This window comes from Paraburkholderia nodosa, from assembly GCF_001718195.1.
GTDB classification, from domain to species: Bacteria; Pseudomonadota; Gammaproteobacteria; order Burkholderiales; family Burkholderiaceae; genus Paraburkholderia; species Paraburkholderia nodosa_A.
This window is the reverse complement of sequence record NZ_MCNV01000002.1, coordinates 573,159-663,142: the sequence shown is the minus strand read 5'-3', so window position 1 is coordinate 663,142 and position 89,984 is coordinate 573,159. Positions and strand designations below refer to the sequence as shown.

At 64.6% G+C, this 89,984-nt stretch carries 76 protein-coding genes and 5 pseudogenes (1 of these 81 only partly in view); 42 read left to right on the top strand and 39 right to left on the bottom strand.

Annotation, left to right across the window (positions count from 1 at the left end):
• Window positions 1-1,190: NRAMP family divalent metal transporter (locus BFD71_RS06240; protein ID WP_069262448.1), on the top strand; the 1,190-nt coding region annotated here is incomplete at its 5' end.
• Window positions 1,191-2,594: 1,404 nt separating this feature from the next.
• Window positions 2,595-2,780 (top strand): annotated as a pseudogene (locus BFD71_RS42055) (VIT1/CCC1 transporter family protein); the annotation flags it as partial.
• A 1,386-nt stretch (window positions 2,781-4,166) separates the two neighbouring features.
• Here the strand turns inward: BFD71_RS42055 and BFD71_RS06230 are convergent.
• The 4 genes from BFD71_RS06230 to BFD71_RS06220 all read right to left on the bottom strand — a co-directional run bounded on the left by BFD71_RS06230 (window position 4,167) and on the right by BFD71_RS06220 (window position 8,069).
• A complete protein-coding gene (locus tag BFD71_RS06230) occupies window positions 4,167-4,568 on the bottom strand; it encodes an FAD-dependent oxidoreductase (protein WP_069262382.1) in 402 nt (133 codons plus the stop codon).
• 238 nt (window positions 4,569-4,806) lie between these two features.
• A complete protein-coding gene (locus BFD71_RS06225) occupies window positions 4,807-5,259 on the bottom strand; it encodes a nuclear transport factor 2 family protein (RefSeq protein WP_069262381.1) in 453 nt (150 codons plus the stop codon).
• A 593-nt stretch (window positions 5,260-5,852) separates the two neighbouring features.
• Window positions 5,853-6,020, bottom strand: coding sequence for a hypothetical protein (locus BFD71_RS41345; RefSeq protein WP_176732833.1), 168 nt, complete (start codon window positions 6,018-6,020; stop codon window positions 5,853-5,855).
• Window positions 6,021-6,209: 189 nt separating this feature from the next.
• The gene (locus BFD71_RS06220; protein ID WP_069262380.1) at window positions 6,210-8,069 is read right to left on the bottom strand and encodes an HAD hydrolase family protein; all 1,860 of its coding nucleotides are present in this window, start codon (window positions 8,067-8,069) and stop codon (window positions 6,210-6,212) included.
• 1,286 nt (window positions 8,070-9,355) lie between these two features.
• Between BFD71_RS06220 and BFD71_RS06215 the strand changes: the two genes are divergently transcribed.
• On the top strand, window positions 9,356-9,697 hold the full coding sequence (locus BFD71_RS06215; protein WP_069262379.1) for a DUF4148 domain-containing protein: 342 nt from the start codon (window positions 9,356-9,358) through the stop codon (window positions 9,695-9,697).
• Between the two features lie 206 nt (window positions 9,698-9,903).
• On the opposite strand, the gene BFD71_RS06210 is transcribed toward BFD71_RS06215, so the two are convergent.
• The 3 genes from BFD71_RS06210 to BFD71_RS42050 all read right to left on the bottom strand — a co-directional run bounded on the left by BFD71_RS06210 (window position 9,904) and on the right by BFD71_RS42050 (window position 12,997).
• Window positions 9,904-10,665 (bottom strand): slipin family protein, encoded by a 762-nt coding sequence (locus BFD71_RS06210; protein ID WP_069262378.1) that lies wholly within the window; start codon window positions 10,663-10,665, stop codon window positions 9,904-9,906.
• Window positions 10,662-12,206: an NfeD family protein gene (locus BFD71_RS06205; RefSeq protein WP_069262377.1), complete on the bottom strand. Its 1,545-nt coding sequence runs from the start codon at window positions 12,204-12,206 to the stop codon at window positions 10,662-10,664. The genes BFD71_RS06210 and BFD71_RS06205 overlap by 4 nt, the downstream gene beginning before the upstream one ends.
• A 665-nt stretch (window positions 12,207-12,871) precedes the next feature.
• A complete protein-coding gene (locus tag BFD71_RS42050; protein ID WP_256094506.1) occupies window positions 12,872-12,997 on the bottom strand; it encodes a hypothetical protein in 126 nt (41 codons plus the stop codon).
• Between the two features lie 155 nt (window positions 12,998-13,152).
• On the opposite strand from BFD71_RS42050, the pseudogene BFD71_RS42045 reads away from it, so the two are divergent.
• Together BFD71_RS42045 and BFD71_RS06200 are read left to right on the top strand one after the other, a co-directional pair.
• A pseudogene (locus BFD71_RS42045) lies at window positions 13,153-13,299 on the top strand (DUF4148 domain-containing protein); the annotation flags it as partial.
• A 156-nt stretch (window positions 13,300-13,455) separates the two neighbouring features.
• On the top strand, window positions 13,456-14,490 hold the full coding sequence (locus BFD71_RS06200) for a 2-hydroxyacid dehydrogenase (RefSeq protein ID WP_069262447.1): 1,035 nt from the start codon (window positions 13,456-13,458) through the stop codon (window positions 14,488-14,490).
• An 81-nt stretch (window positions 14,491-14,571) separates the two neighbouring features.
• On the opposite strand, the gene BFD71_RS06195 is transcribed toward BFD71_RS06200, so the two are convergent.
• Both BFD71_RS06195 and BFD71_RS06190 read right to left on the bottom strand, forming a co-directional pair.
• Window positions 14,572-14,994 (bottom strand): organic hydroperoxide resistance protein, encoded by a 423-nt coding sequence (locus tag BFD71_RS06195; protein WP_069262376.1) that lies wholly within the window; start codon window positions 14,992-14,994, stop codon window positions 14,572-14,574.
• Window positions 14,995-15,034: 40 nt separating this feature from the next.
• A complete protein-coding gene (locus tag BFD71_RS06190) occupies window positions 15,035-15,283 on the bottom strand; it encodes a DUF4148 domain-containing protein (protein WP_069262375.1) in 249 nt (82 codons plus the stop codon).
• Window positions 15,284-15,695: 412 nt separating this feature from the next.
• On the opposite strand from BFD71_RS06190, the gene BFD71_RS06185 reads away from it, so the two are divergent.
• Together BFD71_RS06185 and BFD71_RS06180 are read left to right on the top strand one after the other, a co-directional pair.
• The gene (locus BFD71_RS06185; protein WP_069262374.1) at window positions 15,696-16,739 is read left to right on the top strand and encodes an alpha/beta fold hydrolase; all 1,044 of its coding nucleotides are present in this window, start codon (window positions 15,696-15,698) and stop codon (window positions 16,737-16,739) included.
• A gap of 291 nt (window positions 16,740-17,030) precedes the next feature.
• Entirely contained in the window at window positions 17,031-17,438 is a 408-nt protein-coding gene (locus BFD71_RS06180; RefSeq protein ID WP_069262373.1) for a GFA family protein, read from the top strand.
• A gap of 5 nt (window positions 17,439-17,443) precedes the next feature.
• Here the strand turns inward: BFD71_RS06180 and BFD71_RS06175 are convergent, their stop codons facing one another.
• A complete protein-coding gene (locus tag BFD71_RS06175; protein ID WP_069262372.1) occupies window positions 17,444-17,854 on the bottom strand; it encodes a GFA family protein in 411 nt (136 codons plus the stop codon).
• A gap of 136 nt (window positions 17,855-17,990) precedes the next feature.
• Complete coding sequence (locus BFD71_RS06170) at window positions 17,991-18,554, bottom strand: thioredoxin family protein (protein ID WP_069262371.1); 564 nt, start codon at window positions 18,552-18,554, stop codon at window positions 17,991-17,993.
• A 316-nt stretch (window positions 18,555-18,870) separates the two neighbouring features.
• Between BFD71_RS06170 and BFD71_RS06165 the strand changes: the two genes are divergently transcribed.
• The 5 genes from BFD71_RS06165 (at window position 18,871) to BFD71_RS06140 (ending at window position 24,964) form a co-directional block, all read left to right on the top strand.
• Window positions 18,871-20,703 (top strand): cytochrome c biogenesis protein DipZ, encoded by a 1,833-nt coding sequence (locus tag BFD71_RS06165; RefSeq protein ID WP_069262370.1) that lies wholly within the window; start codon window positions 18,871-18,873, stop codon window positions 20,701-20,703.
• Between the two features lie 271 nt (window positions 20,704-20,974).
• The gene (locus BFD71_RS06155; RefSeq protein ID WP_069262368.1) at window positions 20,975-21,340 is read left to right on the top strand and encodes a DUF4148 domain-containing protein; all 366 of its coding nucleotides are present in this window, start codon (window positions 20,975-20,977) and stop codon (window positions 21,338-21,340) included.
• A gap of 51 nt (window positions 21,341-21,391) precedes the next feature.
• The gene (locus BFD71_RS06150) at window positions 21,392-22,180 is read left to right on the top strand and encodes an alpha/beta fold hydrolase (RefSeq protein WP_069262367.1); all 789 of its coding nucleotides are present in this window, start codon (window positions 21,392-21,394) and stop codon (window positions 22,178-22,180) included.
• Between the two features lie 149 nt (window positions 22,181-22,329).
• Window positions 22,330-23,520, top strand: a complete 1,191-nt coding sequence (locus tag BFD71_RS06145; protein WP_069262366.1) for an MFS transporter — start codon at window positions 22,330-22,332, stop codon at window positions 23,518-23,520.
• A gap of 43 nt (window positions 23,521-23,563) precedes the next feature.
• On the top strand, window positions 23,564-24,964 hold the full coding sequence (locus BFD71_RS06140; RefSeq protein ID WP_069262365.1) for an amidase family protein: 1,401 nt from the start codon (window positions 23,564-23,566) through the stop codon (window positions 24,962-24,964).
• A gap of 12 nt (window positions 24,965-24,976) precedes the next feature.
• Here BFD71_RS06140 and BFD71_RS06135 read toward each other — a convergent pair whose 3' ends face one another.
• Window positions 24,977-25,423 carry a winged helix-turn-helix transcriptional regulator gene (locus BFD71_RS06135; protein ID WP_069262364.1) on the bottom strand — a complete coding sequence of 149 codons (447 nt, stop codon included), beginning with the start codon at window positions 25,421-25,423 and terminating at the stop codon, window positions 24,977-24,979.
• Between the two features lie 118 nt (window positions 25,424-25,541).
• Here BFD71_RS06135 and BFD71_RS06130 point away from each other — a divergent pair, with 118 nt between their 5' ends.
• Window positions 25,542-26,801 (top strand): MFS transporter, encoded by a 1,260-nt coding sequence (locus BFD71_RS06130; RefSeq protein ID WP_069262363.1) that lies wholly within the window; start codon window positions 25,542-25,544, stop codon window positions 26,799-26,801.
• Window positions 26,802-26,834: 33 nt separating this feature from the next.
• A complete protein-coding gene (locus BFD71_RS06125) occupies window positions 26,835-28,190 on the top strand; it encodes a pyridoxal phosphate-dependent decarboxylase family protein (protein WP_069262362.1) in 1,356 nt (451 codons plus the stop codon).
• 48 nt (window positions 28,191-28,238) lie between these two features.
• Here BFD71_RS06125 and BFD71_RS06120 read toward each other — a convergent pair whose 3' ends face one another.
• Together BFD71_RS06120 and BFD71_RS06115 are read right to left on the bottom strand one after the other, a co-directional pair.
• Entirely contained in the window at window positions 28,239-28,625 is a 387-nt protein-coding gene (locus BFD71_RS06120; protein WP_069262361.1) for an MAPEG family protein, read from the bottom strand.
• Between the two features lie 44 nt (window positions 28,626-28,669).
• The gene (locus tag BFD71_RS06115; RefSeq protein WP_069262360.1) at window positions 28,670-29,953 is read right to left on the bottom strand and encodes a sensor domain-containing diguanylate cyclase; all 1,284 of its coding nucleotides are present in this window, start codon (window positions 29,951-29,953) and stop codon (window positions 28,670-28,672) included.
• A 572-nt stretch (window positions 29,954-30,525) separates the two neighbouring features.
• Between BFD71_RS06115 and BFD71_RS06105 the strand changes: the two genes are divergently transcribed.
• The gene (locus BFD71_RS06105) at window positions 30,526-30,753 is read left to right on the top strand and encodes a hypothetical protein (RefSeq protein WP_256094505.1); all 228 of its coding nucleotides are present in this window, start codon (window positions 30,526-30,528) and stop codon (window positions 30,751-30,753) included.
• A gap of 291 nt (window positions 30,754-31,044) precedes the next feature.
• Window positions 31,045-31,479 (top strand): phosphate-starvation-inducible protein PsiE, encoded by a 435-nt coding sequence (locus BFD71_RS06100; protein ID WP_069262357.1) that lies wholly within the window; start codon window positions 31,045-31,047, stop codon window positions 31,477-31,479.
• A 31-nt stretch (window positions 31,480-31,510) separates the two neighbouring features.
• Here the strand turns inward: BFD71_RS06100 and BFD71_RS06095 are convergent, their stop codons facing one another.
• The 6 genes from BFD71_RS06095 to BFD71_RS06070 all read right to left on the bottom strand — a co-directional run bounded on the left by BFD71_RS06095 (window position 31,511) and on the right by BFD71_RS06070 (window position 36,794).
• Window positions 31,511-32,326, bottom strand: coding sequence for an IclR family transcriptional regulator (locus tag BFD71_RS06095; protein ID WP_069262446.1), 816 nt, complete (start codon window positions 32,324-32,326; stop codon window positions 31,511-31,513).
• Between the two features lie 54 nt (window positions 32,327-32,380).
• Window positions 32,381-33,109, bottom strand: a complete 729-nt coding sequence (locus BFD71_RS06090) for an SDR family NAD(P)-dependent oxidoreductase (RefSeq protein WP_069262356.1) — start codon at window positions 33,107-33,109, stop codon at window positions 32,381-32,383.
• A gap of 27 nt (window positions 33,110-33,136) precedes the next feature.
• A complete protein-coding gene (locus tag BFD71_RS06085) occupies window positions 33,137-34,438 on the bottom strand; it encodes an MFS transporter (protein WP_069262355.1) in 1,302 nt (433 codons plus the stop codon).
• Between the two features lie 48 nt (window positions 34,439-34,486).
• Entirely contained in the window at window positions 34,487-35,224 is a 738-nt protein-coding gene (locus BFD71_RS06080) for an SDR family NAD(P)-dependent oxidoreductase (RefSeq protein WP_069262354.1), read from the bottom strand.
• Window positions 35,221-35,742 carry a 2,4'-dihydroxyacetophenone dioxygenase family protein gene (locus BFD71_RS06075; RefSeq protein ID WP_069262353.1) on the bottom strand — a complete coding sequence of 174 codons (522 nt, stop codon included), beginning with the start codon at window positions 35,740-35,742 and terminating at the stop codon, window positions 35,221-35,223. The genes BFD71_RS06080 and BFD71_RS06075 overlap by 4 nt, the downstream gene beginning before the upstream one ends.
• A 116-nt stretch (window positions 35,743-35,858) precedes the next feature.
• Window positions 35,859-36,794: a LysR family transcriptional regulator gene (locus BFD71_RS06070; RefSeq protein WP_069262352.1), complete on the bottom strand. Its 936-nt coding sequence runs from the start codon at window positions 36,792-36,794 to the stop codon at window positions 35,859-35,861.
• Window positions 36,795-36,968: 174 nt separating this feature from the next.
• Here BFD71_RS06070 and BFD71_RS06065 point away from each other — a divergent pair, with 174 nt between their 5' ends.
• On the top strand, window positions 36,969-38,108 hold the full coding sequence (locus BFD71_RS06065; RefSeq protein WP_069262351.1) for an iron-containing alcohol dehydrogenase: 1,140 nt from the start codon (window positions 36,969-36,971) through the stop codon (window positions 38,106-38,108).
• 14 nt (window positions 38,109-38,122) lie between these two features.
• Here BFD71_RS06065 and dkgB read toward each other — a convergent pair.
• Window positions 38,123-38,928, bottom strand: a pseudogene (gene dkgB / locus BFD71_RS06060) (2,5-didehydrogluconate reductase DkgB).
• Between the two features lie 223 nt (window positions 38,929-39,151).
• Window positions 39,152-40,066: a LysR family transcriptional regulator gene (locus BFD71_RS06055; RefSeq protein WP_069262350.1), complete on the bottom strand. Its 915-nt coding sequence runs from the start codon at window positions 40,064-40,066 to the stop codon at window positions 39,152-39,154.
• 117 nt (window positions 40,067-40,183) lie between these two features.
• Here BFD71_RS06055 and BFD71_RS06050 point away from each other — a divergent pair, with 117 nt between their 5' ends.
• Together BFD71_RS06050 and BFD71_RS06045 are read left to right on the top strand one after the other, a co-directional pair.
• Window positions 40,184-40,936: an SDR family oxidoreductase gene (locus BFD71_RS06050; protein WP_083245080.1), complete on the top strand. Its 753-nt coding sequence runs from the start codon at window positions 40,184-40,186 to the stop codon at window positions 40,934-40,936.
• 40 nt (window positions 40,937-40,976) lie between these two features.
• On the top strand, window positions 40,977-41,882 hold the full coding sequence (locus BFD71_RS06045; protein ID WP_069262445.1) for an SDR family oxidoreductase: 906 nt from the start codon (window positions 40,977-40,979) through the stop codon (window positions 41,880-41,882).
• A gap of 29 nt (window positions 41,883-41,911) precedes the next feature.
• Here BFD71_RS06045 and BFD71_RS06040 read toward each other — a convergent pair whose 3' ends face one another.
• From BFD71_RS06040 to BFD71_RS06030, 3 genes are all read right to left on the bottom strand, one after another.
• Window positions 41,912-44,659: a bifunctional diguanylate cyclase/phosphodiesterase gene (locus BFD71_RS06040; RefSeq protein ID WP_069262348.1), complete on the bottom strand. Its 2,748-nt coding sequence runs from the start codon at window positions 44,657-44,659 to the stop codon at window positions 41,912-41,914.
• 8 nt (window positions 44,660-44,667) lie between these two features.
• A complete protein-coding gene (locus BFD71_RS06035) occupies window positions 44,668-45,450 on the bottom strand; it encodes a substrate-binding periplasmic protein (protein WP_069262347.1) in 783 nt (260 codons plus the stop codon).
• A 306-nt stretch (window positions 45,451-45,756) separates the two neighbouring features.
• A complete protein-coding gene (locus tag BFD71_RS06030; RefSeq protein ID WP_069262346.1) occupies window positions 45,757-47,109 on the bottom strand; it encodes an MFS transporter in 1,353 nt (450 codons plus the stop codon).
• A gap of 325 nt (window positions 47,110-47,434) precedes the next feature.
• On the opposite strand from BFD71_RS06030, the gene BFD71_RS06025 reads away from it, so the two are divergent.
• From BFD71_RS06025 to BFD71_RS06015, 3 genes are read left to right on the top strand one after another with little or no spacing between them, the layout of a single operon-like run.
• On the top strand, window positions 47,435-49,219 hold the full coding sequence (locus BFD71_RS06025) for an IlvD/Edd family dehydratase (RefSeq protein WP_069262345.1): 1,785 nt from the start codon (window positions 47,435-47,437) through the stop codon (window positions 49,217-49,219).
• 24 nt (window positions 49,220-49,243) lie between these two features.
• Window positions 49,244-50,422, top strand: coding sequence for a fumarylacetoacetate hydrolase family protein (locus BFD71_RS06020; RefSeq protein WP_069262344.1), 1,179 nt, complete (start codon window positions 49,244-49,246; stop codon window positions 50,420-50,422).
• A gap of 23 nt (window positions 50,423-50,445) precedes the next feature.
• Window positions 50,446-51,888 (top strand): aldehyde dehydrogenase family protein, encoded by a 1,443-nt coding sequence (locus tag BFD71_RS06015; RefSeq protein WP_069262343.1) that lies wholly within the window; start codon window positions 50,446-50,448, stop codon window positions 51,886-51,888.
• A 43-nt stretch (window positions 51,889-51,931) separates the two neighbouring features.
• Here the strand turns inward: BFD71_RS06015 and BFD71_RS06010 are convergent, their stop codons facing one another.
• The 4 genes from BFD71_RS06010 to BFD71_RS05995 form a co-directional block, all read right to left on the bottom strand.
• On the bottom strand, window positions 51,932-52,627 hold the full coding sequence (locus tag BFD71_RS06010; RefSeq protein ID WP_069262342.1) for a phosphatase PAP2 family protein: 696 nt from the start codon (window positions 52,625-52,627) through the stop codon (window positions 51,932-51,934).
• Between the two features lie 334 nt (window positions 52,628-52,961).
• Window positions 52,962-54,077 carry a succinylglutamate desuccinylase/aspartoacylase family protein gene (locus BFD71_RS06005; protein WP_069262341.1) on the bottom strand — a complete coding sequence of 372 codons (1,116 nt, stop codon included), beginning with the start codon at window positions 54,075-54,077 and terminating at the stop codon, window positions 52,962-52,964.
• 94 nt (window positions 54,078-54,171) lie between these two features.
• Window positions 54,172-54,948: an ABC transporter substrate-binding protein gene (locus BFD71_RS06000; RefSeq protein ID WP_069262340.1), complete on the bottom strand. Its 777-nt coding sequence runs from the start codon at window positions 54,946-54,948 to the stop codon at window positions 54,172-54,174.
• Window positions 54,949-55,323: 375 nt separating this feature from the next.
• Window positions 55,324-55,620: a hypothetical protein gene (locus BFD71_RS05995; RefSeq protein WP_069262339.1), complete on the bottom strand. Its 297-nt coding sequence runs from the start codon at window positions 55,618-55,620 to the stop codon at window positions 55,324-55,326.
• 297 nt (window positions 55,621-55,917) lie between these two features.
• Here BFD71_RS05995 and BFD71_RS05990 point away from each other — a divergent pair, with 297 nt between their 5' ends.
• Window positions 55,918-57,921, top strand: a complete 2,004-nt coding sequence (locus BFD71_RS05990; RefSeq protein WP_256094504.1) for an enterotoxin — start codon at window positions 55,918-55,920, stop codon at window positions 57,919-57,921.
• On the opposite strand, the gene BFD71_RS05985 is transcribed toward BFD71_RS05990, so the two are convergent.
• Complete coding sequence (locus BFD71_RS05985) at window positions 57,836-59,647, bottom strand: beta-galactosidase (protein ID WP_069262338.1); 1,812 nt, start codon at window positions 59,645-59,647, stop codon at window positions 57,836-57,838. The two genes, BFD71_RS05990 and BFD71_RS05985, sit on opposite strands and share 86 nt — an antisense overlap.
• A 156-nt stretch (window positions 59,648-59,803) precedes the next feature.
• Between BFD71_RS05985 and BFD71_RS05980 the strand changes: the two genes are divergently transcribed.
• Complete coding sequence (locus BFD71_RS05980; protein WP_141710582.1) at window positions 59,804-60,322, top strand: hypothetical protein; 519 nt, start codon at window positions 59,804-59,806, stop codon at window positions 60,320-60,322.
• Between the two features lie 131 nt (window positions 60,323-60,453).
• Window positions 60,454-60,834 carry an SHOCT domain-containing protein gene (locus BFD71_RS05975; protein ID WP_069262336.1) on the top strand — a complete coding sequence of 127 codons (381 nt, stop codon included), beginning with the start codon at window positions 60,454-60,456 and terminating at the stop codon, window positions 60,832-60,834.
• Between the two features lie 85 nt (window positions 60,835-60,919).
• On the opposite strand, the gene BFD71_RS05970 is transcribed toward BFD71_RS05975, so the two are convergent.
• Window positions 60,920-61,249 (bottom strand): RcnB family protein, encoded by a 330-nt coding sequence (locus BFD71_RS05970; RefSeq protein WP_069262335.1) that lies wholly within the window; start codon window positions 61,247-61,249, stop codon window positions 60,920-60,922.
• A 24-nt stretch (window positions 61,250-61,273) separates the two neighbouring features.
• On the opposite strand from BFD71_RS05970, the gene BFD71_RS42040 reads away from it, so the two are divergent.
• The 4 genes from BFD71_RS42040 to BFD71_RS05955 all read left to right on the top strand — a co-directional run bounded on the left by BFD71_RS42040 (window position 61,274) and on the right by BFD71_RS05955 (window position 67,530).
• A complete protein-coding gene (locus tag BFD71_RS42040; RefSeq protein ID WP_256094503.1) occupies window positions 61,274-61,405 on the top strand; it encodes a hypothetical protein in 132 nt (43 codons plus the stop codon).
• 295 nt (window positions 61,406-61,700) lie between these two features.
• Window positions 61,701-62,861: an efflux RND transporter periplasmic adaptor subunit gene (locus BFD71_RS05965; protein ID WP_069262334.1), complete on the top strand. Its 1,161-nt coding sequence runs from the start codon at window positions 61,701-61,703 to the stop codon at window positions 62,859-62,861.
• A gap of 12 nt (window positions 62,862-62,873) precedes the next feature.
• On the top strand, window positions 62,874-66,062 hold the full coding sequence (locus tag BFD71_RS05960; RefSeq protein WP_069262333.1) for a multidrug efflux RND transporter permease subunit: 3,189 nt from the start codon (window positions 62,874-62,876) through the stop codon (window positions 66,060-66,062).
• Window positions 66,055-67,530: an efflux transporter outer membrane subunit gene (locus tag BFD71_RS05955; protein ID WP_069262444.1), complete on the top strand. Its 1,476-nt coding sequence runs from the start codon at window positions 66,055-66,057 to the stop codon at window positions 67,528-67,530. Before BFD71_RS05960 ends, BFD71_RS05955 begins: the two co-directional genes overlap by 8 nt.
• Window positions 67,531-67,539: 9 nt before the next feature.
• Here BFD71_RS05955 and BFD71_RS42035 read toward each other — a convergent pair.
• Both BFD71_RS42035 and BFD71_RS05945 read right to left on the bottom strand, forming a co-directional pair.
• Window positions 67,540-67,752 (bottom strand): annotated as a pseudogene (locus BFD71_RS42035) (diguanylate cyclase); the annotation flags it as partial.
• 191 nt (window positions 67,753-67,943) lie between these two features.
• Complete coding sequence (locus tag BFD71_RS05945; RefSeq protein ID WP_069262331.1) at window positions 67,944-70,691, bottom strand: putative bifunctional diguanylate cyclase/phosphodiesterase; 2,748 nt, start codon at window positions 70,689-70,691, stop codon at window positions 67,944-67,946.
• A gap of 383 nt (window positions 70,692-71,074) precedes the next feature.
• Here BFD71_RS05945 and BFD71_RS05940 point away from each other — a divergent pair, with 383 nt between their 5' ends.
• Entirely contained in the window at window positions 71,075-72,796 is a 1,722-nt protein-coding gene (locus BFD71_RS05940; protein ID WP_069262330.1) for a dihydroxyacetone kinase family protein, read from the top strand.
• Between the two features lie 366 nt (window positions 72,797-73,162).
• Entirely contained in the window at window positions 73,163-74,152 is a 990-nt protein-coding gene (locus BFD71_RS05930; RefSeq protein ID WP_069262328.1) for a zinc-dependent alcohol dehydrogenase family protein, read from the top strand.
• A gap of 37 nt (window positions 74,153-74,189) precedes the next feature.
• Here the strand turns inward: BFD71_RS05930 and BFD71_RS05925 are convergent.
• Window positions 74,190-74,790 (bottom strand): annotated as a pseudogene (locus BFD71_RS05925) (metallophosphoesterase family protein); the annotation flags it as partial.
• Between the two features lie 10 nt (window positions 74,791-74,800).
• Here BFD71_RS05925 and BFD71_RS40335 point away from each other — a divergent pair.
• A complete protein-coding gene (locus tag BFD71_RS40335) occupies window positions 74,801-74,959 on the top strand; it encodes an SDR family oxidoreductase (protein WP_141710581.1) in 159 nt (52 codons plus the stop codon).
• 20 nt (window positions 74,960-74,979) lie between these two features.
• On the opposite strand, the gene BFD71_RS05915 is transcribed toward BFD71_RS40335, so the two are convergent.
• The 3 genes from BFD71_RS05915 to BFD71_RS05905 form a co-directional block, all read right to left on the bottom strand.
• A complete protein-coding gene (locus tag BFD71_RS05915; protein ID WP_069262325.1) occupies window positions 74,980-75,294 on the bottom strand; it encodes a high-potential iron-sulfur protein in 315 nt (104 codons plus the stop codon).
• A gap of 19 nt (window positions 75,295-75,313) precedes the next feature.
• Window positions 75,314-76,534: a c-type cytochrome gene (locus BFD71_RS05910; RefSeq protein ID WP_069262324.1), complete on the bottom strand. Its 1,221-nt coding sequence runs from the start codon at window positions 76,532-76,534 to the stop codon at window positions 75,314-75,316.
• 94 nt (window positions 76,535-76,628) lie between these two features.
• A complete protein-coding gene (locus tag BFD71_RS05905; RefSeq protein ID WP_069262323.1) occupies window positions 76,629-78,356 on the bottom strand; it encodes a methanol/ethanol family PQQ-dependent dehydrogenase in 1,728 nt (575 codons plus the stop codon).
• A gap of 406 nt (window positions 78,357-78,762) precedes the next feature.
• Between BFD71_RS05905 and BFD71_RS05900 the strand changes: the two genes are divergently transcribed.
• The 10 genes from BFD71_RS05900 (at window position 78,763) to BFD71_RS05860 (ending at window position 88,676) form a co-directional block, all read left to right on the top strand.
• A complete protein-coding gene (locus BFD71_RS05900; protein WP_069262322.1) occupies window positions 78,763-81,078 on the top strand; it encodes a TonB-dependent receptor in 2,316 nt (771 codons plus the stop codon).
• Window positions 81,079-81,358: 280 nt separating this feature from the next.
• On the top strand, window positions 81,359-83,347 hold the full coding sequence (locus BFD71_RS05895) for a sigma-54-dependent Fis family transcriptional regulator (RefSeq protein ID WP_069262321.1): 1,989 nt from the start codon (window positions 81,359-81,361) through the stop codon (window positions 83,345-83,347).
• Between the two features lie 226 nt (window positions 83,348-83,573).
• Complete coding sequence (pqqA, locus tag BFD71_RS38940; RefSeq protein WP_006410019.1) at window positions 83,574-83,648, top strand: pyrroloquinoline quinone precursor peptide PqqA; 75 nt, start codon at window positions 83,574-83,576, stop codon at window positions 83,646-83,648.
• 66 nt (window positions 83,649-83,714) lie between these two features.
• Window positions 83,715-84,638: a pyrroloquinoline quinone biosynthesis protein PqqB gene (gene pqqB, locus BFD71_RS05890; RefSeq protein ID WP_069262320.1), complete on the top strand. Its 924-nt coding sequence runs from the start codon at window positions 83,715-83,717 to the stop codon at window positions 84,636-84,638.
• A gap of 2 nt (window positions 84,639-84,640) precedes the next feature.
• Window positions 84,641-85,360 (top strand): pyrroloquinoline-quinone synthase PqqC, encoded by a 720-nt coding sequence (gene pqqC, locus BFD71_RS05885; RefSeq protein WP_069262443.1) that lies wholly within the window; start codon window positions 84,641-84,643, stop codon window positions 85,358-85,360.
• Window positions 85,357-85,644, top strand: coding sequence for a pyrroloquinoline quinone biosynthesis peptide chaperone PqqD (pqqD, locus tag BFD71_RS05880; protein ID WP_069262319.1), 288 nt, complete (start codon window positions 85,357-85,359; stop codon window positions 85,642-85,644). The genes pqqC and pqqD overlap by 4 nt, the downstream gene beginning before the upstream one ends.
• Before the next feature lies 1 nt (window position 85,645).
• Window positions 85,646-86,764, top strand: a complete 1,119-nt coding sequence (gene pqqE, locus BFD71_RS05875; RefSeq protein ID WP_069262318.1) for a pyrroloquinoline quinone biosynthesis protein PqqE — start codon at window positions 85,646-85,648, stop codon at window positions 86,762-86,764.
• 13 nt (window positions 86,765-86,777) lie between these two features.
• A complete protein-coding gene (locus BFD71_RS05870) occupies window positions 86,778-87,539 on the top strand; it encodes an energy transducer TonB (protein WP_069262317.1) in 762 nt (253 codons plus the stop codon).
• A gap of 13 nt (window positions 87,540-87,552) precedes the next feature.
• Complete coding sequence (locus BFD71_RS05865; RefSeq protein ID WP_069262316.1) at window positions 87,553-88,251, top strand: MotA/TolQ/ExbB proton channel family protein; 699 nt, start codon at window positions 87,553-87,555, stop codon at window positions 88,249-88,251.
• On the top strand, window positions 88,248-88,676 hold the full coding sequence (locus BFD71_RS05860) for an ExbD/TolR family protein (protein ID WP_069262315.1): 429 nt from the start codon (window positions 88,248-88,250) through the stop codon (window positions 88,674-88,676). Before BFD71_RS05865 ends, BFD71_RS05860 begins: the two co-directional genes overlap by 4 nt.
• A 3-nt stretch (window positions 88,677-88,679) precedes the next feature.
• On the opposite strand, the gene BFD71_RS05855 is transcribed toward BFD71_RS05860, so the two are convergent.
• Together BFD71_RS05855 and BFD71_RS05850 are read right to left on the bottom strand one after the other, a co-directional pair.
• The gene (locus BFD71_RS05855; protein WP_069262314.1) at window positions 88,680-89,210 is read right to left on the bottom strand and encodes a cytochrome b; all 531 of its coding nucleotides are present in this window, start codon (window positions 89,208-89,210) and stop codon (window positions 88,680-88,682) included.
• A gap of 93 nt (window positions 89,211-89,303) precedes the next feature.
• Window positions 89,304-89,984, bottom strand: the 3' portion of a protein-coding gene (locus BFD71_RS05850) for an FAD-dependent monooxygenase (RefSeq protein ID WP_069262313.1). It continues 537 nt past the right edge of the window; the window shows 681 of its 1,218 coding nt (coding positions 538-1,218); its start codon lies off the right edge, out of view — the gene reads right to left on this strand; its stop codon occupies window positions 89,304-89,306.

The window sequence follows — 89,984 nt, the reverse complement described above, 5'->3', positions numbered from 1 at the left end:
AGGTTCTCGGTGTCTGCATCGCCGCGGTACTGACGATGGCGGCGGTCAGTACGGGCGACTTCCGGCGCTTCGAACGCTTCGCGATCGTGCTGTGCCTGTTGAGTCTGCTGCTGATCCCGGTGCTCGTTTCGATTCACCCGCCTGTGGGCGTTATCGCGCGCGACTTCTTCGTGCCGACCTGGCCGGCGAATTCGAAGCTCTCCGACGTGATGCTGCTCGTGATCGGCATCGTCGGCACGACCGTCGCGCCGTGGCAACTTTTCTTCCAGCAGAGCTACGTGATCGACAAGCGCATCACGCCGCGCTTCATGAAGTACGAAAAGGCGGACCTCTGGATCGGTATCGCGTTCGTGATCGTCGGCGCTGTGGCGATGATGGCCTTCACCGCCGCGCTCTTTGACGGCAAGCCCGAGTTCGGCAACTTCACCGACGCGGGTGGCGTGATTGCGGGTCTGCACAAGTACGTCGGCCAGACCTCGGCCACGATCTTCGCCGTGGCGCTGCTCGACGCGTCGATCATTGGCGCCGCCGCCGTTTCGCTCTCGACGGCCTATGCGATTGGCGATGTCTTCAAGGTCAAGCACTCGCTGCACCGCAGCGTGCTCGACGCGAAGGGTTTCTATCTTGTCTACTTCGGCATCATCGCGCTCGCGGCGGCCCTCGTGCTGATTCCCGGCAGCCCGCTCGGCCTCTTGACTGAGGCTGTGCAGACGCTGGCCGGCGTGCTGCTGCCGAGCGCAACGGTGTTCCTGTTGCTGCTCTGTAATGACAAGGCGGTGCTTGGCCCGTGGGTGAATTCGAAGAGGCTGAACGTGTTCACGGGTGCAGTGATTGCCGTGCTCGTCGTGTTGTCGATCATCCTGACGGCGGCCACCGTGTTTCCAGATATCAGCGGCGCGGCGATCGTCAAGATTCTCGTGGGCGGATGTGGAATTGCCGTGGCCGTGTACGCCGCGGTGGAACTCTCGCGCAAATCACGCGGCGCGAATGGCACCCAGGATGCCCTGCCGCTCAACAAGCCAGCGCTCAAGGAGTTGCGCAACACGTGGCGCATGGCGCCGCTCGAAGACCTGCCGGCGCCGCAGCACCTGACGCTGTCGACACGCGTGTGGATGGGCGTGCTGCGCACCTACCTCGTCGTCGCAGTGGGTCTCGTGATCGTGAAGGTCGTGCAGATGGCTATCCATTAACGTGCATCGGGCAGACGCAAGTCTGCCCCTTCTCTAGTGCGCACGGCCCGGCCGTGTATTTTTCGTGCAAGCGTATGCATACGGGCACGTGACGCGACTTCTGCTCTCAACATGTCTTCATTTGCGGGGACTTCGATGCTCAGCCACCATGAGATTGGCACGCTGCTAACGCCTGCGAACGGGGAAATGCGGCTACGCACACTGGACCCGAACATGAGGGCATTGCAGAGTCGGAAGCTTGTCGAAACTCAGGAGCGAGCGCCTGAGTGGATCACCGTGCGACTAACCGAGGCAGGACGGGCTCTGCTGCGGTGCCTGCGGGTCGGGTCGTGATGGCTGACAGTCATTTGAAGCGATACATTTCGTACGCAGTTCGCAGCAGGTATCGGCTCCGGGACCGCGACTCTTCGGCGCGGACGGCCCGAGAGGGCCGCGTTAATGCTCAAGTATCCTGGCGGTCCGAATGGACATGGACAACGGCGTATCTAGCTTCGATTGGTCGACAGGCCCACGAATCTGCGCCCGAATGAAATGAGTGGAAGCGCGGACAGCGCGCCGAGGTACATACTCCGCCGTGCAAGTCAAATGACGCCACGGCGGCGCAGAGCAACGTCATGTTCATTTGGCGAACGTGGCATAACAGGTCACTCAGTGGCATGAACTGAGAGCGAGCTCCGCCGCACCTTGGCAGGGCGTTTCGGGTTACCGTATCAGGCACCGACGATGAAAAAGCACATTCCACCGATATGCATGGTTTTTGCTCTGGTCTTGGTCATCGCATTCCAGTCCATAAATCAAAACCGTCCGGTTTTCACAACGAACACGACACCGGCTGTTACTGGCGTGTTCGCTGAAAACGCATTGCCGAATGTTGGAATTCACCACTGTTTGGTCTACGGGAAATACTGCCTTAGTAACGCATTACGCAGCCGATGACAGGAAACCCGGTACTGAACGTCATGACGCATATAGACCCTGTTTGCGGGCCGACGCTCGTAGAGGTAAATATTAATCGCCACTAACTCGCGCTTCGCTTGTCAAGCTGACCCAGGTAGTCAGTCCTCTACTGGAATCGAGCCGGTTCCAGGGTTTGTGCTCGGCGTCGGCTACCACGATGCCGTAAGCCCATGAACAGGTATGCGCCACGTCAGCTACTGTGTCGTTGCCCGTCGCTCATTCGCGTGCGTCAATGTAATGACACTCTGCTAACCTGAAAAAAGCCATGGGTAGCTCTGGAACCCGTTACGGCTCGATCACGCAATTCCTTCACTGGTGTACGGCAGTTCTTGTCCTCGTCGCATCGTCTACGAGCCAGGCGGACGCGAACGGCGCGTGTATTCGTCCGTCCACGAGATAGACCGGCGATTCCACGAGACGCTTGGATTGTGTGTGTTCACGCTCGCCGTCATGGAACTCGGTGGCAATCCGTGGACTGCAGCGGGATTTTCGTTTCTGTTGTTTGCGGTCGGAGCCATCTTCCCGGCGATGCCATTGCTGTGGACGTCCGGCACCCCGGCGATCGTGCAGTGCGTAGGTCTGAGTACTTTTGCATTGGCGGCCATCGGGGTGTTCACGTCACTGTTCAATGGCTGGCTCGTCATGAATGACCTCGCTCGAGTGTGGGGCTGGCGCGCCGGACGCAGGAGCTTTCGGGCAGACGTTTGCAAGCATGCGACCAGTGGCGCTGTATTCAGATGAGCCGCAGCGAACGTGACTGCACGCGGTAGGCTGACGGGGCCAGACAGTTGCAGGCTCCTGAAGTCATCTGTTTCACCTGGCCATGCGCCGCCGCGCTGCGGAGATGGCAATCCGTCGAGTCCAACCTTTCTTGACGCGTCCGTGCGCAGCTGATCGTCCGAGTGCGGTCAACTGCCTGTGCGGAACCCATGAATTTAGTACGCTTGCCCGCGCCGGACCGCATCCTATACTTCGAGCGCTTCACGGACGAGGGACAGTCCGCTTTGTCCCCAAGCCTCCGTGTTCCTTGACATCAAGATCTTCTGCCTTCGTGAAAAGTATCGTGCGACGCCTGGCAGTTGCGCATCGAAGGCAATGCAGGGGCAATGAAATGATTTGCGATCCATCACATCTTTGCGCGTCCTGCAGTCTTCTGCTGAGTCACCCCGATTTCGATGTGACACACCCTCTGCGCGATGTCGGCGAACCGGCATATCTCGGCAGCATCCGCATCCAGTACTACCGCTGCCCGGGTTGCGGAGCTGAATGGTGCTGTTCATGTAGTCCTTTCGAAAACAGGGACGTTCATTGGACACTTCGCTGACGTCGTAGGGCCTGCGGCGTGCCATTGCCCACGTCGCGCTGCTGCTGCAACGGCCGCGGGAGCTCGCATGGCGTTCACAAAAGCCCGCTGGCGAATTACCTCCCAACTGGACATGCGCGTGCCCGCGCGTATGGCGCGGCCCCTGTCGATGTAATGCAACAGGCAAAGTGGGTTCCGATGAGTTTCCGGTTCGTTTGAGCGGCTGCACCGGGACGACGCAACGGACTTGTGTGATGACGGACCCGCGGCATGAAGGTTGCGCGCCATATTGCGGGACCGCTATCGGAGTATCAAATGAGACACAGCGTGACAGGGATTATTGTGCTTGCAGCGCTGCTGGCGCTGCTATCGGCTGCTGGATGCAAACGTGCCGACAAAACCAGTGCACAGAGCGACACTGGCATGAGCAGTTCGCCTGCTGCGGCGAGCAGCGCTGCCGGCGCCAGTCAATGAGAGATGGCGCGCCGCTTCGGGCGAACGTTCCGCGGTGAGTCCAGCGACGCCAGTCCGAGCGATGAGCCGTCGCTCGGGTCATATGCGGACGGAGAATCAGGCTGGTACAAGTTGCAACGGGGCAGCAGGCCTTACCAGGCCTGAGCGACGCTTGCTGCGATCTATTGGCCGCTCTGGCCCGTGCTAGCCGGTGCGGTTGGCAAGCGTGCTGCGAAGGATTCACTGCGTTCAAAGTGATCCGGTCAGTTGTAACGCCTGCAGAAAACGGTCGCCGTAAGGCGGCTGCGATTGTGACGGACCCGCTCGCGCAAGGCTTGCGCGAGCAATGCCTTGCTGCGGGCTTGCGACAGGATCGTCGTTCCGTAGCGCGGATGCGCGCCAGCGAACTCGAGTTCTGCAATCAGTTTCCAGTCCTCATAAAAGCGCGTGCGGTGGATGGCACGCCCTTGCGCGACCATCGCCTGCGCGACGCCCGTGGACTCCAGCAGTTCGAGTGCGCGGGGATTCACGACCTGAGCGCGCGATTCGGTGGCAGCCTGCGGAGCGGCATCGACGATGCGGGTGCGCATGCCCTGGTCAGCAAGAAAAAGTGCGGCCGCGAGACCGACCGGTCCAGCACCGATGACAGGCGTCGTGTCATTCATGGTCCATCTCCGCACGGTCACACCGCCGCGGGCGCGCATTCCATAACGTAATAAAAGCAGGATCTTTGGCGGCCCTGACCTGGGGCGCCCTCTCAATGGCAGCCCATCCAGGACTCATGAGGAGGGTGTCCGGCGCTTCCCGGTTTTGTCGGCGTGACGTTCTGCTCGCAACTATTGATCGCCTTGAACTTCAATGGAGGACGCTCAAGGTCGCTCTTAGGGAAAATGATTCGGCCGGCTAGCGGTGCCCCTTGTAATACGCATCAGCCTTGATTACTTCGACGCCGCGCCAGCCCCAATACACGCGATGCCGACTGATCCGACCGTTCTCAACGTCCATCGCTTCAACAAAGTCCATTTGCTCGCCGTTGGGCGTCGCGCGCGGGTATTCCCATATCAACCGGCGACCGTTCGTGAAATAGCCCTCGCGATGGAAGGAGCGGGCATCAGGCTTGCGCGGCGCCGCGCTGTCAAGCAGTGAACGGATTCGCTCGCGCCCTTGAAGGACACCGTCGCTGCCGCCGAGCAGGTGAGGAACGAGTGGGCTTTCGAGTACCGCCTCCGGTGCATAGAGCGCGATCATCGCGTCGAGATCGTCGGTCGACCATGCGCGGTCCCATTGCTGGTAGATACGTTCGATCTCTGCGGCCACATCAGGAGGCAGAGCGGTTCGATTCAGATTGTCGGTCATCGTGAACTCCGGTTGAGCGGCGGCCAGTGCGGCGTTCGGCCGCCGACGTTCATTGATCGCGCCAGTGCCTCATTGCGGCGCTGCTGGGCGCGGAAGAGACTCCAGGGGTCTCGCGTTTCCCGCTGGCAGTGGAAACAGGCGCGCATCATCTGATCCTGCCAGCCGCGACTCGCACTGCAAGGAAGGTGCGGAGCGCGTATCTGATGTCGCCGGAGGCCTCGGAAACTTTGATCCCGGGCATCTGTCGCGAAGCTCTCGCAAGTATGGCCAGTTTAGGTGCGCGTTGAGTGGTGGGTCAGTCGAGACGAACCTGGAAGATGTCGGCCCTTCGAGCCCTTCTTTGCCCGCATTGACCCGGCCCAACACCGGGATAGCACAGATGAGGCTATGCGATTTCATCGGGTCCAGCATGGACGTTTTGGTCGACGACTGGATCGGGCAGATCCGTCCTCCCGGATTGATCTTGCGGCCGGCGACGGACCTGGAAGACTCTGGGTCTGGTGGCGCTAGCCGCCCTTGCCGGACGATGACGCGCTGTTCAGGGGCGGCGATGCAGGCAGGTAATGAAGATGCTGCGCCACGGACACCGGAACTTAGGGCGAAAGCATACCGACGATGGTAAGTGCGTAGACGATGGCCGCGATCGTTGCCACTATGCGAATCGGTCGCGCAACCGCCGAGTGGCCAACGACGATGTTGAGATAGAACCAGATGCCGAGCAGTCCGAGCAGCAACTGACGGGTCTTCTTCGGAGTGTGCAATCAACGTGCCTTGTCGCGGTCGCTGCAATGGAGCCTTGAATCGAATTCAATGCGGGATCGAGATAGATCCATAACGGCAGGACTCCGTATTAAATGTGAAGCGAGCGCGTGAGCCGGCGCAACAGAAAGCAATCGCCATACACATGTTTTCGCGACCAGTGCAGGTCCAGAGACTCTTCAGGGCAGCGGTCACTCCGCCGCACGCTCGCGTGCGCCGTCCGACACGCCGCCTCCACCAGGCTGCCGGGCTGTCAGGACTGCGGGCAACGACGGGTTCTCCGGTTGCGTGTAACGTGCCTGAATAGCAGCGCGAATGCGCAAACGGCTCTCGCAGGCATCCAGCGAGTCGTCCCGCTCTATCGCACGCGCTTCCGAGGCCAGATCGTCATCGCCGATCTGCTCTTCGAACCAACGCGAATAGTCGCCCTTCAGGCGATGGAATTGCCACGTGTCGACATCGATGCCTTCTGCCAGTTCGATGAAGAGCACCAGGTTATGTGCGCGCAGATTCAGCTTTCCCTGCTCGCCGCGAAAATAAAAACTGCGCTCGGGAATCAGCAAGCCTTCCGCGTATTTGCGGTGATGGCGCCGCTTTTCCTTGTTCCCCGGTTCGAGGCAAACCGCCTGCGGTGCGGCTGCGTCACTGACACGCCACAACAGCGCCTCGCCACGCTTAAGCAGCGCAGTGCCCGTGCTTGCCCCCGGTGCCATCGAGGCCGGCAGCGGACGTGCGCTTACCGACGCGAAACTGTGCAGAGCCTCTTCGGCGTCATCGCCCATTGCCAGTACGACGCCGACTTGACGCAAGAATGCCGGCGCGAGCTGGTCGGGCGATACCGTTACGGCCAGCGCGGTTTCGAGCGTTTCGGGGATCGCCTGGCTCGCGCCTTCCCAAGCTGCCGGAAACAGATGATGTGCTTCGTCGAAAACGACCCAGTGCGGACGACCGGTGCGCGTGCGCAGGCGCTGAACGTGCAACAGCAGGTTCGCGCAGAAGACGGGGCGATCCGCCTGCGGCACGCGCAAAAGGTTGACGGCGACTACGGGTCGTGCTGGGCGGGTCAACAACTGCATCAGTTCTTCGACCGAAGGCGCGCTGTGCGTGTCGCCGAGCACGATAGTCATGTCGTCGTTGGCATAATCGCCCTCGGGATCGATCACGCACAACTGGCAGCCCGCGCGTGCGAGCCGCTCCAGCATGCCTGCGGTCACGGTAGACTTGCCGCAACCTGACGGGCCGACCAGCAGTGAGACGCTCCCTTGCAGCGGTAGCCACTCCCGGTTTTTCTCACGGTCTTGCTCGTGGCTCTTCTGATTGTCCTGCGAGGAACAGCGTGTCCCCAGCAGGACGCGACGGCGCGGCGATACGGCGGCGATGGCGCGCAGATCGTCGGCGAGCAGCATCCCGATCAACTCCGCGACGCCCGATCCGGCCGCCGCATGCATTACGGCGTCGGCATGCTTCTTCAATGCGGGCAGCGCGTTTGCGACTGCGATGCTCAGGCCGCATGCGTTGAGCAGGGCGTGATCGTTTTCCGCGTCACCGACACCGACTACGTTCAGCGGCGCCAATTCCAGTTCGTCGAGCGCCGCGTTTAGACCGGTTGCCTTCGAAACACCCGGCGCCAGGATCATCACCGCATCGCCGTTGAAAACGATCTGCAAGCCCAGACCGAGGTCGCGGATCACGTCGAGCGCGACGTGCTCGTGCGGCTTCACCGTCGCGACCAGCGTCTCGCCGATGCTGAACGCGCCGGGCGCGCGCCGCCGCAATTCGGCGACGAAGGCTTCCGGCGGGGCGGGCGAGAGCAGACGATGAGAGCCAGTGGCGGGGCAATAGAGGACGCCTCCGTTCTCGGCCACGACGCGCGAGAAAAGGTCGAGGCGCGGGCAGATCGCGAGAAGATCGTCGAGCTCGCGGCCGCTCGCGAGAACGGCGTGACGGCCCGACGCACGAAGACGTTCTACGGCGTCCCACGTAGAATCGGCGACGCGGCCGTCACTCGCCAGCGTATTGTCGTAGTCGGTGGCAAGCGCAAAGAATTGCATCAGGCCCTCCTGCGGGTCTTGGCGGAGCGCCTGACGATTATTCGTTACCGACGCCCTTTGATACGTCGGCGGCCCTCTGAAATTCCTGCGCGGGCAAATCATCGAGGCGTTACATCACGTCGTCGCACCGTTTGCTCTAGGGGTTTCAATAGGCACTCTTCAGCGCTCTCTGCATATCGAATTCACGAACACGCATCGCGCGTACCTAAACAGCCTCGAGGCACGCTTCGCCCCATCTTCTACTTCACCCAGTTCGCCGCGATAGCGCAAGCGGCCGAGCGGAAGCTTCCCGATCTCTTGGGTAGCGCAGGGCCCATCGAATGGCGCGGTTTCCGGAGCCGGGCAACGCTTAGTCGACCGCCAGAAACCGCGCATGGCCGGAAAGGCTGTGTTTCGTACAGCCAGGCCTTGCACATGCGGAACGTCGTTTGTTGATCGAGCGACGTGTCGGCTGAGGGAATCAACCCGGCAAGCAACTGAATCGGACAGTCTGACCGCCCGCATCAGAGACATTGGAAAGGAGGTATGAGAATTCAATGTATAGAAATGGCAGAGCTGTCGATAACGCCGACGGTCGAATTCGATTCCGAAGGGCGATTCCTGTGGGTTGTCCGAGTCGCTCGGCGCGCGCCCTTGATATTGCAGCACGTGCCGCGCAGGCTTTAGCCGTCGAGCTAGCGGCGCGATCGGCACATGGGGGCCTAGGTGGTTTGACCGCCTGCACTTGAGGGGTGGCGACGCTGATGAAGCGGTCATGCAGGCGCTCGCCGCGCTTGGGAATGAGTCGTTCGAGAGCCCGGCGGCAGTGTCGAAGGCGCTAGGCAATGAGGCATAGACGCCACCCACGTCGCATCACTTCCACGGCCTCGTTGGTATCGGGGACCAGCGCGTGGAGAAGGGGGGAAGCGGCATCCGCCAATGAACAGAACGCTCAAGCGCAGGAATGCGAGTCGGTGAATTTCCTGAGGAGGACGCGCGCGAGCCGGGCTGGATCAAGGTCAAGCTAGAGCCGTGATGTCCGTGCTGGCATGTGCCGGCGCACACGTGCTGGCTCCGCGCGATGGGTAACACCGCTCGGCAATGGCGCGAGTTTGCGTAGATCTGAAGCGCGAGCGCGAGGCACGACATCGCCGCATCGTTGCGGTCTTTTGGGAGCCGGCGGTCGCGGACCGCCTGCCCGTCGTCCTCGCTCCGGCCTTGCCCCCAATGACCGTCGCCATCCGTTGAAGGCGCGGCACGGCCCGTGCTCGATTAGATGTGTCCTTTTCAACGATTGGGAGAACTAAATGAAGACGATTAAACGTATTGTCGCAGTCACCGCGATTTTGACGTTGCCTGCCGCCGCTTTCGGGCAAGCTGCAGTGTCCACAAGCGATTCCCTGACCCGCGGCCAGGTCAGGCAGGATTTGATTCAGGTGGAGCAGGCGGGTTACGAACCGTCGGCGGGCGACCGGGCGTCTTATCCGCGCGACCTGCAGGCGGCTGAAGCGCGCGTTAGCGCCCAGCAGGTGGGCATCGCGGGCAGCGGCTATGGCGGCGTAAGCGCGGGCTCGTCGGAGTCGGCCGCGAAGTGGGCGCAGCCAATGAACGCCCCCGCTGGAATCAAGCCGATCTACTTTGGGCACTGACACACAGGCTGTCACCTATACATGCGCACTGCGGCGGTGCTCGTGCGGCGCAGTGGGTTGGGCAACACGGCCCGGCGCCTCGGTCGTGCCCAAGGCACTTTCGCGAATGAAGGCTGGCCACGCTCAGTGCGAAAAGCAACGCGCCTCGATCCGCAGCCGCGCAGAAGCCTGCTCGGGCACAAGCGGCTCGAAACCGAGGGGCCGGATCACTTGCCCAAGCGCTCGATCAGCGCGTTGAGCAGTTCGATCGGCAGCGGGAAGACGATGGTGGAGTTCTTGTCGGCGGCGATGGTGGTGAGCGTCTGCAGATAGCGCAGTTGCATGGCCTGCGGCTGCTTCGCGAGGCATTGCGCGGCTTGCAGCAATTTTTCGGACGCCTGCAGTTCGCCTTCCGCGTGAATCACCTTGGCGCGGCGCTCGCGTTCGGCTTCGGCCTGGCGGGCAATTGCGCGGATCATCGTTTCGTTCAGGTCCACGTGCTTGATCTCGACGTTCGACACCTTGATGCCCCATGCGTCCGTTTGCGCGTCGAGCACTTTCTGGATGTCGGCGTTCAGTTGCTCGCGCTCGGCGAGCAGGGCGTCGAGTTCGTGTTTGCCGAGCACGGCGCGCAGCGTGGTTTGCGCGAGCTGGCTCGTCGCGTCGATGTAGCGCGCGACCTGAATCACGGCCTTTTCCGGGTCCACCACGCGAAAATAGACCACGGCGTTGACCTTCACCGAAACGTTGTCGCGCGTGATGACGTCCTGCGAAGGCACGTCGAACACGACAGTGCGCAGGTCGATGCGCACCGCCACCTGCACCACGGGAATGATGAGCACGAGGCCCGGCCCCTTGACCTTCCAGAAGCGCCCGAGCATGAACACGACGCCGCGTTCGTACTCCTTGAAGATGCGGATGGACGACAAGGCGATCAGCACCAGCAGCGCGATCAGAAGACCTGTGAAGCCGAACGTGAAGCCGATCATGAATGTTCTCCCTTCTCGTTTGCCTTGTCGTGTGCCGCGCCGTGCAGCGGGGTTACGGTGAGCGTGAGACCGCTGCGCGAGCTCACTTGCACGCGGCTGCCGGCGGCGAGCGGCGTGGCGCATGCCACGCGCCAACGCTCGCCGTGCACGCGCGCCCAGCCCGTCGACAAAGCTGCGTGGCCGGGCCGCGGGTCGGGGCGCAGGCCCTCGTCGATTACTTCGCCCGTGGCGCCTACCATCGCCTCAGCGCCGGTCACCACGGGCCGGCGCCGCGCGCGCAGCGCCACGCTCGAGACGGTGGCGACGAACGCCGCGCCGCCTAGCGCGAGGCCCGCGATGAGCGGGATGGGGATGCCGTAGCCGGGCGCGCCGGTGTCCATCAGCATGAGCGCGCCGATGGCGAACGCCACGATGCCGCCGAAGCCCAACACGCCAAAGGTCGGCAGAAATGCCTCCGCGATGAGGCATGCGAGCCCGAGCAGCACGAGCCCGAGGCCCGCGTAGTTCACGGGCAGCAGCTGCATGGCGAAGAGGCCCACCAGCAGGCAGGTCGCGCCCGCCACGCCGGGCAGCACGAAGCCTGGGTTGGCGAACTCGAAGAAGAGTCCGTAAATGCCGATGGTCAGCAGAATCAGCGCGACGTTCGGGTCGGCGACGATCGAGAGGAAGCGGTTGCGCCAGTCGGGCGCGACGACTTCGAGCGGCGCGTGCGCGGTGGCGACGCGCAGCGTTCCCGCCGTGGTCGTGACGGTGCGGCCGTCGAGCTGGCGCGCGAGATCGGCGGGGTCCAGCGCGATCAGATCGATCACGTGCTGGTCACGTGCTTCTTCATCCGAGAGGCTCACAGCCTCGCGCACGGCGCGCTCGCCCCACGCGGCGTTGCGCCCGCGCAGTTGTGCAAGGCCGCGAATGTAAGCGGCGGAGTCGTGCATGACCTTGCGGGCTTCCGTCGATTCGTTGTCGTCGGCGTGCGGGGCCGAGGCGCCGGAGGCGGTCTCGGGAGCGCCTGGCGGGCCGCCTGGAAAACCACCGCCACCGCCACCGCCGCCGCCCACGCCGAGCTGCACCGGCGATGCCGCGCCGAGGTTCGTCCCCGGCGCCATGGCTGCGAAGTGGCTTGCGTAGACGATATAGGTGCCCGCGCTCGCGGCGCGCGCGCCGCCGGGAGCGACGAAGGTCGCTACGGGCACCGGCGAGGCGAGAATCGCCTTGATGATCTGGCGCATCGACGTGTCGAGGCCGCCGGGCGTATCCAGTTCGAGGATCGCAAGCGGCGCGCGCTCGCGCGCGGCTCGCTCCAGCGAGCGGACGATGAAATCGGCGCTGGCGGGCCCGATCGCGCCGTTCACCGTCATGACGACGACGGGGGGGCTCGGTGCCGCGAACGCAGCCGGCACGGCTAGCGCGGCCGCCACAGCGGCCCACGCGACCAGCAAGGCGACGAACACAACGGCGCGAGCAAGCCGCGCGGTGAGCGGATGGTGCGGGTGAGCGTGCGGCGCGTCGTGCACCGCGGCATGCGAGGGGCGATGATCGCGCATCGGAAGTCCGGAAGGTGGCGCACGTTCCGGCTCACAGATGGGGCAAGAGCCGATACCTCAAGATTAGGCGCTTTCCGCCCAAAGCGCGAACCGGCCCGAATGGCGGGAAAACGCGCCGAATGTTGTGCCGCACACGGATTGCACGGCTCCGAAAGCAATGGAGGAATCGGGATTTGGCGCGCCGCGCTGCGGCGCGAACATCTTGCGGCCGGCAAGTCGTTGCTATTGCAACTAAACGGCAAGAGGGCTGCGGAAGCGCACGGACCCATACGGCGACGAGCCCTATGGTCGCGCTTCGCTGCGGCGAGCTTCGAGGACGAACGGGATGTGGCCGCGTACCGCTCGAACGCGGTCGCGCATTTCATGCTTGTGCGCTACCAGGATTCGGTGCGGTGGCCATGGTGAAAGCTACGCGCTCACCCCCGGCGGGGTCTGGACGACCGGCCGGTCACGCGGGAACTGCGTGGCCTTGCGCAAGCCTATGACCGCACACGCGCATTTCTGGCTGCGCCGGGATCACGGCCCGATGCGGCGCGCACGGATGCCTCCCGAATCGAGGCACGGCTGGGCGCCGCATAAAACCCGACCGCTCGATGCGGCCGCGTGTTACTTCTTCTCGTCCCTCGTTTGTACGGGCAGGGACGCTTGCTGCAGTCAGGCGCGGATTAGTACCAGCGGCGCTGAGCTTCTGCGAGCAGTTCGCAGTATTCGAGGTGACGGTTCAGCGCTTCGGCGCCAAGACGACGCAGTGCAGCCAGAACTTGAGTCAGTTTTTCGACGATTGCACCCATGATTTCCTCTTTGCTAGGGTTAGTGCCTAAGGGATAACCCTTATTATAGAGATTTCAGGGCAGAATGCAAGGCGCGAGGAGCTAAGTGTGCGGTGCAGCAACACTTTTGATTCGCCCCTTATTGTCGTGTTAGCCGGCCCCGCCCACGCGACACCATGAAGCTCGCACACTCGCTCGCCGCCGCCGCACTTGCGGCCCTCGTTGCCGTTCCTGCGCTCTCGTTCGCCCAGTCGAGCCAACCGGTGACCCGTGCCGAAGTGAAGGCCGAACTCGTGCAACTCCAGAAGGCCGGCTACAACCGCGCCAGCGACAACACGCGATCCCCCGCGAACCTGCTGTTACCATGTGCTTGCGTGGCTACGCGGCTCACGCGAACGCTTTCACGTTCGAGTTCACGGCGCATCCATGCGCATCAAGGCGCACTTCGCGCCCACACCCGAAGCTCGCACGAGGTCAACATGCCGGGAACCCAGATCCCCACTTCCGCTCGTCCGCGCATGATCCTGTTCAGCGCGCGCCAGTACGACGTCGATACGTTCGCCGAGGCGAACAGCGCTTTCGAATATGAATTGCACTACCAGGAATCGCATCTCGACGCCGATACCGCCGTGATTGCCGATGGCTACGTGGTGGTGTGCCCGTTCGTCAACGATACGGTCGACGCCGCCACGCTCGAGCGCCTCCACAAGGGCGGCACGCGCCTCGTGGCGCTACGCTCGGCAGGCTTCAATCACGTCGATCTGGCAGCGGCGCAGCGTCTTGGCATCACCGTCGCGAGAGTGCCCGCCTATTCGCCGCATGCGGTGGCCGAGCATGCCGTCGGGCTGATCCTCGCGCTCAACCGCAAGCTGCCGCGAGCCGTGTCGCGCACGCGCGAAGGCGACTTCTCGCTTGCCGGGCTGCTCGGTTTCGATCTGCATGGGAAGACGGCCGGCGTGATCGGCACGGGCATCATCGGCCGGTGTTTCGCGCGCATCATGGCAGGCTTCGGCATGCAGGTTCTCGCCCATGATCCCGGCCCGCCGGCCGCAGACTTGCTGGCGCTCGGCGCGCGTTACGTGCCGCTCGATACGTTGCTAGCGCAGTCCGACGTAGTGAGTCTGCATTGCCCGCTCGTGCCCGCAACCCGGCATCTGATCGACCGGCACGCGCTCGCGAAGATGAAGCGCGGCGCCATGCTCATCAATACCGGCCGCGGCGGCCTGGTGGAAAGCACCGCGCTCGTCGATGCGCTAAAGAGCGGCCAGTTGGGGCATCTCGGCCTCGACGTGTACGAGGAAGAGGGCGGCCTGTTCTTCGAGGACCACTCGGATGCGCCGCTGCAGGACGACGTGCTCGCGCGTCTCCTGATGTTTCCGAACGTGATCGTCACGTCGCATCAGGCGTTCTTCACGCGCGAGGCGATGAACGAGATCGCGCAAACGACGCTGCGCAACGTGGAGGCCTGGCGCAGCGGTTCGCCGGTCAATCTCGTGGACGCGCCGCACGGCTAGCGCGCAGCGCGCACGGCAACACATAAAAGCGAAGCGGGGCGCGCAAGCCGCCCCGCTTTTTTGCTTTCTTCTGCTACGCGATCACGCCTCGACGACGCTGAGCGTGACGTCGATGTTGCCGCGCGTGGCCTTCGAGTACGGGCAGATCTGGTGTGCCGTTTCGACGATGCGCTGTGCCGTCTCGCGATCGACGCCCGGCAGGGTCACGTTCAGACGGCCGCGCAGCTTGAACGCGTCGTCCGCGTTGATGAGGTCGATCTCGGCGTCGACCGCCACGTCGCGCGGCAGCGTCGTGCCGAGTTTCGTGGCGGCGCGACCCATGGCGCCGATGAAGCACGCCGACCAGCCCGCCGCGAACATCTGCTCCGGGTTCGTGCCAGGTGCGCTCGATCCGGGCGGCGAGAGCTTCACGTCCAGACGCCCGTCTTCGCTGCGGGCCGCGCCATCGCGGCCGCCGGTGGTGTGGGTCTTGCCGGTGTACAGCACTTTTTCTGCCTGACTCATGGTATTTATCTCCTGGGGTTAGCGTCGTTGGGACAATGAATTAGCTGCCGCGGTACAGTTGCTGGATCGCGGCGAGCTGGCCGTCGTGCTGCGCCTGAACCAGTTCCTGGCGAACCTGTGCACGCGTGATCTTTGCGTTGGCCGCATTGCTGGCGGGCATCCATGCCGGACTTTGCTGTACCGAGGGTTGCGCGGCGACCGACTGGGCGGGCATGGCGGCGAAGGCCGGAGCGGCGGTGAGGACTGCGGCGCTGGCGGCGAAGGCGAGGGCGAGCTTCGAGACGTTCATGACTTTCTCCTGGGAAGGGTTCGGAAATCCGTCCGGTCAACAGCAAGTTCCGGCGTTGATGCATTACAACCACCGGACGTATCTGCCGTGTTTCATGAACGCCGCGTTTTGCAAGGGTATGTGTCTGTGGCCGGCGCTTATACATTGCGATACAAACGCGCCGCTCGTGCAATCCCGCTCACGCCGAATCGATCCTGGCACGCCGACGCTTTTTTGATTCGTTTTGTGTACGCGCTCGCAACAGACACATTGGGATACATGGCGCTTTTGCTGCCCGGTTATAAATTCACCGGGGCGTTTTGCCTGCCGCCGCGAGCGTGATCGACCGGTTCGAACGATCTGCTGCCGCCGGCTCATCAACGAGGCCAAGCCGTTCGGGCGCGGCCTGCATGCACAACAAGGAGAAATGGTCATGTCAGATCCCGTCAACGTCCGGCGCCGTCGCCTTCTCGGCACGTCGCTTGCCGGCCTCACGCTCGCGGACTTCGCATTCGGCGGTCTCGCGCACGCACAGTCGGCTGGCGGCACGGAAGGCAACTCGCGCACGGGCAACGGCGTCTCGTTCGGCCCGATCAAGCAGGTCAACGCAGGCCTGCTCAATGTGGGCTACGCCGAAGCGGGTCCGAAGAACGGTCCGGTTGTGATTTTGCTGCACGGTTGGCCGTACGACATTCATAGCTATGTCGAGGTCGCGCCGATGCTGGCCGCGTCGGGCTATCGCGTGCTCGTGCCGTATCTGCGCGGCTACGGCAGCACGCGCATTGTCTCCGACGACACGCCGCGCAACGGCCAGCAGGCCGTCACCGCCGTCGATCTCGTCGCGTTCATGGACGCCCTGAAGATCGATCAGGCCGTGCTGGGCGGCTACGACTGGGGCGCACGCACGGCGAACATCGTCGCGGCGCTGTGGCCCGAGCGCGTGAAGGGGATGGTCTCCGTGAGCGGCTATCTGATCGGCAGCCAGGAGGCGAACCGCAAGCCGCTGCCGCCGCAAGCCGAGCTGCAGTGGTGGTACCAGTTCTACTTCTCGACCGAGCGCGGCGTGCAGGGCTATGCCGCGAATCGCGATGCGTTCAACAAGCTGATCTGGCAACTCGCCTCGCCGAAGTGGAACTTCGATGACGCGACCTACGAGCGCAGCGCAGCGTCCTTCCAGAATCCGGACCACGTGGCCATCGTGATCTCCAACTACCGCTGGCGCCTCGGGCTCGTACAGGGCGAGGCGAAGTACGACAGCCTCGAGCAGCGTCTTGCCGCCGCGCCGGCCATCACCGTGCCGACCATCACGCTCGAAGGCGACGCCAACGGGGCGCCGCATCCCGCGCCGGCCGCCTACGCGAAGAAGTTCACGGGCAAGTATCTGCACCGCAGTCTCGATGGCGGCATTGGCCACAATCTCCCCCAGGAAGCGCCCAAGGAGTTCGCGCAGGCCATCCTGCAAGTCACGCATCTGTGACGGGGGGGCCGCGATGCAAGCGCGTTTTCTTAAGCATCGCGCGCCCGTCGTGCTCGCACTGCGCACGGCTCTCGCGCAGGTTCCCGCTGCGTGGGCCCAGTAAGGTACGCGAGCGCCGGGGCAGGCCGCATCGCCGATCTACGGCTTGACGATTGCGCCCGGCTACCGCAAGTGGGAAATGATCGCGACTACTTGTTTACTCGATTTGCACCTTGACAGGGTGCAGGGGCTCCTGATTCAGGATCGGTGACATAATTCCGCAGTTGTCTTCACACTGATCGGGAGAGCCCCATGCAGCGGACATACCGTGGAAGTTGCCATTGCCAGTCGGTGAAGTTCGAAGCCCTAATCGATTTCAGCAAGGGCACGGGAAAATGCAACTGCAGTTTCTGCGGAAGGCTGCGCCTCTGGCTCGTCCAGGTTCGCCCGCAAGACTTCGTTCTGCTTTCGGGCGAAAGCGATCTGACGCATTACGAAGGGAAAAACCCGGTAGCCCACCATCCGTTCTGCAAACACTGCGGCGTGCATGTATTCGACCGCGTCGATATGCCGAATGGAACGGGTTACCCTTACATCAACGTGAATATCATGTGCATCGACGACTTCGACCTGAACGAAGCCCTCGATGCACCGATCTCCTATGCCAACGGTCTCGCGAATGATTGGGGCAATCCGCCTCCGCAAACGCGGCACCTTTGAGTGTCTCAGGGGGCTCGTCCCGCATGTTGAGCAATGCCGGGCTCGCGGCCGTCCAGCTGATGCCGCTCAGACGTGAACTGAACGAATTCGGCGCGAAACCGTGAAGGGTCATCGAGCGATCCGGCGTAGATCGTCACGATATCCGGCGCATGCTGCGGTGTGCCAAAGAGCAGGCTGCCGCAATGCGCACAGGAATTTCGTGTCGTTGGCATGCCGCTGCCGCCCGTTATCGTGTAAGTGCGGATTTCGCCTTCGAACGAGAATTCGGCCGCACTCACCACGACTACCGGCAACCCGGCCGATCCGGAAGCGCGCTGGCAATCGCGGCAGTGACAAACGAGCTGCGCGAACGCTGCGCCGCGAGCCTCGTATTGCACCTCGCCACACAGGCAGCGGCCTTTCCAGTCTGTCGACATCGGTCTTCTCCGTTTTTGCGGGTACGCTCGCATGTTACGCGTATAGTCGGTCTCTTCGCGCGCTGCTGCCGGATCAACGCGGGCAAGCGCGTGATCGCCGCCGCCCCGCCAGCCGGAGCGGCGCCGCGCCCGCCGATCATCCCTGCTTGCCCTGAATGCCCAGCAGATCGCGAACTTTCTGCTCGGTCTGCGCGTAGTCGCCCTCGCCGAAGTGGGTATAAACGAGCTTGCCGTTCTGGTCGATGAGGTAGACCGCCGGCCAGTACTGATTGCCATAGGCGTTCCACGTCGCGTAACCGTTGTCCTGCGCGACAGGGTACGTAATGCCGTATTGCTTGATCGCCTTCTGCAGGTTGCCGGTGTCGCGCTCGAACGAATATTCGGGCGTATGCACGCCGACCACCAGGAGACCCTTGTCGCGATAGCGCGCGTCCAGCTCCTTGATGTGCGGGATAGTGTGCGCGCAGTTGATGCAGTCGAAGGTCCAGAAGTCGACGAGCACGACCTTGCCGTGCAGTTGCTTGAGGTCGAGCGGCGGGCTGTTGAGCCAGTTGTTGACGCCGGTGAAGTCGGGCGCCTGCGCGCCGGTCTGCAGCGCGGCCGAGCCGCCCGACGGCGCTTCGCCCGAAGCGTACGCGGCGAGCCCGGCGGTGGCAGCGAGGCCGATGGCAACAGCGGCTATCTTGAGACGAGAGATCATGAGAGTTCTCCTTGTGTGGACGACGAGCGTATTGGACCGCTCCCACGTATCTGGCTCGTGTCCCGCTTGCGGCACTGTTGAAACGTAGTGTGTCGCCGGCGGGACGCGATACGTAGGGATACAAATCGTCCACTGCGCGGCCACAGCTTCGCGGGCCGCTGCACGCCGTGCGCGTGTTTGTATCCCTATGTATCCAGCCGCCTGCGCGATACATGACGATGCACGACGCCCGCGTTCCGGACATTCCCCGGATACATGCCCGCGCTGAAATACGGCACATGGCAAGTCCGCCGACATTCGTCTGGAGACCGAACTCATGTTACTCATCGTCATCGCATTCGTGGGCGGTGCGTTCACCGTCCTGAGCCCCTGCATCCTGCCGGTCGTGCCGTTCGTGTTCGCACGTTCTGAAGAACCTTTCCTTACTGGCCGGCTGCCCATGCTGCTTGGCCTCGCGCTCACGTTCGCGCTGCTCACGGGGCTCGGCGCCGCCGGCCTGAACGGCGCGGCGCAGCTGAGCGAGTACGGCCGCTGGATCGCGCTCGGGCTCTTCGCGCTGTTTGGCGCGGCGCTCCTCTTTCCCGCGCTCGCCACGCGCCTTTCCGGCCCGCTCACGGTGCTCGCCGACCGCTTCATGGCGCGCTCGCAGGACGACGGCGCGTCGCGCCGCATCGGTTCCGCCGTGCTGCTCGGCGCCGCGACGGGCCTGCTGTGGGCGCCGTGCGCGGGGCCGATCCTCGGACTCATCATCACCGGCGCGGCCCGCCACGGCGTGACCTGGCAGACGTGGGCCGCGCTCGCGGCCTATGCCGTGGGCGCCGCCAGTTCGCTCGCGGTGGTGGCGGGCCTCGGCCATCGCGCGATGGCTGCGCTCAAGCGCTCGCTCGGCGTGGGCGAGCATGTGCGGCGCGCGATGGGTGCGCTCGTGCTCCTCACGGTCGGCGCGATCGCGCTGGGCGTGGATACGCGCCTGCTTGCGCTGGTGCCGGGCGCGCCGACCAATGGCGTGGAAGCGCGCCTCGTCGATCTGCTTGCGAGCCCCGCTGCGGCACGGCAGACGCCGAGCGCGGAGCCAGCGCGTCATGAGGAGCGGGTAGCCCAGGCTCGTCCAGCGGTACGAGACGAACCAGCGGCCCACATCGTGCGCGTGTCGCTGCCGGCCCCGGCGCCCGCGGTCGATCTTCCGGTGGAAGGCCGCCTGCCGGCGCTCGACGGCGCGAACGCGTGGCTCAACTCCGCGCCGCTCACGCCCGAAGCGCTGCGCGGCAAGGTCGTGCTGGTCAACTTCTGGACGTATTCGTGCATCAATTGCCTGCGAACCCTGCCGTATCTGAAGACGTGGGCCGACCGCTACCGTAACGACGGCCTCGTCGTGATCGGTGTGCACACGCCGGAATTCGGTTTCGAGCACGACACGGGCAACGTCAAGCGCGCGCTGGCCAATCTCGACATCCGCTATCCCGTCGCTGTGGACAGCGACTACCGCATCTGGAACGCCTTCGGCAACCAGTACTGGCCGGCGTTCTATCTCGTCGATGCTCAGGGGCGCGTGCGCTATCACCACTTCGGCGAAGGCGATTACGCACAGGCGGAGCAGGCGATCCAGCAACTGCTGGCCGACAACGGCCGCGCCGCGCCCGCCGCCACGCCGACAGCACCACAGTCAAGCGGCGCGCTGGCTCCCGCGGATCAACGCGACATCGGCTCGGGCGAAACGTATGTGGGGTATCGCGAGGCGCAGGGCAATGCGAACGCGCAGCGCGTGCAAGCCGATACGGCCGCCGCGTACACGTTGCCGGGGCAGCTCGGCTTGAACCAGTGGGCGTTCGGCGGGCAGTGGAACGTGGGCGCCGAGTCCGCCGTGGCGGGCGCGCCGCAGGCGAGCATTGCCTATCGCTTCCATGCGCGCGATCTGCATCTGGTGCTCGCGCCCACTGCCGACGGCAAGCCCGCGCGCTTTCGCATCAGCATCGACGGCGCGCCGCCGGGAGCCGCGCATGGCGCCGACGTCGCAGCGGACGGCACCGGCGTCGCCACCAGCGCGCGCCTGTATCAGCTCGTGCGGCAGTCCGGCCGCATTGGAGATCACACCTTCGAGATCCGCTTTCTCGACCCGGGCGCGCACGTCTACAGCTTCACGTTCGGCTGATAAGCGCCACGCCACGCCGCGCCGCCGTGCCCTCGCGGGCCGGCGGCGTTTGCGTTATGGCTGTGCCGCGCATCGCGGAGGGCTTTTTGTAGCGCAATGTATCTGCGGGCAATTCGGACACGTTCATATGCAAACCGCGCCCCAAATGGAAACACGGCAGATACATCGGGACGTTCAAATACACCTACGCCAGCTCGATACACCCCTCGCGCTGAACTGAACCCGGTTTGAACCCGATCGCTGTCTACCTCATTCCTCTTTGGAGAACGTCATGAAAGCCCTCAAACTCCTCGCCCTCGCCGCTGTTGCCGCCGCCCCGGTTCTGTCGTTCGCTCAGTCGAACGAGCCCGTCACCCGTGCGCAGGTGCGCGCCGAACTCGTGCAGCTGCAGAAAGCCGGCTACAACCCGGCCGCCGACGAAACCCAATACCCGCGCAACATCCAGGCCGCGCTGGCGCGCGTGGAAGCCACGCAGGTCGCGCAGCAAGCCGCTTCGCCGTCGTATGGCGGTGTGACGGCCGGTTCGTCCGATGCGTCCGCTCCGCGCAAGCCGCATCACGCCATGAACGGCACGAACGCCGCGCGCGCTGCGCAGGACGATATCCCCGGCCTCGGCCCGATCTACGCGCATTCGTAATCCGCCTTTCCCGACCCACCGAACGACCCGATAAGAGAAGAGAGAAAAACGATGGCTTCGATCAAGCAGATTTTTACGTCCGTGGCGTTCCTCGGCGGCCTCTTCGCGCTGCAAGCGGCGCATGCCGCGCCGCCGCAGGACCTGAAAGGCACCAACGTCGTGCTGGTGCACGGCGCGTTCGCCGACGGCTCCAGCTGGAACCGCGTGATTCCGCTCCTCGAAGCGCGCGGCCTGCACGTCGTCGCCGTGCAGAACCCGCTCAGCTCGCTCGCCGACGACGCTGCCGCAACGAAGCGCGTGATCGAGCAGCAGAAGGGCCCGGTCGTGCTGGTCGGCCACTCGTGGGCAGGCGTCGTGATCAGCGAAGCCGGCAACGACGAGAAGGTGAAGTCGCTCGTGTACGTGGCGGCCTTCGCGCCCGACAACGGCCAGTCGATCGCCGATATCACCCAGGGCCAGCCGGACGCGCCCTGGGCAAGCGAACTGCGCAAGGACTCGGCGGGCTACCTGACGCTTTCGGACAAGGCGATCCGCGAGGACTTCGCGCCCGACCTGCCGCCCGCGCAGCAACGCATCGTGGCGGCGACCCAGGGCCCGTGGTTCAGCGGCGCCCTCTCGCAGAAGGTCACGCAGGCCGCGTGGCACGACAAGCCTTCGTATTTCGTCGTGACGGCGCGCGACCGCATGATCGCCCCCGCGCTGCAGGAATCGATGGCGAAGCACATCGGCGCAAAGGTGACACAAGTGAACGGCAGCCACGTCTCGATGCTGAGCCAGCCGAAGGCCGTGGCCGACGCGATCATCGACGCGGCGGAACACGCGCAGCAGGACGTCAAGTAACCGGCCCGCCTCGGCCGTGCGGTGGAAGCGCTTCGACTCGCGCGACCGCTCGCCCGCCGCCGACATCGCACCCGAGGAGCACCTGAATGCAACGCTGGGCACAGGGACTGATAATCTGCACACTTCCGTCATCGTCCGGAAGGCCCGCCGTGCGCCCATTCAGTGCCCTCATCATGCTCGTCGGCGTCCTGCTCGCATCGGCAGGCTATGGCGCGACGTTCCTGTTCTCCATGCACGTGCGCGCCATCGGCGGGAACGACATCAACACCGGCGTGGCGCTCGCGGGCGCGGCGCTCGGCACCTTCGTGGGCGTCTCGCTCACGGGCTGGGTCGCCCAGCATGTGGGCGCGGCGCGCATGGCCGCGCTCGCGGCGCTCTGCGTGGGCGCGGGCGTGGTGAGTTTCGCGCTCGTCGAGCAGGTGAGCAGCTTCGACGTCGTGCCCGGCTTCCTCGTGGGGTTCGGCTGGGGCGCGTTCTGCCTCGCCGCGCCCATGGCGCTCGCCGAGCGCACGAACGACGCCGAGCGCGGCCTGTGGTTCCTGCGCTTCGCCACCATGCAGATGACGGGCATCGGCGCCAGTCCGGCGCTGGCGGGCTTTGCGATCCGCTTCTGGCGCATGCCGCTTGGCGGCGTGCTCTACACGATCGGCGGCCTGTGCGTGCTGGCGGCCGTCCTGCTCGAGCTGTTCGGCCGGCTCGCGCCGCACGTGCGCTCCAGTACCGCGACGCAAGAACCGGCCTCGCCGGACCCGTGGCTCCTGAAGATGGGCGTGATCGCCCGCACGCGCGCGGTGTATCCCATCGTCATCATCGCGCTGGGCGGCTGCGTGTTCTCGGGCCTCATGACGTTCCAGATGTCGCTCGTGCAAGGCACCGAGGCGAAGGCGACGACCTTCTTCAGCGTCTACACGGTGACGGTCATCGCCACGCGCTGGCTGCTCTCGCGCGTGGTCATCAAGATGCGCTCCGAAACCGCGACGAAAGTGCTGCTCGTCATGATGGTGATGGGCAGCGCGGCGATGTTCGTCGTGCCGTTTCACGTGCTGTTTCAATCGGCGGCCGCGGTGCTGCTGGGCACCGGGTACGGGCTCGCTTACCCGATCGTCCAGCTTCAGGCCGTCAACGACTCCGTCGCCACGCACCGCCGCGCCGCGCTCACGTGGTTCGTCGCGGCGTACTTCGTCGGTGCGTTCGGGTTTCCGACCGTCGGCGGCTGGGTGCTGGTGCACGGCGGCCGCGCGGCGCTGCTCGCGCTCATCGCGGCATGCGGACTCGCGGCGCTCGCGCTGGCGGTTCTGCGCGACCGGCAGCGTGTCGAGACGTTATCGGCCAGCGCCTGAACAGGCCTGGCCACTCTTAATTTCCTAACGAACCGGAGGGATCGTGACTGAACTATGGCGTTTATCCGCAACTGAACTCGCCAAGCGGGTTCGCGCGCGCGAGGTCTCGGCACGCGAGGCCGCGAAGGCCGCGCTCGATCGTCTCGAAGCCGTCAATCCGCTCATCAACGCGGTGATCGACTACCGTCCCGAATGGGTCGTCGACCAGGCCGACAGAATCGACGCGGCGATAGCGCGCGGCGAAGACCCGGGGCCGCTCGCGGGGGTGCCCGTCACTACGAAGATCAACATCGACCAGGCGGGCTTCGCGACGACCAACGGCACGCGCCTGCAAAAGGATCTGATCGCGCAGGTCAACAGCCCGGCCGTCGAAAACCTCGTGCGCGCGGGCGCGGTGCTGCTCGGCCGCACCAATTCGCCGACCTTCGCGCTGCGCTGGTTCACGAGCAACCAGGTCCACGGGCATACGAAGAACCCGCGCAACGCATCGCTCACGCCGGGCGGCTCGAGCGGCGGTGCGGCGGCGGCGGTCACGGCCGGCATCGGGCATATCGCGCTCGGCACCGACATTGGCGGCTCGGTGCGCTACCCGGCCTATGCGTGCGGCGTGCATGGCCTGCGGCCCAGCATCGGGCGGGTGCCGGCGTTCAACGCGTCGTCGCCCGAGCGGCCGATCGGCGCGCAGATGATGTCGGGCGCGGGCCCGATGGCGCGTACGGTCGAGGACCTGCGCGTGGCGCTCGCGGCGCTTGCCGCGCCCGACCTGCGCGACCCGTGGTGGACGCCGGCGCCGCTCATCGGGCCCGACGTGCCGCGGCGCGCGGCACTCTGCCTGCGCCCGGGCGGCATGAGCATCACGAAGGAGGTGGAGGATGCTTTGCTCGACGCCGGCCGCCGACTCGCCGACGCGGGCTGGACGGTCGAGCAGATCGACGACGTGCCGCTCCTGCGTGACGCCGGCGAAGTGCAGGAACGCCTGTGGCTCGGCGACGGCTTCCCGGCGCTCGCCGACGCCGTGGCGCGTGACGGCGACCCGGGCGCGCAGGCGGTGGTGGACGGCGTGCGCGCCAAGGTCGCGGCGATGCCCGAGAACGTGGTGGTCCCGTCGCTGGTGCGCCGCACGACGCTCACGCGCGCATGGCGCTTGTTCCTTGTGGAATATCCCGTGCTGCTGCTGCCGGTTTCGGGCGAACTGCCGTTCCCCGATAACCTTGACATGCAGGGCGCGGCGGGATTCCAGCGGGTGTGGGACGCCCAGCTGACCATGCGCGCATTGCCCGCGATGGGCTTGCCGGGGCTCGTCGTTTCGACGGGGATGGTGAAGGACGTGCCGGTTGGCGTGCAGATCGTCGCCGGGCACTTCCGCGAAGACCTGTGTCTGCTGGCTGGCCAGGCCATCGAGGAACGCGGCGCGCCGCCTTCGCCCATCGACCCGGCCATGTAAGCCGGGCGGGCGTTATGCGGGCTTCTTGACCACGGTGTCGTGAGGGGCGAGCGCGTGCCCTTCGCAGGTCTGCGGAAACATCGACAGCAACGGCTTGCCCGTTGCTTTGTCGATCAACCACGAATGCCGTTCGCCGCGCTCGAACAAATGGCGCTCGCCCCACTGCTGAAGCGCGACGATCACGGGGAAGAGACTTTCCCCTTTCTTCGTTAGCACGTACTCCTGATAGGTCGTGCCGTCGGAGGCAGGCCGGGTTTCGAGAATGCCGGCCTCGACCAGATGGCTCAAACGGCCGGACAGAATATTGCGCGCCACGCCCAGATTGCGCTGAATGTCACCGAAGCGGTGAATGCCGTCGAAGACATCGCGCAGGATCATCAGCGACCACCGGTCGCCGATCACGTCGACCGAGCGCGCGACGGGGCAGGTTTCCTTCTGCATGGATTTGCGGCTTGCCATGGCGATTCTCTCTCTTGCTGGAACGTATTGACGTAATGCGTACGCCTCACGTAGTTGCATTTTAAAACCAGTCGACATACCATTCAATCAGTTTTGTTTTGAAACTGGATTGAAGATCATGGAGGCGGATTCCGTTGCGCTTGCAACGCCGGCCCGCGGCGCTCCCGTGCAGCCGCGCGCGCCGTTTTCGCGCGGCCTCGTACTGCTGTTCGCCGTAGCCAGCGGTTTGAGCGTCGCCAATGTCTACTATGCGCAGCCCTTGCTGGACGCCCTGGCGCGCGATTTCGGCATCACGCGCGCCGCGGTTGGCGGCGTGGTCACGGCGACGCAGGCCGGTTGCGCGCTGGCGCTGCTGCTACTCGTGCCGTTGGGCGACAGGGTAGAGCGTAGCCGCCTGATGATCGTGCAATTGCTGGCACTGGCGGGCGCGTTGGGCGTGGTCGGTCTCGCGCGATCCGTAACGGTGCTGCTGGCCGGCATGCTCGGTGTGGGTATGCTCGGCACGGCCATGACGCAGGGTTTGATCGCCTATGCGGCGGCCGCCGCCGCGCCCGACGAGCGCGGGCGCGTGGTGGGCGCAGCGGGCAGTGGCGTGTTCATCGGCCTGCTGCTGGCTCGCGTGTTCTCCGGCGGCGTGAGCGATCTTGCCGGTTGGCGCGGCGTGTATGGCTGTTCCGCCGCCGTCATGCTCGCCCTGGCCGTGCCGCTGTGGCGCCGGCTTCCGAAACTGGCACGCGGTGAGCCAGGCACGATGAGCTATGTACAACTGATCATCTCGATGTTCGCGTTGCTGCGCTCGGATCGCGTGCTGCAGACGCGCGGCGTGCTCGCGCTGCTGATGTTCGCGACCCTCAATATCTTCTGGAGCGCGTTGGTGCTGCCGTTGAGTGCGCCGCCCTACAATTTTTCTCATACGGCGATCGGGGCCTTCGGCATAGCCGGGGCGGCGGGCGCGCTGGCCGCTGCGCGCGCGGGCCACTGGGCCGACCGGGGTTGGGGCCAGCGCACCAGTGCGGCCGCGCTGGCGCTGCTGTTGCTGGCGTGGTGGCCGCTCTCGATGCTGGGACACTCGCTATGGATGCTGCTGGTCGGCATCGTGCTGCTCGATCTCGGCGGCCAGGCGCTGCACGTGACCAATCAAAGCCTGATTTTTCGCAGCAGCGCGCAACTGCATAGCCGGCTCGTGAGTCTATACATGCTGTTCTATGCGGTTGGCAGCGGGCTGGGCGCGATCGGCACGACGGCGACGTATGCCGCGGCGGGCTGGCATGGTGTGTGTACGCTGGGCGCGGCCGTGAGTTTGCTGGCGCTCGTGTTCTGGGCCGTCACGGTGCGCAGCATGCCGCGCGCGTCCCCGTGCGCCTGTACGTCGAATTGAAGCCTGAATGGAAACTCGAACCGGGAGACATGGATGGATGAACTGAAACTGCTGGCGGATGCCGACGCACGCGGCCTGCGCTATCTCGAAGGCAACGCCACACGGCGTGTTTTCCCCTCGAACGCAGCCATCGCGGCGCTCAGTGCGTTCGACGAGCCGCTGCCCGCGAGCGGATTACCCGCCGAAGACACGCTGTCGCTGCTCGACCGCGTAGGCTCGCCGGCGACGACGGCTTCGAACGGCCCGCGCTATTTCGGCTTCGTGATCGGCGCGGCGCTGCCTGCAGCGGCCGCGGTCGAGCGGCTCATGCTGGCGTGGGATCAGTGCGCCTCCACGTTCGACAACTCGCCGGTCGCAGCCACGGTGGAACGCATCGCGGGGCGCTGGGTGCTCGAAGCGCTCGACCTGCCACGCGAAAGCGCCGTGGGCTTCGGCACCAGCGCGACAGCGTGCACGCTCGGTGCGCTCGCTACCGCCCGGCGCGCGCTGCTCGCACGGCAAGGCTGGGACTTCGACCGCCAGGGGCTGATGGGCGCGCCCGAAATCAAGGTCGTGGTCTCGGAACTCGCTCACATTACGGTAAAGAAGGCGTTGCGCATCCTGGGCTTCGGGCTGGATCGCATCGTCTACGCGGCCGTCGATGCTCACGGCGGCGTGGATGCGGCGCGACTCCCGCCGCTCGACGACCGCACGATCCTGTGCCTGCAGGCCGGCGAGGTGAATACCGGCGAATTCGACCCGTTTGCGCCGATCATCGCGCGTGCGCGGGAGGCCGGCGCGTGGGTGCATGTCGATGGCGCGTTCGGCCTGTGGGCGCGGACCTCGTCACTGGCGGCGCTGACCGAGGGTATCGAAGGGGCCGATAGCTGGACGACCGATGCGCACAAGTGGCTGAACACGCCGTACGACTGCGCCATGGTCATTTGCCGCGATGCAACGGCGCTCGCCGAGGCGATGAACAGCGACGCGGCCTATTTGTCTGCGAGCGCCGACGCGCAGAAGAACCTCACACTGGAGTTCTCGCGCCGCGCGCGCGGCATTCCCGTATGGGCGGCGCTACGCACGCTCGGTCGCGAAGGTGTCGCGGCCATGGTCGAGCGCCATCACGCGCAGGCGCAGCGCATCGGCGCCGAACTCGAACGCCTGGGCTACGAGGTGCTCAACCGGGTCGTGCTGAACCAGGTGCTGTTCCGCGGCGCAACGGATGCCCAGACGCTGGCGCTGCGCAGCGCCGTGCAGGCTTCGGGCGAAACGTGGTTCGGCGGCACGATCTGGCAAGGGCGGCCTGCGTTGCGGATCAGCGTGTCGTCGTGGCGCACGCGGGATAAAGACATCGAGGCGCTCGTGCAGTTGCTGGCATCGCTGCGCGGCGATTCGCGTGCGCCGTAGCGAACACCGGCGACAACGTTGCGCGCACAGCGAAAGCCCATTCTCGAGTCAACGTAGCAACGCGAGACTCAGCGCGATACCCGCCGCGTAAGTGCCGAGCGCGCCGATAAATCGGGCGGGATTGGGTTTTGCCATCGAGGGAAACGCGACCAGCCCGACGACGAGCAGGCACCGGCAGACGGTCGCGGCCACGATCAGCGCGAGCGTTGCCGGCGAGGGCGAGTGTGTGCCCAGATAGAGAAACAGCGCGGCCAGGAAGGGCACATATTCGGCCGTGTTCGCATGCGCGCGCACGAACTTGTGCAGCAGGCTGGCCGGGTCCGGCGCGCATCCCGAGAGCGTGCCTTCGCGAAAGCGAAGCATGGAAATGGACAGGCCGAGGCCAAACAGCAAAAGACCCAGCACGGCCACGCAGGCCAGCGCAATTCTGTCCATGACGGCCTCCCTGGCGAAAGAAAGCGATGCGATTGTGGCGCGCGCTAGCCGACTTCCACGCGGTTGCGGCCGCTGTCTTTGGCTCGATAGAGCGCCACGTCCGCGCGTTTGACGATCGCACCGAAGTCATCCTCGCCCGGCAGGCGCTCCGTTACGCCGATGCTCACCGTAAACGGAACGGGCTTGCCCAGCCGCCATTGATGCTCGAAGTCCTGCTGCTCGATGGTCTGGCGCAATTCCTCGGCCACGGCCGTTGCCTGCTCGATATTGAACTCAGGCAGCGCGGCGACGAACTCTTCGCCGCCCCAGCGCGCAAAGACGCCAATGCGCCTGTCGCTGTTCATCACGACTTTGGCCAGCACTCGCAGCACTTCGTCGCCGATGTCGTGCCCGTAGCTGTCGTTGATCTTCTTGAAGTAATCGATATCGAGAATAAAGACGGAAAGCGTTTTGTCGGCTTCGAGAAGCTGTTCAACGGTATCGGCAAATTCTCGGCGGTTCGGCAGGCCGGTCAGCTCGTCGGTGACGGCCTGCTTCTGAAGCAGATCCATCAAGCGAACGCGGTCGGCGATATCGCGAATCACGGCGGTGAATTCGATCAGCCCGCCCACGTTGATTTTCGAAATCGCAATTTCGACGGGCAACAGCGACCCATCCCGATGCAGCCCATACACGCGGTTGCGCTCGTCCATCTGCCGCGAGCGCACGGGCGAGCGCGCAAACAGGTGGACGTATTGCGAATGATTGGCGCGGTAGCGCTCGGGCAGAAGGTCCGTGATCGGTTGGCCGAGCATTTCTTCGGCAGAGTACCCGAACAGGTTTTCCGCGGCACGATTGAATAGCGTGATGCAATGCTGCTGGTCGATCGTGATGATGGCGTCGTAGGCTGCATCGACGACCGAACGAAAGCGCGACGTGCTGACTTCCAGTTCGTGCGTCAGCAACATCTTCGTGGTGATTTCAAGGCCTGTGACCATGATTTCGAGTACGGAGACTCCGCTTTCGGCGTGGCGTATCGGCTTCAACGACAGGCGCCACCAGTGCGTTCCGTCCCTCAGGTCATAGGCTTGCTCGAGTTCCCGGGCGACGCCGGATTCGAAGCACTGGGTCAGCTTTTTGCGGAATTCGGTTCGGGCGTAGTTGGGAATGAGCGAATCGAACGGTGCCGGGAACGACTTGATCGCGCTGCGCCTGCCGCCCGTCATGCGCATGAAATGATCGTTGCAGGCCGAAACCACGAACTGGCCCCGCTCATCGCGGCCGATCATGGCCACGCTCGCAGCGATTTCGTCGACGAAATCGCGCATCATGTTCGACCAGTCGGCCATCGAGCCTCCTTTGCCCGGTTGCCCAATACACTGACGATATAGTAGTCCGCATTGCGCGGCGCGGCAGCGTAATGTGTCCCACGGACGTTTTCGAACATGCGGGTTCGCGCGCGTTCGCGCAGACCCCAGCGCGAAATCGGGGTAATTCGAAAATGCGAAGAATGCGAACGCCGAAGTCAGAATGGGAGGTAAATGCCGCGCTTTTTTACGGCATTTTTTCTTGTGCGAAGAAGCAGGGCTTCATCGGGCCTGTACGAAGCGGTGGAAGTGCGCACGAAGCGCCACTCGAAATTGCCAACGCGTGCCCGCGACGCTGGCTCGTCGTGCTGCATCTCGAGTTGAATCCGCAGCTCGCACAAGGCATGTGAGATTTAGACACGACGCACCGCTATTTTTAACACCGCTTTTACGCGTTCGGGAATACGCTGAAGTTGTGTTCACAACCTGCGAATAGCAATTCAAATCTCATGGCTTGCGCAAATCCCATCCCCCGTTACGAGATCGTGGCGCCGGCTCCGCGCTCGCGTGCAAAGGTCGTTCCGTTGCGGGCCCCGCGTGCCTGGCTCGAAGTCATGCTGACCGCGAATACCGAAGAAGCCGCGCGGGCGCATCTCGCGGCGCTGCTGCATTCCCCGCTCGGCGTCTACGTCGCGCAAACTGCCTTCGCGCGCGGCGCCATGCGTGTGCTACTCGATATCGCGCCCGAAGACATCGACTTCACGATGCATACGCTGATAGGCAGCGTGCCGGAAGCCACGATCGGCGCGTTGCGTCTGCGTACCGGCAACAAGGGGGCCTGATATGTTCGAGGGAATCCGGTTGCCCATCGTGACGCCGTTGCGCGATGGCGAGTGGATGTCGAGGCGTTGTAACTCCTGACCGACAAATACGCGAGTGACGGCGTTGCCGGCATCGCCGTGCTCAGCACGACTGGCGAGGCGGCGCTCCTGAACGACGTGGAGCGCGTGACCGCCGCGCCTTCGCCCTGATTTCGCTTCGCGCCCGCGCCCACGCGGATTTTTTTTCGCGTTTTCGAACTTTCATCTTGTCGCGCTACTATCCCCCTACTGTGTCATGGGGAAACCACGAAGATGAAGTACGAGAACGCTCTGCAACGAGCGATCAAGGAGCGCCTCGAGCGCGCTATGGAGCTGGCCGAACTGTTCGGTCTGTTGATCATCGGCATTGGCACCGTGGCCGCCATGGGCGCCCTGATCTGGCATATGGTGCATTCGGACGGCGTGACGCTGACCGACCTGCTGCTGATGTTTCTCTACCTCGAGATCTTCGCCATGGTCGGGCAGTATCTCAAGGCTGGACAGCTGCCCGTTCGCTTCCCGCTGTATATCGCCATGGTGTCGATCGCGCGGGACCTCATCCTGCGCGCGGGCGCGAACACCGAGCTGCATTTGCTGGCGTCTGCGGGCGCGATCGTGCTGATCGCGCTGGGCGTGCTGATCATCCGCTTCGGGCAGGCGAAATATCCCAGCAACACCGATGAACGGCGCGTGGAAGAGGCGAAGTAGGCCGGTCCTGCTGAAGTCGTGCCGTTTTGAGTTATCGCAAGCAAACCGGCCCGAGCCGTGCGGCAATGGTGCGGCACGCGGCGAGCAGGGGTTCGATGTAGCTCTGCTGCGCATCCGCCTGGCGGCGGAACATCGGCATGCTGACGCTCACGCAGCCCACTGCGTGACCATCGGCGCCGAGAATCGCCGCGCCGTAACACCAGATCGACTGTTCGTTTTCTTCGCGGTCTTCCGCGTAGCCGCGTTGCGCCGTGAGTTCGATCTCGTCGCGGATCGCGTCGAGGTCGGTCATCGTATGCTCGGTGAAACGCACGCGCGGCGCCTGTGCGAGCATTGGCTCGCGCTCGGGCGGCGTGAGCGTGGCGAGCCAGGCCTTGCCGACCGAACTCGACGTGAGCGCCACGCGCGTGCCGATACGCGAAGCCATGCGCACGGCGTGCGGACTTTCGAGCTTTTCGATGTACACCATCGCGCCGTCGCTGGGCACGGCGAGGTGCACTGTTTCCGAGGTGGTGTTGCGCAGTTCCATGAGCGCGTCGACGGCGGCGATGCGCAGGTCGGATCGCTCCCAGCTGCGGCTCGCGAGATTCACGAGACGCGGCCCGAGCGCGAACGTATTGCCGCCGCCCACCGCCGCGACGAGCCCTTCGGCTTGCAGCGCGGCGACGATGCGATGCACGGTCGGGCGCGGATAGCCGCTCGCGGCCACGAGCTTCGCGATGTTCGGCGGCGTGCTGGCATCAGCGATGAGCTGCAGCACGGCGATGAACTTCGAAAAGGCGGCCGTGCCGGCAACGCCCTTGGCGTCGCCGGATTGGGAGGAGGTGGGGGAATCAGTGGTCGACATCGGAAAGCTAGCGGGCGCCATGTGTGGCGCCATTATGCCCGCAATTCCTGCGGATCAGGCGCACAGATAGCCGCCGTCCACGGGCACGATCGCGCCCGTCATGAACGAAGCGGCGGGCGAGCAGAGAAACGCGGCCACGTTCGCGACTTCTTCGGGCTGCCCCCAACGCTTCATCGGCGTACGCTCGAGGATGCCCTGCGAGCGGCCGCCGTCGTCCTGCAGCGCCTGGGTGAGGGGCGTCGCGATCCAGCCGGGCGCGAGTGCATTGACACGGATATTGTCGGGCGCATAGGCAATGGCGAGCGAGCGCGTGAGCTGCGCCACGCCGCCCTTGCTGGCGCTATAGGCCGGCACGAGACCGCCGCCGAAAAAGCTCAGCATCGAAGCCGTGTTCACGATGCAGCCGGAAGAAGCCCTGAGCAGCTCGCGCGCGCTCGAACACACACGCATGGTGCCGTTGAGATTGATATCGAGCACGCGCTCGAACGCCTCGATCTGGTGCTCTTCGCCGCGGCTGATCACACCCGCGCAGTTCACGACGATATCGAGCCGCTCGCAGCCATTAACCAGTCGCGTCACGTCTTCGCTCGAACGCACGTCGAGCGAGGCGCGTTGCACGCCGGCATCGAGTACGTCCGGCGTGCCGGCGGGAGGCGGCAGGCCGGCGGCCGTGGTGTGTGCGCCGAGTTGTGCGAGCCGGTTGGCAATGGCCGCGCCGATGCCGGAGTGGCCGCCCGTCACGAGCGCGACCTTGCCCGCGAGAAAATTGTCCTTGAATGTCATGATGCGTAGTGCGAATGAATAGATGAATCAGGTGGGTTGGGTCGCTGCCGCCCGGCGCTCGTTTTCAGGCACGACTTCCCTGACGACGAAGAGATAGACGAACGCGGCGGCGAACGCCACCGCTGCGCTGATGAGCAGGGCGTTCACGAACGAATGCGTCTGGTCGACCACGATGCCGGTGATGACCGGCGCAAACGAGCCGCCGAAATAGCCGCCGAAATTCTGCATGCTGCCGAGCGACGCCACGAGATGGCGGGGAGCCGCCACGCTCACGAGCGCCCAGGCCGCGCCGCTCGACATGTTCACGAAGAACATCGCGACGGAAACATAGGTAATGGCGAGCGCGGTGCTCGGCGTGTAGGCGGCCGGCACGGTGAAGGCCGCCGCGCCGATCAGCCCGACGCACAGCGGCCACTTGCGGCTGCGGATCGGCGCCATGCCGCGCTTGAGCAGGTAATCGGAAATAAAGCCGCTGCTGGCCATGCCGATCGTGCCGAACACATAGGGAATGGCGACGAGCCAGCCCGTATGCGCGATGGAGATATGGCGCTCCTTCTCCAGATAGCCGGGCAGCCAGGTGAGATAGAGCCACACCATGTAGATCACGCCCATGAAGCCGAAGATCATGCCCCACGTGTTGCGCTGCTTGAGCAGCATGCCCCATTCGGCGAAGCTCAGTGCGCTCTTCTTCGGTGCTTCGGTCGCGCCGTCTTCGAGCCATGCCGTTTCTTCGGACGTGAGCACGACCTGATCGCGGTTGCGATAGACCACATACCAGCCGACCGAGACGAGCACACCCAGCACACCCATGATGATGAACATCGGACGCCAGCCGAACGAGAGCATCAGCGCGGTGAGCAGTGGCGGCGCGATCATCGGCGCGATGGTCGAGGAGGAGACGAACGTGCCGGTTGGCGCGCCGCGTTCGCGCACGGCGAACCATTCGTGAATGACCTTGGCGCCCGCCGGAAAGAGCGGCGCTTCGGCGATGCCCAGCACCACGCGCGCCGCCAGAAAATGATTGAGCGTTTGAATGAAGCCCCCCGTGACCTGCGCGAGCGACCACACCAGCATGCCGAGCCCGAGCATCACGCGCGAGCCGAAACGGTCGAGCATCGCGCCCACCGGCAATTGCGCGAACGCATAGGCGAGCGAGAACGCCGAAAGCAGCAAGCCCATTTGCGAAGCGTTCAGATGCAGTTCCTCCGCCACCGAATGGTTGGCGATGGAAAGCGTGCTGCGGTCCAGGTAGTTCACGATGCCCGCTATCGTCAGAAAGGCGATGGCGATCGTCTGGGTGCGTTTGAGCCGTTGCGATTTTTTGATCATGGGTCGTCTCCTTTTGGCTGTTATCGTGTGGGTGTCTTTGGGCGTGTATCAGTACGTGGCGCGGCCGCCGGAAAGATCGAATATCGCGCCGGTGCTGAACGTACAGGAATCCGAACAAAGCCATAGCGCGAGATCGGCGACTTCATCCACGGTGCCGAGCCGCCCGAGCGGACTCTTGTCGATCATCGTCTGCACGTGGGCGGGCGCCATCTGCGCGAGCAGCGGTGTTTCTACGGCAGCGGGCGCAATGCCGTTGACGAGAATGCCCGTTCGCGCGAGTTCCTTGCCGAGCGATTTGGTGAGCGCGATTACACCGGCCTTCGCCGCGCTGTAGGCGGACGCGTTCGGCGTGCCCTCCTTGCCCGCGAGCGATGCCACATTGACGATGCGCCCCGAACCGGCGCGGCGCATGGCGGGCACGACGAAGCGGCAAACGTGATAGGTGCCCACCAGATTGACGTCGACGATGCGTTGCCATTCGGCGGGATCGTAGGCGTCGAGCGGCACGGTCGAACCGGCGAAACCCGCATTGTTCACGAGGTAGTCGATGCGCCCGAATTCGGCGAGCGTCGCTGCCAGCGCCGCTTCGATCGTCTCGGGGCGCGTGACGTCGGCTTCGATGTGACGGGGCGCGTCCTGCGTATCCAGCGGGCCGGGCACGCGGTCCCAGTTGACCGTGCGCGCCCCGCCGCGCGCGAACGCATTGCAGATCGCGCGGCCGATGCCGCCCGCCGCGCCGGTCACGACGGCCACGCGCCCCGCGAAATCGTACTGGGCGCGGGTCATCGGATGAACTGATCCACGTAATCCTCGCCAAGACCCACCGCCGCGTAATGCTTGCGGCACATGTCGATCTTCGTGAACACGTCCTCATAGCCCGTGTAGTTGCCCCACGGATCGCAATAGAACATGACGCCGTTGACCTGGAAGTAGGTGATCATTTCCTCGACGTCTTCCGGTACGTAGAGCGTATGCGTTTCGCCGGGCGGCTCGAACACGTAGCTGCCTTCGGTCGCTTCCCAGTCGTGCTCCAGATAGCGCCAGCGGCCCTTGAGCACCATGCCGTGAACGGCCTGCGGATGCCGATGCCTGCTCAGGACACCTGATTTACGCACGCGCAGCAAATTCATCCAGTAGCCCTGTGCCGTGTTCAGGCACAGCGGACGGAACCATACGTTCTCGGCCTGGGGTACCCACACGCGCTCGTCGGTGGGGATAGCGTGGGGAATGACGATTTCCTGCTGCGCTTCCTTGGGGAACGGAAGCTGATACGGCGTCATGGGGGAATAGGGCTTGTCCGTCATCAATTGCTCTCATTATGTCCATAATATGGACGATAAGTCCACGATATGGTTCATTGTGCGGGAGGGATTTGATTCAGGTCAATGCCAGGGTTTCCCCGCGCCGGCTTTCGCGCGCTTCAGAATTCAATGCCCTGCTTGTCGCACAGCGTTTCGATGAGCAGCCGCGCCGCGGGGGCGAGCGGCGCACCCTGGCGCGTGACCAGCTCATACGGTTCGCTACGGGAAGCGAGGCGCAGCGGCAGGATGCAGGCCATCTCCTGGCTCGCGAAGAACTGCGCAACGTCGATCGACACCAGCGCGACGAACGAGGGATTGCCTTGCAGCAGCGCCAGCGTGGCGAACGCGGAGGTCGTTTCGAGCAGATGCGTGGGAAAGCGCAGTTCGGCCTCGCGAAACTCGCGTTCGAGCAACAGCCGCATGGGCATGTTGGCGCGGTAGACCACCCAGCGATACTTCTCCGTGTCCTTGAGGGTGAGCTTCTTCGCGCGGTGCAGCGGATGCCGCACGTTGGCGATCACGGCGAGCGTTTCGTCCTGCAGCTTGAGGCTCTCGTAGAGATGCGGCGTCTGGCTGACCGTGGTGCGGCAGATCGCGAGATCGAGCCGGCCCGCATCGATCTGGCTCAGCAGCGCAGCACTCGTGTCTTCGACGATTTCAACCGACATTTCCGGATGCGCCGCGATCAGCGTGGAAATCGCGTCGGTCAGCAGCGGCACCGCGCCCATGATGACCCCCACCGCTACGCGTCCGCCACGCCCGCGCGAGAGTCCGACAAGCTCCTCGCGCAAATGCGTGAGATCGGTGTGGATCAAGCGCGCGTAGCGGATCGCGCAGTGACCGGCCTCGGTGGGCTCGAGACCTCGATTGGTGCGATTGAAGAGCGCGGTGCCAAAGGTCGTTTCGATCTCCTGCAATGCCTTGCTGGCGCCGGGCTGCGTGAGTGAGACCTGTTGGGCGGCCTTCAGCAGCGAGCCGTGATCGCCCAGGGCGATCAACAGCCGAAGTTGCTTCACATGGAGGCGGGAGATGATCGAGTTGAGCGACGGGGTCATGGGGTTGAGGAAAAGTTATAGCTGTATCAAATCTTCTCAATTACCGCGTAAAAGGCGTCTCCCTATACTGGCCAAAAATAATAGCACTACGCGGCCGAAATGCGGTAGTTGCATTGGCGTTGCCAGCGTTTGCCGCCGCAACGGCCGAATTCACTATAACTGAAGCTCAATCCTATGTCCCTCATCAACTACGTCACGCAGATCCAGTTCGATTTTGGCGCCATTCATTTGCTCCAGAACGAATGCGAACGTGTGGGCATCAGCCGGCCATTGATCGTCACGGACAAGGGCGTACGCGCGGCGGGGATCGTCGATAGCGTGCTGGGCGCTCTGGCAGGCGTTGCGCCCGCAACGATCTACGACGGTACCCCTCCCAATCCGAGCGAAGCGGCCGTGCGTGAGGCCGTGGCGGCCTATCTTGCAGGGGAGTGCAACGGCATCGTCGCCGTTGGCGGTGGCTCCGCCATTGACCTCGCCAAAGGCGTCGCCGTTTGCGCGACGCACGAAGGACCGCTGCAGCGCTTCGCGGTGATCGAAGGCGGCGCGGTGAACATCACGGCGAAGACGGCCCCGGTGATCGCCGTGCCGACGACCGCGGGCACCGGCAGCGAAGTGGGGCGCGGCGCCATTCTGATTCTCGACGACGGTCGCAAGGTCGGTGTGATATCCCCGTACGTGGTGCCGCGCGTCGCGATTTGCGATCCGGAACTCACGCTGGGCTTGCCGCCCGGTTTGACGGCGGCGACGGGCATGGATGCGATCGCGCATTGCATGGAGACTTTTCTCGCGCCCGCCTTCAATCCGCCCGCGGACGGCATTGCGCTGGACGGCTTGTGGCGCGCGTGGCGTCATATCGAGCGCGCGACGCGCGATGGCGGCGACCGCGTGGCGCGGCTGAACTTGATGAGCGCGTCGATGCAGGGCGCGCTTGCGTTCCAGAAGGGTCTGGGTTGCGTGCACAGCCTGAGCCATTCGCTCGGCGGCATCAACCCGCGTTTGCATCATGGCACGCTGAACGCGATTTTCCTGCCGGCTGTGCTGCGGTTCAACGAGGCAGCGCCTTCGGTGCGCGAGGAAGGCAAGCTCGACCGCCTCGCGACGGCAATGGGGCTAGGCAGCGGCGCCGAAGTGGCGCCTGCCGTGCGTACGATGACCGAGCGCCTGGGTTTGCCGACGGGCCTCGCGCAACTCGGTGTGAACGCCGGGCTGTTCCCCGAGATCATCAAGGGCGCGCTCAAGGATCACAGCCACAAGACCAATCCGCGCGAGGCCTCCGAAGACGATTACCGCGCCATGCTCGAATCGTCGATGTAACGCGGCGCGGCGTTTTAGTCCCACTGCGGGGCGAGGCCCGTAGGGCTCACTTCACGACCGTTGCGTTCGAGCGCGGCGATCTGCACCATGTCGTCATCGTGAGTTCCAGCGTTTGCGCGAGCAGGTTGCTGGTCAGGTTCTCGCGCTTCGTCGAAGAGGGAATGACGGAGTAGTTCAGGCGCAGTGTCCAGGCGAGCGCCACCTGCGCGGGCGTGGCGTGGCGCCGTTCGGCAATCGCGCCGACGACCGGATCGCCGAGCACCTTGCCGTAGGCGAGCGTCATGTACGACGTCACGTGAATGCCTTCCTGCTTCAGGAACTCAACGAGCTTGCGATTCTGCAGATAAGGGCTCAACTCGATCTGGTTGGTCGCGATGTTTTCCTTGCCGACCACTGCGACAGCCTGCTTCGTCAGCTCGATATTGAAATTGGAAATGCCGATCTGTCCGGTCAGCCCTTTCAATTTCGCCTCGGCCAGTGCGCGCATGAATTCTTCGAGCGGTACGCCGTTGTTGGGCGCGGGTCAATAAATCAGCGTGAGATCGACTGCGTCAGTGCGCAGCTTCTTCAGGCTCTCCTTCAGGCTCGGCACCAGCTTTTCACGCGCGTAGTTGTCGACCCAGATCTTGGTCGTGAGAAAGAGATTGTCGCGCGCGATGCCGGAAGCGGCGATCGCTTCGCCGACTTCGGCCTCGTTGCGGTAGATCTGCGCGGTATCGATGGCGCGGTAGCCGACTTCGAGGCCGTTACGCAGGGAGTCGATCACAGCCTGGCCTTGCAGGCGGAACGTGCCGAGGCCGAATGCGGGAATCTTGCGCATGTTGCTCTCCACCAAAAATGATTTGGTAACCTAATCGAAAATAGTGATTTAACGCGAGCGCCGGCTCATGACGATCCAGGACGAGGACGAGTGCAACGCCGCCAAGCGCGACGAACGCTGCAGCGTAGACCGAGGTCGCGGTCGAGCATGGCATCGTGCCTGGTGGGGGCACCGGCTAGTTGGGCCACTTAGCCCGAAGCGTTCGCATGAGCGAAGTCCGGCGTTATCGCGGCTTCAACACTGTCGTCATATATTCCGTCGCGAATTCTGTGAATGCCTGCACGCGCAGCGGCAGCCGCCTTTGAACGGGATAGACGATTTGCGCGGCGAGTGGTTTCGCCTGCCATTTCGGCAAGACGCGCACGAGGCGGCCCGATATCAGATCCTCCTCGATCAGCCATTCCGGCAACACGGCCAGGCCCAGCCCCATGCGCGCGGCCTCGCGCATGCTCGTCACCCCCTCCGAGATCATCACGGGCGCGATCTGCAACGTATACGTTGCCGCGCCCGAATACAGCGTGACATCTCTCGAACCGCCGAATTGCCGGCTCGAAAGTGCGATCCACGGTAAGGCCTGGAGACTTTCCGGTTTGCTGGCGAACTTGTGATCCTTGAGGAAGGCGGGCGAGGCAACCGGATAGCGGCGGATCTCGCCCAGCGAGCGCGCCACGACGCGATCGTCAGTGAGCACGCCAGCGACGATACCCGCGTCGCAGCCCTCTTCGATCATGTGCAGCGGGCGGTTCGAATAGGCCAGCTCCATTCTCACTGCCGGGTGCGCCTGGATAAAGCTGCTGATCATCCGGCTCACCACGGACTGGCCAAAGTCGATGGTGGAGAACACGCGGATATTGCCGCTCAGCGCGCTCTGGTCGCGCCGCATGCGCTGCGCGGACTCCTCGGCTAGCGCGAGCAGCGCCTGGGCGTCGGCAAGGAATTGGTGGCCGGTTTCGGTGAGGCTCATGCGGTGCGTGTCGCGCCGCAGCAGCGCCGCGCCGCATTGATCTTCGAGCGAACGCAACTGGCGGCTCAGCGTGGGCTGGCTCAGATTCAGCTTGCGGGCCGCCGCGGAGATGCTGCCGCTCTCCACGATGGCAACGAAGGCCTGCAGCAGGCCCAGGTCGTTGAATATGGTCATACGCCGGGAGCATAACCGATATTCTGGCTATGCGGCTACCGTGGAGCGTTGGCTGGCGGGAAGATGCACCCATCGCATCACGTTGCATCACCCACCCAACCGGAACGGAGAGTCACCATGAGCACGCAAGCCAACACCAGCAAAGTCGCGATCGTCACCGGCGCTTCCCGCGGGATCGGCGCATCGATCGCCAGACGCCTCGCGGGCGAAGGCATCGCAGTCGTCGTCAACTACGCCGGCCGCGCCGCAGACGCCAATGCGGTCGTGGAGGACATCAAGGCCGCGGGCAGTCGCGCCGCGGCGATTCAGGCAGACGTGGCCGTGCCCGCCCAGGTGGCCGCAATGTTCGACCAGGCCATTACGCTCTTCGGCGGCGTGGATATCGTGGTGAACAACGCGGGCATCATGCAGCCGGGCCTCGTCAATCTGGCCGATACCGATGACGCCCTGTTCGACCGGCTCGTCGCGATCAACCTCAAGGGCACCTTCAATACGCTGCGCATTGCCGCGAAGAAGCTGCGCCAGGGCGGCCGCATCGTCAACTTTTCGAGCAGCATCCAGGCGCTCGCGCTGCCGGGCTACTCGGTGTACGCCGCCACCAAGGCCGCCGTGGAAGCGATGACCAACATCTTCGCCAAGGAACTGCGCGGCCGCAATATCACGGTGAATGCGGTCGCCCCCGGGCCTACCGCAACCGAACTGTTCCTCAAGGACAAGACGCCCGAGCAGATCGAACGCCTCGCAAAGATGCCGCCGCTCGAACGGCTCGGCCAGGCGGACGACATCGCCGAGGTGGTCTCGTTCCTTGTCGGCAACGGCGCAGGCTGGATCGACGGTCAAACGATCCGTGTGAACGGCGGCATTGTTTGATGTCCTGATCAAGCGTTTCATGACGAACAAGGAGCCCATCATGAAGAAGGTCATTGTCGTTACCGGCGCATCGAGCGGTTTTGGCCGCCTCGCTGCCGAAGCACTCGCGAGCGCCGGTCATACCGTCTACGCGTCCATGCGCGCGAGCGCCGGGCGCAACGCCCCGGTCGTCGCGCAGATGGCGGAATTTTCGCTGCACAAGGGCGTGGATCTGCGCACCGTCGAACTCGACGTGCAGTCACAGGCGTCCGTGGACGCGGGCATCGCCCGCGTAATTGCCACAAGCGGGCGTATCGATGTGATCGTCCACAACGCGGGCCACATGGCCTTCGGGCCGGCCGAAGCGTTCAGCCCGGAGCAGTATGCACACCTGTACGACATCAACGTGCTGGGCACGCAGCGGGTGAACCGCGCGGTGCTGCCGCACATGCGCGAGCGGCGGGAGGGCCTCGTGGTGTGGGTGTCGAGCAGCAGTTCCGCGGGCGGCACGCCGCCTTATCTCGCGCCGTATTTTGCGGCGAAGGCCGCCATGGATGCGATTGCGGTGCAGTACGCACGCGAGCTTGCGCGCTGGGGCATCGAAACGTCGATCATCGTGCCGGGCGCCTTCACCTCGGGCACGAATCACTTTTCGCATGCGGGCAGCCCGGAAGACAAGGGCGTCGTCGCTGCCTATGAAGCCGGCCCCTATGCCGGGTTCGGCGAACAGATCCAGGAGGCGTTTGCCGCCATCGTGCCGCCGCAAGCCGACGTGGGCCTCGTGGCCGAGGCGATCGTCGATGTGGTCGATGCCCCCTTCGGGAAGCGGCCCTTCCGGGTGCACGTGGACCCGACCCAGGATGGCGCGGACGTTGGCTTTGCCGTACTGGACCGCGTGCGGGCGGAGATGCTGCATCGCGTGGGCCTCTCCGACCTGCTCGTGCCGCGCGGGCACGGCGATGCGTGATGCCACCGGCGGCGGGCGGCGGGGCGCGCTTACTCCGTGAGGCACTCCGACGCCTCGAGCCCGCGCAATGCCGCTTCGAACTCCTCGACAGGAATCGGGCGGCAGAACAGATAGCCCTGATACGCGTAACACCCGGCCGAGGCGAGGAAGGCGCGCTGCTCTTCGGTCTCGACCCCTTCGGCGATCACGCCGAGGCCCAGGCTGTGCGCGAGCGCCACGATGGTGCGGGCGATCGCGGCGTCGTTCGGGTCGACGAGGACATCGCGCACGAAGGATCGATCGATCTTCAGTTGAGCGAGCGGCAGGCGCCTCAAATACGAAAGCGACGAATAGCCGATGCCGAAGTCGTCGAGCGCGAAGACGACGCCGTTCGCCTTGAGCGCCTCCATCTTCTCGATGATCTCCTGCACGTTGTCGACCAGCACGCTTTCGGTCAACTCGAGCTTGAGCCGGTCCGCTCTTGCGCCAGTCTGTTCGAGCGTGGCCAGCACGCTTTGCACGAAGTCGGGCTGGTGCAGCTGCTGCGCGCTGACGTTGACCGCAATGGTCAGATGCTCCGTGTCGGGCTGCGTGGCCCAGCGCGCCAGCTGGGTGCAGGCCGCGCGCAGCACCCAGCTGCCCAGCTCGGCGATGAGCCCGGTTTCCTCGGCCACGGGAATGAAATCGGCCGGGTACACGAGCCCGCGCAGCGGATGATGCCAGCGTACCAGCGCCTCGACGCCGGTGACCCGGCCGCTGTCGATCTGCATCTGGTAGTGAAGCACGAACTCTTCGTTCTCGATGGCTTCGCGCAGTGCCGCTTCGAGCGCGGCACGTTCCACCACGACCGTCTGCATGTCGGGGTCGAAGAGGCGCACCGCGTTGCGTCCGCGTTCCTTGGACTTGTACATGGCGAGGTCGGCCTGCTTCATGAGGTCGTCTGTCGTCGCCTGGAAGCCCTTGAATACGGTTGCGCCGATGCTCGCCGTGCTGCGGTAGTCGATCTCGTCGAGTCGATAAGGATTCCCGAGCACGGCGAGAATCCGCTCGCCCAGGGCCTCGGCCTGGCGGGCCGCTTCGCAGGGAACGGGGTTCAGGTTCCCCACCACGACGACGAACTCGTCGCCGCCCACGCGCGCCACGGTGTCGCCCGCGGGTATGCTCGCCGCCAGGCGTTTGGCCACTTCCTGCAGCAGCAGGTCGCCCTTGTCGTGACCCAGCGTATCGTTCAGCGTCTTGAAGTGATCCAGATCGATGAACAGCAGGGCGCCGCTCGTGCCGTTTCTTGCGCTGTCGGTCAGGGCGTCTTTCAGGTTGTCGAGCAGCAGCGTGCGATTGGGCAAGCCGGTGAGCGCGTCGTAGAAGGCCAGCTCCTTGATGCGCTGGTCGGCGATCTTGCGCTCGGTGATGTCGCGCCCGCTCGTGCGGAAACCGATGAAGTCGCCTTTCGAGTCGGTAATCGGCACCCACGAGGCGCAGAGCCACATGAGCGAGCCGTCTTTGCGCACGCAGCGGAACTCCAGATTGTCGCCACGCGAGCCCAGTTGCGCGCCGCGGAACTCGGGCGCGACGTAGGAGGCATCGCCCGGATAGATCACGGTGCAGGCGAAGTCGCTCATGGCCATGCATTCGTCGACGGTATAGCCGATGTACTGCTCCACCGCCGAATTGATCCAGCGCGGCTTGCCTTCCGGCGACCACCAGATTTCCCAGTTGACCGTACAGTCCGCAATGGCGCGGAATTTTTCCTCGCTTTCGCGCAGTTCCTTCGTCATCGACGAGGCAAGACGTATCGCGCGGCTGCGGCCCGTCATCATGAGGCGCGTGAGCAGCGCGAGCAGCAGGCTCAGACCCGTTCCGGTGATCGCGATGAGCGTTGCCGCGTCGCGGCCGAAGCGCGCCTTGAAGCCGTCGCGCGCCATCAGCTTGAGCATCCAGTCGTGTCCGCAGACCACCAGATATTCGGTTGCCGAAAGATCGCTGGGCAGGTGAGGGGCGGGGGCGCCCGACGTTCTGTAGAGCAAGGCGTCCGGCGACGATTCCACGCCGTCGTAGATGGAGACCGAAAGGCCGGGCGGTTCCTCGCCGTAAAGGCTGGCAATGACGTCGTGCATGCGAAAGGACGCATAGACCCAGCCCACCAGCTGCGCCTGGCGTTCCGTGGCGTTTTCCGGCGCCGAGCCGCGTGCGTAGACGGGCATATACATCACGAAGCCGGGGTCGGCGGCGGGATCGGTGTCGACCGAGAGGCGCACCTTTCCTGAATTGGTCGCCATGCCGGTGTCGCGCGCCTGCTCCATGGCGCGCCGGCGCACCGGGTCGGCCCAGGCGTCGAAACCGGGCGCCGCGCGGTTGGCGCCGATATACGGCTCGCGCTGGATGATGGGTGCGTAGTTCGCGCGCGGACCGTCGGGCTGGATCGAGTAGCCCGGCACGCCGCGCTGCTGCATGGCCGTGATATGTGCGGCCTTTTGCGTTTGCGGCACCCACGCGACGATGCCGATGGCCTGGATGCCGGAAAAGTTGGCGTCGAGAGTGAGTGTATTGACGTACGCCCGGAACGCGTCGCGATCGACCTCGCCGGTGGCGGCAAAGAGGCTCTGCACGCCGCGCAGCAACAGCTGGTAAGTGCCCATGCGCTGTTCGATGCGGCTCACGACGTCGCCGAGTGAGTAATCGAACTGCGTCAGCAGTTCGTGGCGAGCCGCTTCCCGCTCGTGGTTCCAGAGCGTCCAGGTCACGCCGAGCGCGGCGGCGAGAACCAGTAGCGGGAGCAGAACGAGGCGCGTCCGGGTCATGGCGGCGTCTAGAAGGGGACCATCGAATCGGCGAGGTCAGGCTTGAAATACTTCGTGAAGATGCGCCGCACCGTGCCGTCCGCGATCATTTCGTTGACGAGGGCGCGCCACTTGTCCCGCTCCTCGGGCGAAAGCGCCTTCTTCGACATGATGAGTCCATGCGGAATGGGTGGATCGTCGAACTCCACGATATTGGTCACGCTCCGAATCTTCGCTTCATCGATGGCGGGATAATCGAACGGCTCGATGATCATTCCCTGAATGCGGCCAAGGATCAGCGCCTGGTAAAGCGGCTCGAGGCCCCCGGCCTGACTCACACGGTTTTCGGCCGAGAGCGAATCGACCAGCCGGTTGGCCGACTCGCTATAGCGGAAGCTGCGGATCACGCCGAGCTGAAACTTGTCGTTGTGCTCGAAATCGGCCAGTTGATGAATGCCTGAATCCTTGCGAACCAGCAGATAGTACTTGTTGCTGAAGTACCAGGCAAAATCCGCGTATTGATTGCGCTCTTCGTTGGCAATGCCCGACAGACTGAAATCGAGCGCGCCCGATTCGATGAGCTTCCAGATGCGTGCGCGCGACATCAGGCTCACGCGAATCTGGCAGCCGCTGCGCCGCGCGAGGGCGTCAGCGAAGTCCTTGTCGATTCCCGTGTCGGTGTCGACGGAGTAGAGCAGCCCGTGATCGTGTAAGGCGAGCGTAAATGAGCGCGAGCAGTCGGGGCCCGCGGCAACCGCGGTGCCAATGCAACCGAGCGCGAGCAGCAGGCCGCCAAGGCAGGTTCGAATCACAGCGTCTCCGTTGCGTGTCAATGGCCCGATAGCGGTGCACTGGGCGGAAAACAGACTTCACGTCTTATCGGCAGCGTGCTTCAATTCTTGAGACAATTCCAATTGTTTTTTTTGCACGCTTTTCGTGCGGGCGCTGGGGTGTTCAGGTGGGACGATTGCCCGTGCCCGCCAAAGCGCAGAGGCCAAAAAAAAGCGCCGGCGCAAGGCCGACGCAATTTTCAAAACGGGTTCGTGTAAGGAGGGCCCAGCCGGAAGGTGGTGGAAGGTGGCCCTCGCAACGGACGATCTAGCCGATTCGCATAACGTTCAGTTCTCTTCCACCGGGTCGCGGTTCAGCATGCTTTGCGGAATCGACAGAATCAGAACGCAACTCACGAGCAGACAGGCGCCCAGCGCATAGGTGCCGTTGTTGATGTCGCCGGTCAGGTCCTTCGCCACGCTGGTGATCATGGAACCCGTGAAGCCGGAGAGATTGCCGACCGAGTTGATGAGCGCAATACCGGCCGCCGCGGCCGTGCCCGAGAGAATCTGCCCTGGGAACGTCCAGTAAATCGGCATGAGCCCGAGGATCGCGCAGGTGGCGATCGTCAGGAATACGATCGAGAGCGGCACGTTGTGCGCGAAGAGTGCGCTCAGAATCAGGCCGACGCCGCCGATACAGGCCGGAATGGCCGCATGCAGGCGGCGCTCGCCCGTCTTGCGCGAGTGTGACGCATTCCAGATCATGGCGACGACGGCGCTGAGGTAGGGAATGGCGGTCAGCAAGCCGATGTTGAACGTGCTCTTCACACCCGAAGCCTTGATGATGGAAGGCAGCCAGAATGCCAGGCCATAGAAGCCGGTATTGAAGGTCAGCAGGATGAACGTCAGCAGCCAGACACGCGGGCTTTTCAGCGCTGCCACGGCGCTATGCGTTTTTTTCGCGCTTTCCTGTTCGAGATTCTTTTGCAGCACGGCTTTTTCGGCGGCGCTCAGCCATGTCGCCGACTGAATGCCGTCGCCCATGCGCAGCAGCACCACGAAGGCGACGAGAATCGAAGGAATGCCTTCGAGCAACAGCATCCACTGCCAGCCGCCCAGGCCCAACAGGCCATGCGTGTTTTCCATCAGCCAGCCCGAGATAATGCCGCCGAGCGTGAGGCTCACCGGAATGGCGATCAGGAACCCCGACATCGCGACGCTCTGGCGACGCGCCGGAAACCAGTAGTTCAGGTAAAGAATGATGCCGGGGAAAAACCCCGCTTCGCAGACGCCGAGCAGAAACCGCAGGATGTAGAACATCGTCGAGGTCTGCACGTGAAAGAAACTCGCGAGCGGCGCGATAAAGGCGAGCGACGAAGACACGATGCCCCACGTCACCATGATGCGCGCGATCCAGAAACGCGCGCCATAGCGATGCAGGAGCAGATTGCTCGGCATCTCGAAGAGGAAGTATCCCCAGAAGAAAATGCTTGCGCCCACCGCATAGATACTGTCGCTCAAACCGAGCGAATCGAGCATCTGCAGCTTGGCAAAGCCGACGTTTACGCGGTCGAGGTAGGCGACGACATAGCACAGAAGCAGAAGCGGCAAGATGCGCTTCAGTACCTTGCGGTACAGCCGTTCTTCGGCTTCGTTGACGGCGGCCGGCGAGTCCGCAATCTGGGTCAGGGTTGGCATGGGATGTGTCTCCTTTCACATATGCCTTTGAACGCTCCCGGTACTGGGGAGGCGATTCCACGAGCTTCGTGGTGTGCCTTGCTGGATCTCTGCGCTGGCTGTGAACAGCGCACTGTTTTGTTATCGGTAACACAGCGGGCGCTAAATTAGCATGAGACGAGGCGCTAGGGCAAGTCGGTCGCCAGCGCCGAAGTCGGGAAAACGCGTGGTCTCACCTGGTGCACAGGGCGCGTGCAAAGTGCTAATATCCAGAAATGTTACCGATAACAAATGGCGCGGACCTGCGTGCCACATCGTCGAGACAAGGAACAAGCAAGTGAGTGATATGACCCAGCCCAACGCACGGCGCCTGCGCAGCCAGGAATGGTTCGACGACCCGGCCCATGCGGACATGACCGCGCTCTATGTCGAGCGCTTCATGAATTACGGTCTGACCCGGGAAGAACTGCAATCGGGCCGCCCCATCATCGGCATTGCGCAAACGGGGAGCGATCTCGCCCCTTGCAACCGTCACCATATCGAGCTGGCGGCCCGCACGAAGGCGGGCATTCGCGACGCGGGCGGCATCCCAATGGAATTTCCGGTCCATCCGCTCGCCGAGCAGAGCCGCCGGCCCACGGCAGCGCTCGACCGCAATCTGGCCTATCTGGGTCTCGTCGAAATTCTTCACGGTTTCCCGCTCGATGGCGTGGTGCTGACCACGGGCTGCGACAAGACCACGCCTGCTTGCCTGATGGCCGCGGCAACGGTCGACATGCCCGCCATCGTGCTGTCGGGCGGCCCAATGCTCGACGGCTGGCATAACGGCCAGCGCGTCGGGTCGGGCACGGTCATCTGGCATGCGCGCAATCTGCTGGCAGCAGGCGAGATCGACTACGAGGGCTTCATGGAGCTCACGACGGCCTCGTCGCCCTCCATCGGCCACTGCAACACGATGGGTACGGCGTTGTCGATGAACAGCCTCGCCGAAGCGCTGGGCATGTCGCTGCCCGGCTGCGCCAGCATTCCGGCCGCTTACCGCGAGCGCGGCCAGATGGCGTACGCAACCGGCAAGCGCATTGTCGACCTCGTGCGCTATGACATGCGGCCTTCGCGCATCATGACGAAAGAGGCGTTCGAGAATGCCATCGTCGTGGCCTCCGCGCTGGGTGCGTCGACCAACTGCCCGCCGCACCTCATCGCGATCGCGCGGCACATGGGCATCGAGCTGAGCCTCGAAGACTGGCAACGCGTCGGCGAACAGGTGCCGCTCATCGTGAACTGCATGCCGGCAGGCGAGTATCTGGGCGAGAGCTTCCACCGCGCGGGCGGCGTGCCCGGCGTGCTGCGCGAACTCGATCGCGCGGGTCTCGTGCATCGCGAATGCCTCACGGTATCGGGCCGCACCATCGGCGCCATCGCCGACGGCACGCCCGAGCCCGATCGCGAAGTCATCAGGACAACCGATGACCCGCTCAAGCACGGCGCAGGCTTCATGGTGCTCTCGGGCAACTTCTTCGACAGCGCGATCATGAAGATGTCGGTGGTCGGCGACGCCTTCCGGCAAACCTATCTGAGCGAGCCGGGTGCGGAAAACACCTTCGAGGCACGCGCTATCGTGTTCGACGGTCCAGAGGACTACCATGCACGCATCAACGACCCGTCGCTCGAAATCGACGAGCACTGCATTCTGGTGATTCGCGGCACCGGCACGGTCGGCTATCCCGGCAGCGCCGAAGTGGTGAACATGGCGCCGCCGGCGGAACTCGTGCGCCAGGGCATCACGTCGCTGCCCACGCTGGGCGATGGCCGACAGAGCGGTACGTCGGCGAGCCCGTCGATCCTCAACATGTCGCCCGAGGCGGCAGTGGGTGGCGGCCTCGCGCTGCTGCAAACAGGCGACCGCATTCGTGTGGATCTGAACGCGCGCAGCGTGAACGTGCTGGTCGACGAAGCCGAGCTGGCGCGCCGCCGCGAAACGGCGCACTTCGAGGTGCCGCCGGCACAGACGCCCTGGCAGGAGCTTTACCGCAAGACGGTGGGGCAATTGTCCACGGGCGGATGCCTCGAACCCGCCACGCTTTATCTGAAAGTGATCGCCGAGCGCGGCAACCCGCGCCATTCGCATTGACCCGGACACTCAACTGGACGCACCATGACCTCGAACACCCCCTCAAACTGGCTTCCCGGCGATGTCGGGCAGGCGCTGCTCGTCGGCCGCGTGTGGCGCAAGGCAGGCGAGCATGAAGGCCCCTCCGTCGTGCTCGTGCGCAACGGCGAAGTCGTCGATATCACGGCCAGCGCGCCGACCACCGCGGATCTGTTCGACCGCGAGGACCTCGCGCAATTCGCGCGCACCGTGAGCGGCGAATCGCTCGGCCCGGTGGAAAAGCTGATCGAAGCGAATCTGCCCGGCAGCGGGGAGCCAGCGCTGCGTCTGCTCGCGCCCAACGACGTGCAGGCCATCAAGGCCTGCGGCGTGACGTTCGCGGTGAGCCTGATCGAGCGCGTGATCGAAGAGCAGGCGGGCGGCGATCCCGCGAAAGCGCAGGAAGTGCGCGAAACCATCGCGGCCACGATCGGCACCGATCTCTCGAAGATCAAGCCGGGCTCGGACGAAGCGATGAAGCTCAAGGCGGAACTCGAGCGGCGCGGCGCGTGGTCCCAGTACATGGAAGTGGGCATCGGGCCCGACGCGGAAGTGTTTTCGAAGTCGCAGCCCATGTCGGCGGTAGGCTTTGGCGCGGCTGTCGGCTTGCTGGCCGCTTCGGTCTGGAACAACCCCGAGCCGGAAATCGTGCTGGCCGTGAACAGCCGCGGCGAGATTGTCGGCGCGACGCTCGGCAACGACGTCAATCTGCGCGACATCGAAGGCCGCTCGGCGCTGCTGCTCGGCAAGTGCAAGGACAATAACGCCTCGTGCGCGATCGGCCCGTTCGTGCGTCTGTTCGACCAGTCGTTCAGCCTCGACACGGTGCGCAAGACGAGCGTCGCGCTGCGCGTGGAGGGCACGGACGACGACTTCGTCCTGGAAGGCATCAGCCACATGAGCGAAATCAGCCGCGATCCGGCCGACCTCGTGGCGCAGACGTGGGGCCCGCATCACCAGTATCCCGACGGCTTCATGCTCTTTCTCGGCACCATGTTCTCGCCGATCAAGGATCGCGACACGCAAGGCGGCGGCTTTACGCACCACCTTGGCGACAAGGTCACCATTTCCGCGCCGGAACTCGGCGCGCTGATCAACACCGTGCAATTGAGCACGGCTCTCGCGCCGTGGACCTTCGGCGTGCGCGCGCTCTATCGCAATCTGGCTGCGCGCGGATTGCTGTGAGCCACTGAATCGGGAAACGCGACATGAACCAGTTCGACAATTACATCGGCGGCCAGTGGGTGCGCGGCGCTACGGCATCCACCAACATCAACCCCTCCAATCTCGACGACGCGATCGGCGAGTTCGCGCAGGCGGACGACGCACAAACTCGCGACGCCATCGCCGCCGCGCGCAAGGCCTTCGCGCAGTGGTCGCTTTCCACGCCGCAGCAACGCTTCGATTTGCTCGACCAGGTGGGCAGCGTCATTCTCGCGCGCAAGGCCGAGCTGGGTCGCCTGCTCGCGCGCGAAGAGGGCAAGACGCTGCCCGAGGCCATCGGCGAGGTGGGCCGCGCGGCGCAGATCTTCAAGTTCTTTGCCGGCGAGGCGCTGCGCCTTGGCGGCGAGATCGTGCCTTCGGTGCGGCCCGGCATGACCGTCGAGGTGACGCGCGAGCCGATCGGCGTGATCGGGCTCATTACGCCCTGGAACTTTCCGATCGCCATTCCCGCCTGGAAGATCGCGCCCGCGCTGGCCTATGGCAACACGGTCGTCATCAAGCCTGCCGACCTCGTGCCGGCCAGCACGTGGGAGCTCGTGAAGATCATTGCGGAAGCGGGCGCGCCGGCCGGCGTGATCAACCTCGTGATGGGGCGCGGCTCGGTGGTGGGCGAGGCGATCGTCAGTTCGCCCGATGTCGATGCCGTGAGTTTCACCGGCTCGGTCCCGACGGGCCGCGCGATCGGCGCGAAGTGTTTTGCAACGGGCAAGAAGTTCCAGCTGGAAATGGGCGGCAAGAATCCCATGGTCGTGCTCGACGACGCCAATCTCGACGTCGCCGTGGACGCCTGCATCAACGGCGCATTCTTCTCGACGGGGCAGCGCTGCACGGCGTCGAGCCGCCTCATCGTGACCGAAGGCATTCACGACCGTTTCATCGAAGCGATGAAGGCGCGCATGAAAACGCTGAAGACGGGCGACGCGCTGGCGGACGGCACGCATATCGGGCCGGTGGTGGACGACAAGCAGCTTCAGCAGGACGAGCGCTACATTGCGATCGCGCGTGAAGAGGGCGGCGAGGTGTACGGCGGCGAGCGTGTGGAAGGCGCCACGCGCGGCTACTTCCTTGCCCCCGCGCTGATCACCGGCACGACATCGCAAATGCGCATCAACCGCGAAGAAGTGTTCGGCCCCGTCGCCTCGGTCATCAAGGTGAAGGACTATCACGAGGCGCTCGCCGTGGCGAACGACACGGAGTTCGGTCTGTCGGCCGGCATCTGCACGACTTCGCTCAGTCATGCCAACCATTTCCGCCGCCATGTGCAGGCCGGCATGGTGATGGTGAACACCGCGACGGCGGGCGTGGACTATCACGTGCCGTTCGGCGGCCGCAAGGGTTCGAGCTACGGCCCGCGCGAGCAGGGCAGCTACGCTCGCGAGTTTTACACCACGGTCAAGACGGCGTACGTCAATCCGGGCGCAGTGTGAAGCCGCGCGGGCGGCGTACGGAAGACGCCGCCCGCGCCGGTTTTCAGATCATGCCGTGCACCACGGAGTGGGCGAGCCGCAGAAGATCGTCGAATTGCGTGACCAGTTCGAAACATACGAGAAATGTGAATGCGGCAGCCGCCCCGGGAAAGCGCACCATCAGGCGCAGAGCGGGCTCGGCGGTCCGCTTCCTGACTGCGTCGCGCGTCATCAGGCAGGTAATCACCACGCCGATTGCGGCGCCCGCTATCAAATCCGTGGGGTAGTGATAGCCCAGATACGCACGCGGCAGGCAGATAACGAGTACCACGTATAACATCACCAGCGCGCCGACCACACGCCATACCAGCAAGATCCCCATCGCAATCGCCACCCACAGCATGGCGTGATCGCTCGGGAACGAACTGAAGTCGGTGAGCCCGGCCGCCCGCAGCGACGACGAGGCGAAATGCAGATGCAGATCGGGATTGAATAGCGGCCGTTGGCGGAACGGCAGTAAACGCGCGAGGAGGCGTCCCACGGCGAGCGCGATCAGGCCGCTCGTCACCGTGGCGATCATCATCTCGCGCCGCCACTCGCGCCGCTCGTTCGGCTGAAACCAGATCCACCAGATGAGCGGGATGAGGAAATACCCCTTGAACGTATAGAGTCCCACCATCACCCGGATCGCATGATTGAGCAGTGGCGGCAGATCGACTTGGGTGAGGGCTCCCAGAATGACGGTATCGAAGCTGTTCATTTATTGTGGGCCATTCCGCTGACTTATTTACGAATGAGCAAGGCGGCCGGAAACGGAGGTCTCCGGCCGCCTTGGGGCCCGATGTTCCAGGCGCTAGCCATCGTAAGTTTCAATTCAGCGCGCATAGGTAAAGAATCGAAAGCAAGTGTAAATCGCGCTTGCTCCCGCCCTCACTGCGCCGCAGCGGCAGGCATCGTCCTGTGCGGCGTGCCTGCCGGCCCGCTGTTACGCCCCGTCACATATCGTTTCGTTTCCAAACGAACCGGGCCGCACAACCTGTCCGTTATCGGGCATGACCCCACATCGTTTCGGGCGATTTGCCCGGTTTCATCGCCTAGCCAGGCAGCAGGGAGCCGCTGCGCAGCGGCGTGGCGCCCGCCACCCACGCCACTTCCATCCCCGCCGTGGCGAAGCGCGTGCGTTGGCGTGCGTACAGCATGCCGGTCACGGAGCTCGTGATCGTGACGACGCGATCGGTCAGCGGATCGACCACATCGGCAATCGGCTGACCCGGTTCGACCCTCACGCCAACCGGTGTGCGGAACACGAGCACGCCGGAGGCCGGCGCAATGAGCGTTTCGGCGCCCGCGAACGGCGTGGCCGCGTATTCGAGCGCAGGCAGCGGCGCGGGCGTGCCCTCGATCACACCGCGATGCGTGAGGTAATTGACGATGGCGTTCGCGTCGCGTTCGGCGAAGTCGTAGCTCACGTCTGCCTGGCCGCGCAACTCGATCGTCACGGACACCGCACCGTTGGGAATCGGAAAGCGTTCGCCGTAGCGCTCGCGCAGCGCGGACCAGCAGAAGCTGTGAATCTCGTCGAAGGGATTGCCGTCCGAATTGAGCGCGAAGAGCGACGCCTTCGCTTCGAGATAGCGCGCGAGCGGCTCGACATCGGCCCACAGGTCGGGGTTCGTGTAGAGATGCATCGCACCTTCGAAGTCGCAATGCAGGTCGAGCACGACATCGGCGTCGTACGACAGGCGCTGAAGCGCAAGACGCTGCGAGCCGAGTTCCGTGGTGGGCGTCTGTTCGTCGAGCGCCTCGCGCATCGCAGCGCGCACGACGGCCACGTTCTGCTGTGCGTCGCCGCTCAGGCGAGAGCCGACACGCGGGAGCACGAGTTCGGCGAGATCGTGGAAGTGGCGGTTGAAGTTGGCCGCGGTGCCGCTTTCGAAACGCCCGAGCAGCTGACCCAGCAGGCGCTGATTGAGGCCGATAGGATTGGGCACGGGCACGACGACGACCTCGCCGCGCAGCTTGCCTGCGGCTTCGAGCGCGGCAAGGCGTTGGCGCAGGGCCCAGGCGACGAGCATGCCCGGCAGTTCGTCGGCGTGCAGCGACGACTGGATGTAGATCTTCTGTGCGCCGGTGGGGCCGTAGTGGAAGCTCGTAAGGTGCCGCGCGGTGCCGAGCGCCGGCGAAATGAGCGGATGGGTCTGGATCTGCATGATGGCGTGAGGACGGAAGTTACGGGCGGCGGAAAGGGCAAAAGGCGCGGGAGTGTCCCACGCCTTCGTCGCTAATCGTGTGCTCCGGTCAGACTCAGGAACCGTACACGTCGAATGCGAAGTAGCGCGATTCGATCTTCTTGTACGTGCCGTCCTTGAGCATGTCCGCGAGCGCCTTGTCGATCTTTGCCTTCAGGTCGGCGTCGTCCTTGCGCAGGCCGATGGCGGCACCGTTGCCGAGAATGCCGCTGGGATCGCTCAGTTCGCCGTTCGTGAACGCGAAGCCTGCGCCGCGCGGGGTCTTCAGGAAGCTCAGGTCGGCTTGCACGGCGTCTTGCAGCGCGGCGTCGAGGCGGCCCGAGAGCAGGTCCGCATAGACCTGGTCCTGATCCTGGTAAGGCACGATCTTCACACCGTTCGGCGCCCAATTGGCTTTTGCATAGGCTTCCTGGGTCGTGCCCTGCTCGACGCCGACCGTCTTGCCCTTCAACGAATCCGCCGTGGGCTGGAGGCTCGTGCCCTTCTTCGCGACGAGACGGCTAGGCGTGTGGAAGACCTTTGAGGAGAACGCGATTTGCGCTTCACGCTGCGGCGTCATCGACATCGAGGAGAGGACGGCGTCGAACTTCTTCGCCTTGAGCGCCGGAATCATGCCGTCGAATTCGCTTTCCACCCACACGCACTTCGCGTTGATGCGTTTGCAGATTTCGTTGCCGACGTCGATGTCGAAGCCGACCAGCTTGCCGTCCGTGCTCTTCGATTCGAATGGGGGATAACTTGCGTCCACGCCAAAGCGGACGGTGGTCCAGTCCTTCGCACAGACCGAGGTGGCGACGGCGAGCATCGCAATGCACAGGGCAAACTTCTTCATTGACGTGGGGTCTCCAGTATGGCTTTCGACGCCGCCGTGACGGATGGCGGCATGGTCAACAGCGGGCTGTCACGTCAGCCGTGTTGTATAGACAAGATAACGGCTCTCACATATTGAGACAACTAGGGTTTTTGCTGGCGGAAGGTGTAAACGTGCTGACACGTGCGCGGTGCACACGGGAAGGAAGGGCGGGAGGTGGGGTCGGGCGTGCGTTGTAAGCGTTTATTGGCTAGACAACTTTGATGGGCCTAGCCTGGCGTGGCCGAACAGGACTGCTGTCGCAGGGAGGGAGCGACGGACTTTGTACAAGTAGCGAGAGGGAGGCGCGCGCATGAGGTTGCGCGCGCAACGAACAAGAGCTGGCGGGCGCGCCGATCAATCGTCGTCGCCGTGGTGATGTTCCCAGCCACGATGACGGCCGTGGTCGTGCCAGTGGTGTTCGCCTTCGTCGTGGTCGTAGCGGTAGTAGCCGTAGGCCGGGGCCGGTTCGTAAACCGCAGCGGGCGGTGCCGCATACACGACGGGCGGCGGTGCCTCGTACACCGGCTCGGGCGCGGCATAGACCGGACCGGGAACGCCGAGATAGACACCGATATCGGCATGGGCGGATGCCGCTGTGCTGACACACGTCCCTGCGAGTCCTGCGAGAAGATAAAACGTCAGGCGATTCATGATGATCTCTATTCCAGTCAACGGACGCGGTTGCGATGGAAGCGGATTCTAGTCGCTGGGCTTACGAACGGGATGCGCAGATTTGTCAATCGTGTAACCGCTGGTAAGGCCGCGCGAAAAAATAGCGAGCTTAAGGTTCTCATAAGGTAGTTGCGCGGATCTGAATGTCCGGTTGTGTGGGGCCGCCGCTTTGGGGCCATTACACGGTTATGCCTTTGCCATTACCCTACAGAGGTTGCTCGCGTCCGGGACAGGTTTCCCATGTGCACCGACGATCGAACTGCTACGCAAGCCTCCATGCCTGAATTCCGGACGCAGGGCGATGTCTGCTCGTTCGGGAATCAAGCCGTTGCATTGCGCTGGACACTCGAGGACGAACACCTCACTCGCTTCTCGCTCGTCGATTGCGCAAGAGCATGCGAGCTGCCGATCGTCGCGCCGTTCACGCTGACGTTCGCGGATGGCACCACGCTCGGTCTGGCCGGACTGCGGGTGCTTGCACCGGTACGGGAAGACGCGCTCGCGGCCAACCCGCACGCATCGCGCCTGGCCGAACGCGTTGAGGGCCAGCGCGTGAGCATCACGCTGGGCGACGCCCAGGGGCGTCTCGCGATTCAATGGAGCGTAGAGCAGCGCGACGGCGCGCGATATCTGCGCATGACGCTAAACGTGACGGCCCTGCGCCTGGACGAAGCCATTGGCGTCGTTTCATTGCTGCAGGCGCGCGCTGCCGCCGCGCAGACCGGCAGTGAACGCAAGGGCACGCCGGTCGTCGCGGGCAGCTTCTATCTGGGCTTCGAGTTGCCGCTTGCAACCAGCCACGTGGAGGCAGATAGCATCGCTTTTACGCTGCATCGCGCGTTGCCGCTGGAAAAGAACCGGACGCTGACTTACTCCGCCGTGGCCGGCGTGGCTCGCGACGGACAGTTGCGGCGTGATTTCTCCACATACCTCGAGCAGGAGCGCGCTCGCCCATATCAGCCGTTTCTGCACTACAACAGCTGGTGGGATATCGGTTATCTCACGCCTTATACGCAGGAACAGGCGCTGGAGCGTATCGACGCAATCGGCCACGAGTTACATACCGCGCGCGGCGTGCAGATCGATTCGTTTCTTTTCGACGATGGCTGGGACGACCTTGGCGGCGGCTGGCATTTCAGCCAGGCGTTTCCTCATGGCTTTGCGCCGCTGCGCGACGCGGCGGCGCGCTATGGCGGCGCGCCCGGCGTTTGGCTGTCTCCCTGGGGCGGCTATTGCGCGCCGAAGGACGAACGCGTCACGCACGGCCGCGCCACTGGCTATGAGATCATCGATAATGGCTTTGCGTTATCGGGGCCTCGCTATTACGAGCGCTTTCACGAAGTCGTGATGAGCCTGCTCGCGACAGACGGCGTGAACCAGTTCAAGTTCGACGGCACAGGCAACGCGGACCGTGTATTTCCAGGCAGCCTTTTCGATAGCGACTGGGACGCGGCAATCCAGCTCATCGGCGACATTCGCGCGGCGAAACCGGCAACCTTCATCAATCTCTCGACCGGCACGCATCCCTCGCCGTTCTGGCTGCGCTACGTCGACGCGATCTGGCGGGGCGGCGGTGACGACGGTCAGGCGGGCAGCGGCACGCACCGCGAGCGCTGGATCACGTATCGCGACGCGCAGACGTACCGCAACGTCGTGCTGCGCAGCCCGCTCTTTCCGCTCAATTCCCTGATGCTGCACGGCATTGTGCTGGCACAGTGCAATCCGCGCCTGAATGCGCCGGCAGGCGACGCATTCGCGCACGAGGTGCGGTCCTTCTTCGCGAGCGGTACGCAATTGCAGGAGCTATACATCACGCCTTCGCTGCTGGGCGAAGACGACTGGAACGTGCTCGCGCAAGCGGCCCGGTGGGCGCGCGCGAACAGCGACGTATTGCGCGACAGCCACTGGATCGGCGGCGCGCCCGACGAAGCGGCCATCTACGGCTGGGCCGCGTGGGCGCCGCACAAGGCATTCGTCACACTGCGCAATCCGCACGATCAGGCGCAGCGCTTTGCACTGGCGCTGCGGCATCAACTGGAATTGCCGGCCGAGGCGGCAGGACGATTTCATGTGCGGAATCTCTGGTATGCAGGCAAGAGCAGCATTCTCGCAATACTGGACGCGGACGTGCCGTGCGAAATCCAGCTCGCGCCATTCGAAGTGCTCACGCTGGAATTGCTGCCGACCGCTGGGGCTAATACAACGCATTCGCCAGATGCACCGGCTTCGCTTCGATCTGGTGCAGGTCGAAGATCAGCACCTCGTTCTCGCCTTGCGTGAGCCACGGCGCGGGGCAAAACAGGCGCTGTTGCGGGCCGATACTCCAGTAGCGACCGAGATTGTGCCCATTGACCCAGACCACGCCCTTGGCCCAGTGGCTCATATCGAGCCAGGTGTCGCCGATTTCATCGAGAACCAGGCGCGCCTTGAAAAAGAGCCCGGGTTTCAGCGGATTCGTGCAGCGTGCATCCAACCCGGCGATGTACGCCTCATCCATCGGTAGCAAAAAGACTTCCCATTCCTCGAGCGATGAAACGGACCCGTCGGCGTATTGCATTTTCACGGGCTCCAGCAGGCCTTTGCGGTCGACGATTGCAGGCCCGAAGTTGACGCGGCCCATGGCCTCTACCAGGATCTCCAACGCGCCGGACGCGGCGGCGGGCAATGCGAGCGGCGCGCGATGCGTCACGCGTAGCCGCTGTGAATAGTCGTGCGGAATCCACGCACGCGAGACGCCGCCCGCGTAGCGCTCGCCGACGAAGACCGTTGCATAGTCGTGAACGCCGCTGATATCCAGCGCGTCAGCGGGTTGCGACCGCAACGTTTTTCGATACAGCATGAAGCCGAATGGCTGGCCGTAGTGCTCGAACGGCAACGGAGCGACACTTGGCAAGGGCGCGGGGAGGTTGTCCCAGATCGAGGCATAGAGGGTGGGCGTCAGGGTGTGGCCCGCGACCGTGGGTATGGCGTCCGGGATCTCCGGCAACGGCTCGGCCAGGTAACGGGCGATGATGTCGCGATACTTCAGGTACTTCGCGGTGGCGGCGCCTTGCTCGTTAATTGGCGCGCCATAGTCGTAGCTCGTGATATCGGGTTGATAGTTGCCCGACTCGTCCATATTCGCGCCGGCATAAAAGCCAAAACTCGTGCCGCCGTGAATGACATAGAGGTTGAACGACAATTGCGACTGCATGAATGCACTCAAGATGGCGGAAAGATCGTAATGAAGTCCGGCGAATTCAGGCTCGCCCCAATGCGTCAGCCAGCCCGGGTAGACCTCGCCCGCCATCGCGGGAACGGCAGGAAACGCGCGTCGCACCGTGGCGATTTGCGCCGCGTTGCCGTTGCTCAATGCAATGGCGCCACCCGTCACCGTCGTGCGATTGCGTTCGAGTTGCGCGAGGCCGTCCTCGGTGTAGAAGGGCCCCGTTACGCCGCCCCGTAGCCAGAGCTGCCTCAGTTCTTCGAGGTAAGCGGGATTACTTGCGTACGAACCGAATTCATTCTCTATCTGGATCATCAGGATCGGCCCGCCTGCATCGATCATCAACGGTTTGATGCGGGGAACCAGTTCGCCGATGTAGCGCGCAACCGCAGCCATGTAACGGGCATCGCTGGCGGAGTCGGTGCGAAGCTGGATGTCCGGTTCGCTCAGCAGGTAAGCGGGAAGGCCTCCCAGGTCCCATTCTGCGCAAACGTAGGGGCCCGGACGCAGCAGCACCCACAGCGCTTCTTGCTGACACAGACGGATAAAGGCTTCGAGATCGCGGTTGCCGCTTTCGAAGTCGAACACGCCCCTGCGCGTCTCGTGGTAGTTCCACATGATGTACAGCGCAATGCAGTTCATGCCCATCGCTTTGGCCATGCGAATGCGATGCAGCCAGTACTCGCGTGGTATGCGCGCGGGATGCATCTCGCCACTGCGAATCTGCAAGGGTTCGCCGTCGAGCAGGAAGTGCTCGCCGTTGGGACTGAACGAGAAGGTGTGGCTGCGTTCGAGGCTCACGGTGCAATCGCGCCCTTGTATTTGCACACTCACGCACTATACTTCGACGGCTGATAGTAGAACGCTTAATTTCGCTTAAGCCTATAATTCGGCAAGAATACGCGCAAGTCAGATATGCCGAGCTATGTAACCGTATTGACGCAGTTACATTCGAATATGAAAAAGCGTGCTATTTTTCCGATTGCCAGTTCAACGCTTCTCGTCACGGCGGGAATTTTCTGCATCGTCTTGTCACTCTCGACAAGGTCCCTGATCGGAACGCTTTTCATCGCAAGGATGCTGCTGTTCTGCGGCTTCGTGCATGCCTTGAATCTGTTCACGACGAAGGACTGGAAACTCGCTATCAGGCGCATTCCGCCAGTCATCGTGCCCATACTCATCGGCATTCTCATTCTGGTCAATGACAGCGCACGGGCTCGCGGGCTTACCGTGATGCTGATGATCTTTTTCGTGCTCGACGGCTTCTTCAAGATCATTGCTTCCGTCGGGCAGGACGTGAAGATCAACAACATCGGCATTGTCAGTGCGGCGCTGTCTTTCCTGCTCGCCATTTTTCTGGCCGCCAATTTCCCGAGCGTGCCGTTGCCCTTGCTCGGATTGTTCCTCGGGCTGGATCTCATTTCCATGGCCGTGGTGCCGTTTGGCGGCCGGGAGCGCAGGCGCGACCTGATCTGACCTGACGAAAGCGCAGTCGGCGGCCGCGTCACGGCCGCGCATCACGTTTCGCGCGCACACGGTATCGCCATCGATGCCCGTGTCAGTGTGCGGTTGCCGTTTTACACACGCAAAACCGACGGAGGCGATTCATGATCTTCGCAAATGGCTTTACGTTTTCGAACTTTATTATCGATACGTTTTCGATATTCATGTTCATTCTGTGGTTCTGGCTGTTCATCACGATCACGAGCGACCTGTTCCGTCGAACCGATATATCGGGCTTCCTGAAGATCGTCTGGGTGATCTTTCTGATTGTTTTGCCCTATATTGGCATATTTGCCTATGTCCTCACGCAAGGCAGGGACATGGCGCATCGCAACCAGGAACGGGCGCAGAAGGCGCGCGAAGAACTGCGCCACATAGTGGGCTACAGTGTCGCGGACGAAATCGAGAAGCTCGACAAGCTGAAAACGACAGGCTCGATTACCGACGACGAGTACAAGCGCCTGCGCGCGCGGCTCGTCGAATGAGAAGGGCGGCAGGCATGGCAACCGTCCATGCCTGAATCATGCAGCAAGCGCGGGCTACGGCAACGTAGCCCGTCGCGTCATCCGGTCATTCAGTACCCGAAACGATCTTCGAGATCCTCCAGTTGCTTCTCGTCACCAGCACGTAGTCGCCGTTCACGCCGAGCCATTGCTGGCCGCGCTTCGGTGCGTCCAGGTTATGCGACTTCCAGTCTTTCATCTGGTAGTTGTAATGCCGATACTTCGAGGGAACCTGTTGGCCCTCATGCCAGTCGCGATGCGGCATGGTCGGCATGACCTGCTGGCGACCTGTCCCCTGGCTTTGGTCTGCACCCGATGCTGCGTCTTGCGCCATTGCGGAAGAGGCAACACCGAGGAGGAGCGCAGCGATGACTGAGAGGACGAGTTGGCTTTTCATGATTCGATCTCCGGAGGCAAGAAGATGATTGACGTCACCATGACTATGGCTTCTTCGGTTATAGAACATCCCGAAATCCGTGATATCCAGTTGTGCGAACGTGCCCTTAAAAGCGTATGGGCAAAGGCTGGAAAACGAACGAATCTAGCGGTGTGAATAAGGGTGTGAAGCGTCTATCCATAGTAGTAAACGGAATTCCGACTTCAAGTAATTTACGAGTGGTTGATTTTGCGGCGGTTTTGCGTAATTCCTGTGAATGCATGAAAGCGCTGCTTGTTAGATAACGATCGAAACGTTATGCGTTTTTCGCGCGCTTGAGCATTCGCGAATTGCGCACATCGGGAGCTCTGATTTGCAGTTTGAGTGAACATCGCAATGATCCGGTCGGGTACGGCGCAATGAGCCATTCGGGGCGCGCGCGTACCGTCTCTATTTTTCGGTGGAGCCTCGCGTGCCAAACTGCGAACCCAGACGCTGCAGACCGTGGCTGATCGGTATTGCGGCAGTGTTGCTGCTCGCGGGCAACGGTTGCCGCGACAGGCAAGCTCAGAGCGGCGCGGCGCCACCGCCGCCGAGCGTGCTCGTCGTAACGGTTGCGGCGCAAACGATTCCCCGCGAGATCGAACTGCCGGGGCGGATCGAAGCGATCCGTTCGGCGGAAGTGCGCGCACGCGTGGACGGGATCGTCGAGCGGCGGCTCTTCGAGGAGGGCACCGACGTGCGCGCCGGGGCGCCGCTCTTTCTGATCGATTCGCGCGACTACGAGGCTGCATTGCAGCAGGCCCAGGCCGCGCTCAACCGGGCCCGGGCCGTGCAGGGCAATGCGGCCTCGGAGGTGGCGCGCTTCAAGCCGCTGGTGGCGCGCCAGGTCGTGAGCGCCCAGGAGTTCGAGGCCGCGACGGCCGCACTGCAGCAGGCCGACGCGAATGTTGCGGATGCACGCGCCGCGGTGACGCTCGCGCAGCTTCGCCTCGATCGATGCACGGTTCGCGCGCCGATCGCGGGCCGTGTGGGGCGCGCGCTCGTCACCGAAGGCGCGCTGGTCAGCGCTGCGGGCGCAACCTTGCTTACGCAGGTCAACCAGCTAACGCCGGTGAATGCCGTTTTTACGCAGTCGAATATTTCGTTGCTGGAAGTACGCAAACAGATCGCCTCAGGCACGCTCGCGGCGCCGGCCGCCCGCGCGCAAGTGTGGCTCACGCTCGGGAACGGCGACGACTATGGCGAGCCGGGCGTGCTCGACTTCACCGATCTCGTCGTCGATCCTTCCACCGGGACGCAGGTGCTGCGCGCGCGCTTCAGCAATGCATCGCGCATCTTGTTGCCGGGGCAGTTCGTGCGCGGGCGCGTCGTGATCGGGACGATACCGAACGGCCTCGTCGTCCCCGCGCGCGCCGTGCAGTTCGACAGCAACGGTGCGAACCTCTCGCTCGTCGCCGACGACGGCACCGTCGTGCGCCGCAATGTCGTGCTCGGCCCGCAGGAAGCGGGGCAATGGGTCGTGAAGGATGGGCTGGAGCCGGGTGAGCGCGTCATCGTCGACGGCTGGCAAAGGGTGCAGCCGGGGCAGCGCGTGGACGCCCACCCCTTCACCGCGCCGGCCCACTCCTGAGCGGCGCGCCTCATGAACCGATTCTTCGTCTACCGGCCAGTCTTCGCGTGGGTCGTTGCGCTCTTCGTCACGCTCTTCGGCGCCCTCGCGCTCATGCTGCTGCCGGTCGAGCAGTACCCCGACGTCGCGCCGCCCTCGCTCACGATATCGGCGGTCTATAGCGGTGCCGACGCGAACACGCTGGACCGCACGGTGACGTCGATCATCGAAGACGAGATGAACGGCGTCGAGAATTTCCTCTACATGTCGTCGCAGAGCCGCTCGAACGGCACGGCGCAGATCACCGTCACGCTCAGGCCCGGCACGAATCTCGACGTCGCGCTCTCGCAGGTCCAGGACCGCCTGAGCCGCGTGGAGCCGCGCCTGCCGCTGGAGGTGAGGCAGGTGGGCGTGAGCGTCACGAAGGCGTCGTCCGGCTTTCTGATGCTCATTGCGCTGCAGTCCGCCGATGGTTCGATCCCGGCTGTCGAGCTGGGCAACTTTGCGGCCAATAACATCGTCAACGAATTACGCCGCATTCCCGGCGTCGGCGATGCACAGCTGTTCGGTTCGTCGTATGCCATGCGGATCTGGATCGATCCGGAAAAACTGAGCAGCTTCGGGATTTCGGCAATCGAAGTGATGACGGCCATCCAGGAGCAGAACAGCCAGACTGCGGGCGGCAGCCTCGGCGACCAGCCCATTGCGCCGGGCGCCGAACTCAATGCGCAGATCGTCATGCGCGGCCGCTTTTCTACGCCCGAGCAGTTCCGCGAGGTCATCGTGCGCTCGAACCCGGATGGCTCGACGGTGCGTGTGGGCGACGTCGCACGCGTGGAGCTGGGCAACGACAGCTATGGCTTTCGCTTTCGCGTGAACGGCAGGGAGTCCGCCGGGATCGCCATCCAGCTTGCGAGCGGAGCGAACGCGCTGGCCGTGGCGAGCGCCGTCCGGCAGCGCCTCACGCAATTGCAGCCGACTTTCCCGAAGGGCGTGGCATGGGTCGTGCCGTTCGACACGACGCCGTTCATCACGACCTCGCTGAGCGGCGTGCTGCGCACGATGGTCGAGGCGTTGCTGCTCGTGACGGTCATCGTGTTCCTCTTCCTGCAGAAATGGCGCGCGACGCTCATCCCCACGTTGGTCGTGCCGATCGCGCTGATCGGCACGTGTGTCGGTATTTATTTGTTCGGACTCTCCATCAATCTGCTTTCGCTGTTCGCCATGGTCGTGGCGATCGGTATTCTCAACGACGACGCGATCGTGGTGGTGGAAAGCGTCGAGCGCGTGATCCAGGAAGAGGGACTCGGTTCGCGGCGCGCGACCGTCAAGGCCGTCGGGCAGATTGCGGGCGCCGCCATTGCGAGCACACTCGTGCTCATTGCGGTGTTCGTTCCCATGGCGTTTTTTCCGGGCTCGACGGGCGCGATCTATCGCCAGTTCTCGGTCACGCTCACCGTTTCGATCTTTCTGTCGACCCTGCTCGCGCTGACGCTGGGCGTGGCCATGTCGGCAACGCTGCTGGGCAGCCGGACGAAGACCAGTGACGGCACGGGCAAGCCCGCAGCCACACACTGGCCGGCCCGCATGCAACAGCGCGTGTTCGATGCCTTCAATCGCGGCATGGAAAACGCCACCGAGCGCTACGTGCTGGCCGTGCAGGCCATGCTGCGCAAGCCGGTGCGTTGGCTCCTCGTCTTCGTCGTGGTGTGCGCGGCGACCGGTTTCTTCTTCACCCAGTTGCCGCGCGGCTTCATTCCGGGCGAGGACCAGGGGCACATTTTCGTCGCGTACACGGCGGCGCCCGGCGCGACGGCGCAGCGCACGCAACAGGTCGTCGATCAGGTCGAGGCCTTTCTCAGGCAGCAGCCGCAGGTGCGCAATATCGCATCCGTCACGGGATTCAGCTTCTTCGGCCAGGGACAGTCGGCGGCAATGTCGTTCGTCGACCTGAAGCCGTGGTCGGAGCGGCCGGGCGCGGCCAATTCTGCGGGGGCGCTGGTGGCGCGCGCGAACGCAGCGTTGCGCAATATTCCTCAAGCGCTCGTCTTCGCGCTCGATCCGCCGGCCATTCCCGCGCTCGGCAATGCGAGCGGCTTCACGATGAAGATACTCGACCGCAGCGGCGTGGGCGGCGCGGCGCTGCAGCAGGCGAGCGCGCGCATGCTGGCGGAGGCCGCGCGCAGTCCCTTGCTGGTGGGCGTGCGTCCCGACGGTTTGCCGCCCGCGCCGCAGCTCTATGTCGATATCGACCGCGTGAAGGCGCGCGCGCTGGGGCTGCAGATCGGTCAGGTGAACAGCGCGCTCGCGCTCGCATTCGGTTCGAACTACGTGAACGATTTCGTCTACGAGGGGAACGTGCTGCGCGTGCTCATGCAAGCCGACGCCGACCAGCGCATGCGGCCCGAGGATATCGGCGCGCTGCGGCTGCGCAACAACGTGGGGGAGTTGGTGCCGTTCTCGGCGTTCACGAGCGTGCACTGGAGCGCGGGACCGCAGCAGGTCGAACGCTACAACGGCTTTCCCTCGGCCACGATCTCCGGGCAGGCGGCGCCGGGCCGTTCGAGCGGCGCGGCACTCGCGGAGATGGAGCGCATTGCTGACCACGTGCTTACCGGCAGCCTGACCTACGAATGGACCGGCACGGCGTTCGAGGAACAGCAGGCGGCCGGGCAGATCGGTGCGCTGCTGCTGCTTTCCCTCGTCGTGGTGTTCCTGCTGCTCGCCGCGCTCTACGAGAGCTGGGCGATTCCCGTTGCCGTGCTGCTCATCATTCCGCTGGGCGTGCTGGGCGCGGTTCTCTTCACCATGGCGCGGCGTTTTTCCGCAGACATCTACTTCAATATCGGCCTCGTGACCATCATCGGGCTCGCGGCGAAAAACGCCATTCTGATCGTGGAGTTCGCGATCAAGGAGGAGGCCGGTGGCAGCGATACGGTGAGCGCAGCGGTGAACGGTGCGCGCCAGCGCCTGCGGCCGATCCTGATGACGAGCGTGACCTTCGTGCTCGGCATGCTGCCGCTCGTGCTCGCCACGGGCGCGGGCGCGGCGGGCAGGCAGGCGGTGGGCACGGGCATCATGGGCAGCATGCTCACGGCCACGCTGTTCGGTATCTTCTTCACGCCCGTGTTCTATGTGGTGGCGCGCCGATGGTTGAGCCGCAAACGGACGCGCGACGATGACGAAGCAGACGCGCGGCCCGCGGGAGCGCACGATGCTTAAGACTGCCAGGTGGACGGCGATCACCGCGTGCCTGACGCTCGCGTCGTGCAACTTCGCGCCTCGCTACCAGCAGCCCGAATTGCCGGTTGCGCAAAGCTATGAGAGTGCGGATATCGCCGCGCCGGGCGGCGAGCGGCTCGCCTCGGAGCTGACGTGGGAGACGTTCTTTCGCGACCCGGCGCTCAGGCAGTTGATCGCCATGGCGCTCGCGCATAACCGCGATCTGGCGGCATCGGTTGCGCGCATCGGGCAGGCTCAGGCGCTTTATCGCGTGCAGCGCTCCGCGCAGTTTCCGCAAGTGGCCGTGGGCGCGGACGCAACCCGCACCAAAACCCCGCTCAACTCCATCGAGCCCGAGCTGCCCAACAACAACACGTCGATTCACGTCAACCAGTACAGCGTGCAGGTGGCCGTCACGTCGTTCGAACTCGACTTCTGGGGGCGCGTGGCCAACCAGAGCGAGTCGGCGCGGCGAAACTATCTCGCGACGGTGGAGGCGAACGAAGCGTTTCGCCTCTCGCTCATCAGCAATGTGGCCGCGACGTACTACGCGATCCTTTCTGGCAACGAGGGCATCGACCTCGCGCAGCACACGCTGCAAACGCGCCAGTATGCGCTGGAGGTCGCGCGGCTGCGCCTCGAAGCGGGCGCGACCTCGCTCGTGGACTACGAGCAGGCGCGCATTCTCGTTACGCAGGCACAGACGCAGCTTGCCGAGCTGCAAAGAACGACAGGCCAGCAGCGCGATCAGTTGGCGGTCCTGATCGGCGGTCCCTTGCCGGATGCCGCGGACATGACGCAACGCCACGCGCTGGCCGACGCGGACCAGTTCGGCACGCTCGACGCGGGCCTGCCTTCTTCGCTGCTGGCGCTGCGCCCCGATATTCGCGCGGCCGAGCAGTCGTTGCGAGCCGCCGACGCCGATATCGGCGCCGCGCGTGCGGACTATTTTCCGCGTGTTTCGCTCACGGGCAATTTCGGCTATGTGTCTCCCGAGTTGAGCGACCTGTTCGTGCCCGGCAAGCAGGCATGGCTCATCTCCGGGTTCGTCGCGCTGCCGATCTTCGACGCGGGGCGCCGCAGCGCGCAAGTGCGTCTGTCCGAAGCGCGTCAGACCGAACTCGTGGCGAACTACCAGAAAGCCGTTCAGGTGGCGTTCCGCGAAGTCTCCGACGCGCTGATCGCGCGCCAGCGCCTGCAGGAGCAAATCGCGGCACAGGAGCGCGCGGTGGCCTCCGAGTCGCGCCTGGCGGAGGCCGCGGAACTGCGCTACGAGAACGGCATTTCCATCTACCTGGAAGTGGTCGATGCGAAGCGCAGCCTGTTCGCGGCGCAACAGCAACTGATCCAGCTACGCGCTGCGGCGCTGCAAAACGGCGCTTCGCTCTATGTGGCGCTGGGAGGCGGGCAGGACGCGCGCCCGGCCGAGCACGCAGGCGCCGCTTCCGGTAGTGTCGTCACCCCGTAGCCGCGCGGGTCAAGCGCCACACATGGCGACGCGGTTGCGGCCGCGCGCTTTCGCATCGTACAGCGCCTGATCCGCCGCCTGGATGACCTGCGTGACATCGACATCCCGATCCGGCGACCAGCTTGCGTAGCCGATGCTTGCTGTGACGCGCCCGTACTCGCTGCCCGCATGCTCGATCGCGAGGTCGCTGATCGCATGGCGGATTTGCTCGGCGATCGCGCTCGTAAAGCTCGAGGTTGCGCTCGATGTCGCGTTGGGCGATGAGCGCAACGTTGCGCGAGTTCTCCCGGGCGCGCTCCAGAGCGTCGTGGCGGCTCTCGTAGAGCACCGTCGCACAGAGCGACGCCATGATGAAGGCGACCGCGAGGCTGCCATAGAAAATCGCGCGCGGCCCGGTGAGCCATCTGAGCAGGTTAGCGCTGGTGAACGCCGGCCGCATGGCTCCCTTCCAGATAAGACTGCGCGCTCGCTGCGTCCACAGGGCGAGAGAACCAGTAGCCCTGTGCCTCGTTACAGCCGTTCTCGATCAGGAATTCCAGTTGCCGCAGCGTTTCCACGCCCTCCGCCACCACACGCATGCCGAGCGTATGGCCGAGCGCGAGCACAGCCTTCACGATGACCTCGTCCGCGCGCGAGTGGCCAATGCCCTTTACGAACGACATGTCGAGCTTGAGGCGATCGGGCATGAAGCTGCGAATATAGCCGAGGCTAGAATAGCCCGAGCCGAAGTCGTCGATGGCGACCGAGAGCCCCATCTCGCGAAGGGCACGCAGCGTGGCGAGCGAACGGGGCGCCATGAGCACGCCTTCGGTGATTTCCAGCTCGATATTGCGCGGGCTCACGCCGGTACGCGCCAGCGTTTGCGCCATCATCGCGGGTAAGTCCGCACGCACGAACTGGACCGGCGAAACGTTGACCGAAACCACGATGTCCGGGTGCTCGCGCGCCCATTCGCGGGCCTGGCGGCAGGCCTCCTCGAACACGAACTCGCCGATCTGCACGATCAGGCCGTTTTCCTCGGCGAGCGGCACGAACAGCGCCGGGCTCACCTGGCCGCGCTCTGCGTCGTGCCAGCGAACGAGCGCCTCGAAACCCATCGTCTCGCCTGTCCTCGGGTTGACTCTCGGCTGCCACGCAACGGCAAACGCGCGCGACGCCACGGCTAGCCGCAACGCCTGCGCGAGGCTCGCCCGCTCCAGGTTCTGCATAGCGATAGCCATGTCGAATACCTGCATGCTGCCGGGTCCCATCGACTTGGCGCGGTACATGGCGGAGTCCGCATATTTGAGCAGCGAGTCGGGATCGCTCGAATGATCGGGGAACACGGCGAGGCCGACACAGGCGAGCGGCACGATGACCTTGTTGCCGATCAGCATGCCATGTGTCAAGGATTCCTGCATGCTTGCCGCTGCGGCGACGAAGTGATCGACGCTGCCCCGGCCGTACAGCACGGCGACGAACTCGTCGCCCGCATAGCGGGAAACCATTTCGCCCTGGGCGATATTGGCGGAAAGGCGGCGCGCGACTTCGCACAATACCTCGTCGCCCGCGGTATGGCCGAGCGAGTCGTTGATCTCCTTGAAGTTGTCGAGGTCGATGAACACCAGCGCGAACTTCTGCTGCGCGTCGAGCGCCGTGCGGACCAGTTCGCGCAATCGCGCCTTGAGGCCGAGCCGGTTCGGCAGATGCGTGAGCGAGTCCTCGTTGGCCTGCAGGCGCAACTGCTCCTGATAGCGGATGCGCTCGGAAACGTCGTTGAACACGGTCACGCAGTGCGTGGGGCGATTGCGCTCGTCGAGCACCGGCGCGACATGCAGCTCGATCCAGTAGGGCGAGCCGTCGGGCCGGCAGCATTTGAGCAGACCCTCGCCTTCGCGCTCCGATTGCATGGCAGTGCGAACGATATTGGCATCGGCGCACGCTTTATCGCAATCGAGCATGTCCCAGTGCCCGGCGCCATTCGCTGTAGACACGGCGCGGCCGGTGATGCGCTCGAACGCCGCGTTGGCGTACGTAATGATGCTTTCGCCATCGACCTTTTGCGAAATGATCACAGCGTTTCTCGAAGCCTCCAGCGCCCGGCTGCGAATGCGCAAATGCTCTCTCGCCTGTTCGTGCGCGGTGACGTCGTGCGCAGTGATGAAACACGCGTCCTGACCCGCATAGTCCAGCAGATGCCAGGCGATATCGACGTGGATCACTTCTCCGTCGATGCGCACGTGCCGGCGCACGCCGCCTGCTCCGCTTTGCGCCCCGGAATTGACGTAGCCGTGCAGATCGCGGCGGAACGCACCGGTTTCGGCCTGCAGGCGGAGTTGCTCGACCGACATGGCCCTGAGTTGTTGAAGGCTCGCGCCGTATTGGCGCTGGGCCGCGGCGTTGGCGGTGAGGATCGCGTAGGAGCGCACATCGAAAATGAGCATCGCAACCGGATGCTGCTCGAAGTACTCGCGAAAGCGCCGCTCGGCCTCGAGCGCGACGATCTTCGCGGCGCTGCGGGAAAGCGCGGCGCGGTGGCTCGTAAACAACGTGAAGAGCAACAGCAATGCGCCGGCTGTCGCCGTGCCGATCAGCGAGATCTTTTGCCGCGCGAGCTGCGCCTGCGCGCTGAACTGCACGACCTTGATCTGCTCGCGCTGCTCGGAGCGCAGCTCGGTGAGCAGCGACATGATGGAGCTGAGCGTTTCGTTCGCGCGCTGCATCAGGGCGGGGTCGAGCCTCGCGCCCGCGTCTGCGAGCGCGATATTGCGCGCGGCCGCGTCGAGCTGCTCGGGCCAGATGGCGCTCAACTGCCGCAACTCGCGGATCGTGCGCTCGTTGCGCGGCGCGCCGGCAAAGTCGTGCTCGAGCCGGTCGTAAGTACCGGCCACGACTGCGGCCCGCTTGATCGGCCACGCGCGCGACGTATAGCCCGCCGTGCCCACGCCTTTGAGGAAGTCCGTATTCGCCGCGATGTGCAGCGTGAGCAGGGCTTCGAGTTCCGACGTGGTGTTCAGTTCCTGGCGAAGCCGCGAGTCGGCCGTGCCGCGCGACAGGTTCGCGCTCAGTATCGCGCCGATTGCCACGCAGACGATCAGCGCCACGGCCAGCGCTACGGCGACGCCCTTGCCGGGCGCGCGGGACGGGGCCTGTGGAGGGGTTCCGGATAGTTCTACGTTCATCGCCACGCAACGCGATTCGGCACATCGCCACTCGCGCCGCGTTGCTCGGCCGGAGTGGGCAGGTTACTGGTGAATGCACCCGCATCAGCGCGGGAGGCGGGCAGAGGGGCCATGTGTTCCAGGCATGCAGACCGCGAAGGCACGGCAAGTCCGTGATCGGTCGATACTGTCTGAATAACGGGTATTCCGCGTGCCTCTTTGATGGGTGTTTTTACCTAGAGGCCTGGATGCTGGCGCTACGTGTGGGGCAGGCATCCGGAACGCATTCGATGCCCGTGCTTCAATACGTTCATTGGCGTGAAGGGAGCGCGCACGGTCCCGTCGTTTTGCCCCTCGCTTCTGCCCCTTGTTTTTGCCCCCGGTTACTCGTTCAAGGGACTCTCATGAAGAAACTCGTCAACGATCCGTCGTCAGTGGTGCACGAAATGCTCGAGGGCATTGCGCGTACTGCGCCGCATGTCGCCGTGCTCGGCAACGAAAACGTGCTCGTTCGCAACCCACTGCCCAGCCCGGCCGAGCGCAACGTCGCCGTGATTTCGGGTGGCGGCAGCGGCCACGAGCCCGCGCATGGCGGTTACGTCGGACAAGGCATGCTCACCGCCGCCGTGTGCGGCGAAGTGTTCACGTCGCCCTCCACCGACGCCGTGCTGGCCGCAATTCGCGCGAGCGCGGGTCCGAACGGCGCGCTGCTCATCGTGAAGAACTACACGGGGGACCGGCTCAATTTCGGCCTCGCGGCCGAACTGGCGCGAGCCGAGGGTATTCCGGTCGAAATCGTCATCGTGGCCGACGACGTGTCGCTGCGCGGGCATACGGAGCGCAATCAGCGGCGCGGCATTGCGGGGACGGTGCTCGTGCACAAGATCGCGGGCGCGGCGGCGGCGCGGGGCGACGCGCTGGGCCTCGTGGCCGCGATTGCGCGCGGCGTGGCCGAGAATCTCGGCACGATGGGCGTGGCGCTCGATGGCTGCACGCTGCCCGGCGCTCAGCAAGCCGGCTTTCGCCTCGCCGACGACGAGATCGAACTCGGCATGGGCATCCACGGCGAGAAAGGCGTGGAGCGCACGGTGCCGATGGCGGCGGGCGAATTGACGGAAACGCTGCTCGCCAACATCGTCGAAGACCTGGCGTTGAAAGGCGGCGAGCGCGTGGCGCTGCTCGTGAACGGACTGGGCGCGACACCGGCGATGGAGCTGGCGATCATCATGCGCGATGCATTCGAGAGCCTGAATCGCCGTCACGTGACCGTCGAGCGGGCATGGACCGGCACGTTTCTCTCGGCGCTCGACATGCCGGGCTGTTCGATCTCCGTGCTGCGGCTCGACGATGCGAAGCTGGCGCTGCTCGACGCCGCCACCGAAGCGCGCGCGTGGCCCGGCGTCGGCACGGTCAACCGGCGAATCCGCATCGAGCCGGCGTTTTCGGCAGCCGATGCGGGCGCCGAGTCGGGCGCGACGCCTGCGGACGCGGCGAGCGTTGCATGGGCGCAGCGTCTGAAGCCGGCGCTCGATGCCGTTGCGCACGCATTGATCGAGAACGAAGCGATTTTTACGGACCTCGATTCCCGAGCCGGCGACGGCGATCTGGGCGCGAGCATGCAGCGCGCCGCGCAGGCCATGCTCGCCCTACCCCCGGGCGCGCTCGGCTCGCCGGGCAGCGCGCTCGCCGCGCTCGGCACGGCATTGCGCCGTGCGATAGCAGGCAGTTCCGGGCCGTTCTACGCAACTGCGCTGTTGCGCGCCTCGCGCACGCTCGGCGAGCAAGCGCAGCCCGGCGCGCTGGATTGGGCGGCAGCCATGCGCGCTGCGGCTCAGGCGATCAGCGAACTGGGCGGCGCGAAACCCGGCGACCGCACGATGCTCGATGCGCTCGTACCCGCCGTCGATGCGTTGGAAAGCGCCTTAAAGTCGGCGCGCCCTGTGGGCGAGGCGTGGGCGCAGGCGGTGAGCGCCGCGGAGTCCGGTGCGAAAAGCACGGCGCAAATGACGCCGCGCGCGGGCCGGGCAAGCTATCTCGGCGCGCGGGCGATCGGGACGCCCGATGGCGGGGCGGTGGTGGTGGCGTGCTGGCTCAAGGCGCTGCAGCCGCATATCGGCGCGGCGTGAGGCGCGGCAGCGGCCCAGCGCGTGGCTCAGAGCACTTCGAAAATGCTGTAGCGCGGGCCGCCCGGAACGGACGGCACGATGCGGACGCGGCGCAACGAGCATTGCGCCGCCGTGCGCCCGCCGATTGTCCAGCAGACGGCGTCGCGCCGAAGCGATCGTGGCGTTTGGCAGGCATTTCTCGTCAAACCCGAACTTGCCGTATCGTCTGAAGCACAAACTGCCGCTTACGCCCTATGTGCGCGCAGCATTCCGGGGCAGCGACGAAAAGCATGACCCGGATTTCCCGAATCATCAGTCGAACTCGCAGGCCGCGGTGAGCCTGTGATGCGCCCATTACGTCCTCATCAATCGAAGCAGGAGTCAGTCATGTCACGCACAGTCAGGTTTGCACAAGCAGGTGGCCCGGAAGTACTGCAATTCGTGGACGAACCGGTACGCGCCCCTGGCCCCGGCGAAGTTCGCATCGACGTGAAAGCCATTGGCCTGAATCGCGCGGAATCGATGTGGCGCGCCGACCAGTACATCGAGCCCGTGCGCTTTCCGGCAGGACTCGGGTACGAAGCGGCCGGCATCGTCGACGCCGTGGGCGAGGGAGTAGTCGGCATCGCACCGGGAGACAAGGTCAACGTGATCCCGTCGTTTTCGATGAATCAGTACTTCACATATGGAGAAAGCATCGTCGTGCCGGACTATGCAGTCGTCAGGCATCCTGAATCGCTTTCGTTCGCTGAGGCCGCGTCGGTGTGGATGATGTTCGTCACCGCATACGGCGCGTTGATCGAAGATGCGAAGGTGGGCGCCGGCGATTACGTCGTCGTGCCGGCCGCGTCGAGCAGCGTCGGACTCGCGGCGATCCAGATCGCGAACTACGCCGGTGCGACGTCGATCGCAGTCACGCGTCACGCCGCCAAGAAACAGCCGTTGCTCGACGCAGGCGCGGCGCACGTGGTCGTGACCGACGAGACGGATCTGCTGGACGAAATCATGCGCATCACCGGCGGCAAGGGGGCGCGTGTCGTTTTCGATCCGGTCGGTGGCCCGAACTTCGCGAAGCTGATCTCGGCGCTGTCTTTCCAGGGGATCGCGTATCTCTACGGCGCGCTCGATGAACGTGCCACGACGCTGCCCGTGCTGGAGATGATCGCGAAGGTCGTGAGCGTGAAGGCCCACAACATCTGGCTCACCAGCGGCGACGCAGAGCGCCGCAAGGCCGCGGTGGAATACGTGCTAAAGGGACTCGAAAGCGGCGCGCTCAAGCCCGTCATCGATCGCACGTTCACGTTCGACCAGATTGTGGATGCACACCGCTACCTCGAAACCAATGGGCAGTTCGGCAAGATCGTGGTGACGGTGTAGTCTGCCGATGCGCGGCGCCCAGCATCGGCAAAAACGATCAGCAATAACCGGTGCGAAGCGCCGCTGCCCAGTCGGGCCGGCCATTGGCGGCCGCACGTTCGGCCGCCGCGTGCCCGTCGTACTCCACGGCGCGAAACTCCACGTCCCAGCCGCGCGCGGTACGGGTGACGCTCGCGTCGCGCGCATGCGGCGTCCCCGTTTCCATACGATGCGCAAACGGATGCGTGTCTTCGTATGCGGGCAGGCCGACGCTGCCTGGGTTTACGATGAGGCGGCCGTCGGCCAGCTGCATCGTGCGCGCGAGATGCGTATGGCCGCACAAGATCAACGCCGCCTCGACTTCGGCCGCGCGGCGTCTGACCTCGCTATGCGTGGCCGTTCGGCATCCGCTGGCCGTGACGGTTTCGAGGAAACAGGAGAGGTCGTCCTGCGGCGTGCCGTGCACGAGCAGCACGTCGCTTTCGAGCCATAGCGTGGCAGGCAATGCGCCGACCCATTCCAGCTGTGCTTCGCTCAGCACGCCGCGCAAAGCGGTCCGATGGCCCCATGCGAGTGCCATCCGCGCCAAGCAGCTGTCTTTCGTGGTTGCCGCGTATCGTGGGCAACCCAAGCTGCATCAACCGGTCCGCCGTTTGCGCGATCACCGACATGACCGCCGAGCACATCGAGGTAATTAAACCGCTCATTCCGCTCAAGCGCGCGGCGGACCCGGACGAGATTGCCGGGCTCGTTGCGTGGCTCGCGCGCAAGGAGTCCGGCTATTTGACGGGGTCGAGCCTCACCATCGACGGCGGCATGGCGCTGTGAGCGCGCGTGGTGGCGGGCACTCAGGCCCGTGGGGCGTAGACGTTGCACCAGCCGTCGGCGGCCACTGCCTTGCCCGGGAACATCGGGCACGCGCCCGAGGCGTCGGCCGCCGCGCCGGCATAGAAGCGGCAACTCGCGCAGCGCTGACCCGCTGCGTACTTCGGAAACTTGCCTGCGTCAACGCTACTGGCTTTGGCGCGGTAGCCCAGCGACTTCGCGGTGGTGTCGTTCTCGTCGACGAGGGCGGGGCCCGCGAGTGCGCGCCCGGCCGTGGCGAGCGCGGCGCAAAGACCGGCGGTGTGAAGGATGAAGGTTCTGCGATTGCGGGAGATCATGCTGGTTTCCTGAGTTGCGTTAGTGGCGCGGTCCGGCGTTGAGCGGCGTGGTCGACAATTGCGCGGCTTCGGAAGTGAGCTTCGCATCGCCCGTGTCATAGCCGTTCGTGTAGAGCAGGAAGGCCATCAAATCGGCGTACTCCTGATCGGTCATCTTGCCCGGGCGGTCGGCCGGCATGTTGGTCGACATGTACTGATAGATGCCGCCGATGGTCAAATGCGAATTCGCAGCCGGGGCGAAGGCCGGGCCGCTCAGCGCGGGCGCTGTAATGCCCTCGAGTTGCGCGCCGTGGCATTTCGCACAGGATTCCGAATAAAGATGCTGGCCGTGCTCGACCTGTTCGTGATCGAATGCGGGCGCGTTGCCGCCAGTCGTTGCAGCGACCTTGATGATGGCGCCTGGGCCGTGCATGGCGCTGCGCCCATACGAGGCTTTCGTGCTTTCGAGCGATGGCGCACTCGAATGCGCCTCGCTCGCGGCGCTGTCCGGCAGCGTCCAGCCGCGCGTGAGTGCGGCGAGACGGCCGTCTTCGTTCATGCGTGCAAGGGCGTCGTCGATGCGCGATTGCAGCGCACGCATGCCGGCCCCGGAAGCGAACACGAGATGCCAGTCGGCATACGGCGAGGCCGTCGCCGCGACCGCGAATTGATGTTGCGGATGCGCGCGCTGGTAAGCCACGACGGCCGGATACCAGACGATCGCGCGCTGCGCGCGCCCTTTCGCGACCGCGTCGACGGTCAGTTCGGAGGTGTTCTCCAGGTCGAAGCGCGCGTTCTTCTCCTGCACGGCGATGAGTTGCGACGGGCTCGACCAGGTCGCCGCGACCGTTTCCTTGCCGTCGGCAGCGGGCGTGGCGGCGCGCGGGTGGCGTAGCGTGACGCTGACATAGCCCGAGCGCAAGTAGCCCTGCGAGAAAATCATCTGCGAACCCGACGCATCGGCGACGCTCGAGCGCGGGAAGCCCGCAACGAGATCGCAGTCGCGGCCCAGCGCGCTGGCGAGTTCGTGCGCCGAGATGCCGTCGTCGCCGCCATCGTCGTCGATGCCGTGGGTGACGAACGTCGCAACCACGCCAGCGGTTTTCAGCACGGCGCGCGCGACGGCCTGGTCGAGCGCGGCCGTGGGGCTGCCCGGCAACGTGCAGACACGCACGGCGTTCGCCGCCGCATGGGCGCTGGTATGCGCGCCGCCTGCCGCGAGCGCGGCGGCCACGGCGAGCCAGGTGATCCGGATATTCATGATCGTGTGTTCCAGTGAAGTCGGGGCCGCACGCAAGCGCGGTGGCTTGCGCACAAGCGTGCGGCGAAAGGCGAGAACGTCGTTCAGCCCAGGTTCAGCCCCGGTCCAGTGCGAACACGTAGAGCGTGCCGCCGCGCGGGACATCCTTTGCCACATCGGCCATCGGGCCGCCCCAAATCGGATTCGCGCCGCCGTAGCCCGCAAGCACGGCGACATACTCCTTGCCGTCGACTTCGAACACGGAAGGCTGCGCGATGATGCCGCTCGCGAGCTGCGGGCTTTCCCAGAGCACCTTGCCGGTCGCGACGTCGAACGCATAGAGATGGCCGTCGAGCGAGCCGCTGAACGCGAGACCGCTGGCTGTGGTCGCCACGCCGCCGTTCCAGGGCATCTTGCTCCAGTGGCCCCAGAGCTTCTTGCCGGTGTTCACGTCGATGGCCTGCAGCTCGCCATAGCCTTCGCTGCCCGGTTCAGGCTTGATTTCGAAGCCTTCGCCGAGATAGGGGAGACCTTCCATATAGCTCACCGACTTGCCCGAGAGGCTCATGCACGCGTGCAACGAAGGCACCACGGCAATGTGCCGCTCCGGATCGTAGGACACCGACCACCAGTTCTTGCCGCCCAGAAAGCTCGGGCAGGTATCGATGGTCGTGCCGGCCTTCGGGTATTTCGACGGGTCCTGAATCGGCTTGCCGTCGTCCGTGTAGCCCGTGACCGAGCTCGCCTTCACGAATGGCTCCGCGTAGATCAGCTTGCCCGTTTGGCGGTCGATGGCGTGGAAGAAGCCGTTGCGGTCGGCGTGGATGATGGCGTCGTAATCCTTGCCCTTGTACTGGATGTTCGCGAGGATCGGCGTGTTGACGCCGTCATAGTCCCATGTGTCGTTGCTCGTGTACTGGTAATGCCATTTGAGCTTGCCGTTCTTCGGGTCGAGCGCGAGTAGTGAATCGGAGTACAGATTGTCTCCGGGGCGCAGCGCGGCGAGCCACGGGCCGGGGTTGCCCACGCCCCAGTACAGCGTGCGGCTCGCGGCGTCGTAGGTGCCGGTTAGCCACGCGGCGCCGCCGCCGTGCGCCTGCATGCCGTCGGGCCAGGTCTCCGCGCCTTTTTCGCCTGAGCCCGGAATGGTGTAGCGCTTCCACGCGATCGCGCCGTCGTCGGGGTTCAGCGCGGCGATATAGCCGCGAATGCCGTATTCGCCGCCCGAGGTGCCCACGACGATCGAGCCGTCGAGCGCAAGCGGCGCGAGCGAGAACGCGTAGCCGAGGCCCGGTTCGAACATCTGCTTCTTCCAGACCACGTCGCCGGTCTTCGCGTCGAGTGCGGCGATTTCGCCGCTCAGCATGGCGATATAGACGTTCTTGCCGTACAGCGCCACGCCGCGGTTCACCACGTCGCAGCACGCGGTCTTGAACGACTCCGCGCCGAGCTTCGGCTCGTATTTCCAGAGTTGCGTACCCGTCTTCGCATCGAAGGCGTAGACGTTGTCTTTCGGCGTACTGACGAAGAGATAGTTGCCGTTGACGATGGGCGTCGCCTCGAAACCCTGCTTCAGTTCGGCGGGGAACTGGTAGCTCCACGCCTGTTTGAGCTCGCCGACGTTCGACGCGTCGATCTGCTCGAGCGGCGAGTGCGACTGGCCGTTGTAGCTGCGGTAGTACGTGAGCCAGCCCGGGTCGCTTTGCGCGCGGGTCAGGCGGTCATAGGTCACGGGCGGATAGTCCGAGGCGGCATCCACTGGGCCCGCGTTCAAGGACATCGCCGCTGCGATGGCCATGGCGCAGGTCGCAAGCCGGCTTGCCGCAGCCGAGCGTCTCTTCATCTTCGTCTCCTGAATATTTGTCGATGCACGGCCGGGAAGCGGTCAGGCTGGATGTGCGGGGGATGGGGCCGGTCCGGGTGCGCTGCCGTTCTTGCAAGTCGTATGCCATTCGCCGCGAAGCGTTGCGTGTCGGGCGATGCAGCCCGTTGACCGGCTTCCCGGCGAGGTGCCCCGTGCGTGGCCGATGTGTTGCATTCCGGTACAGGCCGCCGCGAAAAGTGTTGGCGAACGTGACAGTGGGCCGGTCGCGCCGAAGGACGCTGCGCGCAATCGCGCGTGCCGATGCACGCTGGCACGTTCCTGGCTAGATCACGGCAAAGAGGAGACGGTTGTGTGCGCAGCGGTCGGCGCTCGACGCTACGGCGTCGAGCTACACGAGCGCGAAAAAAACAGATGGAGACGAAAGTTGATTCCAAAGAAGGCGGTGGGCGCCAGGCGCGCGTATGCGACGCTCGGCACGAGCCTCGCCCTGGGCGCGCTGTGCAGCGGTACATCCACGCTGGCCGTCGCGCAGGCACAGAGCGCAGCGGATAACAGCGCGGCGAGCGCGACGGCGGCCCCGCTCGTTCTGCCCGCTGTCGTGGTGGTCGGCACGACGCCGCTGCTCGGCATCGGTACGCCGCTCGCGAAGGTGCCGGCCAACGTGCAGACCGTGAACGCGCAGGACATCGCGACACAGCACCGCGAAACGCTGACCGACTTTTTCGCCGCGAACCTGCCGGGCGTGAGTGTGACCGACGCACAAGGCAATCCTTTCCAGATGAACCTGAACTATCGCGGCTTCACGGCCTCGCCGGTGCTTGGCACCCCTCAGGGATTGTCGGTGTTCGTCGACGGCGTGCGCGTGAACGAGCCGTTTGGCGACGTGGTGAACTGGGACCTGATACCGACCGGCGCGATCGACAAGATCCAACTCATTCCAGGCTCGAATCCTGTCTACGGCCTCAACACGCTGGGCGGCGCCATCGCGATCACGACGAAGAACGGGCGCACGAGCCCCGGCGGCGACATCGATCTATCGGGCGGCTCATGGGGACGCAAGAGTGCGCAGTTCGAGCAGGGCGGCACGCTCGGGCCGCATGTTGACTACTACGCGAACGCGAACGTCACAAACGACAACGGCTGGGCCGACCACAACGCGAGCCGCGTGCGCCAGGGATTCGGCAAGCTGCGCTACACCGACGACGACACGACGCTCTCGATCTCGGGCGGCGGCGCGGACAACCAGCTATACGGCAGCCAGACCATTCCGCGCTCGTTTCTGGACAACCCGAAACAGGCCTACACGTTTCCGGACCTGAACCGCAACAGCGTGGGCTACCTCACACTCTCGGGCGAACACTTCTTCAACGACAACGTGGAGTTGAGCGGCAACGCTTACTATCGGCACCTGCGCAACGAGAACGTGAGCAGCAACAACAACACCGATTACGGCTCGATCGACGCGGACGGCGACGTCGATACGCTGGAGGGCAGCAACGTCGATTCCATCGTCACGACGGACAGCTTTGGCGCGAGCCTGCAGCTGACGCTGCTCGGCAAGCTGGGCGGCATCGGGAGCCAGCTCGTTGCGGGCGTGGCGGCGGACTTCGCGAACTCGCACTACGTCTCGTCTTCGCAGGATGCCGCCTTCACGCCCGACCGCGCGACGGTCGGTATCGGCGATTTCGTTCAGCAGACCGATGCAAAAACACGCAACGCTAACTATGGCCTCTACCTGAACGAGACGCTCACGCTCACGCCGCAATGGACGCTCACGCTGTCGGGGCGCTACGACCGGGCGAGCGCGCGCATCGCAGACGAAAGCGGCGTGCAGCCGCTGCTCGACGGCTATCACACGTTCTCGCGCTTCAATCCCGCAGTGGGGCTCAACTGGAATCCGCTGCCCACCGTCACGGTCTACGCGACCTACAACGAAGGCATGCGCGCGCCCACCGCAATCGAGCTTGCGTGCGCGGACCCCGCTGCGCCGTGCTCGCTGCCGAACGACTTCGTGGCCGATCCGGCGCTGCAGCCTGTGGTCTCGAAGACTTTCGAGGCCGGTGCGCGCGGTCGTATCGGCTCGCAGACAACGTGGAGCGCCGCCGCATTCAGCACCACGCTCTCCAACGACATCGAGTTCGTGAGCGCGGCGGGCAGCACGCAGGGCTACTTTCAGAATGTCGGCAAGACGCGCCGCCAGGGTGTCGAGCTGGCGGGTCACACGGCGTTCGGCCCCGTTGGCATCAGCCTGAACTACAGCTACGTGGACGCGACCTACCGCTCGACATGGACCGAACAAAGCTCCGCGAATTCGTCGGCGGATGCGAACGGCGTCATCACGGTGCGGCCGGGCGACCACGTGCCCGGCATTCCGGCGCATGCCGTCAAGCTGCGGCTCGATTACGCGGCCACGGCGCAATGGAGCATCGGCACGAACATCACATGGCGCAGCGGCGTGTATGCGCAAGGCGACGAAAACAATCAGGATGCCAATGGAAAGATCGCGGACTATGTGCTCGTGGATCTCGACACGCGCTATCGCGTCACAAAGCGGCTGGAGGTCTACGCGAACGTGACGAACCTGTTCGACAAGCGTTATGCGAGCTTCGGCGTGCTGGGCCAGAACTTCTTCAACGGGCCCGGCCACACGTTCGACGGCGCGAATCCGGTGAACGAGCAATTCGTCGGACAAGGCGCGCCGCGCGGTTTTTGGGTGGGCCTGCATTACGCATGGGATTGAAGGGATGTGCTGCATATGCGCGCATCGGGGTGAGTCCGCATTCCTCCACGCGGGCCATTTGCGGTAATACACAGGCTGGCGAATCGCTGCGGCGCGTGTTTCGATCGACGCACGTTGCGTTGCATACGGTTCGCTTACACAGCGTGTTGCGCGTCGCGTGCGCGTTCGGCGCAAACCGGCTGGCTGGATTCGATGGCCGGATGGCCCGGAGCTTGCTAATAGAGGACACCGAGAAATACCGAAGTGTCCGGCAAGGTACCGGCCAATCGTGGAGGAGAGCATGCGCGACGACGTACAGATGGCCGCGGGGCAAGCGGTCCAGGTGTCCAATGGCTGGCCCGCACCGGCCATCCAGAAGGCACACGAGCGCTCGGAGACCTTCGGTCTGCGCGCGAGCGCGAGACCGGATTACGACGTGCTTTCGGGTGCGGGCCTCGAGCTCAAGCGCGAGCAGAACCGCGTGCTGTGCATGCATGCCACGCCGGTCATGGAGACGCTGCACGAGCAGATCGTCAACACGCAAAGCATGATCGTGCTGACCAATGCCGAAGGCTTGATCCTGCATTCGATCGGCGACGACGATTTCCTCCAGCGCGCCGAAAAGGTCGCGCTGCGGCCGGGCGCCAACTGGGCCGAGGACCGCCAGGGCACCAACGCGATCGGCACCGCGCTCGCCGAGCGCTGCGCGATGGTCGTGCACGGCGACCAGCATTACCTCGCGGCGAACCGCTTCCTCACCTGCTCGAGCGTGCCGATCTTCGACCCATACGGCGACGTGATCGGCGTGCTGGACGTGACGGGCGATCATCGCAGCTATCACCAGCACACCATGGCGCTCGCGCGCATGTCCGTGCAAATGATTGAGAATCATTTGTTTGCGACGACTTTTCAGGAGACGCTGCAGGTCTCGTTTCATGGCCGCCCGGAATTCCTCGGCACACTCATGGAAGGCATCGCCGCCTTCACCTGCGACGGGCGTTTTCTCTCGGCCAACCGCAGCGCGCAGTTTCAGCTCGGCCTCTCGCTCGCCGCGCTGCGCGCTCATACGCTCTCGTCGCTATTCCAGACCACCAGCGCGCAGCTGATCGACAGTATGCGTGCGGGGTTGGAATCGCACTTCATGCTCAATCTGGCGAGCGGGGCGGTGGTTTGCGCGCGCGTGCAGTTCAGGCGCGCCACGTTGGCCGAAGGCGCCCGACCCGTTGCGGTGCATGGCTCGGCTGTGCAGCCGGCCGCCTATGCAACGGCGCAGCCGCCTTCCATGGGCCTCTCGCGCCTGAGCTACCTCGACACGGGCGATCCGCAAGTGGCGCTCGTGATCGCGAAGGTGCGCAAGGTGATCGGCAAGGACATCCCGGTTCTCGTCACCGGCGAAACCGGCACGGGCAAGGAGCTGCTCGCCCAGGCCATTCACAACGATTCGCCGCGCCGCGACCAGCCGTTCGTGGCGGTGAATTGCGCGTCGATCCCGGAAACGCTGATTGAATCGGAGCTGTTCGGCTACGAGGAGGGTGCATTTACCGGCGCGCGGCGCAAGGGCGCGGTGGGCAAGTTGTTGCAGGCGAACGGCGGCACGCTGTTTCTCGACGAGATCGGCGACATGCCGTATCCGCTGCAAGTGCGCCTCTTGCGTGTGCTGCAGGAGCGCATGGTCAATCCGCTCGGCTCGACGAAGACCATCCCCGTCGATATCTCGATCATCTGCGCGACGCACCGCGACTTGCGAGAGATGATCGCGCAGAACCGTTTTCGCGAGGACCTGTATTACCGGCTCAATGGCCTCGTGGTGCGGCTGCCGCCGCTGCGCGACCGCACGGATCTCGCGGTCGTGATTCAAAAGCTCTTGCACCGGGAATCGCACGGGCGTACCAACGTGCAGCCGCTCAGCGTCGCAGCGGAGGTGATGGCGCTGTTCGAGCGCTGCGCGTGGCCCGGCAACTTCCGCCAGCTCGGCAACCTGCTGCGCACGGCCGCAGCCATGGTCGACGATGACGGCCAGATCCGGCGCGAGCACCTGCCCGACGACTTCTTCGACGATCTGCGCTGCTGCGGCCAGACCCAGGCATTGCCCCCGGCGCATGCCCGCGCGGAGCCGCTGGTGCCGGAGGATGCGCGCCTTGAAGACGTGACCGCCTCGACGATCGCGGCCACACTCGCGCGCCATGGCGGCAACGTGTCGGCTGCGGCGCGGGCGTTGGGCGTGTCGCGCAATACCATCTACCGCAAGATGCCCGCTGCCGATCCCGGTCGCGGTTCGGGCGACGCCTGAAGCGCCATTCGCGCGCGCGGCCAGGCCACTTCCTGTCTCCTCCTCTGTCCCACGGGTGTTGCATCCTGTAGCACCCGTGTTCCGAAACGCAACACTCCTTCCCGCGCCGGCAGCACTGGCCGCATCGAGCGAACGCTGGCTCACACCGGCATGCCCCTTGCTTTAAAGAGACTGGCCGCACATTCGATGCGGTATGCAGCCTCAATCTCAAACAAGGAGACATGTCATGCAGTGGACGACCCCCGCTTATACCGACTTGCGTTTCGGCTTCGAAATCACGATGTATATCGCCAACCGATGAGCGCACGGCAGCGTGCCACCCGCGCGGCTATCAGGGCGTGGCGGGCGGCATGCAGCGAGAACGATCATGAAGATCAGGATACTGGGTTCAGGCGCGGGCGGCGGCCTGCCGCAGTGGAACTGCAACTGCGCGAATTGCCGCCGCGCGCGGCAGGCGTGCAGCGATGTGCTGTCGCGCACGCAGTCGTCGATCGCTGTGAGCGGCGACGGCGTGGACTGGGTGCTCGTCAATGCGTCGCCGGATCTGCTTGCACAGTTGCGCTCGCACCCCGATCTGCAGCCCGCTCGCGCAACGCGCGATAGCGCGCTAGCGGCTGTCGTGCTGACCGACGCGCAGATCGACCACGTAACGGGCCTGCTGATGCTGCGCGAACGCACGTCGCCGTTGCCGCTCTATGCGTGTGCGCCGGTGCTCGACGATCTGTCGAGCGGGTTGCCGCTCGTACCGCTGCTCGGCCACTACTGCGGCGTGGAGGTACATACGGTCGCGCCGGGCGAGCCGTTCACGGTTGCCGCTTGCGCCGGGCTGCGTTTTACCGCGCTGCCCGTGGAGAGCAAGCCGCCGCCATATTCGCCACGCCGCGAGGCATCCGCGCCGGGCGACAATATCGCACTCTTGATCGAGGATATCGCAGCGGGCACGCGTGCGTTCTATGCGCCGGGTCTGGCGCAGATGAGCACCGACGTGCTCGGCACCATGCGCCAAGCCGACCTCGTGCTCGTGGACGGCACGTTCTGGACCACCACCGAAATGATCGACCTCGGCCTCTCGACGAAGCACGCGGTCGACATGGGGCATCTCGCGCAGCGCGGTGACGACGGCCGGCCGGGCATGATCGACTGGCTCGACACGTTGCCGCGCGGCACGCGCAAGGTGCTCACGCATATCAACAACACCAATCCGATTCTCGACCCGCATTCCGTCGAGCACGCCCAACTGCGTGCACACGGCATCGACGTGGCCCACGACGGTATGCAGTTTCAGGTATGACGATGAACGCACCTCTCAAGCTTGAAAACACGCACGAAATATCATGGACTGCGAATGAATTCGAATCGCGTCTTCGTGCCCTCGAATCGCGCTATCACATCCACCATCCATTCAACCGCATGCTCAACGGCGGGCGTTGCTCGCCCGCGCAGATCCGCGGGTGGGTCGCGAACCGCTTTTACTATCAGATCAACATTCCGCTCAAGGATGCGGCGATTCTTTCGAACTGCCCCGACCGTGCCACGCGCCGCCGCTGGATCCAGCGTCTGACCGACCACGACGGGCAAGGCGAGAACGAAGGCGGCATCGAAGCCTGGGTGCGCCTGGGCGATGCCGTTGGCGTCGATCGGGACACGATGTGGTCGCAACGACTCGTGCTGCCCGGCGTGCGCTTCGCGGTCGATGCCTACGTGAATTTCGCGCGGCGCGCGCCGTGGCAGGAGGGTGTGTGTTCGTCGCTTACCGAGATGTTCGCACCGCAGATTCATCTGGACCGGCTCGCGGGTTGGCCTTCGCATTACCCGTGGATCGAGCCGCAAGGCCTTCAGTATTTTCGCAGCCGCGTGCCGCTCGCGCAGCGCGACGTCGAACACGGGCTCGAAGTGACGCTGAGCCATTTCCGCACGCCCGCCGAACAGCAGCGTGCGGTGGAGATCCTGCAGTTCAAGCTCGACATTCTCTGGTCGATCCTCGATGCAGTCGAAAAGGCGTGGCCCATATGAATCCGATAGTGCCCGATGCAGGCAGCGGCGTGCCGCTGCGCCCGCGCTTGCGCGGCATGTACCGCTTGCAGTGGGAGGCGGCCCAGGACGCCTACGTTCTGCTCTATCCCGAAGGGATGGTGCAGCTCAATTCGAGCGCGGGCGAGATACTCGCGCGTTGTGACGGCGCGCATGAACTCGACGAGATCATCGGCGAGCTGGAGCGGCTTTTCAGTACCTCCGAGCTGGCGCCCGACGTCTATCGCTTTCTCGATCACGCGCGGCTGCGCGGCTGGCTCGACTGACATGGCGACCGCTCCTGCCCCCCTGCCCAAGCCGCTCTGGCTGCTCGCCGAGCTGACTTACCGCTGCCCGCTGCATTGCGCGTTCTGCTACAACCCGGTGGACTTCTCGCGGCACGGCGAAGAACTCGACACCGAAACATGGCGCGCGACCATCAGCGCCGCTCGCGAACTGGGCGCGGCGCAGATCGGCTTTTCCGGCGGCGAGCCGCTGCTGCGCGACGACCTGGAAGCGCTCGTCGCGCATGCGCGCCAGCTTGGCTTCTATACGAACCTGATCACGTCCGGGATCGGCTTGAACGTTGAGCGCATCGAGAGGCTCAAGGCGGCCGGGCTCGATCATATTCAGGTGTCGATGCAGGATTCCACACGCGAACTCAACGACTTTCTCACGAGCACGCGCACGTTCGAACTGAAGCGCAACGTTGCGCGGCTCGTGAAGGCGCATGGCTATCCCATGGTCCTCAACTGCGTGCTGCATCGTTTCAATCTGCCGCACATCGCGCAGATCATCGACATGGCGCTCGAACTGGGCGCCGACTATCTGGAGCTCGCGAACACGCAGTATTACGGCTGGGCCATGCTGAATCGCGACCAGTTGATGCCCACCGCTGAGCAGCTTCGCGAAGCGGAGGAGACCGTGAACCGCTATCGCGCCCGGATTGGCGATCGGTGCCGCATTCTGTTCGTCGTGCCCGACTACTTCGAACAGCGGCCCAAAGCGTGCATGAGCGGCTGGGGCAGCGTGTTTCTCGGCGTGGCACCCGATGGCGCGGCGTTGCCTTGCCACGCGGCACGTTCGTTGCCGGGCCTCGTGTTGCCGAACGTGCGCGACGTGCCGCTGCGGCAGATCTGGTACGAGAGCGAAGCGTTCAACGCGTTTCGCGGCGATGGCTGGATGCGCGACCCCTGCCGCAGTTGCGACGAGCGTCACGCCGATCATGGCGGCTGCCGATGCCAGGCCTACCTGCTGACCGGCGACGCCGCCGCGGTCGACCCGGTGTGCGGGAAGTCGCCGCATCACGACCGCATCGTGCAGGCCGTGGAGTTCGCAAGACGGCCAACGCGCGACGACGAGCGGCCGATCGTGTTCCGCAGCCGGCAGAACTCGCTCGCGCTTTGAGTGGAGAATCGACATGGCGTCGGTCGTTGCGCGCTTCGATCGCGGTGAGCCTGCGGCGTTCGGCCAGCACCCGTTCGGGCGGCGTGCCGCAATCGCCGGTGTGGTCGCGGGCGTGCTCGCGCTGCATGCCGCGCTGATTGCGGTGGCGCGATGGGAGGCGCCCGCGTCGCACGCGATGCCGGTGCGCGTGAGGGTCATTGACGCCGTGCTGATCGCGCCGATTCCGCCTGTGTCGAACAAGAACGAAGCGCCTGCGCGAACGTCTTCGCCGAGCCGACCCACTCACGAAGCAATCCAGAATAATCGTGTGCAGTCGGCTAGAACCCGTCCACCAGCGCCTGTGCGTGCGCAAAGCATTACACGCACGCCGCCGCCGCTAACGCCACCACCGTCCGCACATGCTGCCCCCGAAGCCGCGACGCCGACGGAGCGCATAGCTGGACCGCAGCCGCGATCGCAACCTGCGCCCGTCGCTCAGGCACCTGCCGTGGACGTGCCGCGCCGCGTCGCCCATCTGGATTGCGCGCTCACGAAGCCCGACTACCCCGCGCAGTCCTTGCGCCGCGCCGAGGCGGGCACGGCCATCATCGAAGTCGATACCGCAGCGGACGGCCACGTAGTCGCCGCGCGTGTAGCGACGACCAGCGGCTACGCGAGGCTCGACGAAGCGGCGCGCGACGCGGCGCTCGCGAGCCGCTGCCAGCCCTATGCCGAGGACGGCAAGGCGGCGCCCGCGCGTGCCGACGTGCCGTTCACGTTCACCCTCAGCGAATGAAACGGAGGATCTCATGCCAACCTATGGAATCGCGCACCTGTGGACCCAGGGCGACCCGATGACGCGCTTCGTGGCGGCGCTGCTCATCGCGATGTCGGTCGTGTCGTGGTCGGTGATCGTAGTGAAGGCGTTCGAGTTCGCGCGTCTGCGCCGCCATTCGGGCTTCGCGCAAAGACGCTTCCGGGAAGCCGTCGACGCCGACGATGGCGTCGATGCATTGGGGCCCGCGGGCACGCCGTTCTTCGAGTTGGCCAGCGCAGGCCAGCGCGCGCTGGCGCACCACGGGGCGAGCGGCGCTGCGCATCGCGGGCGCGTCGACTTGAGCGAGTGGTTGCTGCGCAGCCTCAGGGCTTCGGTGAACGAGAGCTCGACGCGTCTTCAGCGCGGTCTCGGCCTGCTTGCCTCGATCGGCAGCACGGCGCCGTTTGTCGGCCTCCTCGGCACCGTGTGGGGCATCTACCATGCGCTGCTCGCACTCGGCGCGAGTGGCGACGCCAGTCTCGAACACGTCGCGGGGCCGGTTGGCGAGGCGCTCATCATGACGGCGCTCGGCCTGTGCGTGGCGATTCCCGCCGTGCTTGGGTATCACGCGCTTGCGCGTGTTTCGCGCGATATCGTCGCGCAGCTCAACCGCTTCGCATACGGCGTACACGCGCTGTTGCTCACAGGCAGCGCGCCTGCGCCGCGTGGGACGATGAAGGAACGGGTATGAACGACGATCGCGATCTGGAAGACGAAGCGATGCCGACGGCCGACATCAACATGACGCCGCTCATCGACGTGATGCTCGTGCTGCTCGTCATCTTCATGGTGACGCTGCCGGTTCTGCACCATGCTGCGCAGCTGGCGTTGCCGCGCGCGAGCAGCCAGCGTGAGGACCTGGCCGCGCCGCACGTCGACATCGTCGTCGATGCGCTTGGCCACATGAGCTGGAACGGGCAGCCTGTTCAGGAGTCCGCTCTATCGGCGCGGCTGGTAGAAGCCGCGCGGCTCACGCCGCAGCCTGAAATCCGGCTCTCGGCCGATCGCGCCACGCCGTACGGGCGTGTCGCGAAGCAGCTCTCGGCGGCGAGCGCCGCGGGACTCGCGAAGGTCGGCTTCGTGACCGAGCCGGACCCGCCGCGGCGTGGCCAGTAACGACTAAAGCTTCATGCGCTGCAGCACACGATCTTTGAGCACAAAGCGATGAAACAGCGCCGCGGCCACATGCAGGCAAATGAACGCGAACAGCACCCACGCGAGCACGCTGTGGACGTCGCCCATGGCGTGCCCGAACGATGAACCCGCAGGGGAGAGCGCGGGCAGCGGGATGGCGCCGAACAGCGTGACGTCCCACGCGCGCGACGACGCGTTGATCCATCCGAGCACGGGCACCGCGATGAGCAGGGCGTAGAGGCCGGCATGCGTGAGGGCTGCCACGGCACGCATGAACGGCGTCTGGTCGTCGGGCGGCGGGCGATGGGTGGCGCGCCAGAGCAGACGGCACACCATGGCGGCGACGAGCGCCGTGCCGACGCCCAGGTGCCACGCAATTTCGCCGACGGGGCGCGTGTCGCGGTGCACATCGGGCATGGTCCAGCCGATCACGAACTGCGCCGCGACGAGTGCGACGACGAGCCAGTGAAGCAGGCGCGCTACGAGGTCGTAGCGCGAATCGGCAGCGATTTGCATGGGCGCTCCGTGCTCAGAAAGGGTCGGTTGAAAGCGCCGATTCTAGCGTGCCGAGATTAACGGATCATTAACTGTGCAGCTTGCCGGTCACCCTTAAAGCCACGTTCCCCCTTGGCGCTCGTTCGGCTCCTGGGCAAGCGCGTCGAAATCGTGGATCCAGTCCAGATGATTGAGCACGCCCTCGCGCGAGCCGAGCCGGGCGTTGCGTTCCTGCGCAGCGGGGCCGTCGGGCAGATGCAGCACGTCCGCCGTGGTAATCGAAGCGTACTGCACCTTGCGCGTGCGGCCCCGGCGCAGGCGCTCGTAGGCTTGCTGCGCTTCGCGCCAGTTACCCGAGCCCGCCTTCGCCAGCTGGTCGGCCAGCACCACGGCATCCTCGATCGACTGGTTCGCGCCCTGGCCGTGGTGCGGCACGAGCGCATGCGCGGCGTCGCCGATCAACGTGATGCGACCCTTGCTCCAGCGGCCGAGCGGCGGGCGGTGGAACAACCCCCAGCGCTGACTGATCGGCACAGCGGTGATCATCTGCACGACGGCCGGGTGCCAGTCCCTGAAAAGGCGCAGTTGCTCGCCTTCCTGGGCAGGCATGACCCACTCGCGCGACGGCCACGGCGACGGATGGCGCTCCACCAGCAGGAAGTTCTGGTCGCCCTTGTCGCCAATCGGATAGTGCAGCAGATGGCCGCCCGGCCCGACCCAGAACTGAATGGTCTCGGGATCGGGCAACAGGTCCGTGCGCTCCGCGGCCACCACGCCGCGAAAGCCCGAGCAGCC

Coding starts and splice junctions, on each gene's coding strand:
- BFD71_RS06015 (WP_069262343.1), top strand. CDS start 50,446: ATGAACCAGTTCGACAATTACATCGGCGGCCAGTGGGTGCGCGGCGCT.
- BFD71_RS05995 (WP_069262339.1), bottom strand. CDS start 55,620: ATGAATCGCCTGACGTTTTATCTTCTCGCAGGACTCGCAGGGACGTGT.
- BFD71_RS06045 (WP_069262445.1), top strand. CDS start 40,977: ATGAAGAAGGTCATTGTCGTTACCGGCGCATCGAGCGGTTTTGGCCGC.
- BFD71_RS06165 (WP_069262370.1), top strand. CDS start 18,871: ATGTTACTCATCGTCATCGCATTCGTGGGCGGTGCGTTCACCGTCCTG.
- BFD71_RS06020 (WP_069262344.1), top strand. CDS start 49,244: ATGACCTCGAACACCCCCTCAAACTGGCTTCCCGGCGATGTCGGGCAG.
- BFD71_RS06065 (WP_069262351.1), top strand. CDS start 36,969: ATGTCCCTCATCAACTACGTCACGCAGATCCAGTTCGATTTTGGCGCC.
- BFD71_RS06195 (WP_069262376.1), bottom strand. CDS start 14,994: ATGAGTCAGGCAGAAAAAGTGCTGTACACCGGCAAGACCCACACCACC.
- BFD71_RS06190 (WP_069262375.1), bottom strand. CDS start 15,283: ATGAACGTCTCGAAGCTCGCCCTCGCCTTCGCCGCCAGCGCCGCAGTC.
- BFD71_RS05970 (WP_069262335.1), bottom strand. CDS start 61,249: ATGAAAAGCCAACTCGTCCTCTCAGTCATCGCTGCGCTCCTCCTCGGT.
- BFD71_RS06220 (WP_069262380.1), bottom strand. CDS start 8,069: ATGCAATTCTTTGCGCTTGCCACCGACTACGACAATACGCTGGCGAGT.
- BFD71_RS05915 (WP_069262325.1), bottom strand. CDS start 75,294: ATGATCTCCCGCAATCGCAGAACCTTCATCCTTCACACCGCCGGTCTT.
- BFD71_RS06100 (WP_069262357.1), top strand. CDS start 31,045: ATGAAGTACGAGAACGCTCTGCAACGAGCGATCAAGGAGCGCCTCGAG.
- BFD71_RS06210 (WP_069262378.1), bottom strand. CDS start 10,665: ATGATCGGCTTCACGTTCGGCTTCACAGGTCTTCTGATCGCGCTGCTG.
- BFD71_RS06085 (WP_069262355.1), bottom strand. CDS start 34,438: ATGATCAAAAAATCGCAACGGCTCAAACGCACCCAGACGATCGCCATC.
- BFD71_RS06130 (WP_069262363.1), top strand. CDS start 25,542: ATGGAGGCGGATTCCGTTGCGCTTGCAACGCCGGCCCGCGGCGCTCCC.
- BFD71_RS06175 (WP_069262372.1), bottom strand. CDS start 17,854: ATGTCGACAGACTGGAAAGGCCGCTGCCTGTGTGGCGAGGTGCAATAC.
- BFD71_RS06170 (WP_069262371.1), bottom strand. CDS start 18,554: ATGATCTCTCGTCTCAAGATAGCCGCTGTTGCCATCGGCCTCGCTGCC.
- pqqC (WP_069262443.1), top strand. CDS start 84,641: ATGAACGCACCTCTCAAGCTTGAAAACACGCACGAAATATCATGGACT.
- BFD71_RS40335 (WP_141710581.1), top strand. CDS start 74,801: ATGACCGCCGAGCACATCGAGGTAATTAAACCGCTCATTCCGCTCAAG.
- BFD71_RS05895 (WP_069262321.1), top strand. CDS start 81,359: ATGCGCGACGACGTACAGATGGCCGCGGGGCAAGCGGTCCAGGTGTCC.
- BFD71_RS06180 (WP_069262373.1), top strand. CDS start 17,031: ATGCAGCGGACATACCGTGGAAGTTGCCATTGCCAGTCGGTGAAGTTC.
- BFD71_RS06125 (WP_069262362.1), top strand. CDS start 26,835: ATGGATGAACTGAAACTGCTGGCGGATGCCGACGCACGCGGCCTGCGC.
- BFD71_RS42040 (WP_256094503.1), top strand. CDS start 61,274: ATGATTGACGTCACCATGACTATGGCTTCTTCGGTTATAGAACATCCC.
- BFD71_RS05855 (WP_069262314.1), bottom strand. CDS start 89,210: ATGCAAATCGCTGCCGATTCGCGCTACGACCTCGTAGCGCGCCTGCTT.
- BFD71_RS06030 (WP_069262346.1), bottom strand. CDS start 47,109: ATGCCAACCCTGACCCAGATTGCGGACTCGCCGGCCGCCGTCAACGAA.
- BFD71_RS06010 (WP_069262342.1), bottom strand. CDS start 52,627: ATGAACAGCTTCGATACCGTCATTCTGGGAGCCCTCACCCAAGTCGAT.
- BFD71_RS05860 (WP_069262315.1), top strand. CDS start 88,248: ATGAACGACGATCGCGATCTGGAAGACGAAGCGATGCCGACGGCCGAC.
- BFD71_RS05930 (WP_069262328.1), top strand. CDS start 73,163: ATGTCACGCACAGTCAGGTTTGCACAAGCAGGTGGCCCGGAAGTACTG.
- BFD71_RS06150 (WP_069262367.1), top strand. CDS start 21,392: ATGGCTTCGATCAAGCAGATTTTTACGTCCGTGGCGTTCCTCGGCGGC.
- BFD71_RS05945 (WP_069262331.1), bottom strand. CDS start 70,691: ATGAACGTAGAACTATCCGGAACCCCTCCACAGGCCCCGTCCCGCGCG.
- BFD71_RS06055 (WP_069262350.1), bottom strand. CDS start 40,066: ATGACCATATTCAACGACCTGGGCCTGCTGCAGGCCTTCGTTGCCATC.
- BFD71_RS42050 (WP_256094506.1), bottom strand. CDS start 12,997: ATGGGTGCAATCGTCGAAAAACTGACTCAAGTTCTGGCTGCACTGCGT.
- BFD71_RS05905 (WP_069262323.1), bottom strand. CDS start 78,356: ATGAAGAGACGCTCGGCTGCGGCAAGCCGGCTTGCGACCTGCGCCATG.
- BFD71_RS06215 (WP_069262379.1), top strand. CDS start 9,356: ATGAAGACGATTAAACGTATTGTCGCAGTCACCGCGATTTTGACGTTG.
- pqqE (WP_069262318.1), top strand. CDS start 85,646: ATGGCGACCGCTCCTGCCCCCCTGCCCAAGCCGCTCTGGCTGCTCGCC.
- BFD71_RS05980 (WP_141710582.1), top strand. CDS start 59,804: ATGAAAAAGCGTGCTATTTTTCCGATTGCCAGTTCAACGCTTCTCGTC.
- BFD71_RS06090 (WP_069262356.1), bottom strand. CDS start 33,109: ATGACATTCAAGGACAATTTTCTCGCGGGCAAGGTCGCGCTCGTGACG.
- BFD71_RS06105 (WP_256094505.1), top strand. CDS start 30,526: ATGCTGACCGCGAATACCGAAGAAGCCGCGCGGGCGCATCTCGCGGCG.
- BFD71_RS06185 (WP_069262374.1), top strand. CDS start 15,696: ATGTCAGATCCCGTCAACGTCCGGCGCCGTCGCCTTCTCGGCACGTCG.
- BFD71_RS06135 (WP_069262364.1), bottom strand. CDS start 25,423: ATGGCAAGCCGCAAATCCATGCAGAAGGAAACCTGCCCCGTCGCGCGC.
- BFD71_RS06025 (WP_069262345.1), top strand. CDS start 47,435: ATGACCCAGCCCAACGCACGGCGCCTGCGCAGCCAGGAATGGTTCGAC.
- BFD71_RS05975 (WP_069262336.1), top strand. CDS start 60,454: ATGATCTTCGCAAATGGCTTTACGTTTTCGAACTTTATTATCGATACG.
- BFD71_RS05990 (WP_256094504.1), top strand. CDS start 55,918: ATGCCTGAATTCCGGACGCAGGGCGATGTCTGCTCGTTCGGGAATCAA.
- BFD71_RS06075 (WP_069262353.1), bottom strand. CDS start 35,742: ATGACGGACAAGCCCTATTCCCCCATGACGCCGTATCAGCTTCCGTTC.
- BFD71_RS05865 (WP_069262316.1), top strand. CDS start 87,553: ATGCCAACCTATGGAATCGCGCACCTGTGGACCCAGGGCGACCCGATG.
- BFD71_RS06200 (WP_069262447.1), top strand. CDS start 13,456: ATGCCGGGAACCCAGATCCCCACTTCCGCTCGTCCGCGCATGATCCTG.
- BFD71_RS06230 (WP_069262382.1), bottom strand. CDS start 4,568: ATGAATGACACGACGCCTGTCATCGGTGCTGGACCGGTCGGTCTCGCG.
- BFD71_RS06040 (WP_069262348.1), bottom strand. CDS start 44,659: ATGACCCGGACGCGCCTCGTTCTGCTCCCGCTACTGGTTCTCGCCGCC.
- BFD71_RS05870 (WP_069262317.1), top strand. CDS start 86,778: ATGGCGTCGGTCGTTGCGCGCTTCGATCGCGGTGAGCCTGCGGCGTTC.
- pqqB (WP_069262320.1), top strand. CDS start 83,715: ATGAAGATCAGGATACTGGGTTCAGGCGCGGGCGGCGGCCTGCCGCAG.
- BFD71_RS06080 (WP_069262354.1), bottom strand. CDS start 35,224: ATGACCCGCGCCCAGTACGATTTCGCGGGGCGCGTGGCCGTCGTGACC.
- BFD71_RS06155 (WP_069262368.1), top strand. CDS start 20,975: ATGAAAGCCCTCAAACTCCTCGCCCTCGCCGCTGTTGCCGCCGCCCCG.
- BFD71_RS06225 (WP_069262381.1), bottom strand. CDS start 5,259: ATGACCGACAATCTGAATCGAACCGCTCTGCCTCCTGATGTGGCCGCA.
- BFD71_RS06095 (WP_069262446.1), bottom strand. CDS start 32,326: ATGTCGACCACTGATTCCCCCACCTCCTCCCAATCCGGCGACGCCAAG.
- BFD71_RS05940 (WP_069262330.1), top strand. CDS start 71,075: ATGAAGAAACTCGTCAACGATCCGTCGTCAGTGGTGCACGAAATGCTC.
- BFD71_RS06120 (WP_069262361.1), bottom strand. CDS start 28,625: ATGGACAGAATTGCGCTGGCCTGCGTGGCCGTGCTGGGTCTTTTGCTG.
- BFD71_RS06000 (WP_069262340.1), bottom strand. CDS start 54,948: ATGAAGAAGTTTGCCCTGTGCATTGCGATGCTCGCCGTCGCCACCTCG.
- BFD71_RS06115 (WP_069262360.1), bottom strand. CDS start 29,953: ATGGCCGACTGGTCGAACATGATGCGCGATTTCGTCGACGAAATCGCT.
- BFD71_RS06005 (WP_069262341.1), bottom strand. CDS start 54,077: ATGCAGATCCAGACCCATCCGCTCATTTCGCCGGCGCTCGGCACCGCG.
- pqqD (WP_069262319.1), top strand. CDS start 85,357: ATGAATCCGATAGTGCCCGATGCAGGCAGCGGCGTGCCGCTGCGCCCG.
- BFD71_RS05955 (WP_069262444.1), top strand. CDS start 66,055: ATGCTTAAGACTGCCAGGTGGACGGCGATCACCGCGTGCCTGACGCTC.
- BFD71_RS05910 (WP_069262324.1), bottom strand. CDS start 76,534: ATGAATATCCGGATCACCTGGCTCGCCGTGGCCGCCGCGCTCGCGGCA.
- BFD71_RS06050 (WP_083245080.1), top strand. CDS start 40,184: ATGAGCACGCAAGCCAACACCAGCAAAGTCGCGATCGTCACCGGCGCT.
- BFD71_RS06205 (WP_069262377.1), bottom strand. CDS start 12,206: ATGCGCGATCATCGCCCCTCGCATGCCGCGGTGCACGACGCGCCGCAC.
- BFD71_RS06070 (WP_069262352.1), bottom strand. CDS start 36,794: ATGACCCCGTCGCTCAACTCGATCATCTCCCGCCTCCATGTGAAGCAA.
- BFD71_RS05960 (WP_069262333.1), top strand. CDS start 62,874: ATGAACCGATTCTTCGTCTACCGGCCAGTCTTCGCGTGGGTCGTTGCG.